At 38.2% G+C, this 115,343-nt stretch carries 101 protein-coding genes, 9 tRNA genes, 1 pseudogene and 1 riboswitch (1 of these 112 only partly in view); of the genes and pseudogenes, 44 read left to right on the top strand and 67 right to left on the bottom strand.

The genetic code is table 11. From position 1 onward, the window contains the following. Positions 1 to 72, bottom strand: partial view of an adenylosuccinate lyase gene (gene purB / locus ACNARN_RS07120; RefSeq protein ID WP_160230094.1) — the beginning only. Its footprint begins 1,296 nt before the window's first position; the window shows 72 of its 1,368 coding nt (coding positions 1–72); it begins with the start codon at positions 70 to 72; its stop codon lies beyond the left edge, outside the window. Between the two features lie 408 nt (positions 73 to 480). Between purB and metC the strand changes: the two genes are divergently transcribed. The 4 genes from metC to sseA all read left to right on the top strand — a co-directional run bounded on the left by metC (position 481) and on the right by sseA (position 4,414). Next, the gene (gene metC, locus ACNARN_RS07115; RefSeq protein ID WP_198620447.1) at positions 481 to 1,656 is read left to right on the top strand and encodes a cystathionine beta-lyase; all 1,176 of its coding nucleotides are present in this window, start codon (positions 481 to 483) and stop codon (positions 1,654 to 1,656) included. Between the two features lie 36 nt (positions 1,657 to 1,692). Further along, on the top strand, positions 1,693 to 3,060 hold the full coding sequence (dcuC, locus tag ACNARN_RS07110; RefSeq protein ID WP_109373446.1) for a C4-dicarboxylate transporter DcuC: 1,368 nt from the start codon (positions 1,693 to 1,695) through the stop codon (positions 3,058 to 3,060). A gap of 312 nt (positions 3,061 to 3,372) precedes the next feature. After that, on the top strand, positions 3,373 to 3,558 hold the full coding sequence (locus ACNARN_RS07105) for a hypothetical protein (RefSeq protein ID WP_100159496.1): 186 nt from the start codon (positions 3,373 to 3,375) through the stop codon (positions 3,556 to 3,558). A 13-nt stretch (positions 3,559 to 3,571) separates the two neighbouring features. After that, positions 3,572 to 4,414, top strand: coding sequence for a 3-mercaptopyruvate sulfurtransferase (gene sseA, locus ACNARN_RS07100; protein ID WP_416304286.1), 843 nt, complete (start codon positions 3,572 to 3,574; stop codon positions 4,412 to 4,414). A 77-nt stretch (positions 4,415 to 4,491) separates the two neighbouring features. Here the strand turns inward: sseA and ACNARN_RS07095 are convergent, their stop codons facing one another. The 3 genes from ACNARN_RS07095 to rhlE all read right to left on the bottom strand — a co-directional run bounded on the left by ACNARN_RS07095 (position 4,492) and on the right by rhlE (position 7,302). After that, positions 4,492 to 4,740, bottom strand: a complete 249-nt coding sequence (locus ACNARN_RS07095) for a GlsB/YeaQ/YmgE family stress response membrane protein (RefSeq protein ID WP_075672760.1) — start codon at positions 4,738 to 4,740, stop codon at positions 4,492 to 4,494. A 204-nt stretch (positions 4,741 to 4,944) separates the two neighbouring features. Beyond that, the gene (dusC, locus tag ACNARN_RS07090) at positions 4,945 to 5,877 is read right to left on the bottom strand and encodes a tRNA dihydrouridine(16) synthase DusC (protein ID WP_198620445.1); all 933 of its coding nucleotides are present in this window, start codon (positions 5,875 to 5,877) and stop codon (positions 4,945 to 4,947) included. A gap of 9 nt (positions 5,878 to 5,886) precedes the next feature. Then, positions 5,887 to 7,302: an ATP-dependent RNA helicase RhlE gene (rhlE, locus tag ACNARN_RS07085; RefSeq protein WP_196534301.1), complete on the bottom strand. Its 1,416-nt coding sequence runs from the start codon at positions 7,300 to 7,302 to the stop codon at positions 5,887 to 5,889. A 373-nt stretch (positions 7,303 to 7,675) separates the two neighbouring features. Between rhlE and cecR the strand changes: the two genes are divergently transcribed. The 8 genes from cecR (at position 7,676) to ACNARN_RS07045 (ending at position 15,985) form a co-directional block, all read left to right on the top strand. Next, entirely contained in the window at positions 7,676 to 8,374 is a 699-nt protein-coding gene (gene cecR, locus ACNARN_RS07080; RefSeq protein WP_198620444.1) for a transcriptional regulator CecR, read from the top strand. An 11-nt stretch (positions 8,375 to 8,385) separates the two neighbouring features. Beyond that, entirely contained in the window at positions 8,386 to 9,372 is a 987-nt protein-coding gene (gene hlyD, locus ACNARN_RS07075) for a secretion protein HlyD (protein ID WP_198620443.1), read from the top strand. A 13-nt stretch (positions 9,373 to 9,385) separates the two neighbouring features. Further along, positions 9,386 to 11,155 (top strand): ATP-binding cassette domain-containing protein, encoded by a 1,770-nt coding sequence (locus tag ACNARN_RS07070; RefSeq protein WP_196564399.1) that lies wholly within the window; start codon positions 9,386 to 9,388, stop codon positions 11,153 to 11,155. After that, positions 11,148 to 12,299 (top strand): ABC transporter permease, encoded by a 1,152-nt coding sequence (locus ACNARN_RS07065; protein ID WP_109373988.1) that lies wholly within the window; start codon positions 11,148 to 11,150, stop codon positions 12,297 to 12,299. The genes ACNARN_RS07070 and ACNARN_RS07065 overlap by 8 nt, the downstream gene beginning before the upstream one ends. 13 nt (positions 12,300 to 12,312) lie before the next feature. Further along, on the top strand, positions 12,313 to 13,422 hold the full coding sequence (locus ACNARN_RS07060) for an ABC transporter permease (protein ID WP_198620442.1): 1,110 nt from the start codon (positions 12,313 to 12,315) through the stop codon (positions 13,420 to 13,422). A 65-nt stretch (positions 13,423 to 13,487) separates the two neighbouring features. Further along, on the top strand, positions 13,488 to 14,918 hold the full coding sequence (locus ACNARN_RS07055) for an AAA family ATPase (protein ID WP_416304285.1): 1,431 nt from the start codon (positions 13,488 to 13,490) through the stop codon (positions 14,916 to 14,918). Continuing rightward, on the top strand, positions 14,893 to 15,528 hold the full coding sequence (locus ACNARN_RS07050; protein ID WP_416304284.1) for a retron system putative HNH endonuclease: 636 nt from the start codon (positions 14,893 to 14,895) through the stop codon (positions 15,526 to 15,528). The genes ACNARN_RS07055 and ACNARN_RS07050 overlap by 26 nt, the downstream gene beginning before the upstream one ends. Positions 15,529 to 15,544: 16 nt before the next feature. Next, entirely contained in the window at positions 15,545 to 15,985 is a 441-nt protein-coding gene (locus ACNARN_RS07045; RefSeq protein WP_416304283.1) for a glyoxalase, read from the top strand. 138 nt (positions 15,986 to 16,123) lie between these two features. Here the strand turns inward: ACNARN_RS07045 and ACNARN_RS07040 are convergent, their stop codons facing one another. The 5 genes from ACNARN_RS07040 to moaA all read right to left on the bottom strand — a co-directional run bounded on the left by ACNARN_RS07040 (position 16,124) and on the right by moaA (position 19,233). After that, entirely contained in the window at positions 16,124 to 16,834 is a 711-nt protein-coding gene (locus tag ACNARN_RS07040) for a Bax inhibitor-1 family protein (protein ID WP_109373985.1), read from the bottom strand. Positions 16,835 to 17,028: 194 nt separating this feature from the next. After that, complete coding sequence (moaE, locus tag ACNARN_RS07035) at positions 17,029 to 17,490, bottom strand: molybdopterin synthase catalytic subunit MoaE (protein WP_416304282.1); 462 nt, start codon at positions 17,488 to 17,490, stop codon at positions 17,029 to 17,031. Position 17,491: 1 nt separating this feature from the next. Further along, on the bottom strand, positions 17,492 to 17,737 hold the full coding sequence (gene moaD / locus ACNARN_RS07030) for a molybdopterin synthase sulfur carrier subunit (RefSeq protein ID WP_109373984.1): 246 nt from the start codon (positions 17,735 to 17,737) through the stop codon (positions 17,492 to 17,494). Next, entirely contained in the window at positions 17,734 to 18,213 is a 480-nt protein-coding gene (gene moaC, locus ACNARN_RS07025) for a cyclic pyranopterin monophosphate synthase MoaC (protein WP_023581221.1), read from the bottom strand. The genes moaD and moaC overlap by 4 nt, the downstream gene beginning before the upstream one ends. A gap of 39 nt (positions 18,214 to 18,252) precedes the next feature. Continuing rightward, positions 18,253 to 19,233 carry a GTP 3',8-cyclase MoaA gene (moaA, locus tag ACNARN_RS07020; protein WP_088493379.1) on the bottom strand — a complete coding sequence of 327 codons (981 nt, stop codon included), beginning with the start codon at positions 19,231 to 19,233 and terminating at the stop codon, positions 18,253 to 18,255. Next, positions 19,223 to 19,365, bottom strand: a riboswitch (molybdenum cofactor riboswitch). It overlaps the preceding gene by 11 nt. A 279-nt stretch (positions 19,366 to 19,644) precedes the next feature. On the opposite strand from moaA, the gene yvcK reads away from it, so the two are divergent. After that, complete coding sequence (gene yvcK, locus ACNARN_RS07015) at positions 19,645 to 20,583, top strand: uridine diphosphate-N-acetylglucosamine-binding protein YvcK (RefSeq protein ID WP_416304281.1); 939 nt, start codon at positions 19,645 to 19,647, stop codon at positions 20,581 to 20,583. A gap of 104 nt (positions 20,584 to 20,687) precedes the next feature. Here the strand turns inward: yvcK and ACNARN_RS07010 are convergent, their stop codons facing one another. The 6 genes from ACNARN_RS07010 to bioB all read right to left on the bottom strand — a co-directional run bounded on the left by ACNARN_RS07010 (position 20,688) and on the right by bioB (position 27,922). After that, the gene (locus ACNARN_RS07010) at positions 20,688 to 21,638 is read right to left on the bottom strand and encodes a DUF1266 domain-containing protein (protein ID WP_416304280.1); all 951 of its coding nucleotides are present in this window, start codon (positions 21,636 to 21,638) and stop codon (positions 20,688 to 20,690) included. Between the two features lie 188 nt (positions 21,639 to 21,826). Further along, complete coding sequence (gene uvrB / locus ACNARN_RS07005) at positions 21,827 to 23,836, bottom strand: excinuclease ABC subunit UvrB (RefSeq protein ID WP_198626133.1); 2,010 nt, start codon at positions 23,834 to 23,836, stop codon at positions 21,827 to 21,829. A gap of 470 nt (positions 23,837 to 24,306) precedes the next feature. Beyond that, a complete protein-coding gene (gene bioD, locus ACNARN_RS07000; RefSeq protein ID WP_416304279.1) occupies positions 24,307 to 24,990 on the bottom strand; it encodes a dethiobiotin synthase in 684 nt (227 codons plus the stop codon). Further along, positions 24,983 to 25,747: a malonyl-ACP O-methyltransferase BioC gene (bioC, locus tag ACNARN_RS06995; RefSeq protein ID WP_198620435.1), complete on the bottom strand. Its 765-nt coding sequence runs from the start codon at positions 25,745 to 25,747 to the stop codon at positions 24,983 to 24,985. Before bioC ends, bioD begins: the two co-directional genes overlap by 8 nt. After that, positions 25,722 to 26,885 (bottom strand): 8-amino-7-oxononanoate synthase, encoded by a 1,164-nt coding sequence (gene bioF, locus ACNARN_RS06990; RefSeq protein ID WP_198620434.1) that lies wholly within the window; start codon positions 26,883 to 26,885, stop codon positions 25,722 to 25,724. Before bioF ends, bioC begins: the two co-directional genes overlap by 26 nt. After that, the gene (bioB, locus tag ACNARN_RS06985) at positions 26,885 to 27,922 is read right to left on the bottom strand and encodes a biotin synthase BioB (RefSeq protein WP_416304278.1); all 1,038 of its coding nucleotides are present in this window, start codon (positions 27,920 to 27,922) and stop codon (positions 26,885 to 26,887) included. The genes bioF and bioB overlap by 1 nt, the downstream gene beginning before the upstream one ends. Positions 27,923 to 28,025: 103 nt before the next feature. On the opposite strand from bioB, the gene bioA reads away from it, so the two are divergent. Beyond that, positions 28,026 to 29,300, top strand: coding sequence for an adenosylmethionine--8-amino-7-oxononanoate transaminase (gene bioA / locus ACNARN_RS06980; RefSeq protein ID WP_349443182.1), 1,275 nt, complete (start codon positions 28,026 to 28,028; stop codon positions 29,298 to 29,300). Positions 29,301 to 29,360: 60 nt separating this feature from the next. Here bioA and pgl read toward each other — a convergent pair whose 3' ends face one another. Continuing rightward, on the bottom strand, positions 29,361 to 30,350 hold the full coding sequence (gene pgl, locus ACNARN_RS06975; protein ID WP_196534317.1) for a 6-phosphogluconolactonase: 990 nt from the start codon (positions 30,348 to 30,350) through the stop codon (positions 29,361 to 29,363). 149 nt (positions 30,351 to 30,499) lie between these two features. On the opposite strand from pgl, the gene ACNARN_RS06970 reads away from it, so the two are divergent. Beyond that, on the top strand, positions 30,500 to 31,321 hold the full coding sequence (locus ACNARN_RS06970; RefSeq protein ID WP_109373973.1) for a pyridoxal phosphatase: 822 nt from the start codon (positions 30,500 to 30,502) through the stop codon (positions 31,319 to 31,321). A 69-nt stretch (positions 31,322 to 31,390) separates the two neighbouring features. Here the strand turns inward: ACNARN_RS06970 and modC are convergent, their stop codons facing one another. The 4 genes from modC to ACNARN_RS06950 form a co-directional block, all read right to left on the bottom strand. Beyond that, entirely contained in the window at positions 31,391 to 32,455 is a 1,065-nt protein-coding gene (modC, locus tag ACNARN_RS06965; protein ID WP_198620430.1) for a molybdenum ABC transporter ATP-binding protein ModC, read from the bottom strand. Further along, positions 32,449 to 33,141 (bottom strand): molybdate ABC transporter permease subunit, encoded by a 693-nt coding sequence (gene modB / locus ACNARN_RS06960; RefSeq protein ID WP_160230862.1) that lies wholly within the window; start codon positions 33,139 to 33,141, stop codon positions 32,449 to 32,451. The genes modC and modB overlap by 7 nt, the downstream gene beginning before the upstream one ends. 17 nt (positions 33,142 to 33,158) lie before the next feature. Beyond that, positions 33,159 to 33,929: a molybdate ABC transporter substrate-binding protein gene (gene modA / locus ACNARN_RS06955; protein ID WP_198620429.1), complete on the bottom strand. Its 771-nt coding sequence runs from the start codon at positions 33,927 to 33,929 to the stop codon at positions 33,159 to 33,161. Positions 33,930 to 34,265: 336 nt separating this feature from the next. Next, positions 34,266 to 34,409 (bottom strand): AcrZ family multidrug efflux pump-associated protein, encoded by a 144-nt coding sequence (locus ACNARN_RS06950; RefSeq protein ID WP_071788544.1) that lies wholly within the window; start codon positions 34,407 to 34,409, stop codon positions 34,266 to 34,268. A 158-nt stretch (positions 34,410 to 34,567) separates the two neighbouring features. On the opposite strand from ACNARN_RS06950, the gene modE reads away from it, so the two are divergent. After that, complete coding sequence (gene modE / locus ACNARN_RS06945) at positions 34,568 to 35,359, top strand: molybdenum-dependent transcriptional regulator (RefSeq protein WP_100159468.1); 792 nt, start codon at positions 34,568 to 34,570, stop codon at positions 35,357 to 35,359. Between the two features lie 132 nt (positions 35,360 to 35,491). Here the strand turns inward: modE and ACNARN_RS06940 are convergent, their stop codons facing one another. The 7 genes from ACNARN_RS06940 to ACNARN_RS06910 all read right to left on the bottom strand — a co-directional run bounded on the left by ACNARN_RS06940 (position 35,492) and on the right by ACNARN_RS06910 (position 45,567). Further along, positions 35,492 to 36,757, bottom strand: a complete 1,266-nt coding sequence (locus tag ACNARN_RS06940) for a hypothetical protein (RefSeq protein ID WP_141650230.1) — start codon at positions 36,755 to 36,757, stop codon at positions 35,492 to 35,494. A gap of 273 nt (positions 36,758 to 37,030) precedes the next feature. Further along, positions 37,031 to 37,528: a contact-dependent growth inhibition system immunity protein gene (locus ACNARN_RS06935; protein ID WP_416304323.1), complete on the bottom strand. Its 498-nt coding sequence runs from the start codon at positions 37,526 to 37,528 to the stop codon at positions 37,031 to 37,033. A gap of 306 nt (positions 37,529 to 37,834) precedes the next feature. Then, positions 37,835 to 38,086 (bottom strand): hypothetical protein, encoded by a 252-nt coding sequence (locus tag ACNARN_RS06930; protein ID WP_416304277.1) that lies wholly within the window; start codon positions 38,084 to 38,086, stop codon positions 37,835 to 37,837. Positions 38,087 to 38,153: 67 nt separating this feature from the next. Next, a complete protein-coding gene (locus tag ACNARN_RS06925; RefSeq protein ID WP_416304276.1) occupies positions 38,154 to 38,438 on the bottom strand; it encodes a hypothetical protein in 285 nt (94 codons plus the stop codon). Between the two features lie 11 nt (positions 38,439 to 38,449). Further along, positions 38,450 to 38,782 carry a zinc ABC transporter substrate-binding protein gene (locus ACNARN_RS06920; protein ID WP_129040089.1) on the bottom strand — a complete coding sequence of 111 codons (333 nt, stop codon included), beginning with the start codon at positions 38,780 to 38,782 and terminating at the stop codon, positions 38,450 to 38,452. 6 nt (positions 38,783 to 38,788) lie between these two features. Continuing rightward, positions 38,789 to 43,993, bottom strand: coding sequence for a DUF637 domain-containing protein (locus ACNARN_RS06915; RefSeq protein ID WP_416304275.1), 5,205 nt, complete (start codon positions 43,991 to 43,993; stop codon positions 38,789 to 38,791). A gap of 14 nt (positions 43,994 to 44,007) precedes the next feature. Then, complete coding sequence (locus ACNARN_RS06910) at positions 44,008 to 45,567, bottom strand: ShlB/FhaC/HecB family hemolysin secretion/activation protein (RefSeq protein WP_416304274.1); 1,560 nt, start codon at positions 45,565 to 45,567, stop codon at positions 44,008 to 44,010. A gap of 184 nt (positions 45,568 to 45,751) precedes the next feature. On the opposite strand from ACNARN_RS06910, the gene modF reads away from it, so the two are divergent. Both modF and gpmA read left to right on the top strand, forming a co-directional pair. Beyond that, positions 45,752 to 47,218, top strand: a complete 1,467-nt coding sequence (gene modF / locus ACNARN_RS06905; protein WP_416304273.1) for a molybdate ABC transporter ATP-binding protein ModF — start codon at positions 45,752 to 45,754, stop codon at positions 47,216 to 47,218. 389 nt (positions 47,219 to 47,607) lie between these two features. Further along, positions 47,608 to 48,360 (top strand): 2,3-diphosphoglycerate-dependent phosphoglycerate mutase, encoded by a 753-nt coding sequence (gene gpmA, locus ACNARN_RS06900; RefSeq protein WP_099075932.1) that lies wholly within the window; start codon positions 47,608 to 47,610, stop codon positions 48,358 to 48,360. Between the two features lie 67 nt (positions 48,361 to 48,427). Here the strand turns inward: gpmA and aroG are convergent, their stop codons facing one another. Further along, entirely contained in the window at positions 48,428 to 49,486 is a 1,059-nt protein-coding gene (gene aroG / locus ACNARN_RS06895) for a 3-deoxy-7-phosphoheptulonate synthase AroG (protein ID WP_416304272.1), read from the bottom strand. A gap of 243 nt (positions 49,487 to 49,729) precedes the next feature. Beyond that, complete coding sequence (pnuC, locus tag ACNARN_RS06890) at positions 49,730 to 50,458, bottom strand: nicotinamide riboside transporter PnuC (protein ID WP_269812636.1); 729 nt, start codon at positions 50,456 to 50,458, stop codon at positions 49,730 to 49,732. Positions 50,459 to 50,709: 251 nt separating this feature from the next. Here pnuC and ACNARN_RS06885 point away from each other — a divergent pair, with 251 nt between their 5' ends. Continuing rightward, the gene (locus ACNARN_RS06885; protein ID WP_198620418.1) at positions 50,710 to 51,594 is read left to right on the top strand and encodes an aminoglycoside 6-adenylyltransferase; all 885 of its coding nucleotides are present in this window, start codon (positions 50,710 to 50,712) and stop codon (positions 51,592 to 51,594) included. Positions 51,595 to 51,762: 168 nt separating this feature from the next. Here ACNARN_RS06885 and ACNARN_RS06880 read toward each other — a convergent pair. From ACNARN_RS06880 to ACNARN_RS06830, 11 genes are all read right to left on the bottom strand, one after another. Continuing rightward, positions 51,763 to 51,838 (bottom strand) — tRNA-Lys (locus ACNARN_RS06880). 31 nt (positions 51,839 to 51,869) lie between these two features. Beyond that, a tRNA-Lys gene (locus ACNARN_RS06875) sits at positions 51,870 to 51,945 on the bottom strand. 154 nt (positions 51,946 to 52,099) lie between these two features. Beyond that, positions 52,100 to 52,867 carry a tol-pal system protein YbgF gene (gene ybgF, locus ACNARN_RS06870; RefSeq protein WP_100159460.1) on the bottom strand — a complete coding sequence of 256 codons (768 nt, stop codon included), beginning with the start codon at positions 52,865 to 52,867 and terminating at the stop codon, positions 52,100 to 52,102. Positions 52,868 to 52,876: 9 nt separating this feature from the next. Further along, complete coding sequence (pal, locus tag ACNARN_RS06865; RefSeq protein WP_416304271.1) at positions 52,877 to 53,371, bottom strand: peptidoglycan-associated lipoprotein Pal; 495 nt, start codon at positions 53,369 to 53,371, stop codon at positions 52,877 to 52,879. A 45-nt stretch (positions 53,372 to 53,416) separates the two neighbouring features. Next, entirely contained in the window at positions 53,417 to 54,712 is a 1,296-nt protein-coding gene (gene tolB, locus ACNARN_RS06860; RefSeq protein ID WP_109373960.1) for a Tol-Pal system beta propeller repeat protein TolB, read from the bottom strand. 142 nt (positions 54,713 to 54,854) lie between these two features. Next, positions 54,855 to 55,922: a cell envelope integrity protein TolA gene (gene tolA, locus ACNARN_RS06855; protein ID WP_198620417.1), complete on the bottom strand. Its 1,068-nt coding sequence runs from the start codon at positions 55,920 to 55,922 to the stop codon at positions 54,855 to 54,857. Positions 55,923 to 55,950: 28 nt separating this feature from the next. Then, positions 55,951 to 56,376, bottom strand: coding sequence for a colicin uptake protein TolR (gene tolR / locus ACNARN_RS06850; protein ID WP_109373958.1), 426 nt, complete (start codon positions 56,374 to 56,376; stop codon positions 55,951 to 55,953). Positions 56,377 to 56,398: 22 nt separating this feature from the next. Next, positions 56,399 to 57,085, bottom strand: a complete 687-nt coding sequence (gene tolQ, locus ACNARN_RS06845) for a Tol-Pal system protein TolQ (RefSeq protein ID WP_198626126.1) — start codon at positions 57,083 to 57,085, stop codon at positions 56,399 to 56,401. Next, on the bottom strand, positions 57,085 to 57,480 hold the full coding sequence (gene ybgC, locus ACNARN_RS06840) for a tol-pal system-associated acyl-CoA thioesterase (RefSeq protein WP_109373956.1): 396 nt from the start codon (positions 57,478 to 57,480) through the stop codon (positions 57,085 to 57,087). The genes tolQ and ybgC overlap by 1 nt, the downstream gene beginning before the upstream one ends. 310 nt (positions 57,481 to 57,790) lie before the next feature. Then, positions 57,791 to 58,198, bottom strand: a complete 408-nt coding sequence (locus tag ACNARN_RS06835; protein ID WP_416304270.1) for a DUF4440 domain-containing protein — start codon at positions 58,196 to 58,198, stop codon at positions 57,791 to 57,793. Continuing rightward, the gene (locus ACNARN_RS06830) at positions 58,188 to 59,558 is read right to left on the bottom strand and encodes an MFS transporter (RefSeq protein WP_416304269.1); all 1,371 of its coding nucleotides are present in this window, start codon (positions 59,556 to 59,558) and stop codon (positions 58,188 to 58,190) included. Before ACNARN_RS06830 ends, ACNARN_RS06835 begins: the two co-directional genes overlap by 11 nt. An 89-nt stretch (positions 59,559 to 59,647) precedes the next feature. Between ACNARN_RS06830 and ACNARN_RS06825 the strand changes: the two genes are divergently transcribed. Then, positions 59,648 to 60,535 (top strand): LysR family transcriptional regulator, encoded by an 888-nt coding sequence (locus ACNARN_RS06825; RefSeq protein WP_416304268.1) that lies wholly within the window; start codon positions 59,648 to 59,650, stop codon positions 60,533 to 60,535. Between the two features lie 91 nt (positions 60,536 to 60,626). On the opposite strand, the gene ybgE is transcribed toward ACNARN_RS06825, so the two are convergent. From ybgE to sdhC, 12 genes are all read right to left on the bottom strand, one after another. Beyond that, positions 60,627 to 60,911 (bottom strand): cyd operon protein YbgE, encoded by a 285-nt coding sequence (ybgE, locus tag ACNARN_RS06820; protein ID WP_075672722.1) that lies wholly within the window; start codon positions 60,909 to 60,911, stop codon positions 60,627 to 60,629. Beyond that, complete coding sequence (gene cydX, locus ACNARN_RS06815; protein ID WP_099075922.1) at positions 60,911 to 61,024, bottom strand: cytochrome bd-I oxidase subunit CydX; 114 nt, start codon at positions 61,022 to 61,024, stop codon at positions 60,911 to 60,913. The genes ybgE and cydX overlap by 1 nt, the downstream gene beginning before the upstream one ends. Positions 61,025 to 61,036: 12 nt before the next feature. Further along, complete coding sequence (cydB, locus tag ACNARN_RS06810) at positions 61,037 to 62,194, bottom strand: cytochrome d ubiquinol oxidase subunit II (RefSeq protein WP_088493410.1); 1,158 nt, start codon at positions 62,192 to 62,194, stop codon at positions 61,037 to 61,039. A gap of 14 nt (positions 62,195 to 62,208) precedes the next feature. Continuing rightward, positions 62,209 to 63,777 (bottom strand): cytochrome ubiquinol oxidase subunit I, encoded by a 1,569-nt coding sequence (gene cydA, locus ACNARN_RS06805; protein WP_109373951.1) that lies wholly within the window; start codon positions 63,775 to 63,777, stop codon positions 62,209 to 62,211. Between the two features lie 1,487 nt (positions 63,778 to 65,264). Further along, positions 65,265 to 66,134, bottom strand: a complete 870-nt coding sequence (gene sucD, locus ACNARN_RS06800) for a succinate--CoA ligase subunit alpha (protein WP_006537657.1) — start codon at positions 66,132 to 66,134, stop codon at positions 65,265 to 65,267. Further along, on the bottom strand, positions 66,134 to 67,300 hold the full coding sequence (gene sucC / locus ACNARN_RS06795; RefSeq protein ID WP_075671649.1) for an ADP-forming succinate--CoA ligase subunit beta: 1,167 nt from the start codon (positions 67,298 to 67,300) through the stop codon (positions 66,134 to 66,136). The genes sucD and sucC overlap by 1 nt, the downstream gene beginning before the upstream one ends. Before the next feature lie 161 nt (positions 67,301 to 67,461). Continuing rightward, entirely contained in the window at positions 67,462 to 68,667 is a 1,206-nt protein-coding gene (gene odhB / locus ACNARN_RS06790; protein ID WP_023581185.1) for a 2-oxoglutarate dehydrogenase complex dihydrolipoyllysine-residue succinyltransferase, read from the bottom strand. Between the two features lie 13 nt (positions 68,668 to 68,680). After that, positions 68,681 to 71,485 (bottom strand): 2-oxoglutarate dehydrogenase E1 component, encoded by a 2,805-nt coding sequence (gene sucA / locus ACNARN_RS06785; RefSeq protein ID WP_109373950.1) that lies wholly within the window; start codon positions 71,483 to 71,485, stop codon positions 68,681 to 68,683. Between the two features lie 244 nt (positions 71,486 to 71,729). After that, complete coding sequence (locus tag ACNARN_RS06780) at positions 71,730 to 72,446, bottom strand: succinate dehydrogenase iron-sulfur subunit (protein ID WP_006537662.1); 717 nt, start codon at positions 72,444 to 72,446, stop codon at positions 71,730 to 71,732. 34 nt (positions 72,447 to 72,480) lie between these two features. Beyond that, positions 72,481 to 74,247, bottom strand: coding sequence for a succinate dehydrogenase flavoprotein subunit (gene sdhA / locus ACNARN_RS06775; protein ID WP_023581183.1), 1,767 nt, complete (start codon positions 74,245 to 74,247; stop codon positions 72,481 to 72,483). Next, on the bottom strand, positions 74,247 to 74,591 hold the full coding sequence (gene sdhD / locus ACNARN_RS06770) for a succinate dehydrogenase membrane anchor subunit (protein WP_006537664.1): 345 nt from the start codon (positions 74,589 to 74,591) through the stop codon (positions 74,247 to 74,249). Before sdhD ends, sdhA begins: the two co-directional genes overlap by 1 nt. Next, complete coding sequence (sdhC, locus tag ACNARN_RS06765; protein WP_129586864.1) at positions 74,585 to 74,965, bottom strand: succinate dehydrogenase cytochrome b556 subunit; 381 nt, start codon at positions 74,963 to 74,965, stop codon at positions 74,585 to 74,587. The genes sdhD and sdhC overlap by 7 nt, the downstream gene beginning before the upstream one ends. Positions 74,966 to 75,588: 623 nt before the next feature. Here sdhC and ACNARN_RS06760 point away from each other — a divergent pair. Beyond that, on the top strand, positions 75,589 to 76,872 hold the full coding sequence (locus tag ACNARN_RS06760) for a citrate synthase (RefSeq protein ID WP_100159450.1): 1,284 nt from the start codon (positions 75,589 to 75,591) through the stop codon (positions 76,870 to 76,872). An 80-nt stretch (positions 76,873 to 76,952) separates the two neighbouring features. Here ACNARN_RS06760 and ACNARN_RS06755 read toward each other — a convergent pair whose 3' ends face one another. After that, positions 76,953 to 77,714 (bottom strand): AraC family transcriptional regulator, encoded by a 762-nt coding sequence (locus ACNARN_RS06755; RefSeq protein WP_109373948.1) that lies wholly within the window; start codon positions 77,712 to 77,714, stop codon positions 76,953 to 76,955. Between the two features lie 102 nt (positions 77,715 to 77,816). On the opposite strand from ACNARN_RS06755, the gene ACNARN_RS06750 reads away from it, so the two are divergent. The 6 genes from ACNARN_RS06750 (at position 77,817) to ACNARN_RS06725 (ending at position 90,083) form a co-directional block, all read left to right on the top strand. After that, complete coding sequence (locus ACNARN_RS06750; protein WP_198632544.1) at positions 77,817 to 78,947, top strand: multidrug effflux MFS transporter; 1,131 nt, start codon at positions 77,817 to 77,819, stop codon at positions 78,945 to 78,947. 380 nt (positions 78,948 to 79,327) lie between these two features. Then, positions 79,328 to 83,056 (top strand): DUF4132 domain-containing protein, encoded by a 3,729-nt coding sequence (locus tag ACNARN_RS06745; protein ID WP_416304267.1) that lies wholly within the window; start codon positions 79,328 to 79,330, stop codon positions 83,054 to 83,056. Positions 83,057 to 83,081: 25 nt separating this feature from the next. Continuing rightward, complete coding sequence (locus ACNARN_RS06740; protein WP_100159446.1) at positions 83,082 to 84,191, top strand: ATP-binding protein; 1,110 nt, start codon at positions 83,082 to 83,084, stop codon at positions 84,189 to 84,191. A 99-nt stretch (positions 84,192 to 84,290) separates the two neighbouring features. Beyond that, positions 84,291 to 86,873: a DUF5682 family protein gene (locus tag ACNARN_RS06735; protein ID WP_416304266.1), complete on the top strand. Its 2,583-nt coding sequence runs from the start codon at positions 84,291 to 84,293 to the stop codon at positions 86,871 to 86,873. Then, entirely contained in the window at positions 86,860 to 88,014 is a 1,155-nt protein-coding gene (locus tag ACNARN_RS06730; protein WP_198620409.1) for a VWA domain-containing protein, read from the top strand. Before ACNARN_RS06735 ends, ACNARN_RS06730 begins: the two co-directional genes overlap by 14 nt. After that, positions 88,011 to 90,083 (top strand): SWIM zinc finger family protein, encoded by a 2,073-nt coding sequence (locus ACNARN_RS06725; protein WP_416304265.1) that lies wholly within the window; start codon positions 88,011 to 88,013, stop codon positions 90,081 to 90,083. Before ACNARN_RS06730 ends, ACNARN_RS06725 begins: the two co-directional genes overlap by 4 nt. Positions 90,084 to 90,154: 71 nt before the next feature. Here the strand turns inward: ACNARN_RS06725 and ACNARN_RS06720 are convergent, their stop codons facing one another. The 7 genes from ACNARN_RS06720 to seqA all read right to left on the bottom strand — a co-directional run bounded on the left by ACNARN_RS06720 (position 90,155) and on the right by seqA (position 95,277). Then, positions 90,155 to 90,898, bottom strand: a complete 744-nt coding sequence (locus ACNARN_RS06720; RefSeq protein ID WP_109373941.1) for a type 2 GTP cyclohydrolase I — start codon at positions 90,896 to 90,898, stop codon at positions 90,155 to 90,157. Positions 90,899 to 91,120: 222 nt separating this feature from the next. Further along, on the bottom strand, positions 91,121 to 91,327 hold the full coding sequence (locus ACNARN_RS06715) for a YbfA family protein (protein ID WP_036912074.1): 207 nt from the start codon (positions 91,325 to 91,327) through the stop codon (positions 91,121 to 91,123). Between the two features lie 367 nt (positions 91,328 to 91,694). After that, positions 91,695 to 91,988 (bottom strand): type II toxin-antitoxin system RelE/ParE family toxin, encoded by a 294-nt coding sequence (locus ACNARN_RS06710; RefSeq protein ID WP_198632548.1) that lies wholly within the window; start codon positions 91,986 to 91,988, stop codon positions 91,695 to 91,697. Beyond that, positions 91,981 to 92,223 carry a type II toxin-antitoxin system ParD family antitoxin gene (locus tag ACNARN_RS06705; RefSeq protein ID WP_109373939.1) on the bottom strand — a complete coding sequence of 81 codons (243 nt, stop codon included), beginning with the start codon at positions 92,221 to 92,223 and terminating at the stop codon, positions 91,981 to 91,983. The genes ACNARN_RS06710 and ACNARN_RS06705 overlap by 8 nt, the downstream gene beginning before the upstream one ends. 157 nt (positions 92,224 to 92,380) lie before the next feature. Beyond that, positions 92,381 to 92,863 (bottom strand): DUF1456 family protein, encoded by a 483-nt coding sequence (locus ACNARN_RS06700; RefSeq protein ID WP_416304264.1) that lies wholly within the window; start codon positions 92,861 to 92,863, stop codon positions 92,381 to 92,383. Positions 92,864 to 93,010: 147 nt separating this feature from the next. Then, entirely contained in the window at positions 93,011 to 94,651 is a 1,641-nt protein-coding gene (gene pgm, locus ACNARN_RS06695; RefSeq protein WP_416304263.1) for a phosphoglucomutase (alpha-D-glucose-1,6-bisphosphate-dependent), read from the bottom strand. A gap of 74 nt (positions 94,652 to 94,725) precedes the next feature. Beyond that, positions 94,726 to 95,277, bottom strand: coding sequence for a replication initiation negative regulator SeqA (gene seqA / locus ACNARN_RS06690; protein ID WP_196573948.1), 552 nt, complete (start codon positions 95,275 to 95,277; stop codon positions 94,726 to 94,728). Between the two features lie 460 nt (positions 95,278 to 95,737). Between seqA and ybfF the strand changes: the two genes are divergently transcribed. From ybfF to fur, 4 genes are all read left to right on the top strand, one after another. Beyond that, positions 95,738 to 96,532, top strand: a complete 795-nt coding sequence (ybfF, locus tag ACNARN_RS06685; RefSeq protein ID WP_198632550.1) for an esterase — start codon at positions 95,738 to 95,740, stop codon at positions 96,530 to 96,532. A gap of 190 nt (positions 96,533 to 96,722) precedes the next feature. Next, complete coding sequence (gene ybfE / locus ACNARN_RS06680) at positions 96,723 to 97,031, top strand: LexA regulated protein (protein WP_109373935.1); 309 nt, start codon at positions 96,723 to 96,725, stop codon at positions 97,029 to 97,031. Positions 97,032 to 97,304: 273 nt separating this feature from the next. After that, positions 97,305 to 97,832 (top strand): flavodoxin FldA, encoded by a 528-nt coding sequence (gene fldA, locus ACNARN_RS06675; protein WP_004244384.1) that lies wholly within the window; start codon positions 97,305 to 97,307, stop codon positions 97,830 to 97,832. A 189-nt stretch (positions 97,833 to 98,021) separates the two neighbouring features. Next, a complete protein-coding gene (gene fur / locus ACNARN_RS06670; RefSeq protein ID WP_023581171.1) occupies positions 98,022 to 98,468 on the top strand; it encodes a ferric iron uptake transcriptional regulator in 447 nt (148 codons plus the stop codon). Between the two features lie 81 nt (positions 98,469 to 98,549). On the opposite strand, the gene ACNARN_RS06665 is transcribed toward fur, so the two are convergent. The 6 genes and pseudogenes from ACNARN_RS06665 to nagE form a co-directional block, all read right to left on the bottom strand. Further along, entirely contained in the window at positions 98,550 to 98,903 is a 354-nt protein-coding gene (locus ACNARN_RS06665) for a type II toxin-antitoxin system HicB family antitoxin (RefSeq protein ID WP_198626114.1), read from the bottom strand. Continuing rightward, positions 98,896 to 99,173, bottom strand: a pseudogene (locus ACNARN_RS06660) (toxin HicA). The gene ACNARN_RS06665 and the pseudogene ACNARN_RS06660 overlap by 8 nt, the downstream one beginning before the upstream one ends. A 55-nt stretch (positions 99,174 to 99,228) precedes the next feature. Then, entirely contained in the window at positions 99,229 to 100,068 is an 840-nt protein-coding gene (locus ACNARN_RS06655; RefSeq protein ID WP_196534167.1) for a DUF817 domain-containing protein, read from the bottom strand. Between the two features lie 530 nt (positions 100,069 to 100,598). Continuing rightward, a complete protein-coding gene (gene chiP, locus ACNARN_RS06650; protein ID WP_109374105.1) occupies positions 100,599 to 101,993 on the bottom strand; it encodes a chitoporin ChiP in 1,395 nt (464 codons plus the stop codon). A 639-nt stretch (positions 101,994 to 102,632) separates the two neighbouring features. Next, complete coding sequence (gene glnS, locus ACNARN_RS06645) at positions 102,633 to 104,300, bottom strand: glutamine--tRNA ligase (protein WP_036912065.1); 1,668 nt, start codon at positions 104,298 to 104,300, stop codon at positions 102,633 to 102,635. Positions 104,301 to 104,497: 197 nt separating this feature from the next. Next, entirely contained in the window at positions 104,498 to 106,540 is a 2,043-nt protein-coding gene (gene nagE / locus ACNARN_RS06640; protein ID WP_198620402.1) for an N-acetylglucosamine-specific PTS transporter subunit IIBC, read from the bottom strand. A gap of 480 nt (positions 106,541 to 107,020) precedes the next feature. Here nagE and nagB point away from each other — a divergent pair, with 480 nt between their 5' ends. The 13 genes from nagB (at position 107,021) to fghA (ending at position 114,036) form a co-directional block, all read left to right on the top strand. Next, complete coding sequence (nagB, locus tag ACNARN_RS06635; protein WP_109374102.1) at positions 107,021 to 107,827, top strand: glucosamine-6-phosphate deaminase; 807 nt, start codon at positions 107,021 to 107,023, stop codon at positions 107,825 to 107,827. A 124-nt stretch (positions 107,828 to 107,951) separates the two neighbouring features. Further along, on the top strand, positions 107,952 to 109,112 hold the full coding sequence (nagA, locus tag ACNARN_RS06630; protein WP_109374101.1) for an N-acetylglucosamine-6-phosphate deacetylase: 1,161 nt from the start codon (positions 107,952 to 107,954) through the stop codon (positions 109,110 to 109,112). A 13-nt stretch (positions 109,113 to 109,125) separates the two neighbouring features. Beyond that, entirely contained in the window at positions 109,126 to 110,358 is a 1,233-nt protein-coding gene (nagC, locus tag ACNARN_RS06625; RefSeq protein WP_088493435.1) for a DNA-binding transcriptional regulator NagC, read from the top strand. Between the two features lie 411 nt (positions 110,359 to 110,769). Then, positions 110,770 to 110,846, top strand: a tRNA-Met gene (locus ACNARN_RS06620). Positions 110,847 to 110,853: 7 nt separating this feature from the next. Further along, positions 110,854 to 110,938, top strand: a tRNA-Leu gene (locus tag ACNARN_RS06615). Between the two features lie 27 nt (positions 110,939 to 110,965). Beyond that, positions 110,966 to 111,040 (top strand) — tRNA-Gln (locus tag ACNARN_RS06610). Positions 111,041 to 111,081: 41 nt separating this feature from the next. After that, a tRNA-Gln gene (locus ACNARN_RS06605) sits at positions 111,082 to 111,156 on the top strand. 32 nt (positions 111,157 to 111,188) lie between these two features. Continuing rightward, positions 111,189 to 111,265: transfer RNA gene (locus tag ACNARN_RS06600), tRNA-Met, on the top strand. Between the two features lie 5 nt (positions 111,266 to 111,270). Further along, positions 111,271 to 111,345, top strand: a tRNA-Gln gene (locus tag ACNARN_RS06595). A gap of 52 nt (positions 111,346 to 111,397) precedes the next feature. Further along, a tRNA-Leu gene (locus ACNARN_RS06590) sits at positions 111,398 to 111,482 on the top strand. A 263-nt stretch (positions 111,483 to 111,745) separates the two neighbouring features. After that, positions 111,746 to 112,021 (top strand): metal-sensing transcriptional repressor, encoded by a 276-nt coding sequence (locus ACNARN_RS06585; protein ID WP_036938507.1) that lies wholly within the window; start codon positions 111,746 to 111,748, stop codon positions 112,019 to 112,021. 18 nt (positions 112,022 to 112,039) lie between these two features. Then, positions 112,040 to 113,152: an S-(hydroxymethyl)glutathione dehydrogenase/class III alcohol dehydrogenase gene (locus tag ACNARN_RS06580; RefSeq protein ID WP_198630178.1), complete on the top strand. Its 1,113-nt coding sequence runs from the start codon at positions 112,040 to 112,042 to the stop codon at positions 113,150 to 113,152. Positions 113,153 to 113,205: 53 nt separating this feature from the next. Further along, a complete protein-coding gene (gene fghA / locus ACNARN_RS06575; protein WP_198626111.1) occupies positions 113,206 to 114,036 on the top strand; it encodes an S-formylglutathione hydrolase in 831 nt (276 codons plus the stop codon). A gap of 54 nt (positions 114,037 to 114,090) precedes the next feature. On the opposite strand, the gene ubiF is transcribed toward fghA, so the two are convergent. Next, entirely contained in the window at positions 114,091 to 115,278 is a 1,188-nt protein-coding gene (gene ubiF, locus ACNARN_RS06570; RefSeq protein ID WP_416304262.1) for a 3-demethoxyubiquinol 3-hydroxylase, read from the bottom strand. Positions 115,279 to 115,343 lie beyond the last annotated feature (65 nt).

The following is a 115,343-nucleotide window of genomic DNA, read 5'->3' as shown; positions in this document are numbered from 1 at the left end:
AAAAATAGTTCTCATTTCTTCTGTTGACCATAAATTCTTTAATAAAACCGAATCAAAAACGCTGGTTCCCATAATTATTTCCCCTGTTAAAAGAATAATAAAAAAATCGTTTTTTTAATCAAACGACTTGTTAGATTGTTATTTTATTTATGCAATATAATCTCTAAAAAAACACTTTGATAATTTTAATCTAAATTAAAAAATTTCTAATCAATCAAAAAATAACATTAATTCAATATGTTATAAATAACTCTTTATTTATTAGTTATAACTTTTGAATCTTAAATGTTATTTAAGATTTAATTAGAATAATTAATGCTAAAAAATTAGATGAAGATCATCTTTTTTTAAAAAGAGCTATTTTAAAAATAAATAAGTTTGTTATAAATAATAGAAACAGAATAAGCGCAGAGAAAAAAGTAATTAAAGGTTTTATTTAATTACCGGGGAACTCTATTTCTATATTTGGAGATATTAATAATGAAACAAAATAAACAAACAAAACTGATACACAGTGGACGCCAAGAAATTAAAACCTCAGGTCCAGTTAATCCACCCGTTATGAGAGCCAGCACCATTGTTTTTGATTCTATTAAAAGCTGGCGTGATGTCCGTGATCGTCGTGCAACAGAGCGCGTATTGAGTTACGGCGCTCGTGGTACTGAAACCGCTTTTGCACTGGAAGCTTTAGTAACTGAGCTAGAAGGTGGCCATCGCGCTCAACTGTTCCCTACTGGATTGGCAGCTATCGCTGTGACCATTATGGGATATGCTCGCAGTGGTGGTCATGTTTTATTTGCAGATTCTGTTTATGAACCCGTGCGTAAAATTGCCTCTGCTTTTCTTGAACCCAATAACATTGCTTATAGCTTCTTTAAAACAGATGGTTCAGATTTTGAGCAAAAAATTCAAGACAATACACAGCTTATTTTTGTCGAATCACCGGGTTCATTACTTTATGAAATGCTCGACTTACCTGAAATCTGCCGTATTGCGCATGAAAGAAATATTCCTGTTGGTGTTGATAATACTTGGGGCTCTGCATGGCTTTATAACCCGCTGGAATTAGGTGCTGATGTCTCAGTTATTGCAGCGACTAAATATTTATGCGGCCACTCTGATGTGATGATGGGAATTATGGTTGCGAATGAAAAAGCATGGGAAAAAATTGGTGCATTGCCTGAAGCATTAGGTCAAGCCAGCAGCCCTGATGATGCGGCATTAGTGCTTCGTGGTATGAGAACACTGGGACAGCGTATTGCAGCTCATGGCAAATCTGCTCTTGCTATTGCGCAATGGCTAGAAACACGTCCTGAAGTTGAAAAAGTGTGGTTCCCTGAATTACCTAATCACCCTCGTCATGATTTATGGAAACGTGATTGTAAAGGCAGCAACGGTTTATTAACCATTGAATTTAAACAAGGTTATACCGCCAAACAATCAGAACAATTTATTGATGCTCTTACACTTTTTGGTATTGGTGCATCTTGGGGTGGATTCGAAAGCCTTGCTTTACCTGCCAATGTTGCGGGAGCAAGAAGTGCTTCTGATTGGCATGAAGGCCACGGTCCTTTTGTTCGTTTACATATCGGGCTTGAAGCAACTGAGGATTTAATTGCAGACATTACACAAGCGTTCTCAGCATTAAATAAATAACAACAATATTATTGCGTCACTACTAGGGAATTTACTATGACAGGTTTAATCATTGCCGCGCTGGTAACCGCGTTGGTGGTTTATCTACTGGCTAGAGGTTATAAACCTCAGCCAGTATTATTACTCGGGGGCTTATTGCTACTGCTCCTAACTGCTTCTCTCGATCTTAATCCGTTACTACCAGAAAATAAATCAACACAATTTAAGTATTTTGATATTTTCCAAATCTTTACGGATATTATGAGTTCTCGCTTAGCGGGACTGGGCTTAACATTAATGGCTATTGCGGGTTTCTCTCGTTATATGGAACACGTTGGCGCAAGCCGTGCTTTATTTGCCATTTTTGAAAAACCTTTAAAAGCAATTAAATCGCCTTATTTACTTTTGGTTATTTCATTTTTAGTTACCCAAATCTTGGTTATTTTTATTCCAAGTCATGCTGGTTTGGGAATGCTATTAATGGTCACCATGTATCCGATATTAATTCGTTCTGGCATTAGCCCACTTTCTGCTTTAGCGGTTATTGGATGCTGCCAGTTTATCGACCATGGTCCTGGCTCTGGTAACGTCATTATGGCAGCAAAAACTGCGGATATTGAACCTGCCGTTTATTTTGTTCAGCACCAGTTGCCTATTACTATTCCTATTATTATTGCTGTTGCGATTACCCATTTCTTTATTCAACGCTGGTGGGATAAACGTGAAGGATTTGTTTTTGACCCAACAACAATTGATGCAGTTAAAGAAGAAGGAAACAAAATTCCACTGTCTTATGCCTTATTACCTGTGATCCCTTTGGTACTCATTATTGGCTTTAGTCCTTTATTACACCCTTATATTAAATTAGAAGTCACCACAGCGATGGTTATCAGTACGGTGATTGCACTTCTCTTTGAATATGTTCGTTTACGTGATGCAAAGGCCGTAATGAATAGCTTTATGCTGTTTTTTGAAGGAATGGGTAAGCAATTTGTCTTAGTGGTATCGTTAATTGTATCGGGTGAGTTTTTTGCTAATGGTTTATTAAAAAGTGGTGCAGTCGATACACTTATTAGCTCTGCTCAAGATGCAGGTTTCGGTGTTGTCGCCATGATCCTTGTGATGAGTGCCATTCTTGCCTTAGCGGCATTCTTAATGGGCTCTGGTAATGCTGCATTCTTCTCATTTGCAGCCTTAACACCGAAAATTGCGGCTTTCTTAAAAGTGGATGTCATTACCTTAATTCTACCTATGCAAATTATGACAAGCTTTGGTCGTACTGTTTCACCGATTACCGCAGCCATCGTCGCCATTGCAGGTATTGCGAATGTTTCACCATTCCAAATAGTTAAACGAACCGCTATTCCTATGGCTGTGGCAGCCATTGTGAACTTAGCAATGACATTCTGGTTCCTTTACTCGTAAAAATTAAGTTGTATTTTAAATGAAGTCTTAAGTTGCGTTACCCCTTTCCCTTAAACTCATTTACTCCTGAGTTTAAGGGGTTTTTCTTATCATTGACTGTAACCTTTGATTGAAATCATTAACACAACTTGTACTGTAATTAAGGCTATTTATAAAGGTAAATAGCCTTTTTTACATCTCTATTCACCCTATTTAACGCGATAGAACGCCTCTCCTTTATTCTGTGTTTTTCCTCAATCTGGAGACTTAACGCTTGTTTCAACCTCATATCTCGATATACTTTTGCGCAACATTCATCTGCAAATGAACATTATGAAAAAAATAATTATCGTTGTTATCGCACTACTTGCTTTTGGCTCTATCGGTGGCGTTTTCCTTGCGGGATTAAATATTTATACCCGTTCAACTACACCAATAGAAAACAAACAAGCTCAACCTGAAACATCGCCAACACAACAATTTCCAGCAATACCCGACAGCTCACCTTCCACAAAATAAATGAGGTTGCACTATGGAATATGATTACTTTGTCACGCCCCAATGGCTATTTGAACATCAAAATAATAGCGACCTTGTGATCCTTGATGTCAGTGCGCCGATGCCAACACAAGACATTGACTATTCAGCACTTTATCTTGAACGTCATATTCCACATGCGCATTTTTTTGATCTTGATGAAGTCGCCGATAAAACCACGTCACTCCCCCATATGTTACCTTCTGATGCACTATTTTCAGAAACGTTGACGCAATTAGGTATTTCTAATACCACTACTGTCATTATTTATGATCAAGGTAATTTATTTTCAGCGCCACGAGGCTGGTGGACATTCACAACATTAGGTTGTCGCAATGTGCGTATTTTAGCGGGTGGATTACAAGCTTGGATTGATGCTGGATTTGAAATCCAACAAGGTGAAGTCATTGCTACGCCAGCAACTTCGCCTTTTGTGGTTGAGCGTCATACTCAACGTTATGCCAATAAACAACAGCTTCTTGATAATCTCAATACCAAGCAAAAACAGATGATAGATGCTCGTTCGGCAGACAGATTTTATGGTAGAGCACCAGAACCTCGCCCTGGTTTGCGCAGTGGACATATTCCCAGCAGTAAAAATGTACCTTGGAATGAATTAGTGACTGATGGGCAATTAAAAGATAATGCGGAACTGAAGCAAATATTTGAGCAAGCAGGCGTGAATTTATCACAGCCAATCATTGTTACTTGTGGCTCAGGCATGACAGCAGCTATTTTATTTTTAGCGTTAACGGTACTCGGTTGCCAATCTATTGCACTTTATGACGGCTCTTGGGCGCAATGGGGCGCTGAAAGTGCCCTCCCTTGTGAATGCTAATTTAATCAGCTTTTGCCTTAAAAAAGTAAACCCGCATTACGCGGGTTTATTATCACTCTCTGTTTGGCGTGAAAGTATTAACTTGCAAATATCTTTGCAAGATAGAGCACAACAATGGCACCAATAACCGCAACTACAAAGCTGCCAAAATTAAATCCGTCTACTTTACCTTTACCAAAGAAGCTACTAATTGCACCACCCACAACGGCACCGACAATACCCAGAATACAAGTCCATATCAGACCAATATCATAAGAGCCAGGCATTAAGAATTTCGCTAAAATACCCGCGATCAAACCAAAGATAATCCAAGCAATAATTCCCATATTTCCCCCTAAAAATAGTCATGATATAAACAACATACCTAAAAATGTCACTTATTGAGTGTAAGTCGAAATAGTTATTTTTTCCAATTATTGGAGATAAGTAACATTATATTTAAGATAAACAGAAAGATTATGACTTAACAAACAAAAAAATAGCGCTTATTAATTAGCACTATTTTTTTATCAAATGAGATGATTTTTAAATTACAACGCTTCTATTGCTACAGCGATTTCTGGCGAGGTTTTTAGTGTTCGAATTTGCCTAAATAACTCATCGGCTTCTGGATACTCTTTGCGTAAATAGCTAAACCACTGCTTAATACGTGATGCATGATAAATCGTCGTATCACCGCGCTTTTCTAAACGAACATAGCGCTTTAATAGTTGGATAACCTCTGACCATGGCATTCTAGCTTCTATGCCTTTTACAACTCGGCTTAAGTTAGGGGTATTCATTGCACCACGACCAATCATTATCGCATCGCAACCTGTTGTGGCTAAGCAGGCTAATGCGTCTTCACGGTTCCAAATTTCACCATTAGCAATCACAGGAATAGAGAGTCTTTGGCGGATCTCACCAATGGCCTGCCAATTGATTTTTTCCGCGCTATAACCATCTTCTTTTGTTCTGCCATGAACAGTGATTTCTGTTGCACCACCTTGTGCCACGGCATCTGCAATTTCATGGCTATACGCTGAAGAATCCCAGCCTAGTCTCACTTTAACTGATACTGGCAATTCTAAAGGTACAGCATCACGCATCGCTTTTGTGGCTTGATAAATCGTTTCTGGCTGTTTTAAAAGTGAAGCTCCACCACCACTGCCATTAACCGTTTTTGAAGGGCAACCGCAGTTTAAATCAACGCCCCAAGAGCCTAAAGAAACAGCTCTAAAAGCATTTTCAGCCAACCACTGTGGATGTTGTCCTAATAATTGCACTCGCACCAGAGTTCCACTTTTAGTACGGCTTTCTGTCTGCAATTCAGGGCATAAGCGATAAAACGCTTTCGTTGGCAGTAATGAGTCTACAACTCGTACAAACTCTGTAATACAGAGATCGTAATCGTTAATCGAAGTGAGTAATTCTCTCACAAGGGGGTCTAAAACCCCCTCCATTGGCGCTAATAGAACTCGCACTTTTTAACCTCAAAACTCTTTTCTAGCTTTTGACCAAGGGCTTTGATTATCACTACCTTCATCACTTTTACGTGAACGGCGAGGCCCTAATTTTCCGGTACGAGAGCCATCTTTATTACGGTAGTTTTCTTTGCTTTTATTACGTCCAGACTCTTTACCTTCGCTATCGCCCTCTTTACGACTATTGTTGCGATTATCTTTACCGCGAATATCTGCACGACCACCACTTCTACGCGGTGCATTATTCTTTGGTTTTTTATGTAAAGGAGCCGCTTTAATTGAAGGATCAGGATCGTAACCTTCTAATGCTAAACGTGGAATTTCGCGTTTTAATAGACGTTCAATATCAGCTAATAAACCATGTTCATCAACACAAACAAGTGAAATAGCCTTACCCGTTGCAGCAGCACGACCCGTTCTACCAATACGGTGAACATAATCTTCTGCCACTTGCGGTAATTCAAAATTGACCACATAAGGCAGTTGGTCGATATCAAGACCTCGAGCCGCAATATCTGTTGCTACTAACGCTTTTAATTTGCCGTCTTTAAAGTCAGCTAAAGCACGCGTTCTCGCACCTTGGCTTTTATTGCCATGAATAGCAGCTGATTTAATACCATCGGCATTTAAATGTTCAGCAAGCTTATTCGCCCCGTGTTTAGTACGTGTAAAAATAAGCACTTGTGGCCAATTTTCTAAGCCAATTAAGTGTGATAACAACTCTGTTTTACGTTTTTTATCCACTAAATGAACATATTGATCAACAGATTCAGCAGCCGAGTTTTTTGGCGCAACTGAAATACTCACAGGGTTATTTAATAGTGAATTAGCAAGCCCCGTGATCTCTTTAGAGAACGTCGCTGAAAACAGTAAGTTTTGACGTTTTTTCGGTAATTTATTGATCACACGGCGAATATCGTGGATAAAACCCATGTCTAACATACGATCAGCTTCATCAAGCACTAAAACTTCAACGCGAGAAAGGTCAACCGCATTTTGATGTTCAAGATCGAGTAAACGTCCAGGAGTTGCAATCAGTACATCAACACCACCACGTAACTTCATCATTTGTGGATTAATGCTCACACCACCAAAAACGACTAACGAGCGAATAGGAATATAACGGCTATACGCTTTTACGTTTTCAGCAATTTGAGCCGCAAGCTCGCGCGTTGGTGTCAAAATCAGCGCTTTAACTGGTTGACGACCTTTTGTTTTTACTGCTGATTGAGATAACTTTTCCAGTATTGGTAATGTAAAAGCTGCTGTTTTACCTGTGCCTGTTTGCGCACTCGCTAATACGTCTTTACCCGCCAAAATCGGCTCAATCGCCTGCTGTTGAATAGGGGTTGGGGTTTTATACCCTTGTTCATCAATAGCGCGGAGAAGCGCCTCACTTAAACCAAGCGATGTAAAATCGGTCAAAACAGTAGTCTCCTACAACCAGAACGTATAACACGGTGATTGAAATTAAAAATGACGGGCTTTCATACTGTCAATCTATAGGCATTATTACTCTATAGGTACTATCATTTCTAGGTATAGACAGTGATGAAAGAGAATGAATCTTGTTAGGTTAACCTAATAACACCTATTCTAACAGTTTTTGCTATATTCAGAATACAAAAATAATTTTCAATAATAGATTACACTTTTTTTATTACACATCAGCTTTATTCGATTATTTATCACAAATTTTCCCTATTGTTCAATATCATCTAATATAATACGCCTTGTTATCGCTGTTTTTAATATCATTGGTTTTGTTACATTTTACTTAAGTAAGGTATCTTCTATCATGTCAGACATCCACCAGAAGACAACACGCGGTGAACTAGCAAAACGACAATTATTGGAAGCGGCATGTGAGATCTTTGGTAAAAATGGGCCAGATGCCGCCACAACACGCCAAATTGCACAAGCTGCTCAACAAAATATTGCCGCTATCGCTTATTATTTTGGTTCCAAAGAAGGGCTATATCTCGCCGTTGCACAACATATTGCTGATCTTATTCGCCTTGATTTTGAACCGACCGTGGTCATTCTTGACGAATTTCTTGAACGGCCTAACCCAGTAGAACACCTCCCATTACTGCAAACGCTTATTACAGATAGTTTTTTACAATATGCTCGTCTTGTGCTTGATAAAGAAAATATTCATCTTAGTCGCATTATGGCAAGGGAACAGCTTGTCCCTACCGAAGCGTATTCTCTTATCCACCAGCAAGCGTTATCGCCACTTTTAAGGCGAGTAAACAAGTTATTAGCTATTTATATCGGTTTAGATGAAACACTTCCTGCAACAATGCTACATACTCACGCTATATTAGGAGAAGTGTTATCATTTCGCTTAGTAAGGGAAACCATTCTAAGACAAACGGGATGGGATAGAATTGGTAAGAATGAGTATCAGATTATCTCCAACACGTTAAAAACTCATATTACTTTATTACTCAATGGATTAAGAGAGATTTACACTAACACTCATCACGCATAAATAGAGTTATTATGAAAACTAAAAAAATCAGTTTCTTTATCATCTTAATGATTATTATCAGTATTGTTGCAGGTATCTATTATTACGAAGAAAACAAAGAGTCTGAATTAGTACTCTATGGCAATGTCGATATCCGTACAGTCAATCTTAGTTTTCGTGTTGCTGGAAAATTAGATACATTGCATGTTGATGAGGGTGCGCCCGTTGAAAAAGGACAATTATTAGGTCAGCTCGACGATGCACCTTATCGTAATGCGCTTAACAAAGCATATGGCGAACGAGATAGTGCTATCGCCGCATTAGCCTTAATGGAAGCGGGATATCGCACTGAAGAAATCGCGCAAGCTCAATCTGATGTGTCATTAAAGCAAGCCGCTTGGCAATACGCAGAAAACTTTTATAAACGTCAGCAAGATCTTGCTAACCGAAAAGTCATCTCAGCCAATGATTTAGATAGCGCAAGAAATAATCGCAATCAAGCGGCGGCTGCCTTAAAAGCGGCACAAGATAAGCTCAATCAGTATCAAAATGGTTATCGAAAAGAAGACATTGATGCGGCGAAAGGACAAGTTATGCAAGCTAAAGCCGCTGTTGCACAAGCTGAATTAAACCTCCAAGACACGCAACTAATCTCTCCATCACAAGGTACTGTGCTAACTCGAGCGGTGGAACCTGGTACAATATTATCGGCTGGAAGCCCTGTATTTACGGTGTCATTAACTAACCCTGTTTGGGTCAGAGCTTATATCAGTGAAACTCACTTAAGCGAAGCTGTTCCTAATCGAGAAGTTTATCTATACACCGATGGACGTAAAGATAAACCTTATCACGGTACGATTGGATTTGTTTCACCAACAGCCGAATTTACCCCAAAAAGTGTTGAAACACCGGAGTTAAGAACCGATTTAGTATATCGCCTCAGAGTAGTTGTGACGGATGCTGATGACGCATTACGCCAAGGTATGCCTGTCACCTTAAAATTTGCTTCCTCTCATTAAGTGTGGGGGAAAAATGGGACTCGCTGATTACACTATCGAACTTCTCGGTGTTGAAAAACACTTTACAGGACTGGAAAGCCCCGCTGTTTCGTCATTAACAGCCACCATTACAGGTGGCTCTGTGACGGGTTTAGTTGGCCCTGATGGCGCAGGCAAAACAACCTTAATTCGTATGCTTGCAGGCTTATTAAAGCCTGATGCTGGTGATATTCGTATTTTAGGAATGGATCCGCAAAAACAGAGTGTCGATGTCAGAGCTATTCTTGGCTATATGCCACAAAAATTTGGTCTGTATGAAGATTTAACAGTATTAGAAAACCTCAATCTTTATGCCGATTTAAAAAATGTCGTGGGTGAAGAGCGTAAAAAAGTTTATCAACAACTACTGACATTTACTGATCTCACTCGCTTTACATCTCGCCTTGCAGGTAATCTGTCTGGAGGCATGAAACAAAAGCTTGGGCTGGCTTGTACTTTATTAGGTAGTCCTAAAGTTCTGCTTCTTGACGAGCCAGGCGTGGGTGTCGATCCCATTGCACGCCGTGAGCTTTGGCAAATGGTGCATGCTTTGGCCAGCGATGGCATGTTGATACTATGGAGTACCTCTTATCTTGATGAAGCAGAGCAATGTAAAAACATTCTCTTACTTAACAAAGGAGAGCTACTTTATAGTGGTATTCCTCAAGATTTAACAGCAAAAATGGCAGGTCGCTCTTTTCTACTTAATGTTGAAGGTCATCAGCGTAGAAAAGTGTTACAACAGGCCATTATTCAACCTCAAGTTACGGATGGCGTTATTCAAGGGCAATCCGTTCGTTTGATCCTGAAAAAACAGAGTAATCAAACTGAATTACTAAGCGCTTTGGGTAAATCTGATACGAAGCTTATTCCTGCTACACCTCGCTTTGAAGATGCTTTTATAGATTTATTAGGAGGCGGTCCTTCTCATAAATCTGAATTAGCTGAAATTATGCCTCAGATCCCTCCCGCACCTAATGAAACCGTGATTGAAGCGCAACAGTTAACCAAAATGTTTGGTCAATTTGCAGCGACTGATCATGTCGATTTCCAAGTTAAACGTGGTGAAATTTTCGGTTTATTAGGCCCTAACGGTGCAGGTAAATCGACAACCTTTAAAATGATGTGTGGTTTATTAGTCCCCACCAGCGGTAAAGCCCTTGTGCTAGGTATGGACTTGAAAGAGAGCTCTGGAAAAGCGCGTCAACATTTAGGTTATATGGCACAAAAATTCTCACTTTATGGCAACCTTAAAGTGGGACAAAACTTGAAATTCTTCTCAGGTGTTTATGGCTTACATGGCAAACAACAACGCGATAAAATCAACGATATGATAACTGCCTTTGGTTTACAGCCGATGGTGAATCAAATCACTGAAACCTTACCTTTAGGTTATAAACAACGCCTTGCCCTTGCGTGCTCATTAATGCACGAGCCTGATATTCTCTTTTTAGATGAGCCTACATCAGGTGTTGACCCATTAACGCGAAGAGAGTTTTGGCTACATATTAATGGCATGGTGGATAAAGGAGTGACCGTGATGGTTACCACTCACTTTATGGATGAAGCAGAGTATTGCGATCGCATTGGTTTGGTTTATCGAGGCAAAATCATTGCAGCTGGCGAGCCTGATTCTCTGAAAAAAATGGTTGCCAGCAAAGATAATCCAACCCCTTCAATGGAAGATGCCTTTATTGGTTTAGTGCTGGATTACGATAAAAAACTTGAAAGTGAAAATGATAAAGGGAGCGAAAAACATGCATAATTCAGCTCAATCATCTCATGCCCGCTTTTCTTGGCGACGTTTATACGCACTGTGTTTAAAAGAAACAAAGCAAATTACTCGTGATCCCAGCAGTGCCCTAATTGCTATTGTTATCCCACTTACTTTGCTGTTTATTTTTGGGTATGGCATTAATTTAGACTCAAGCAAATTAAATATTGGCATTTTAACTAATCAACAAAGCCAACCAGCACAAGAGCTTGTTTACACCTTCACGAATTCACCCTATATCAATGCAACTATTAGCGATAATCGACAATTATTAATCGATAAAATGCAGGCGGGGCAAATCCGCGGCATTGTGGTTATTCCTGTTAATTTTGCTGAATTACTTGCTCGCCAAGATACTAAAGCCCCCATTCAAGTGATCACCGATGGCAGTGAACCTAATACGGCAAACTTTGTACAAGCTTACACAAAAGGGGTTTGGCAAATTTGGTTACAACAACAAGCTATCAGTAAAGGTATTGATACGACGCCATTAATTGAAATCGAACCTCGCTATTGGTTTAACCCTGCCGCAATTAGTCAGCACTATATTATTCCAGGTGCCGTCACCATTATTATTACGGTAGTGGGGGCTATTCTTACCTCGTTAGTGATTGCTCGTGAATGGGAAAGAGGCACTATGGAAGCCTTACTTTCCACTCAAATTACACGTACTGAGCTTCTTCTCTCAAAACTTATTCCTTACCAAGTGTTAGGGAGTTTTGTCATGGTGCTATGTATGGTAGTCACTGTATTTGTGCTTGGTGTGCCCTATCGGGGATCATTGTGGATTTTAGGTGGCATTACGTCGCTCTTTTTAGCTACTGCTTTAGGTATGGGATTACTTATTTCCACACTAACGCGTAATCAATTTAATGCCGCGATGATTTCGTTAAATGCTGCATTTTTGCCTGCAATTATGTTATCAGGCTTTGTTTTTGAAATTGATAGCATGCCATTTTTTATTCAAGTAGTGACCTATTTTATTCCTGCGCGTTATTTTGTGAGTAGTTTGCAAACACTATTTTTAGCTGGCGATATTCCATTGATATTAATGTTAGATATGTGGTTGTTGATCGTTTCTGCCATATTCTTTATTGGCTTAACGGCGTTAGCAACACGACGTCGATTAGATTAAAGGGAGAGTATTTATGTTTTATCGTCTTCTCACCCTGATAATGAAAGAGTTACAGTCATTATTACAAGAGCCTCAAACTCGCATTATCTTAATAATGCCAGTTATCTTTCAGATGATCTTATTTCCATTTGCCGCAACATTAGATGTTACCAATGCCTCTATTGCCATTTTTGATGAAGATAATGGTAAACAATCTATTGAGTTAACCCAGCGTATCGCCAAAGCAAGTGCATTCTCTCAAACTCTTTTGCTTAAAAATGAACATGAAATAAAAGAGGCTATTGATAATCGTAAAGCGCTTTTATTAGTTCGTTTTCCACAGAATTTTAGCGCCGATTTAGAAAGCCATGTTCCTGTTAAATTACAAATAATCCTAGATGGTCGAAATTCTAATAGTGCGCAAATTGCCGCTAATTATGTACAGCAAATCGTACAAAACTATCAAACTGAATTAGCAGGCAATACACCTTCTTTACTGAATAAAACAGAACTTGTTGTTCGTAATTGGTATAACCCGAATTTAAATTACAAATGGTTTATTGTGCCCTCTTTAGTCGCATTAATTATTACCATTGGCGTCATGATTGTGACTTCACTTTCTGTTGCTAGAGAGCGCGAACAAGGCACGTTAGATCAACTGTTAGTTTCGCCTCTCTCAACATGGCAAATCTTTGTCGGTAAAGCCGTTCCAGCAATGGTCGTTGCTGCCATTCAAGGCACTATCGTGTTAATTATTGGTATATTTGGTTATCAAATTCCCTTTTCTGGCTCATTATTGCTGTTTTACTTTACCATGCTGATTTATGGCTTATCGCTGGTGGGTTTTGGTTTGCTAATATCCGCATTAAGCTCGACACAGCAACAGGCTTTTATTGGTGTCTTTGTGTTTATGATGCCCGCTGTTTTATTATCTGGCTATATTTCCCCCGTAGAAAACATGCCCGTTTGGCTACAACATGCCACATGGATAAACCCAATTCGCCATTTCACCGATATCACAAAACAGATTTACCTTAAAAATGCCGACATCACTGTTATATGGCACAGTTTATGGCCTTTATTGGTGATTGCTGTAGGAACAGGTAGCATTGCCTATTATCTTTTCCAAAGGAAGATAGCTTAAAATCTGTACTTTGATAACTAACTCTAATAGACTGATACCAAAGAAAAAATCAATAGGCGTGCAATATGCAAATCAGCAAACTACGACTTGAAAATTATGGTGTTTTTACTGATGCTGACATCACGTTAGCCACAAAAGATGGCAACGAGAATGGCTCAAATATTACTGTATTTATTGGTAATAATGGTTCAGGGAAAACCAGTATTTTAGATGCGATTGCAACAGGTTTAAGTTGGTTTGTAGCGAAGCTGGAAGATAAAAATGCGGAAGGGAAATTAATTACTAAAGCTAAAATTAATCTTTTATCTGAAGTCGCCACAATTTCTTTTAATAAAAAAGAAAAAACAAATATTACTTTGATTAATCACTCTTCAAATATAGATACAAATACTTTAGATTTTGATTTAACAACAGCGCGCTATTTAACAGATAATAATAAACTTTCTTCTTATGCTAGCGATAATCAATTAGATCATTTTTCTGCTTCATATCGCCATGCATTACGATCAAAAGAAAAAATTGAATTAAATTTTCCCATCACAGCTTATTATGGCGCAACTCGCCATACTTATGACACAACAATCAACAACGCAATTCAGCCCAGTAATAACCGTCAATTTGATATTTTATCCGCGTATAAAGATGCTCTAGAAGTTAAAACAGATTATGCCGATTTCTTTGCTTGGTTTCGTTACCGTGAAGATATCGAAAATGAAACGGCTCCTCACACAAGCATTATGAAATTGTTAGAAAAACATACTGATGTAAATAGTGAAATTTACCAAAGTATGTTAGCTGAGCAAAAGAAATTGCAAGATAAAGCATTAACTGCTGTACGTGAAGCCATTAAAATTTTCTTATCTGATGACAGTTCTACGATTGAAAATATCTATATTGAGCGCACACCTGATCTTTCCATGAAAGTAGTGAAAGACGGTACTCACTTTTCTATTGAACAACTCTCTTATGGCGAAAAATCATTACTTGCTATGGTTGGTGATATCGCACGCCGTTTAACAATTTTAAATCCAACTTTGGGTAATCCCTTAAAGGGCAAAGGCATTATTTTAATTGATGAGCCTGACATCCACTTACACCCTCAATGGCAACGACGATTAATCGCTTTATTGGATAAAACCTTTCCTAACTGCCAATTTGTATTAACGACACACTCACCATTATTGATCAGTGATCACAAAGATATTCTTGTTTACAGCATTGAAAAAGGTCAGGTTGAAAAAGTCTCTTCACTTTATGGGCAAGATATCAATAGCGTACTGTCAGAAATTATGGATACTGACTTTATCAATCAAAAAGTGCAAAGCCAAATCGGCGATATTCTTGATGCGATTCAAAATGCCGATATTGCAACAGCAAAAGATTTATTAGCTGAATTAGAACAAGATGTTTCAACAAATAATATTGAGCTAGTTAAAGCACGATTATTGCTAAAGAAAAAGGAAGTTCAACTTGAGAAAAATCAGCAAAAGAAATGATTATGAACCCACAAGTTTAACTCAATGGAAAAGGCAAAATAAATATAAAAAATACGCTGATTTAACCCCAGAAATTCGAACAGAAATAAGAGAAGTATTACTAGAAGAGCAGTTCTATTTATGTGGCCATTGTTGTCAGCAAATAAAATCAATTCATGACTGCCACAATGAACATATCGAACCTCAACAATTAGCACAAAATAAAACGCTTGAGTTCTCTAATCTTATCGCCAGTTGCAATGCTAAGAAACAATGCGGCGATTCTCATCAACATCACGCACTTCCCCTTACTCCACTTATGGATGAGTGTGAGACTGAATTACAGTTTTCAATTAGTGGTAGAGTTAATGGTGTAACATCCCGTGCTGAAAAGGCAATTGAAATATTGAATTTAGGCTCTAGCACTTTTCCCAATAACTTATTAATCAGTAAAAGAAAACACGCTATTGAACAAATCTTATTTATTAATGGAATTGATCCTAATGAAGGACTAGAAGATGATGATTTACTTAATGATTTAATCATAGAACTAGCAAAACCTAATGATGATGGAAAACTAGAAAGCTTTTCACCTATTATTATTAATATATTGAAACAGTGGTTAACTTAACAATAAGGGTAATATTATGACTCCTGCTATTTCTGGTATAAACATTCTCTTTGTTGCCGGTTTTGGTCCTATTACTCGTAATAATGCACAAAGCCAGCTTTTTTATAAAGATGCGCTTAATTTGCCTTTAAAACCAATGGAAGATAATAGTGATTATTTATCAACATCAGAAGGTGAATTAAAAGGTGTTAAACATTTTGCACTGTGGCCTTTAGAGCAAGCCGCTATATCTTGCTTTGGTAATGATGTTTGGCCAAATGATCTGTCAATACCACAATATTGGGTTGAATTTGAAGTAGAAGATATTAATACCGCCACTCAAACTTTAAAACAAAAAGGCTATCAACTGCTTGTTGATAATCGAATTGAACCTTGGGGACAAACTGTCACACGGTTATTAAGCCCTGAAGGAGCTTTAGTAGGTTTAACTATTACACCTTGGTTACGAGATAATTAAACTTCATTCTATTTCAATTATGTGCGACAGAAAAATTCTCTTAATAAATGCACAAAAAAATCCCACAACTTATAAAAGTTATGGGATTTATTTTTTATGCTGTTTTTAAACTACGTTTATCCGTAGATACCGTTAAAATTAACGACGGTCGCCTAAAATACGCAGTAACATTAAGAACAAGTTGATGAAATCTAAATAAAGCGTTAATGCCCCCATAATTGAGTAACGGCGCATATTTTCTTTATCTTCTTGGTTAATTTCATTCCCCATATCTTTTAATTTTTGTGTGTCGTAAGCAGTTAAACCTGCGAAAATCAACACACCAGCATAAGAGATAACCATGCTCATCATTGAGCTTTGCATAAAGATATTCACGATAGAAGCAATAATGATACCGATAAGCCCCATAAACAGGAAGCTACCCATACCCGTTAAGCTACGCTTAGTCGTGTAACCGTAAACACTTAATGCACCAAACATCGCAGCACAAATAAAGAAAGTGCTAGCAATTGAAGATGCGGTATAAACCAGTAATACGCTTGAGATAGTCACACCAGTTAGCACGGAATAGAGCATAAACAATGAGGTTGCCATTGCGCCACTCATTTTATGAACCATACCAGATAACACGAAAACTAACCCTAATTGAGCAATGATCAGACCAAAAAAGACGACCTTGCTAGAAAAAATCATTGATAATAATGCTTCGCTTGATGCAACGTAGAGTGCAACAAACGCAGTGAGTAACAGACCTACAGTCATCCAACCATAAACCTGAGCCATAAAGGTTTGTAGGCCAGAACCTGTGCGCTGTACGATTGAATCATTTGAACGTGAAAATCGATCCATGATGATTACCCTTTAATCATAGTGATAACGTTAGGTTTAACAATAACGTTTATTTCAGTAAAAAGTCCATTATGGACTCATTAGAATTTAATTTTATCACACTGATTTTACATTTCCACGAATTAAACTGTATGAAATGTCACCATAAAATAAATTTAAGTAAAGTAATGTAGCGTTTAATTCAGTGTGATGATTTATTCCCAGCGCTCAGCCGAGTCATAATCACTTTGGCGTGCATCAACCCATCTGTCGTTGTTTTCAGAAAGCCCTTCTTTTTTCCAAAATGGTGCACGTGTTTTTAAGAAATCCATAATAAATTCAGCAGATTCAAATGCACTATTGCGATGAGAACTGGTGACACCGACAAACACTATCTCTTCACCAATATGCAAAGTTCCAACGCGGTGAATAACACTTACACGCTGTAAAGGCCAACGAGAGCGAGCTTCATTCACAATATCTGTTAGTGCTTTTTCAGTCATTCCTGGATAGTGTTCAAGCGTGAGCGTACTTACTTCATCACCGAGATTATGATTACGAACTTTACCCGTAAATGTCACAACAGCACCATCGCTGTCACACTCTGAAAGCCATTGGTATTCATCACCAACACTAAAACTTTCGGTTTGTACTGAAATACGAGTTGATGCGCTCATCTTATCCTCCTGTAACAGGTGGGAAAAAAGCGATTTCATCACCATCATTAATAACGTGAGAACCTTGAACAAAGGATTGGTTTACCGCAGAGAGTAACTTGCCATCTTCTAATGCGAGTGACCAACGTTCACCTTTAGTAATTAATGCCTTACGTAAATCATCTACTGTGTGGTATTTACAATCTAATTCAAGCGAATCAACACCCACTAATTCACGGACTTGAGCAAAGAAGAGAACCTTAATCATGCTTCCACCTTAAAGTGACCTGATTTACCACCTGTTTTTTCTAATAAACGTACAGGTCCTATCACCATATCTTTTTGAACAGCTTTGCACATATCATAAATCGTCAACGCAGCTACCGATGCCGCAGTTAATGCTTCCATCTCAACCCCTGTTTTACCCGTTAAACGGCAAACAGATTCAATACGTACGCGGTTGGATCCTGTGAGTGCTTCTAAACGCACTTCAACTTTAGTTAATAACAGCGGATGACATAATGGGATTAACTCCCATGTTCTTTTTGCTGCTTGAATACCTGCAATTCTTGCGGTCGCAAATACATCACCTTTATGATGTTTGCCTTCGGTGATCATGCTTAATGTTTCTGCTGACATTTCAACAAAGGCTTCAGCACGCGCTTCTCGCACTGTTTCAGCTTTAGCGCTAACATCCACCATGTGAGCTTCACCGGCAGCATTAATATGAGTTAGTTGAGACATGCACAACTCCTGAAATTAACGAAATAACAGAGCGAAAAACTATCCACCAATCACAGATAAGTTCGGTGTAATACCGCTATCGCCTTGATGAAGAAAATGGGTTTCTCGTTTATGAAGAAGACCACCCTGGATACGCTGTTGTAATGCTTCTTGTTGACTATCATCAGCAAGCAGATCGCGTAAAGGAATACCATTTTCACCAAATAAGCAAAGATGGAGATTACCAATGGCCGAAACACGTAAACGGTTACAGGTTAGGCAAAAGTCTTTTTCATAAGGCATAATAAGACCGATTTCACCTTGATAATCAGGATGGGTAAATACTTGAGCAGGCCCGTCACTACGAGCGCGAGGAATTTGTAACCAACCTTCATTGAGTAAACGCTGGCGAATAACTTCACCAGATAAATGAAAGCGGTTGAATATATCACTACCGTCACCAGTTTCCATTAATTCAATAAAGCGCAGCTGAATGGGTCTATCTTTGATCCAATTTAGAAAATCAGGGAGGTTTTTATCATTTACATTGCGCATCAACACAACGTTGACTTTGACTTTTTCGAAACCTGCGGTAAATGCAGCATCAATACCTTCCATCACTTGGCTAAATTTATCTTGCCCTGTAATAGCATGGAATTGACGAGGATCGAGGCTATCAACACTCACATTAATTGCACTTAAACCGGCATCACGCCATTGAGCGACATCACGAGATAATCGATAACCATTTGTTGTAACTGCAATTTTTTTGATAGCCGCATTGTCTTTAATGGTTGCGATAATATCAGTAAAATCACGACGCATTGTAGGCTCACCACCAGTTAGGCGAATTTTTTCTGTCCCTAACGCGGCAAAAGATTGTGTCAGTCTGCTGATTTCATCTAACGAAAGAAATGATTTATGACCGTTAGGCTTATAACCATTAGGTAGGCAATAAGTACAACGAAAATTACACACGTCTGTAATTGAAAGACGTAAATAGAAAAATTTGCGGGAAAACGCATCAACGAGTTGTTGCATAGTAACACCTTTCCAAATCGGGAGATGCGGGCATTTCTACCTTGCACCCTGGTGACTTGTTTCGTCACGGCCAGAACATCATATCTTGTAAACACATGACTTAGACGTTAAGGCTAGGAGTTAATCTTTACCTGTTTTTCACAGGTTTCTAATACCTATATATTTATTGTGGATTCTACCTGCTAATCTTTCAAAAAGCGAATAATGTTTTCGCTATATAATTTATAATACAACGACTTACGACACTTTAATCACTTTAATAACATAAGTAAAAACACTTTCATTGATTAAATATTAGGCTATCAAAAGTAAAATTAAACTAGGAATGTGATGAAATCACGTCGTGATCATAGGCTTAAAATTTAATTGTGATAAATTAGCGGCAAATTTTTAAAGATGAGTAGAACAAATATGCGAAATCGCACGCTAAGTGATTTAGATCGTGTTGTTGCCCTTGGTGGTGGTCATGGCCTTGGACGTGTGCTTTCAGCACTCTCCTACTTAGGCTCTCGTCTCACTGGTATTGTTACAACAACAGACAATGGCGGTTCTACTGGCCGTATTCGCCAAGAAGAAGGTGGCATTGCGTGGGGCGATATGCGCAATTGTATTAATCAGTTAATTACTGAGCCTTCCGTTGCTTCTGCAATGTTTGAATACCGTTTTTCTGGTACAGGCGAACTGGCAGGACATAATTTAGGTAATCTAATGCTTAAAGCACTTGATAACTTAAGTGTTCGACCTTTAGAAGCCATTAATCTTATCCGCGGATTATTAAGAGTGAATGCTCACCTTATTCCTATGTCTGAACAAGCCGTTGACCTTATAGCGATAGATGACCAAGGAAATGAGATTTATGGTGAGGTCAATGTTGATATTTTACCAAAGATCCCCCAAAAGCTTGATCTCTACCCTAAAGTACCGACTACACGAGAAGCCATTGAAGCGATTGAACAAGCAGATTTGATCTTAATTGGTCCCGGTAGCTTTTTTACCAGTTTAATGCCTTTATTATTACTACCAGAACTTGCACAAGCATTACGCCGTAGCAGTGCAACAACCATTTATATTGGTAATTTAGGCAAAGAACTAAGCCCTGCGGCTGCCAGTATGACGATGTCTGATAAAATCGCCATGATGGAGAATTATATTGGTTTGCAAACCATAGATGCCGTGATTATTAGCCCTGAAACACAATATGAATCGATGAAAGGTCGATTAATTGTGCAAGCTCAATTGGAAGCCAAAGATATTCCTTATCGTCACGACCGTCATCTATTAGGCAAAGCTATTGAGTTAACGTTGCAACAATTAGGGCAACGTAATGCATCACCTCAGACCGTTAAATAGTATTTAATTACCTACTTTCATAAAAAAACCGCATTTGCAATAAACAGCAAGTGCGGTTTTTTGTCGACAAAAACACAATATCACTATTGGTTTTCAACGTGTTATTAGCTATTAAGCTGCTTTAATGTAATACGCTGACTAATCGCTTCTTCAATTTCGTCGAGCGTCATTGGTACATCATTTTTCATCAAACCAAGACCCGCCACAGTACGAGAAAACGACATTAAATCTAATGGAGGCAACTCCATGACCCAATTCTCTTCTGTTGCCAACGTATCTTCCGCATTCAGAATATTTTGTATAACATCCGTAAAAGCTTGATGAGAAGATACCCAATCTTGATCGCCACTTGCCCAAAACCAACGAGCAGCAATAAAATTTCTCCACATATCTTCCCAACCATCATAAATCCGACGCAACATTGATGCGCTCATTAATGACCATGTTTGGGCTTCTTGTTGAGTAATATAACCTTGTTGGCAACCTTCTAAACAGAGCTTGTTAAAACGACAGAGATCCCAAATAAGGTATTTCACATTTTGGATATTCATGCGATTTGTGCTCATCATATCGATTTGCCATAAACGCTCATTTTTATCGTGTTCAGTTAACTCAGAAAGTAAAATATCATTTTTTAATGACTGAACATCGTCTTCTTTACCATCCAAAATTTGGTCACGTAGCTGATAAAAATCATTGGTGTGACCTTGAGTGAGCAACCAAAATAGTTGATAGACTAAATCCCAACGGTCGTTAATTCCCCAACCTGCTGATAATCCACCATCATCTTTACCTTTATCATATTCGTTATATGCCCACTCATTCATTGCGGCATAAGGTGCTGCAACATATAAACCCCATTCATTGGGTAACAACTGACCTGACGTATTTTCTGCTTCAGATAAAATGGGCTCCTGCCCCGCTGTTGATGTTTTTTGCAACTCACTATCTTGTACAGCAAATTTGCGTAGCCATTTAAAAAGCATAATAAGAAGAATAACACCAAGAATTACCCCAGCAGAGCTGGGAAACCCTGCATAAACATAACCACTCATTCACTATCCTTAATGTCTTTTTTATCTTTGTAAATAATTGACGCTTTGTTTGTGGTGGTATTTAAACAGTTGAACGCCATTAAGGGAATATCAAACAAGGCAAAAAATGGAAGATAGAAGATAAAAAGGGATAATCCCTGTAAAAATACGGATATCCCTTTATTAGTTTGTGAACTTAATTTATCTAATTAAGAGTTAGCAATAAATTGAGCTCGTAACGCTTGCAACTTATCACGAGTACTCGCCGCTTTCTCAAATTCAAGATCTTTTGCATATTGATACATTTCGGCTTCTAAACGTTGGATCTCTTTTTCCAATTCAGCCGTTGATAACAACGGATAATTTTCATGGATATCTGTTGCTTTGTGCCCTTTCTTATTACGTCCCTGAGAAGGCTGACCAATCTTGAGAATATCACCAACTTTCTTATTTAATCCTTTAGGCACAATGCCGTGCTCAAGGTTAAACTGTTGTTGTTTCTCACGACGACGTTCAGTTTCGCTTATCGCTCTCGCCATTGAATCGGTAATTTTATCGCCATATAAAATCGCTTTACCTTCAAGATTACGAGCCGCACGACCAATTGTCTGAATCAATGAACGCTCTGAACGTAAGAAGCCTTCTTTATCAGCATCTAAGATCGCCACCAAAGAGACCTCTGGCATATCCAAACCTTCTCGAAGTAAGTTGATACCCACTAATACATCAAACTCACCTAAGCGCAAATCACGAATGATTTCGACACGCTCAACCGTATCAATATCAGAGTGCAAATAGCGAACACGTTCACCATGCTCTTCAAGATATTCCGTTAAATCTTCTGCCATCCGTTTTGTCAGTGTTGTTACTAATACACGTTCGTTTTTCGCTGCACGAATACGAATTTCAGAGAGTAAATCATCGACTTGTGTTGCCACAGGCCGCACTTCAACAATCGGATCAAGTAAACCTGTTGGTCTTACAACTTGCTCAACAATTTCATCACCCGATTTTTCAAGTTCATATTTACCCGGTGTTGCTGAAACATAAATCGTTTGTGGTGCTAACGCCTCAAACTCTTCAAAACGTAATGGACGGTTATCAAGCGCAGAAGGTAAACGGAAGCCATATTCAACTAAGGTTTCTTTACGGGAACGGTCGCCTTTATACATTCCACCAATTTGAGGAATAGTAACGTGTGATTCATCAATTACGAGTAAACCGTTAGCAGGAAGATAATCAAATAGCGTTGGTGGTGGCTCACCGGGGCCTCTACCTGATAAATAGCGTGAATAGTTTTCGATACCGGAGCAATATCCCAACTCATTCATCATTTCGAGATCAAATTGAGTACGCTGTGTCACCCGTTGCTCTTCAACAAGTTTATCGTTAGCTAAAAGTACTTTGCGTCTATCTGCGAGTTCTTTTTTGATCTCTTCCATCGCTTCAAGAATACGTTCACGAGGTGTGACATAGTGCGTTTTAGGATAAACAGTAAAACGAGGCACATTGTAGTGAATTTGCCCCGTTAAAGGGTCAAACAGTGAAAGGCGTTCAACTTCTTCATCAAATAGCTCAACACGTAATGCATAATCGTCAGATTCAGCAGGGAAGATATCAATCACTTCACCACGGACACGAAATGTCCCCCGCTGAAAGGCTTGATCATTACGAGTATATTGTAAGTCAGCTAAACGGCGTAAAATGGCACGCTGGTCGATTATCATGCCGTTAGTCAGGTGAAGCATCATTTTTAAATAGCTATCGGGATCACCTAAACCATAAATGGCTGACACGGATGACACCACAATGACGTCTTTACGTTCTAGCAAGGCTTTAGTAGCAGATAAGCGCATTTGCTCGATATGTTCGTTAACAGAAGCATCTTTTTCAATAAAGGTATCAGAGCTTGGAACATACGCTTCTGGCTGATAATAATCATAATAAGAAACAAAGTATTCCACTGCATTTTCAGGGAAGAATTCTTTCATCTCACTATAAAGCTGTGCCGCCAATGTTTTATTTGGCGCTAACACCATAGTCGGACGATTTAGATTGGCGATCACATTGGCAATCGTAAAAGTTTTACCTGAACCTGTTACCCCTAAAAGAGTTTGATGAGCAAGACCATCATCTAATCCTTCACAGAGTGAGGCAATAGCGGCAGGTTGATCACCACCTGGTTTAAATTCAGAATGCAGTTTGAAATCTTTGCTCATATTTTCTTCTCCTCGCTGACCCTCCCTATAATACTGGATAAAAATCCAGCTTCAATCTCTATCTGATAAAATTTGTCTGAATAATTAGCATAAGTTATCCCCAATTTTGGAACTGGGATTTTTCCAAAAAGCAACCCCCTTTTTTATGAATTATTCAAAGAGACACACCAACACCACTCTCTCTATTGATTTTATTTAATTAATTGATATATAAGAATTAAAAATAAAAGTTGAGAATAACGCCAATCTTTAGCAATGCCTTGTGTTCTCTCTATTTAGAGTATTTTTATAATGGTAATACACAAGGTTATCCACAGGAATAGTGGATAACTACACAAAGTTGTTATCTCTCGGTAGGTTACGTCTTTTTTTCCACCTTAAAATATCCCTCAAAATTGACGAAATTTATTTTTTTTATTTTTTTATTGGTATAAAAAATAGACTTTTATAATTTACTTAATAACGGTCTATCAACTTAGTTTTAAACAAGAAAGATCAAGGTAAGGAGTAAAATTATGCTCTTTTACTTCATTTAAATAGGGTATTTTGCCTAAGAATGGTGCTTTAATATGCTGTTTTAATGTTGCCAAATATCCTTTCTGATATCGTCCCGCAGGTTCAACTTCATTTGCAACCCAACCCGCCAATGTTAAACCAGACTGAATAATTGCTTGTTGCGTTAATAACGCATGATTAATGCAACCCAATTTAACACCTACAGTCAAAATAACAGGTAGATTTTCATTGATAGCCCAATCAGAGAAAAATTGATTTTCTGACAGTGGAGTAAACCAACCACCAGCACCTTCAACTAAAACCCAATCAGCTTGCTGCTTTAAGTAAGACAAGCCTTCTGACATCACATCAAAATCAATAGGCTGATTCATTTCTTGGCTGACAATATGCGGCGATGTCGGCGTTTCAAAGCAATAAGGGTTAACGCGGTGATAATTTAATTTTACTGTGCTGAATTTTTGCAATGTTAACGCATCCGAGTTACGTAAACCTTCATTCAACCACTCACTTCCTGATGCTACAGGTTTATAGCCCACGGTTCGATACCCTTGGTGCGCAGCACATTGTAATAGAGCACTGCTTACTACAGTTTTACCCACTTCTGTATCTGTGCCTGTTAAAAACCATATTTTAGCCATGTGATATTTTTCCTATAACAATTTGATAAGTGAGTAAATATTTTCCTGAGTCTGTTTTCCACACATTTTCTAATGCATGGAGTTTTTGTCGTGTCATCAAGCCTTTTTGGCGATCACCTTGCACAAAATTGGCACCAACGCCCTTCAAAGAAGCAAAGAGCGCATGTAATGAATCATATTGTTCTGTGACAATTTCGGTAGAAAATTGGCAATGGAAACCAGCACAGGCGTTCTCGATATCTTGAGGGGATAAAAAGGGATTAACATGTTCATGATTATCAAGCGATTGCCAAGCGTCTCTGACTTCTTGTAATGTCGACGTGGCAAGTGTTGAAAAATAAAGTGCTCCTTTCACATTTACGGTGTTCATTAACGTTTTAACGGCAACAGATAAATCATCACACCATTGCATCGCTAAATTGCTAAAAACAATATCCACACTTTGTGGCGTAATCGCACAGTGCTCTATATCACTTTGTAGATAGCCATGGGCTCGCTGTTGCTGTTTTGCCACTTGTAACATTGAATGTGATAAATCAAGCGCAATAACAAACTTGCCTTGTTGCTTCCATTTTTGACTGAAATATCCCGTTCCACATCCTGCATCTAACACAATATTGCCACTATCATGACGTGTTAAATCCATTAATTTATTGCCGCTATAGCGCTGAATATTGGCGTGATTATCATAATGAATCGCAGCTTTACCAAATGTTTGAGCTATACGTTGTTTATCTGTTTTGACTGAAGAAAGCATGAAGCGTCTCGATTAACAGCTTAATATCTGAAAGGTGATGGCGAGTCGTTAACGTTATTCGTAAACGTGCACTTTGAGGAGGTACGGTAGGTGGAAAGATTGCTTTTATCCAAAGCCCTTTAGATTGCAGATAATCTGAAAGTGTTTGGCACAATTGTTCATCACCAATAATTACTGGCTGAATAGCGGTTTGCGAAGGCAATAATTTAATAGGGAGCGAAGCCACACCTTGGCGAAAGGTATAAATTAATTGTTGAAGATATTCCCGCTCACTATCAGCTTGCTTAATCACATTCAGTGCGGAATTTAAAGCCACAGCTTGTGCCGGTGGCATTGAGGTACTGTAAATGAGATGGCGAGCATATTGTTCAAAAAATTCAGCAGTTGGCTTGTTGCAAAGCACAGCCGCCCCACTCACACCAAAAGCTTTACCAAAAGTTACGACCAATAATTCAGGTTTAATAGCCGCTTCATCACAACTGCCTCGACCTTGTTTACCTAAAACACCTATACCATGCGCATCATCGACCATTAACCAAGCATGGTGCTTTTGGCTTATTAATGCAGTTTCTCTTAATGGCGCTTGATCGCCATCCATGCTAAATACCCCTTCTGTCACCACTAGGATTTTATTAGCAGACGTTTTATTGAGTCGTTGAGATAAAGAATCTGGCGAATTATGCAAAAAGCGCCACAACGTGGCGGGTGATAATGTGGCTGCTTCCATTAATGAAGCATGGCAAAGTTTATCAGCAATAATGATATCTTCTTTTTCAAGTAATGCCGAAATAACGCCTTGATTGGCACTGTAACCAGATGAAAATAACAGCGCATTATCGTAACCTAACCAATCCGCTAAATGTTGTTCTAACTGCGCATGAGCTTGTGTAAAACCAGTGATATGTCCTGAACCGCCACTCCCCACACCATATTCATTCGCACCTTGTTGCCACGCGTTAATCACATCGGCATGCTGGCTAATACCTAAATAATCATTGCCTGAAAAATTAAGATACTTTTCGCCTGATATCGTGGTTAGAAAGCGCCCATTAGAATGATTTATCACTTGGCGTTTTCGCCATAATGGCGTATTTCTACGCACATTAAGTTTTTCATCTAAATAGTTTTGCCAGCTCATTACAGTGCCGCGTTATAAAATTGTTCAGTGTCTTTATTGGCAACAGCGTGCATTAGCGCTTCTTCTTGCTGATTATCGCCCATTGATACCGCTAACCGCTCTGGATTTAGGCCTAACTTGCGGAATAATTGGTGATCTTTATCTTCAGTCGGATTGGTTGTCGTTAATAATTTGCAACCGTAGAAAATAGAGTTAGCCCCAGCCATAAAGCAAAATGCTTGTGTCTGTTCACTCATTTGCTCTCGCCCAGCAGAAAGACGCACATAAGAACGCGGCATCATGATACGAGCAACGGCGATAGTACGAATAAAATCAAAAGGATCGATATCCTCATTATCTGCAAGTGGTGTCCCTTTTATTTTGGCAAGCATATTAATAGGTACACTTTCAGGAGGCTGTGGCAAATTGGCTAATTGCACCAGCATTGCAGCGCGATCTTTAACTTCCTCGCCTAACCCTAAAATTCCGCCAGAACACACTTTAATACCCGCATTACGCACTTTATCAAGCGTATCTAAACGGTCTTGATAGGTACGTGTTGTCACGATACTGCCGTAAAATTCAGGTGAGGTATCAAGGTTGTGGTTATAAAAGTCCAGTCCTGCATCTGCTAATCGGTTAGCTTGTGAATCATCTAATTTGCCGAGTGTCATGCAGGTTTCCATACCCAGCGCTTTAACTTCTTTTACCATTTGCTCAAGGTAAGGCATATCGCGCTCATGCGGATTTTTCCATGCCGCGCCCATACAAAAACGTGTTGAACCTGCCGCTTTTGCTTTTTTCGCAGATTCAATCACTTGCTGTACTTCCATTAAGCGCTCTTTTTCTAATCCCGTTTTATACCGCGCGCTTTGGGCACAATACTTACAATCTTCAGGACAAGCCCCTGTTTTAATAGAAAGCAAAGTGCTCACTTGAATTTGTGAAGGGTCAAAATGTTGACGATGAACTTGTTGTGCTTGAAAAACCAAATCTAAAAATGGCATATCAAACAATGCTCTGGCTTCTTTTAATGTCCAACGTTTTAGTGCGCTCACAATACAATCTCCTTTTTAAAAGTGATTGCCAGTTTAAATAATAGGGTTATCATGTCAACTAAAATTAACCACCATTGGTTTACATGATTAAGTGAAAAATATAATGACACCTGAAGATATCGCTTTCGATTTACGCCACATTTGGCATCCATACACTTCGATGAGTAATCCGTTACCTGCTTACCCTATCGTCAGTGCAAAAGGCGTTGAATTAGTCTTGGCCGATGGTAGAAAATTGATTGATGGAATGTCTTCATGGTGGGCAGCAATTCATGGATATAATCATCCAGAACTCAATAATGCCGTTACAACACAGCTCAGCAATATGTCTCATGTGATGTTTGGTGGCATTACTCATCCACCAGCAATATCACTTTGTCGAAAATTATTAGCGATAACACCAGAGCCTCTTGAATGCATATTTCTCGCAGATTCTGGCTCGGTTGCTGTTGAAGTTGCGCTTAAAATGGCTTTGCAATATTGGCAGGCTAAAGGTGAAAAACGCCAACGTATTGTGGCGTTAAAACAGGGCTATCATGGCGATACATTTGGTGCCATGTCAGTGTGTGATCCAGATAACTCCATGCACAGTCTTTACAAAGGTTATCTGCCTAATCATCTCTTTGTGGATGCGCCAAAAACAGGTTTTTATGAAGAATGGGATCCCGCTGATATCCACTCATTACGCTCAACGCTAGAGCAACATCATCAAGAAATTGCTGCCGTTATGCTTGAACCCATTGTTCAAGGTGCTGGTGGAATGCGAATTTATCATCCCGAATATTTGAAACACGCAAGAGCCTTATGTACTGAATTTGATGTGTTATTAATTGCAGATGAAATAGCCACTGGTTTTGGTCGAACAGGTAAGCTGTTTGCCTGTGAACATGCTGAAATATCGCCAGATATAATGTGTGTAGGTAAAGCATTGACAGGTGGATATATAACGTTATCGGCAACCTTAACCACGCGCCATATTGCAGAAACCATAAGCCAAGGCGATGCAGGATGCTTTATGCATGGTCCTACCTACATGGGAAATCCTTTGGCTTGTGCAGTTGCTGATGCCAGTTTATCTCTATTAGCAAAAGGCGATTGGGTAAACCAAGTTGCAGAAATTGAAAAACAACTAAAATGCGAGTTATTACCGTTAAAACAGGCAAAAAGTGTGAAAGATGTACGTGTTTTAGGCGCAATTGGTGTGGTTGAAATGCATGAGCCTGTCAATATGGCAAAATTACAAAAAATCTTTGTTGCTGAAGGCGTTTGGATAAGACCTTTTGGTAAGCTGATTTATATTATGCCACCATTTATTATGCTGCCAGAAAACCTCACTAAACTCACTCAAGCTATTGAGAAAGTTGTTAATCTCTCATAAACCTTTTATAAAAAATAAAACCTCTAGCAAGGAAATATTTTGCTAGAGGTACAGTAATCTTTACTTCGTCACAACGGTAACCCACATAGCGCCTTTACCTACTGGATAACATGCTAATTCAGTTAATGCACCAGTGTGTTTATCAATACGAGAAACCGACGCAAAATCTGATTTTTGACCACAAGAAATCAGATAATTTCCTGTGTTATCAAGATTAAAACCACGAGGCTGTGTTTGTGTTGGGTAATAACCCACAGGTTGCAGATAGTCGCCCGCCTCTGAAATTGCCATCGCACAAATAAAACTTTCAGAGCGTTCGCTTGCATAAAGAAAACGGCCATCTGGTGTAATATGAATATCTGACGCCCAACGGGTACTGTTAAATGTTTCAGGCACAATATCGACCGTTTGCATTAAGCGATATAAATCACCCATACGACGATATATATTGATTGTCGCATCTAATTCATTAAGGCAATAAAATACATCACCATTAGGATGGAATGCCATATGACGGGGGCCCGCATTTTGTGCTGTTGTCAGCTCTTCAGTACCCGCTTCTGTTAAACGACCATCTTCTGATAAATCAAATAAACGAATATGATCTTCACCTAAGCAAGGCACAATCAGTTGTTTATTATTCCAATCAATGTTAGATGAATGAGGCTTATTTAAGCCTTCAATAATTTGAATAGGTGATTGAGGGATCCCCTTCGCATTAATAGGTAAAACAGCTAAATTACCCTGATGATAAGAAGGAACAAACAAAAAGCGCCCTGTTTTATCTAAGCATAAATGGACAGGCGTGCTTGGAATTGACGTTGTCGCCTTTTGTTCTAACTGACCATCAGAAGCTATCGCAAATGTCACCACACTAAAATGAGGACGAATACCCACATAAAGGTATTTTCCATCAGCACTTGCAATCATTGGTTGCACTTGCCCTGCAACCTCAACAACCTGCAATAAATCCATTTCACCTTCGGTGTTTAACGCATAAACATGAATTTGCTGACTCTCTGGACTTGCTACGTAGACTACCTGTTTCATCCCTTCTCCTTAAAACCCATTACCCATTGATTTATAAAGAATAATAGAACAACTAACGTTTGATTGTAACGATTAAGCTAGTTTATCTTTTATTGGTTAACGTGTAACATCAACACCATTGCATCTTAATACTATCAAGGGGCTTATTTATGTCATATCGCGTTATTGCTTTGGATCTTGATGGCACACTGCTTGATGACCAAAAACGTATCCTGCCAGAATCTTTAGAAGCACTCAATCTTGCAAGAAAAGCAGGCGTTAAAGTTTTAATTGTAACAGGTCGTCATCATGTTGCTATTCATCCATTCTATCAAGCGCTCGATCTTGATACCCCTGCAATCTGCTGTAATGGAACTTACCTTTATGATTATATTGGTAAAAAAGTATTAGAGTCTGATCCACTAACTACACAAGAAACCAGAGCTGTATTAGATCTCGTTAAACAAACCGATATCCATCACTTGGTTTATGCCGACGATGCAATGCTTTATGACCAATTATCCTCCCCTGTTCAACGCACTTTAAAATGGTCAGAAACATTACCTATCGCACAACGCCCTAATCTCGTTAAAGTCGATGATTTCTATAAAGCCATGCATGATGTTAATGCAATTTGGAAAATAGCCACTACAACGCCTGATCACGATGAATTGCGTACTTTAGTTGAGAAAATTGAGCAACAAGTAGGCTTAGAGTGTGAATGGTCTTGGATTGATCAAGTTGATATCGCCAAAAAAGGCAACAGCAAAGGCCGTCGTTTACAACGCTGGGTTGAAGCAAATGGCATGAGTATGAATGATGTTATTGCCTTTGGTGATAATTTTAATGATCTTAGTATGTTAGAACATGTTGGTTTAGGTGTTGCAATGGGTAATGCTTCAGATGAAGTAAAAGCGCGCGCTAAAATGGTCACTAAAGTGAATTCACAGCCAGGTATTGCTGAGACTATCCATAAATATATTTTGTCTTGATCACTCTCTTTAAAAGACAAAAACCTCATCTAAGATGAGGTTTTTTTATGTATTGATAAAACGAAAAAATCAAAGATGGCGACTTAGCGAAATACTTTTTATTTGCGCATAAAGCCATTGTCCTTCTTGGATATTTAATTCATCTTTTGCCCAAGGTGTGATCCTCGCCCATAAATAATTGCCATCATTGACAAGTTTTACATCAACTTGACCATCATTCGTTATGGTTTCAACCACTTTCATATGCAAAATATTACGAATACTACTATTTGAAGGACGAGTGGTAGTCAGTGATACATCAGAAGCATCAATACGCACACGCACATCACGACCGATTTTCGCCTCTATTTGAGGCAACCACAGCACTTGATTACCAAAAGCCGTTGCCGTCATATCGTAATGGCTATGGTGTTCTACCACCATGACATTGGCGATGCTACTTAACGTCTCTTTTTGTAACCAAGGACGTAATGCACTACTTGCCCATACATCTTCTAGCTTACCTGTCGCCTTAATTTTTCCTGCATCCATCACAATAACATTATCTGCAAGTCGAATAATTTCATCAAGGCTATGGCTCACATACAAAATAGGAATTTGTACATCTTGAGAGAGCTTTTCTAAATACGGCAGTAACTCACGTTTACGCGGTAAATCAAGCGATGCTAAAGGTTCATCCATTAGCATAATATCAGGAGCTGTCAGCAACGCTCGTCCAATAGCAACACGTTGCTTTTCACCGCCTGATAAGGTGATAGGAAAACGCGAAAGTAAATGTTCGATGCCTAATAAGTAAATAATGCGATCAAACTGCACTTTCATTGTCGGTGACATACCGTAAAGCAGATTTCCTCTCACTGTGTAATGAGGAAACAGCCGTGCATCTTGGAATACATAACCCACTTTACGTTTTTCAGGTGGCAGATAAATTTTCTTTTCAGTATCAACCAGTGTGTGATTATTTAATACAATCCGCCCTGAATCTGGTTTGGTTAACCCGCCAATCACATTAATCAGTGAAGTTTTACCCGCACCAGATAAACCAAAAACTGCCGTAATACTTTCTGTTGGCAGTTCAGTATTTACTTCCAGACGCAGTGATCCTAGCGCCTGTTTAAAATTCATCTCTAGCATACGCCCCCCAATCTTTTACGACCCCAACGAGTTAGCCACTCTGAAGCCATTAAAGAGACGAGCGCCAAAATAATTGCAATCACACATAAACGGGCGGCATCCATTTCCGCACCTGGTGTTTCAATCAAGGTATACATTGCCAGAGGAATGGTTCTTGTTTCCCCTGGAATATTGGAAACGAAAGTGATTGTTGCGCCAAATTCTCCCAATGAGCGCGCAAATGCCAACACAATTCCTGCGATGATCCCTGGCATAGACAAAGGTAACGTTATGGTAAAAAAGACTCGCAACGGCGAAGCCCCTAAGGTTCTTGCAGCTTGCTCCATGCGTTGATCGACAGCTTCTAATGCTAGTCTAATTGCCCTTACCATCAGTGGAAATGCAACTACTGCGGATGCAAGTGCTGCGCCTCGCCAACTAAAGGTAAAGCTAAAACCAAACCAGTTATACAACCATTCACCAATAAATCCACGTCTCCCCATACTGATCAGTAAAAGATAACCGACCACAACAGGTGGCAGAACTAAAGGTAAATGAATAATGCTATCAAGCAATGATTTACCAGGAAAACGTACCCTAACTAAAAGCCAAGCCATAAAAATACCAAAAGGTAGACTGATTATAACTGCAACAGTCGATACCTTAAGGCTTAGTATGATGGCTTGCCATTCGTATTCACTTAACATCTCCAAAAGTATAATTCCTACAGTGGGCTAAAGCCGTATTTCTTAAAGATTTCTGCGGCTTGAGGTGTTTTCAGATAGTCATAAAAATCACGAACTGCTTTATTGTCCTGACCCTTTACAACTGCCATTGGATACTCAACAGGTTTGTGGCTATCAGCTGGGAATACGCCGACCACTTTCACTTTATCACTCGCAACCGCATCAGAACCGTATACGATACCTAATGGTGCTTCATCACGTTCAACTAGCGCCATACCGCTACGCACGTTATTAGTACGAGCCATTTCTGGGCTTACTGTATCCCATGCACCTAAATATTCTAATGATTCTTTAGCATAGATACCAACAGGCACATGATCCGGATCGCCAACAGCTAATTTTCCGCCATTAAGTAAGGATTTCCATTTGGTTTCCTTATTAATAACAACGTCATTTAATTGACTATCTTTAGGGGCAATGAGTACTAAATCATTACCTAATAATGTATGACGTGAATCTGCAACCATTAAATTTTTATCAATGACATAGTCCATCCACTGCTGATCTGCTGAAATAAACAGATTTGCAGGTGCGCCCTGTTCAATTTGGCGAGCTAGTGTTGAAGAAGATGCATAAGATGCAACAACTTCAGTTTGCTTTTCTTGCTTATATTGTGCCGAAATTTCATTAAGAGCATTGGTAAGAGAAGCGGCCGCAAATACCGTTACTTTTTCCGATGCAAAACTTTGACTCACTAAAGCAAAAGAGATAACCGCACCAGCAAGTAACTTACCTGATAATTTTTTCATGTTCTAATTCCACTTAAATTAAAGGATGACCACGCTGTATATACCAAGATACAGCGTAAAATGAAAGAATTAGATGTTAGAAACTAGTTATATATCAATAAATATAACCATAAAAATAAGGATAAAAAAACAAATAGAGAAAAGGTTATATACTCTAAATAATTTAAGTCACAGCTAGGCGAAAAATGAATGAGTCACTAAGAGCATACATAAGTATGTGACTAGTGCGAATGAGTGTAGTCAACACCGCTGTGGCTTGAAGTATGACGAGTATGGCGAATAAAAAAACAGCCCTCTAAAAAATTAGAGGGCTGTTCTAAATCAGGGAGGGAGATTTTATGATTTTTTGTCTGCTTTTGGCTGACTTGGTGAAATCAGGTTAAACACTTCACCCAAACCATAAATGATGCCCATAATGAGTACCATTACAACGGGTACCATCAAGAGAGCAAACCCTAAACTTTTCAATAATTCAAGCATGATAACCTCTTTATCATGGTATATTCGGAAAGCCAGAGTTGGCATTTCTTCACGAATAACGAATAATAACGCTATAGTTGTATATATTCTAGAGAATTATCGCTTTGTGTCGGTACAAAAAATGCGATAAACACACAAAAAAGAAGAAGCCTATCATTATGCAAGCAGAAATATTATTAACACTAAAACTTCAAGATAAGCTCTTTGCCGATCCTCGCCGTGTTGCGCTGTTAAAACAGATCAAAGCGACGGGTTCAATTAGTCAAGGGGCAAAAATGGCAGGCATTAGCTATAAAAGTGCTTGGGATGCCATTAATGAAATGAATCAACTCGCAGACGAACTTCTCGTTGATAGAGCAACAGGTGGCAAAGGCGGTGGTGGTGCAACTCTTACTCATTATTGTGAGCGCTTACTACAACTTTACGATCTGCTAGGTCAAATTCAGCAAAAAGCCTTTGATGTATTGAAAGACGATTCACTCCCTCTTGATAGCCTTTTAGCGGCGATTTCTCGCTTTTCATTACAAACGAGTGCCAGAAACCAGTTTTTTGGCACGATTATTGAGCGTGATAATCTTCAAGTTCAACAGCATGTTAATGTGCAACTTGCAGATAGAAAAACGACTATTCGTGCTGCCTTAACAGAAAAAAGTGCAGATCGCTTAGGCCTGAAAAAAGGCAAAGAAGTACTGATCTTAATTAAAGCGCCATGGGTTAATATTGAAAAAGGCTCATCCTTAGCGCAACAATATGATAATGCCCTTTCAGGCACACTCACTCAAATTGAGACGGGTAGTGAAAACAGCGAATTAGTGGTGACATTAGAAGGTGGGCAAGAAGTGTGTGCCACCTGTTCTAATCAGCATGTTAAAGAGCAAAAATTGCATATTAATGACAGCGTAACGGCTTTATTTAATGCCGATCAGGTGATTGTCGCCACACTGTGTTAATTATTAGCATGGTTGCTTTTTATTAAAAAATAAAACCATCACTTAGTTATTATTTTAGAAATAATATTAAGTGATGGTTTTTAATTGGAAATAATATTTACATAAATCAAATTTATTCTAATAAACTTCTGATTAACGTATTACATTAATATTTTCCAGTTTTACTGAACTTTCTAGTCTATCACCTACTTGCATGGTAACTGGAACAAAAACGTTAAAATCTTGCAACCAAGCTTGTTTGCTACTGATTTTCTGTTGTCCTTCATGAGTTTCATCACACTGAACTAACAGATATTTTCCACTAAACTCAGATGCTATACTACCTGCATCTCCTTCGCTTAACACATTACAACGTATTGATGAAGTTATTACTTCTTTTTTAGAATCAATACTTTCCCACTGTGCTTGATATTGTTGGCCAACGACTAATGGAAATTGCAGATCTGTCTGCAACTTACGGAGTAGTGAAATATCGTGACTGATAGACATAACAAACTTTAATTGTAACTGATTAGCCAACATTAAACGTTGTACTGTCCAGATACCATAATCTTCTAGATTACGTATATAACCATCCGATTGGGCATCCAACTGTACATTGACCTTACCGTATTCGCTTACTATGGTATAACGGATCTGTTTAAAGCGAGGAAGTGCCCATGGTTTTATCAATGATTGAGTTTGATTATTAATTCCTGTAGAAAGTGGATATTTATTAAGCCATTGCGGATTATTATTACTTAAATTGGGCATTGTTGGCCCCATCAATGTTGATACAGGCTTATTAATAGCAGGTACAAAGTGTCCCTCAGCAGTGAACGTTTTTCCTTCTGGTAACTGACATAATTGATTGAAAAGTTGTCTCATTTGAAGATCTATTTTGAAACTATTTTTACGACGAATAATATCATCAGTGATCAGCGAATCAGTAATGTACCCCTCACGATCTAGGTTCATTGCAACTACAGCGTCGCCCTGATGAGTTTTACAATTATATAAATAGTGCTCAATCTTTAGCTCAAGAGGTGCATCATAAGGTGGTTCCCAGATGGTTTCTGCAAAATCATATCCTGTGCGCACTGATAAGATGTCACCAATATGCTGAATACTATTAGTATCAACAAGGTTAGTCATACCGCCGATAGACGTGTCAGATAATCTTTCCCATCGCGATTCTTTTATTGGAAATTGACAAACCATGCGGATATCTTCTGTTGTCATCAGCTTATTGTCTTGAGCTGGTGCATAACGAAGATAATTATTACCGTAATAGCGAGCTTTGGTTAGCCCTTCTTCATTCAATACATCCTTATATAAAAGCTGAGCTTTGTTCTGCTTACAATCAACAGAATGCCAATGCTGAACCGTTTCTCCATTATTATCCGTTAATGACACCATGTAATTCACACGATCATGGATCCTAATTATAGATAATGGATTAATTTTACTATTTATCAATGAAGGCTTATTCGTTGCATAGACAAAAGAAAATAACAAATAAGGTAGAAATAAAAATAAAATAATAAAAAAACGTAAGCTATACATATATATTTCTTTACTGATTGATTGTTTTTTATAGTTAATATGGTAGAAAATCACTATATATTGTTAATACTAATTAGTTCTATTTATTAGAATAATTATTTAGTAGTCTCAGTAGAAATAAAGTATTTAAACTTTACGACTAATACAACGTGTAAAAGCTTCTTTTATTGAGGCACCTAAAACCTCGTCACTGCAATTGCTTTTTAATGTAATAATTGCATTGTTAGGTATACTTTTACCAATCCAATGATCCAATCGTAAGTGATCATAAGGAATAATAGATATAATACCATCAGTCACATTCACATTACATAAGTTCATGTTTTTGAATAGTGTCGTTTTATTTTTATAATCACATTCTTTAATTATTTTTTTTATCCATTCAGAATATAATCCATCGTTATTACGCATTTCATGATATTCAGATGAATTAGCATTTAATATTTCGCTTTGGATTAATGCATTTCTTGTAAAGAAACCCAAATCTGCATCAAATGGATCTTTGGATAAAACCTTATAACCTTTTTTAAAATCCATAAAATAAATACCGCTTTTTGAAAGAGTTATTATAATATAATAATCATTATTAAAATAGATACTTGCTCTTAAGTTATTTTTTTTGATATAGACACTATTTACTCCTCAACTATTGTAATATTAACCTTAATATTTTTTGAAGATACATTTTTAATAAAATTATTAATAGCATCTCATTGTTGTTTGGTTGTTCTTGCAGGAACACCTAATTCTAGAGTTTTTGATTTAACATCACTTGGTAAAATCTCAGCGCTTCTCTTTCTTTCTCCAGAATATTTATCCATTTAAGTGTTTTTAAATAAGAACTACCACCTAATTATTATTTTTAAAATAATATTAAGCAATGGTTTTGGCTTGATTAATATTTCTATTAAAAATGAGTAGCTAGTTTATTTACTCTGAATACATACGAGTAAAATAATCGCTAATTTTATTGTTATCGAGCAATCTATCTTTGGTAAAATCAATACTATCAGAAACTACAATATATTTTCTTAACTCTTCAGGAATATCTTTTATCGTTGCATAAATAGTTGGAACAATAAAACGAAAATAGTCACCCATTTTTGTTTCACCCTCATAGCCAATGGGATAATCTTCTCCTATAGATTGCCCCTCTAATGCTTCAAAATAAAACATTCCCATTTTAGCCCCTATTCCCGCATCAGAATGATTCCCATCCCATTTTTCAATTCAAAATCAAATTTTTTTATTATTTTTGATTTACCATATTTTCTATAAGTATAACTTGAATATAAATCAACAATATAGTAGCATTCTTATTTATTTTATTGTTGTATTTTTCTGATTCACCATCAATATATTCAGATAAGTCATCCAAATATAATTTAATATCAGGTATCGATAATAGTACTTTAGGTAACCACCCACTATTGTTATTATACATTTTTGCTAAATACCTTTGATTATCCATGGCAACCCACGCATATGTGTAAGATGAACCTGGTACCCATTCTGAAATTAGAGATAAAGCCATATATCCTTATTTTAATTAATAGGTCCATCCCATCGTAATTGATGACGTAATTCATTAGGGACCAAGTTAAATAACATTTTAATATACTTGATATTACCATCATATAATATACTTATTTTTGAACTGCATTTTTCAGTATATGTTTTAGCTTGAAAATTTAAAAATGAAATATCATTTTCATCAAAATCTTGATTAAGTATTTTTTTGGGTAAATTATGAATTAACTGTAATTCGTAATAACAAGATTTATCTTTTGCTTTTGCTATCATTCCTCTAGACTGAATATTTCTTAATTGGGGCAAAATCCAATACATCATATCTATGTATATTTCATTTTTAGTCATATATTCTCACTTTATTTTTCTTACAGGTAATGGCTTTGAATCAACTATAGGATTGTCTATTTTAGTCCAGCTTCCATTATCTAACAATTGATTAATATATTTTATTTCTCCTATTTCATTATATATTTCCACTGCAGCAACCATCCTATGGTTACCTTCCGTTACATAATAAACACCCTTTTTATCTATATAACCCGCAATAATACCTGATGGAGCTTTGTAGCTATAAAAGTTTTTAAGCATATCAGCTTTTATTAAATCAACTGCATCAGGATCACTTAATCCTACTTGTCCACTTTTTATAGAAGAAACCAATTTATTTCTTGTGGTAATCTTAGCTGATGTCTTAGCTATAAGCTGAGAACTTCCTTTCGCAACTCCAGCACCACCAGCAAATAAGCCTACGAGATCAAAAATGAGTTTTCCACTTTCAACACCCGCATTAAATGAACCAGATACACCTGCTTTTTGATATTCTGCTTCCAGTTTTTCAATACGCTCGATATACGATTGCTTAACCGCTTGAGTTAATGTATCGAAAGCATTATCACTTTGAATAACCGCTTTGATAGCTTGGTATGTTTCTAATGGATTTGTAGCAAGAGAAGCGAGCCCTTCAATCGTTTCATACAATCCTGTTGGTATACCTGCTACAAGGCCTGCATTAAACCCTGTATCTTGTCCTATATCTGCTGATAGCCATTTAAGATAAATTGCTGTCTTTTTAAAATAATTAGTTTCAGCAGATAATTCTTTCTCCATTAATTTTTGCTGATGATGAGAGAGATAATTGTAACGGAAACTATTTTCAGCCCCTCTAGCGCCACTATATACACCACCTGGCTCACCAGTAAAAATTCCACCTGCAATGCCACCAAATAATCTAACAAATTGAGCTTGTGATTCTGATTTTTTCTGCCACTCCTCAGCCTTAATAGTATTATCACCCAACGAAATAGCCGCAATTTCAGCAGCTAAACTGCCGACAATTGCACCTTTAACATTTCCTCCACTAATTTGGGCAGATAAACCAGATAATGTTGCATGACTTAACACCTTTCCTGCATGCCCTAATACCGCACCGTTATCACCAATTAGGTTGGCACCTTCTGCATGGAATTGACTACCAATATTGCTTAATAGCGCGGTTTTAAAATTATCAATAAAACTACCGCCTTGAATGGCAGTACCCAGTGTTGAGCTAACAACTGAATGCGAGGCGACACGCTGTGCAACTTGATTCCATGTTGCGTTATCAGTAAGCAGTAACTTACCTGTTGAAGGTAAGGTTCCTCCTTGGATTGCCTGATCCCACCCCATAAATTGGTCAAGACCTTGCAATGCCCCTGCCACCACCATGCTTGTAACAATAGATTTAGCGGTATCACTACGGCCGAGGGATTCAATAGTTTTATAAATACTGCCTTTGTTCTCAGCTAAAGAGACCGCAGCTTGAGATACTAAAGAGGCAAAACCCGCTTGTGCCGCAACCGATGCCGTTGAAGCCACACTGGCTGATGCACCTGCCGCAATAGTTGCTTCACTTGCCATTCCACCAATGGTTGCCGCCGTTGCAGTACCGTAAGTTGCAACCCCTACCGCGATAGCAATGACCGCACCGACAACAGGATTTAATTGCTGAGTTTTATCATCCCAATTGGAATAAGTGTCTTTAACTAAATTCCAATTAATATTTTCTTGACGTTGGAGATCTTTAAGCCAAGCATATTCTGGTGTATTACTTAAAACAGTTAATGCTTGTTCTAATGATTGCTCTTTTTGGGCTTTAATATCCGCAGTTATGCCTTTTGGGGCATCAATTGTGAGCATTCCACCAATATAAAGTTCAGGTAATACCCATATTCCTTTGGTATATCCCTGATCACGCTGAGTAATATAAATATCTTTTGAATTGGTAATAACTTGTTTAAAGGCAGTGTTTTTTACTGCTTTAAAATTAACTTTTCCTGTTTTACTGGTTAACTTCGCATTTTTTGTTGTATCAATTTTAGTAGCTTCTAAAGTGATATCATCTTTAGCAAATAAATTAATATTGCTATTAGCAATAAACTCGGTAACTTTATTATTGGTGTCATAAAATGTTTTCGTATATTTCTTTTTAGTAACACACAAAGTCCGCCAATTACATTTTTTCTTTTCTTCTTTGTAGTAACTCGATTCTTCCATCGCTTGCGCGTAAAGGAATCCTCCTTTAGCGGCGATATCCATCTCTTTATTTGCAGTTAATTTTGATGCCTGAAATAAAATACTGCCTTCAGATAATAATGTTAGATTATTACCACTATTAATTTCAGTACTGACTTGTTTACGAAGTTCTTCTAAGTCAGAACCCGACTCTTTACGAAAATGCGTTATTACTGATCCCAATTGAATATTGTCACCACTTGAAATAGTGACATCACCCTCTGATTTAAATGAACTTCCTTCTGTGATTAATGTACCTGATGACGCAATAGAAATGCCTTTATTGCCAGTTATCATTGCTGTGGCATACTGAATATCTTGAGCATCTTCATGGGGATCTTTGATAGCAGAATAAGCGTTTGCACCCAGCTTTATATTTCTACCGGCTAATACAATGACTTTATCTTTTGAATTTAATATGGTTGAAGTTAAATCAATATCACGAGCGGCGTTTAAAATAAGGTTATTGTCTGAAAATAATTTAGATTGTAATTGAGGATAATGAATATCACTAAAGAAAGGATCGGCATCTTTTATTGATTTAGAGGAAAGAAAAATATCCTGTCCGGCATTAAAGGTTATGGCTTTATTACTATTATATTTTATTCCTTGACTAATAATATCTTTACCGGAAGTAAAAATCATATTATTACTACTTTCCAAAATCCCCATATGAATTAAAAACCCTGGAATATATCCACTATCTCTAATAAAAGGCACTAAATTAAAAAGAAAAGATTCATCACGATTTATTTTAATATTTTCTAGCGCAGATAAATTTATTTCATTAGGTTTATTAATTATTACATTTGAAATGTCAATATTTTTTCCAGAGTGAAAATCTATTTTTTCAGAAATATCAATATATGGTGATTTAATACCTTTTAGAGTATAAAAGGTAGTGGGATTAAATAAATGACTAATATCTCCCTTTTTAGTTGTAGTAGAAAAATATTTTGCTGCTACATCTATATTCTCAAATTTTATAGTATCAGTCGCTGTCAAATTTATATTTTCATCAGCTAATAACTCTGAATTATTTATATTTATATTTTTATCAGCAATAATAGATAAAGAATCCTTCGCTGTTAAATTTAAAGAAATATTCACATTATTAGCATTTAATAATATATTTTTAGCTAATATAGCATTTTCAAAATCTGATAATCCTCTGAATTTTTTTATTTCTTTTCCTGTAGATGGAAGCTTGCGCTCTAAATCTATACTATTTTTAAAATCTAATACTAAGTTATTACCTGCTTTTATTATATAATCAGAAACGTCATTTACAGAAAACTCATAATGACTCCCCGTTTTCACAAAAGGTACGAAATGACTTATCTTATTGAACTTAGCTTCATCAAGTTTATATTTAACTATATCATCACGATAATAAAACTGAGAATTATCATGAGAATACAAATCCCATTTATTAAGATATCCAGAACGATAGTAATATAATTGTGCATTACTGCCTGTTGCGATTAAATTATTATTTGCAATAATTCTAGATTGATTATTAATAAACTCATTAGATTGTATATATAAATTATTCCCTGAAGAAATAACACTTGGAACATATTGTTCACTTTTTTCAAAATATAAACGTTCTACATTAACTCCTCCATTATTTTTTAAATCTAAGATATCAAACCATTTTTTATCAGAAAAATCTTTTAATTCAGGAAATAAAATAACTAAAAGAAAATCATCCGTAGGACTTCTGGAAGGAGAGAGGAGATGATTACCGATATTTATAGAGAGTTTAGAATCAGGCTCTTGTTTTATTTCTTTAAATAAAGATGTAATAGATTCATTAACCAACTTCTTTGTCCGAATAATCAAATCACCCTTTTCTGTTTTTATCGTGGCGGATTGATTTTCAATTAAACTACTAGGATCACCCTGTGCATTTTTTTGTATCCATAAATTATCTTTTGCTTGAATAAGTGCTTTTTCGCCTTTATTAGTGAGTTTATCTGCAAATAAACGCATATCTTTTTCTGAGATAATTTCACTATGATTAGTTAGCGCATGAGTTGCTAAAGTTATATCCCTTTTTGCTTTTAACTTTGCATTACTGTTAATTTGTAGTTCTTTACTGCTAACATTAATATCTTGTTCAGATTGAATATTGCCATTAAAGGTAATTTTTCCATCAACAGTTAAATTCATACTGTTTTGAATTGTCTGAATATCACTTAAATTAACACCAACGCCCTTTTCTGTGCTGACTAGGCGTATTTGATTGGCATACATTCCCCCCAGTGCTTTTGTATCAATAGATATTGTTGGTTTTATACCTTCTCCATTAAGGCTATTTACCGTTCCTTTTTCAAAATCAATACGGTTATTTCCTTGCATTAAAGAAAGATTTTTAGCGTTTATTTTTCCATTTAATTCAATACTACGGCTAATAATATCAGCATAATTTTGCAGCTCGGTATTCATACCTTGTTTACCAATAACAATACTGCCTTTTTTTACTTCTATTGCTGAATAGGCACCTTGAGGGCTAAATTGAGGTTTTCCTGTCGTAAGCGTAATTACCGGGGTATTAATAAACGAACAGCCATCACACGTAATACCATTCGGGTTTGCAATAACCACTTTCGCCTGTTTACCTGCAACTTCTAATTTCCCTAATAACTGTGAATATCCATTTCCCACAACCTCATTAATAATTAAATGCGCTGCATTACCTTTTAAATTAGCATTGGCATTCACTTGTTTAGCTAATTGTGTATTAACAGGAGTTGTTGCATTATTAAGTACAACACCTTGTTTACCAACATTAAAAGAATGAAATTGATTATGAGAAACACCAATATCATTAGGTGTTGCAATATTAATAATAGGAACTGTATTTTGCTGACTTATTTTTATTGTTTTATCGGATGGAGTAATTATAGAACTCCAAGCGGGATGTAATGGGTAAATAGCGGTTAAATAAATAATGCTATAACTAATTAAACGCTGTTTTCGAGAGATATCCTTTTCGTCCATAAAAACTCCAAATTTTAAATAGCCAAAGAAATAGACCAAAATAATGACCAGTGTTCTGGTTTTAGTGATTTTGGGTAAATTAACGGTTTATTCATTAATATCTGAGAAAATAAAATGGAATGATAAAAAGAAACACCTATTGCGCTTCCTATTATTTTATTCTTCTTTGTTTCATATTTATCTGAATAAGCAACACCATAATCAAGTGCAAAAATAAAATTAACATCACCTAAAAAATAATTTATCTGTGGTGTGTTTATTTCATTACGCCAATAAAAACCATTATTTGCATTCAGGTTTGTTTCTTTATATCCACGGACTGCTTTTATTCCATCAATTGTTACTCGTTCTATACTATAAAGATTATCTGGCGTATATTGCCCATAAAATGACGTAATATAAGAAAATTTGTTAAGAAATAAATGTTGATAGCTTAAATTTATGCTTAGTTTTCGGTAATGACTACGAGGTGAGTTTTCAGCAATATAATCAGGTGATGCACCAAAAAAAGAAAGCCCCATTTCTACCATTGGATTAATCGTTAAATATCCTCGTTTGAGAGTTAAACTATATTGAGGACTAAATGATAAAGAGGTTAATGTGGGGCTATTTATTTGTAGTTTCTGTTGTGCTAATTGTGTCCTTACTTTTTTATTTTTCAGCGAACTCTTTAATATTATTCGCTGCTTATTATCACGATAGACTAAACGACTAATATCAAATTGCTGATCTCTATTTTTGTTTTTATAAGCGTGTTGAACATTATGACTGAGGAAAGGATAAGAGGATTGACTATGAGATAATTGATACTGATAAAACCAGTACCCATAAGGAATATTTACACTTGCAGAATAAGAGCGAGAATAGTGCGAACGAGATAAATCTGTATTTGTACTCAGTGAGAAACTCCATTGTTCGCCTAATCCAAATAACGAATCTATTGTTGTGGTATTGGCTAATAGAGTTTTACCTGTTGTTTTAGTACCTGAATTATCAAAGGTTAATTGATTTTTAAAAGGCAATTTTTTATTGTTTTGAACAATAAAAATAGAAGAATATCCCACACTATCGCTAGGTTTAATATCTAATGTATATTGTGCTGTTGCTAATCGATTAAGCTGTTCAAGCCCATGCTCTAAATCACGTAAATTAAGTCTTTTTTCTTTGTACGATGGAAAGATAATATTGACTAATCGAGAAGAAATATTATCAATAAAAATATCTTTTATTTTTCCCTCTATCACTTTAATCGTAAGTTTACTATTAGTGAGATCTTGATGAGTAATAAATGCTTGTGAAGTGATATAACCTTTTTTAATATATTCATTTGTTATAACACTAACAATACTCTGTATATCATTTACTGTTAAACATCGATGTAGATATTTTGATGTTAGTTTATTCTGCTTTTTGCCACTTAATAACTCAGCATTTTCTATTTTTATTTCATTAATCAAAAAACAATTATTTTTATCAACACCATTATTATTAATATTGGGAAAACTCATTTTACTTACTAATATTAGCAATAGAAATAATAATAGTTTAATCTTTTTATTTTTAAACTTATGCATATAAAAATCATCCTTGAGTTATTTTTTATATGATTGCATAAAATTTCTGACTAAATAGTTATCATTTTTTAAAAGACACTTAAGCTTTTTTTGCCTAAGAATAATTCAGCAAATATTGACAATTATTAGTTAACCCGATATTGGTAAGTACTCTACTTGCTCTAAAAAGCGACGGATAAAAATAATGAAATACTTGCAACTCAAAAAAACACAATTTCGATTAAGCGATACACTCTGTTTGCAAATTAATGATTTAACAATTAATGAAGGTGATAGTTGGGCATTTGTAGGCAGTAATGGAAGTGGGAAAAGCGCATTAGCAAACGCATTATGTCAAGAAAGTGTCTTGCTATCAGGTGAGTTCATTAATACCTTTACTCGTCCGATAAGCCTCTCTTTTGAAAAATTACAAAAAATAATCGAAGAAGAGTGGCGTCGCAATAACACAGATTTACTTAGTGAACGTGAAGACGACACAGGTTTAACGGTTGCTCAAGTTATCCAAATGCAGGTAAAAGATAATGATAAGTGTCTTTTATTAGCAAAACAATTTGGTGTTGAATACTTATTATCAAGACGTTTTAAATATCTTTCTACTGGTGAATCTCGCAAAATACTGCTTATTCAACTGTTAATGAATGAACCTGATCTATTAATCTTAGATGAGCCTTTTGATGGTCTAGATATTGATTCTCGTCGTGCACTAAATGAATTACTCATACTATTACATCAACAAAATCTGACGATTGTACTTATTTTAAATCGTTTTAATGATATTCCTGATTTTATTCAACATGCAGGTTTACTTATTCATTGCGAATTAGTGGCTAAAGGTGAAAAGGAGTCGATTTTATCTGATTCAGTGATCGCACAATTATCTCACAGTGAAACACTTAAAAGCTTCACATTACCTGAACAAGACTCGCCAGATGCAATCCCACAATTATCTCCCACACTTTCCCCAATCATTTTAAAAAATGGTGTAGTGAGTTATAACGACAAACCTGTACTTTATCATTTAACTTGGGAAGTAAAACCGCAACAACATTGGCAAATCTTAGGTCCTAATGGCGCAGGAAAATCGACATTACTAAGTTTGATTACAGGCGATCACCCTCAAGGTTACAGTAATGACTTAACGTTATTTGGCCGTAAAAGAGGAAGTGGTGAAACAGTATGGGAAATTAAACGCCATATCGGTTATGTCAGTAATGCCTTACACCAGAGCTATCGTGTCTCTTCAAGTGTAAAAAATGTCATTATTTCAGGATTTCACGACTCAATTGGTATTTATCAGGCTATTACAGATAAACAGCTTAAACTCGCTGATGAATGGTTAGCATTAATTGGTTTAACAGCCCATGCCAATAATCCATTTCATGCCTTATCATGGGGACAACAACGTTTAGTATTAATTGTTAGAGCGTTAGTTAAGCACCCTACTTTGCTTATTCTAGATGAACCACTGCAAGGATTAGACACAACGAATCGACTCTTAGTACAGCGTTTTATTGATATCATGATAAGCCATAGTAATACACAGCTTTTATTTGTGAGTCACCATCAGGAAGACGCACCATTATGTATTACTCATCGATTGACTTTTATTAAAGACGGCGAAATTTATCGCTATCAGCAAGAAATTTGTTAAAGATGGATTTTTACTGTCATAATCAGGGCAATGATTTTAGAAATTAACGCTAAAATTAGGTCTGAATTTTTTATTTAAATCGACATTTTTTGCATATTATTTGAACAATAATAAATAAAAAATGTGTCGGTTTTATGGACGCAATCTTCGTCTATTTTTTATACAAAACGGATATTTTGTTTTTTTACGCCGATCCCGCTAGATTAATAGCTTGAACGATTAAGCAAAAGGTGTGACAACTGTGCAATAATTCATCGAACAAACGACATTTTTGACTTAATCCCCCTTGTTTTGTCACTTATGTTTGGCGTTCTTGTCGATGATCCATATAATGATTGAAGTGCTAATTTTAAACTTATATTAAGAAAGTAATTATAGGAGTCTAAACTATGGCAGTAACTAAGCTTGTGCTAGTTCGACACGGTGAAAGTGTATGGAACAAAGAAAACCGTTTTACAGGCTGGACTGACGTTGAGTTGTCCGAAAAAGGCCGTAATGAAGCGCAAGAAGCAGGTAAACTGCTGAAAGCTGAAGGTTTTGCTTTTGACTATGCATATACTTCTGTTCTGAAACGCGCAATTCACACCCTGTGGAACATTCTTGATCAAGTTGATCAACAATGGCTGCCAGTTGAAAAAAGCTGGAAATTAAACGAACGTCATTACGGCGCTCTGCAAGGCTTAAACAAAGCTGAAACCGCTGAAAAATACGGTGACGAGCAAGTTAAACAATGGCGTCGTGGTTTTGCTATCACTCCACCAGAATTAACTAAAGATGATGAACGTTTCCCAGGTAAAGATCCACGTTATGCATCTTTAACTGCGGCAGAACTGCCATTAACTGAAAGCCTAGCATTAACTATCGACCGTGTAACACCATACTGGGAAGAAGTTATCAAACCGCGTGTTGCTTCTGGTGAGAAAGTTATCATCGCAGCTCACGGTAACTCACTGCGTGCTCTGGTTAAATACCTAGACAACATGAGCGAAGATGAAATTCTTGAGCTGAATATCCCAACAGCTGTACCTTTAGTTTACGAATTTGATGAAAACATGAAACCAATCAAACGTTACTACTTAGGTAATGCTGACGAAATCGCAGCAAAAGCAGCCGCTGTTGCTAACCAAGGTAAAGCAAAATAATTTTATTTTGAGTTACATAAAAAAATGCCACGTAAAAGTGGCATTTTTTATACTCTAAATTTAATTATTACGCTTTATTACGACGAGCCACAACCGCATCTGCTAATTGGCGTAATAGCGTTTCGGTGTCATCCCAACCAATACATGCATCCGTGATGCTTTTGCCATAAACTAAAGGCTCACCGCTTTCTAATGATTGGCTACCTTCCACTAAATGACTTTCGATCATAACGCCAATTAATACTTTTTCACCCGCGCTAATTTGTTGGCAAATATCAGCACCAACTTCCATTTGTTTCTCAAATTTCTTGCAACTATTTGCGTGACTGAAATCTACCATGACGTTTTGTGGTAAACCGGCTTTTTTAAGCCCTTCTTTTACAGCGGCAACATGTTCAGTACTGTAATTCGGCTCTTTGCCACCACGTAAAATAATATGGCAATCACCATTACCTGCTGTGCGCACAATGGCAGAATGTCCCCATTTGGTTACAGAAAGAAAACAGTGTGGCGATCCCGCAGCATTAATCGCATCAATCGCCACTTTAATGGTGCCATCTGTACCATTTTTAAAACCAACAGGGCAAGATAAGCCAGATGAAAGCTCACGGTGAACTTGTGATTCTGTAGTACGAGCGCCAATTGCGCCCCAACTCATTAAATCAGCAACGTATTGCGGCGTTATCATATCTAAGAACTCGCCAGCCGTTGGCAAGCCACTATCATTAATCGTTAATAAAAGATTACGAGCAATGCGTAAGCCTTCATTAATATCAAAAGTATGATCCATATGAGGATCATTAATTAAGCCTTTCCAACCTACAGTTGTGCGCGGTTTTTCAAAATAAACACGCATTACAATTTCAAGTTTGTCTTTAAGCTCTTCTCTAATAAGACTTAAACGTTGTGCATACTCCAGCGCAGCTTTCGGATCATGAATAGAACAAGGTCCAATTACCACTAATAGACGATCATCTTTTCCAGCTAGGATTTGATGAATAGCTTCACGGGCATGACGAACTGTAAAAGCCGCATTATCAGTCGCTGGAAACTTTTCCAATAAAGCCACTGGCGGTAAGAGTTCATTAATTTGTGTTATTTTAAGGTCATCATTTTGATAATTCATTCCCGTGTATCCACTCTATGTTATCTAGTCAATGTTATTATTGCTTTTCCAATCTAACCATTCGTTTTCTATCTGTAAACACCCTTTCAATCTAAAGCACCTATAGTCACCTTTCTAAAAATTTCAACATAAATGGAAATAGCGCATTTAAGCAAAATAATGATTCAAAATTGCGTTAATAATAAGAATAAAAACAATGAATAGTAAGGCTGGAGAGAAAGATAACTCTACCAGCCTTTTTTATCAGGAGAGATAATTATTTCTGCTAGAGCGTTTTGCTGTTTTGATCCACAAGCGAGAACCATTAATCGCGATAGCCAGTAAGATGATATATTCAACAGACATTGCATAAACACCTTGTTTGTAGAATATAACAATACTAATCACGTTAATAACAGACCAAACTAGCCAATTTTCAACTAGTTTTCGTGTCATTAAGATCATCGCGACAATAGAAAGCACTGTCATTGCTGAGTCCCAGAATGGGTATGCATCAGGTTCAAGAACTGGCGTAGCTAAATTTGCACCAAAGACATTTAATATATCAACAGCAACAACGGCTAAATAGCCAAATACAGTATCAATATTGAAAGTAAGAGCGGCAATGGCAGCTATTGAAACAACAATTAAAAAGAGACGATGACTTGATTTTAACCAACGTATTCTTAACTCCGCTTGCTCAAAGTCATTCACTCTGCTCCATGCATACCATCCATAAATATTGGCTGCGAAGAAGAAAATTTGAAGTAATAAGCTTGCATACAGCTGAATTTGGAAAAATATAATGGCAAATAAGGTGACATTAATCAGTCCAAATAAATAGTTAATAATTTTTTCCTGACTGGCAAGCCAAATACACAATAGTCCAGCAATAGTACCGACAGCTTCAATCCATGAAAGTGGATATCCTCCCTCTCCTAACGGAATATTGACTAAAAGATTATTGATACTAAACCAACTCATGACATCCATTTTACAACCCCGACTTAATCATAGAAAAAAACAAAGAAAATATGGGTTATTGCGACATCTTTGCAAAGTAGTAAAGATATATTATAAATTCATATTTATAATAGTACTGTGTTTTTGATACTAAATATTATGTTGCTAGTTAATAAAAATAACAAATAAATGTTTTATATACTAAACAAATTATTCTGATTCACTTTTTAAACAATAAAAACGACAAATAACTTTATACGTTTTACTTACTAGAGAGAAATATGGAGCCAACAACACGTTTAATCGATCACATACTATCTTTTGCCCTCCTTGATCCTAGAATTGAAGCTGTAGTACTAACAGGATCATTAGGCCGCAATAAAAAGATAGACAGTTATTCTGATATTGATATAGAGCTTATCGGTCATGGTGCGACTGAACTCGCAAAAAACCGACATTGGTTATCACAATTTGGTGATGACCTTGTTAACTTACAATTAGAGTGTGAAGATCCTAAAGGTAAGCTTTGGCCTATTTATTTACATGTTTTAGCTCAAGGTCGCAAAATGGATATCATGATGGCAGAGCCTGAACGTATTTTTAACATGAAAAGTGAAGGGCTCAGCCCAGTTTACCAGCGTGGATATCAAATCCTACTTGATAAAACAGGTTTATGTGACGGGCTTCCTGAAATTAGCGTTATAACGCCTCCTATGCTTTCAAAAGAGGAAGCTTACAGTAATGCTCAAGAATTCTGGTTTGAAGCCACACAAGTCGCTGTAGCCATTCTACGCCATGAGTTTTGGTTTGCTAATTATCGCATGAATGATATGCGTGAATGGTTGATAGCCTTACTTGAACAAGTTGCATTACAAACATCAACACAAGATGTGTGGTATCAAGGAAAAAACCTAAAAGAGTGGCTACCTAAGTTTTATTCATTACGTTCATTAGAAAGTACACTTGCAATGAGTACCCCTTATGAAGCCGCCGCCGCCCTTTCTGTGATGATGGCATTTTTTCTTGATGCTTCAAAACAGCTAAATCACCCAATTGATACTGCGATAAAAACGCAAGAACTTGTCAGTAATTGGCTAATTGACAATGAATTTTTGACTGAAAATGAATACACCCAGATTACATCATCGATTGTTTGTCATTACTGATTTCAATGTGATTGTTAATTAAAGCAAGGTAGTTTTTTCAATTTTGAGAAAACTATCTTCATTGTTTAATAAAACAATGCACTGCATTATCAAAAAATAGAAAAATAGCTAAGAGTTTGTTTACTGTTCTGTTTAGGGAATGATAGATATACGGAGAAGGGATTGAAATGGTGGGTCGTGGGCGATTCGAACGCCCGACCAATTGATTAAAAGTCAACTGCTCTACCGACTGAACTAACGACCCATTTCAATAAAAACGGATTGATGTTCGAAAATGGTGGGTCGTGGGCGATTCGAACGCCCGACCAATTGATTAAAAGTCAACTGCTCTACCGACTGAGCTAACGACCCTTTTTCGAACTCGCCACATTCTCTGTGGCAACGGCGGGTAATAATACTGATTTAATGTTTTTGTGCAATGTTTTTTTTCAAAAAAACATTCAACCGCTGAAAAAACAATCATTTAACCCCGAAAATGCAACATTTTACATTACGGGGTCAATAATTAGAGTGTTCCTAGCTGCTTTTGCGCTAATTTAGCGCCAGCGCTATTTGGATATTGCTTAATCACTTGTTGGTAAACAGCTTTAGCATTATCCTTTTGCCCTTTCTCTTGCATGATCAAACCTATTTTATAAAAGGCTTCACTTGCTTTTTGAGATTTTGGATAGTTTTTAACAACAATAGCAAATGTGCTTGCAGCCTGATCCTTATTACCTTTTAGATAATACATCTGACCCAACCAAAATTGTGCATTTGATTGATAGCTAGACTTCGGATAGTTATTGATAAAGTTGTTTAATTCAACAATTGCCTTATCGTAATCTTTAGAATTCAATACGATATCAATTGCTGCATTATAATCGGCCTTCTCATCACCTTGTCCTGAATTAGTTGCCGCAGGAGGTGTTGAAGAAGCAGTATTATCAGGTTGAGTGGCTTCTGTTGATGTTGAAGCTCCGCCACCAAGGCTATCTAATTGTTGATAGATGTTGCGTTGGCGTTCAACAACTTGATTTAACTGATATTGATTTTCCTGAATTTGACCACGTAACATATCAATATCACGCTGAGAATCAGCGAGTTGTTGCTGTAATTGGGTCAAAAGCTGGCTGTGAGCATTTGAAAAACGCTCAAGTTGGGCGAGTCGTTCATCGGTCGAACCTGAACCGATATTACTGATTGGCGCTTGGGCAATAGCGGCTACAGGAGCCGCTACGCCAACCAGTAACAACAGACTCATCAAGAAAGGTCTGAAGTTACTGTTGTTCATGCCGTTCTCTTAGTAATCCAGTACTGCACGACGGTTTTTCGCATAAGCGGCTTCGTCATGACCCAGTACAGCTGGTTTTTCTTTACCGTAAGAAACGATTGACAGTTGATCAGCAGATACGCCTTTACCTTGCAGGTACATTTTCACAGCGTTTGCACGACGTTCGCCCAGAGCGATGTTGTATTCTGGAGTACCGCGTTCGTCAGCATGACCTTCTACAGTGATACGTACTGATGGATTTGAACGCAGGAATGCTGCGTGTGCATCTAACAGGCTAGCGTAGTCTGAGCTAATGTCATATTTGTCAAAACCGAAGTAAACGATGTTTTGTTGTTTCAGTTGTTCTAATTGCTGACGTGCTAATTCTTCAGCAGTAGGACCTTGTTCAACAACTGGTACATTGTTTGTATCAGTTTGATCGTCGTTTTTGTTTGAGCTACATGCTGCAACAGCAACGAGTGGTAATGCTAACATCAACCCTTTAAACACTTTGTTTAATTGCATCTCTATTTGTTCCTTTATTTGTTTGCCATACATAATTTTTATGCATCACATAAACGGTGACCAGGCAGGTGATTTAACCTGACCGTCAGTCGCCGGAAGACGCGCTTTGAAACGTCCATCTGTCGATACTAGCTGCAAAATGGTGCCTAAGCCTTGTGTAGAGCTATAAATAACCATTGTGCCATTAGGAGCGATGCTTGGCGTTTCATCCAGAAACGTATCTGTTAGATATTGTACAGAATTAGTTTCTAGATCCTGCTTAGCGATATGTTGCCTACCGCTTGCAGAACTTACCATAACTAAGAAACTACCGTCTGGGCTTACTGCTGGGTTTTGGTTTTGTCTACCTTCCCAAGTAATACGCTCTGGTGTTCCTCCGTTAATATTAACCTTATAAATTTGAGGGTTTCCACCTTGATCTGAAGTATAGACCAAAGTCTGCCCATCTGGCATCCAAGATGGCTCAGTATTATTACTTCTACCATTGGTTACCTGTGTCATATTCCCACTTGCTAAATCCATAACATACAGATTTAAGCTACCGCTTTTAGAAAGAGCAAATGCAAGTTTAGAGCCATCAGGTGAAAACGAAGGTGCACCATTATGTCTTGGGAATGATGCAATTTGGCGAATCTCACCTGTTGCTAATGTTTGTACCACTAAAGCAGATTGACCACTTTCAAAGGTTACATATGCAAGTTTAGCACCATCTGGTGACCATGCTGGTGACATTAATGGCTGTGATGAACGATAAACACGATCTTGGTTAAATCCATCATAATCTGAAACGCGCAATTCATAAGGATATGCGCCACCATTTGTCACAACAACATAAGCAATACGTGTACGGAATGCACCACGAATACCCGTCAGTTTTTCAAAAACTTCATCACTAGCGGTATGTGCAGAGTAACGTAACCATTTAGATGGAACTTTAAACTCGCTTTGAGATAAAACCGCACCTGGAGAGCCAGCAACATCAACTAACTGATAGCTCACTAAATATTGGCCATCCGCTGATGGTTGCACACGTCCTACGACAACAGAGTCAATACCTAATGCCGTCCAAAGTGCAGGTTGGACTTCAGAAGCAGTAACTGGTTGTTGAGGTATACGAGACACATCAATCGGATTAAATTTTCCGCTATTTCGTAAATCAGCCGCAATTATACCAGCAACATCTTCTGGCATTTGACCTGTGCCTTCCCATTTAAAAGGAACAACACCAATAGGGCGTGCAGTATTTACCCCTTGTGTAATTTCAATTCGAACTTCAGCGTTAGCCAGAGTGGTTACGCATAAAATCAAAAGCCCGAAAATAACATTTAATGCCTGCTTCATCATGTCTCCCTTTTATTATTGCGGTTATTACGCAATAACGCACAGAATAGTAACAAACGCTTTTCAACAACACCATACAACGCATCAATAACATTCTAAAATAGCTATAAATTAGTGTATGTTTTCCTACAATCAGACAGTTTTATGGTTTAAACTCAATTACTGATGATTTTACTTGTTCATAAACATCTTTCGGTGGCTTCGGTAGTGTAGCTGTATTCGCCGCTCTTAATGCCACTTGGCATAATGCAGGATCGCCACCTGCAATCTTCGCATTAATTAGCATCCCATCAGGTGCAATGCTAATTCTTAGCTCACAAGTTTTACCTTTGTATAATTCAGGATCAATAAACTTCTGTTCTATTGCAATTTTCAGTTGGCCTTTATAGCGATCTACACCTTCACCATTTGCGCCAGTACGATTTCCACCGCCTTGGCCTGCTGCTGATGCACCGCTTTGTTTGCTACCATCAGCCACTAAACCATCAAGTAAATTATTTACTGTTTTACTTTGCTGTTGAGCTGCCGCTTTTGCTTTGGCTTCTGCCGCTGCTTTAGCTTTCGCTTCTGCGGCAGCCTTTGCTTTAGCATCGGCTTCTGCTTTGGCTTTTGCATCCGCTTCAGCTTTGGCTTTAGCATCGGCTTCTGCTTTAGCCTTCGCCTCTTCCGCTTTTTGTTTCGCGGCTAATTCTGCTTGTTTCTTGGCTTCTGCCTCAGCTTGTTTTTTAGCATCAGCTTGTTCTTTTAAGATGCGATCGCGCTCTGCTTTCGCTTGTGCAGCCGCTTCTTCTGCAACTTTTTGTTCTTCTTTTGCTTTAGCGGCAGCTAATGCAGATTCACGTTTTTGAGCTTCTGCCGCTTCTTTCGCTTGTAAACGTTCAACTTCTAACGTTTTCAAACGTTCTTGTTCTTTCATTTGCTGCTGACGCAACTCTTCTTCTTGTTGCTCAGCACGCTCTTTTCGCTCTTGCTCGGCTTTTTGGACGTTAGCTTGTTGCGCTTTTTGCTGGTTATACTGTTGTACCACCGCATTAGGATCAACCATAATAGCATCAATAACTTGTCCATCAGATCCACCGCCACCACCTAAATCCCATTTCTGAGTTAATGACCCCCAGATAAGCAATGCGACAACGAGTAAATGCAAGGCGGTAGACAAGATAACTGAACCGCTCAATTTACTTCGGGTTGGTTTCGTCTTCTTTCCCACGCTATCATCCAAACTTATTTCAACCTAATTACATAGGCTGAGTCATTAAACCTACAGACTTAACACCTGCTTGACGTAACATGTTGAGCGCTTTAATTATCTCATCATAAGGAACATCTTTAGCACCGCCAATAAGAAAGACAACTTTCGGATTTTTTTCCAGTTGTCGTTTAGCTTCAGCCATAATCTGTTCTTGTGGTAATAATTCTAACACTTCCTGATCAACACGAATGTTGTATTGCCCAACACCTGCAACTTCAACAATTACAGGAGGGTTATCGTTACTTGAAACAGTTTGTGTCTCTGTTGCTTCAGGAAGATCAACCTCAACACTTTGCGAGATAATAGGTGCTGTTGCCATAAAAATAAGTAACAGCACTAATAATACGTCGAGCAAAGGAACAATGTTAATCTCTGATTTTACGCCTCGGCGGCTACTGCGACCCCGTGCCATCAGCTCTCTCCTTCTGCGTTAACTATTTCTTTTCTGCGGAGGTAAAAGCTTGGCGATGTAAAATCGTCAGGAACTCTTCCATAAAGTTATCGTAACTTTGTTCCAGTTTATTTACACGCTGCGTAAACCGGTTATAAGCCATAACTGCGGGGATTGCCGCAAATAAACCGATAGCTGTTGCAATCAGAGCTTCAGCAATGCCGGGTGCGACCATTTGTAATGTTGCTTGTTTAACACTACCTAATGCAATAAATGCGTGCATAATCCCCCAGACTGTACCGAACAGACCAATATATGGGCTGATAGAACCGACAGTACCAAGGAAAGGAATATTATTCTCTAAAGATTCTAATTCACGATTGAAAGAAACACGCATAGCCCTTGATGCACCATTAACAACCGCATCAGGAGCATGAACGTTTGCTTGATGCAAACGGGCAAATTCTTTAAAGCCAGAATGAAAAATTTGCTCTGAGCCAGATAATTCATCACGACGAGCTTGGCTATCTTTATATAAACGTGCCAAATCAGTACCTGACCAGAATTTATCTTCAAAATCTGCAACTTCACGATCGGCGGCATTCAGAACTTTAGTTCGCTGAATAATAATCGCCCAAGATGCAATAGAAAATCCGATTAAAAGCAACATGATCAACTTGACTAAAAGCCCTGCTTTTAGGAAGAGATCGATAACATTCATGTCAGCCACTACTTAAACTCCGCGATAATGGACTTAGGAAGCGCTACTGGCTTCATTTTTGATGAATCTACGCAGACAACGAGCACTTCTGCGCTGCACAATACACAACCATCTTCATTAATAATTTTTTGAGAAAATGTCATCGAAGCACCACGCAATGTGGTAATTTCACTTTCTACTTGCAAAAGATTATCAAGTCGAGCTGGCGCAATATATTCTATTGATAATTTACGTACAACAAATACAACATGATTATACTCCCGTAAATCATGTTGATGAAAACCTTTTTCTCTGAGTAGTTCAGTTCTAGCGCGTTCAAAATATTTCAGATAACTGGCGTGATAAACAACACCACCAGCATCAGTATCTTCATAATAAACACGAACAGGCCAAAGAAACTGCATAGTACCTTCCTTACATTTCCCGAGTTAAGTCCATAAATAATGTAGCTATAGGTTACCTAACTATACTTAAGCGGTCGCTCTAAGGGAATCGTAGTAACGTAAAGAATAGAAAACGCAGTTTTCAGGCGCCAATCATAAACTCTTCTTTGCAACACGCAATATGCTTTGTGCTCTGAATAGAAAAAATATTTTTATTAAGACAGCATAAAAATGCTTGCTAATTAGAAATTCATAGATTGTCTAATTTAGTAGTATTATTTTTAATGACAGAAAAAAACCAGTTAAAAAACCAGTTTTCCATATAAATCAATTAATTATTTGAGATTGGGGTTTCATGAAGATAGTGCCATTGCCAACTCCCATCATGAGAATTGCGTCTTAATAACACCACAGACTCGCGCATAAGAATTTTCTTATTTTCACTATGTGTTTCTTGATATCTGACAAGCGCCAAACAATCTGATTGGTAAATTATTTTATAACTATCCGTTTTTATTTTCAGACTACTTCTTTTTCCTGCATTTTGTCTGAACATCGCAATAACGTCATCATAACTCACCGCTTTTCCGCTGATCCCAACCATTGAAAACTCTTGAGATAAAAGATTTTCTATTTTTGTAATAGCAGCAACTGGTAGTGGATATTGCGTAAAAACAGTTTCAATCTCATCATGCAAAGATTTAATGCTTTCTATAATTAAATCACTATTAGAATTCATCTTGTATTTCCTGTGTAATAACTTTTGTCTTTAGTGTAAGTAATAAAGTAAGAGGTAATATGCCTATCAAGGCGCATATTAAAAAAGTCATGCTATAAGCAGTTTGTGGTAAACAAAAAAGAGAAAAAATATTAAATAACATAGCAACCATAGTTGCCCCAACACTAAAAACAACTTGTCGGTTAATATTCCAAATAACACTTGCTTGAACTAATTTTTTTGCACTAAAGTCATACAATGCTGTGGTTTGCGCCGTGTTTGCGCCAATTCCCCCACCCACTCCGATAATTAGATATGCAATAATAAGTAATGGAATATCTGTATTGCTATTTACAAAGGTTAATAAGGAGATACCAATACTGTGTAATAGCAATGCAATAATAAATAAGCATTTCATACCTAATTTATTATAAAGTGCACCACTTATTATCATTGAAATAAAGGCACCCAGTGCATACAACAACATAAAAATACCCGTGCCTTGAGCTGTAAATTTTAAATATTGTTGTAAATAAAAAATAGCGAGGATATTCACTCCAGTAAAAACACCTGGAATACAGTAGTAAATAAAAATAGTGAGCGATAGATTTCTATTTTTTAATAATGCTAGATTAATAACCGGCGATGAATGGCGTCGATAATGGTAATAATAAAGTACAGCAAAAATTGTTGAAAGTACGGCAATCACTAAAGCAAGTAATGTTGAGTGATATTCACCATATGCAGATAACGCAAACAATCCAGATACAATAATCAAACTAATAAGAATGATACCTTTAATATCAGGCATTACATTTTCTTTAGGTAAAGGCTCTTTTACCCAGATAAAGGCTAGAAACGCGGTTATCAATGAAAATGGAATATTGCTATAAAAAACCCAACGCCACGAAACCACATCAACAATAAATCCACCCAGTGTGGGTGATATTGCAGGTGCAATCAGCGCTATCGCCATAATAAGCGTTGATATTTTACTTCTCTCATGCCCTTGAAAATATTGAAAAGTTAATGCTTGCCCTATTGGGATTAACAGTCCACCACTCACACCTTGAATAAAGCGCCAAAAAATAAGTTCGATGAAAGAGTGAGAATATCCCACTAATGCGACCGATAAACTAAACATCAACATTGACGTTACCATCAATGCTTTAATTCCAAAACGTTGAGATAACCAGTGACTCAATGGAATAATTAATGTTAATCCCAGAATATAACTATTTGAAACCCATGTAACAGAAACAATAGAGATCTGCATATCATCGGCAATTGCAGGTAATGCAATTGCTGACATAAAAATGTTAATGCAATCTATAAAGAAGCCCAGCAGAAATATAGATGCAATTCGATAGCGGTAAGTCATAAAAATCCTCCACGCATAGAGTACGGAAGATTGACGAATTTCGTCTATCTGACAAAATAGAATTTATTGTTTAATCAGAGTAAACAATCATGCAAAATCAAATTGATCGAATTCGCTCTTTTATTGCTGTTGTTGATACGGGATCATTTACTCAAGCGGCAAAATACTTGCGTTTAAGTAAATCGATGGTGAGTATTCATATCAAAGCGTTAGAAACAGAATTAGATGTGTCATTACTCAATCGTAATACGCGGCGATTTTCACTAACTGAAACTGGTGAAATGCTTTATCAAGATTTTCGCCAAGTGTTAAATCAGTTAGAACAAACTTTAGATAAGGCGCGATTAGGACAACAAGAATTACAGGGATCGTTGAGATTAAGCTCAACGGCTGAATTTGGTGAACACTATATTTTGCCATTACTTAATCAATTTATGCAGTTGCACCCAAAGCTAAAAGTACAATATGCGTTTAATTCTTCTATTGAGGATTTAATAAACCATAAACTTGATCTTGCCATTCGTCTTGGCACATTAAAAGACAGTAATTATCGCTCTACAAAACTGGCGGATTATGAGATAAGTTTAGTTATCTCACCTTATTTGTTGCAAAAGTTCTCAATAAAAACCATTAATGACTTGAACACTATTCCTTATTTAGCAAATAGTAATTTGCGCCAAAGTAAGCTTTCAGCCTCTTCAGAATTCAATACCCTTCTCTCTCAATTAGCTCAAGATTCCTGCTTCGAAACAAATACTATTGCTGCATTAAAGAAAATGGTACTAGCGCATTCAGGAATGGCTATTTTACCACATTGGTATATTCATCAAGAATTATTGGAAAATCAATTAGTAGTGCTATTTCCTGAACTATCGCTATTAACACAATCCGTTAATATTATTTTTCCTTATAGCGAATACATCCCAAGAAAAACACGTTTATTTATTGATTACTTAAAAGAGAATATTCAATTATAGAAACACGGGGATGAAAGAATTTAGCGCGGTTTTATAGAAAATAAAATACCTTATTTCTTTTTCATATTATGAGCAGAAATAAGGTATTTTTTTAGAAGAAAAAGTAACTTAACCCAACAACTAAAATAATAATTGCAGGGATTGGATGTAATAAACATTTTGCAACAACATGTTTAGGACGAAATGCTAGACCAAAAGTTGCACCAGCACACACAGACCAAATAAGAAGAATACCTTGCCAAATTGCAAGTGAACTTGTGTTCGCTGCAAATCGGCTAGGATCCCACATGACACAAAATGCCATGACCAACGCCATGATTAAAACAAGAGCCCTAATAGGGCCCTTGTCTAGTAGTTGGTAGCTTTTATCCAACATTATTCTTCACTTTCTGAAGTTTTTTTAGCTTCAGCGTGTTCGAAAGCCAGTCCTGCGATCACCGCAATACTACAAGCGAAGAGTGTGCCGAGGATCCATGCAAAATACCACATTCTCTATGCTCCTTAGTAAAGAGTATGATTATTGCCTTCGATAAATTTCTTATCGAGGCGACCGTGCATTTTCCAGTAACACCAAATGGTGTAAAGGAGAACGATAGGTACAAAGATAATCGCAACAACTGTCATTACCTGAAGAGTAAACAGGCTAGAAGTTGCATCCCACATTGTTAAGCTCACATCTGGGAAAGTGCTTGAAGGCATCACAAATGGGAACATAGTCACACCACAAGTCAGGATAACACAAGCAATAGTCAGTGAAGTGAACAGGAATGCCCAACCACCTTTGTTTGCTTTAGTTGCAACAATCGCCAGTAATGGAGATAACAGACCTAATGCAGGCAGCGCCCATAATACTGGATAGTTGTTGTAGTTAGTCATCCAAGCACCCGCTTCGTGAGAAACGGTTTTCAGCAGTGGAGATGATGGACCTGCTGTATCAATAGCACTTGTAATAATAAAGCCATCAATACCATAGATTAACCACACACCTGCTAATGCGAATGCGATAAACGTAATTAATGAGGTAATATACGTTGTTTTACGAGTACGCTCATGTAACTCACCAGTAGTACGCATTTGAAGATAGCTTGCACCGTGTGCAACAATCATCATTAAGCTAACCACACCCGCTAATAAACCGTATGGGTTTAATAGGCTTAACAGGTTAATCAGGGCGTTAGTCGTACCGTTATAAGATACACGTTGCATACTATCGACTTCTAATGGAACACCTTGTAGCAGGTTACCAAAAGCGACACCGATAACTAATGGTGGAACGAAGCTACCAATAAAGATACCCCAATCCCACATGCCGCGCCATTTTGGAGATTCCAGTTTAGAGCGGTAGTCAAAACCGACTGGACGGAAGAATAATGCCGCCAGTACGAAGATCATACCGAAATAGAAACCAGAGAATGCCGCAGCATAAACCATTGGCCATGCAGCGAATAATGCACCACCCGCTGTGATTAACCATACTTGGTTACCATCCCAGTGAGGAGCAACAGAGTTAATTAAAATACGGCGTTCAGTGTCATCTTTAGCGATCACGCGTAGTAACACACCCACACCCATATCAAAACCATCAGTGACTGCAAAGCCAATCAGTAAGATACCAATCAGTAGCCACCAAACAAATCGCAATACTTCATAATCAAACATAGTGGACTCCTGTGTTACTTACTTTGTGCAGAAGATGCGTTCTTCTGTTCAAAGTGATAGCGACCCGTCTTCAGGCTACTCGGCCCAAGGCGACCAAATTTGAACATCAGGAACATTTCAGCAACTAGGAATAATGTGTACAGACCACAGATAAGACCCATAGATACAAGGATATCAGCCTGTGTCAGTGAAGAAGTTGCTACAGCCGTAGGAAGGATTTCACCAATTGCCCACGGTTGACGTCCATATTCTGCAACAAACCAACCTGCTTCAACTGCAATCCATGGTAATGGAATACTTAACAGAGCAGCACGCAGTAACCATTTATAGTTACCAATACGGTTAGACAGAACTGTCCAGAAGGAAATCGCAACAACCAGTAACATCAGGAAGCCTGCGGCAACCATGATACGGAATGACCAAAACAGTGGTGCGACATTAGGAATAGTGTCTTTTGCAGCAGATTTGATTTGCTCTTCTGTTGCATCAACAACTTTATCAGTATAACGCTTCAGTAATAAACCGTAGCCTAAGTCTTGTTTAGCGTCATTAAAGGCAGCACGAATAGCAGGATCAGTATTACCTGAACGCAATTCACTTAATAATTCGTAAGCTTTCATACCATTACGAATACGAACTTCGTGTTGACTCATCAGATCATTAAGACCTAATACTGGTGTATCGAAAGAACGCGTTGCAATAATACCCATCACATAAGGGATTTGTAATGCAAACGAGTTTTCCATTTTTTCTTGATTAGGGAATGCAATCAGATTAAATGCAGCTGGAGCGGCTTCTGTATGCCATTCACCTTCAATTGCAGCCAGTTTGGTTTTCTGTACGTCACCCATTTCGTAACCAGATTCATCACCCAGTACGATAACAGATAATACAGCTGCGATACCAAAAGTAGCAGCAACTGCGAAAGAACGTTTTGCAAAACCGATATCACGACCTTTGAGCAAGTAGTAAGAGCTGATACCCAGAACAAAGAATGCACCAGTACAGTAACCAGCAGCAACGGTGTGAACAAATTTAACTTGAGCGACAGGGTTTAAAACCAGATCAGCAAAACTCAACATTTCCATTCGCATGGTTTCAAAGTTGAAGTCTGCAGCGACAGGGTTTTGCATCCAACCATTCGCAACAAGGATCCACAGTGCAGAGAAGTTAGAACCGAAAGCAACTAACCAAGTTACCATCAAGTGCTGCTTCTTACCTAAGCGATCCCAGCCAAAGAAGAACAATCCGACGAAAGTTGATTCTAAGAAGAACGCCATTAAACCTTCGATTGCTAAAGGCGCACCGAAGATATCACCGACGTAATGAGAGAAATATGACCAGTTAGTACCAAATTGGAACTCCATGGTCAACCCAGTTGCGACACCCAGAGCAAAGTTAATACCAAATAACTTACCCCAGAACTTTGTCATATCTTTGTAAACTTGTTTACCCGACAGAACATATATCGTTTCCATGATTGCCAGCATAAACGCCATACCCAGCGTTAATGGGACAAACAGGAAGTGATACATTGCTGTTAAGGCAAACTGTAACCGTGACAGTTCGACAATATCAAACATCTTGACTCCTTGCTCCTAGCAGGAAGACACCGACTTGCGGCAACCCGACTTTATTAAATTATAAAGCCTCATAACTACCAGCAATAAATGCCTCTAAAAACAACAACGAATATTAAAGACCAAAAACACAATACCTTACAAATAGTACGCTTATATTTACATATAATAAATATATTTTGCGTGACCCAGATTTGAATTCTGAGCTTAGGTCAACAATACGACTTTTAGGTTTGTAACAGCATATTTGATCGTGTGCCAATTTAAGCATATTCAGAAATTTTTGCCACAATTAATAACTTGACCCACATCAAAAAAACACTTTAATGTTAACTAGTTGCGAATAAATTACCCAATAGTTACCATTATGTTAATGCAATGTTGTTTTTATTTTTAAGTGTAATTTACCTCCTTATATTTTCCATAAAAAAATTAACTTTTTATTTTCATAAAAGACTTAAAAATAAACACTTTTAATTGTGTTTTATTAATTTTAATATCAATTTCATTTTTTTGCAGGTAAATAATAAATATTTTAAAAAAATAATCTATTAATTAATAAGTTGAAATTTACAAAAATGTAAATATAAAAAAAATACTCTTAATTATTTTATCTAATAAAGATATATAAAAAATCTGATCTTGATTATCCATTCCTAATGTTATTTCTTTTTTAGTTTCTTTTTTATTCTAAATAAACGAAGTGCAATAAATGTGTATTTAATTGATAAAGCACGAATCCGTTATTATCAATAAAAATAAATATCAATAAAAATCAATCAGATATCCAATAAAAATAAGTTATTTATTGAATGGAATGAGCAAAAACACAAAAACTCTTTTACTATATTCTCTTATCTAAATGGGGTGCTTTTCGAGATCCTCACGAACGTCTTATTATCAATTTTTATAACGGTAAGAAGGTCATAATTCATCTTTAATCGTCATTTTGATGTTTTATCATAATAAAAAGGTATTTTTTCCTATCAAAGAACTTACCTTCCCCTCTTCCCCACGCATTCATTAACATGTTTAAAAGTCTATTTTCTTAGCAAAAATCAGTCTTACAGCATGATCCTTGTATAAAATTAAAGCTAGTTATTACGATATTTATAGAAGCATCTATATTGAAAACAACATGAAACAAGTGTTCATTTTTTCTAACGACACTCTTTTTCACTCAAAACACGTATTTAAAATATTATTTTTAACAATTCAGGAGACTTATTTATGGTTTATATCATTATTTTTAGGCTCTACAAGAAAGTAAATAAATAGAAAAATGATGTTTTGAATACAGATCAATTTAAGAAAAAAACAATATAAAACAATTTATTAGCGTAAATTTAGGTAGGATATTGATGTGTTAATTACAATATCAGCTATTGGTATGACTATTAAATGAAACTAGAAATAAAAAATGCCAGCTTCTTTTTAGAAAACTGGCATTTAAAATAGTATCAATCTGAAATTATTAACAGAATTGTTACTTACTTGATCAGTGATTTAATTGCTTCGCCGATATCCGCTAAGCTACGAACTGTTTTAACACCAGCAGCTTCTAGGGCAGCAAATTTCTCGTCCGCGGTGCCTTTACCACCAGCAATAATGGCACCAGCATGTCCCATACGTTTACCTTTAGGCGCTGTTACACCAGCGATATAGCCAACAACCGGCTTAGTGACGTGATCTTTGATATAAGCAGCCGCTTCTTCTTCTGCGGTGCCCCCAATTTCACCGATCATCACAATCGCTTCAGTTTGTGGATCTTCTTGGAATAGCTTCAGAATATCAATAAAGTTAGAACCCGGAATTGGGTCGCCACCAATACCAACACAGGTTGATTGGCCTAAGCCAACGTCCGTTGTTTGCTTAACCGCTTCATAAGTTAATGTACCTGAGCGAGATACAATACCTACTTTGCCTGGTAAGTGGATGTGTCCTGGCATAATACCAATCTTACATTCACCTGGCGTGATAACACCCGGGCAGTTAGGGCCAATCATACGTACGCCAGCTTCATCTAATTTAACTTTAACAGTCAGCATATCCAGCGTAGGAATACCTTCAGTAATAGTGATAATTAGTTTGATGCCTGCATCAATCGCTTCTAAGATTGAATCTTTACAAAATGGTGCGGGTACATAGATAACTGTCGCAGTTGCACCTGTTGCTTCAACAGCTTCACGTACTGTATTAAATACAGGTAAACCTAAGTGCGTAGTACCGCCTTTACCTGGTGTTACACCACCGACCATTTGCGTACCATAAGCAATAGCTTGCTCAGAGTGGAATGTTCCTTGGCTACCCGTGAAGCCTTGGCAAATTACTTTGGTATTCTTATCGATTAAAATAGACATTATTTTGCCTCCGCTGCTGCAACAACTTGTTTCGCGGCATCAGTTAAGCTTTTAGCAGCGATAATATTTAATCCACTATCCGCTAATTTCTTGGTGCCTAACTCTGCATTGTTTCCTTCAAGACGAACAACCACAGGAACATTAACGCCAACTTCTTCAACTGCGCCAATAATACCGTCTGCGATTAAGTCACAACGAACAATACCGCCGAAAATGTTGACTAATACAGCACTGACATTTTCATCTGACAAAATAATCTTAAATGCTTCAGTTACGCGCTCTTTTGTTGCACCACCACCTACATCGAGGAAGTTTGCAGGCTCGCCACCGTGGAGTTTAACGATATCCATTGTCCCCATCGCTAAACCAGCACCATTGACCATACAGCCAATGTTGCCATCTAATGCAACGTAGTTCAGTTCCCATTGTGCAGCTTGTGCTTCACGAGGATCTTCTTGTGAAGGATCGTGCATTTCACGCATTTCTGGTTGACGATACAACGCGTTGCTATCTACGCCTAATTTACCATCAAGACAAATCAGATCGTCTTCTTTAGTAATAACCAGTGGGTTAATTTCGATTAAAGCAAGGTCGCGCTCTAAGAAAATAGAGGCTAATCCCATAAAGATTTTAGCAAATTGACTAACTTGCTTGCCTTTTAAACCCAGTTTAAATGCTAATTCTCTTCCCTGATAAGGCATAGGGCCTGTCAGTGGATCAATAATGGCGCGATGAATAAGTTCTGGCGTTTCTTCTGCCACTTTCTCAATTTCAACGCCGCCTTCTGTTGAGGCCATAAAGACAACGCGACGGGTACCACGGTCAACAACCGCTCCAAGATAAAGCTCTTTAGCAATATCAGTTGCAGCTTCAACTAAAATCTGTGTAACAGGCTGACCATTAGCGTCTGTTTGATAAGTGACTAAACGTTTGCCTAACCATTGTTCAGCAAATGCGCGGATCTCTTCTTTAGATTTAACGACTTTTACGCCGCCCGCTTTACCACGTCCACCCGCGTGAACCTGACATTTCACGACCCAAGGGCCCTGACCGATTTTTGATGCAGCTTCTTCTGCCTCGCGCGGCGTGGAGCAGGCGAAACCAGCAGGTGCTGGTAATCCATACCGTGTGAAAAGCTGTTTTGCCTGATACTCGTGTAAATTCATGATGTTCTATCCATAATCTTGTTGAAAGTCGGGCTTTCTTATTTTTTTGACTATAAGCCAGAGAAATCTGGCTTCACGAACACACTGTACTTCTTTGATGCTTGTGTCTGTTGCTAAGTAGGCAGGAGGAGCATCTCCTGCCTAAAAGCGATATTTATTACCTATACATCCAGTAATAAACGAGCTGGATCTTCTAGCATCTCTTTAACGGTTACTAAGAAACCGACAGACTCACGACCATCAATTAAACGGTGGTCATAAGACAGAGCCAGATACATCATTGGTAGAATAACAACCTGACCATCTACTGCCATTGGGCGATCTTTAATTGCATGCATCCCTAAAATGGCACTTTGTGGTGGGTTGATAATTGGAGTTGACATTAATGAACCGAAAACACCGCCATTTGTGATAGTGAAGTTACCACCTGTTAAGTCTTCAACAGTTAACTTACCGTCACGGCCTTTTACCGCTAACGCTTTGATGTTTTTCTCAATATCCGCCATGCTCATTGCATCCGCATCACGTAATACTGGTGTTACCAGACCACGCGGTGTTGATACTGCAATACTGATATCGAAGTAGTTGTGATAAACCACATCAGTACCATCGATAGAAGCATTGACTTCTGGATAGCGTTTCAGTGCTTCAACAACCGCTTTAATATAGAAAGACATAAAGCCTAAACGTACACCGTGGCGTTTTTCGAATGCTTCACCATACTGGGCACGCAAATCTTTGATTGGTTGCATGTTGATTTCGTTAAACGTTGTCAACATTGCAGTGGTATTTTTCGCTTCTAACAAGCGCTCTGCTACACGTTTACGTAAACGTGTCATTGGTACACGTTTTTCGCTACGGTGAGATAACAGTGCTTGAGGAACTTCTGCTACCGGTTGTGCCGTTGATTTATTCGCAACATGACCTTCGATATCTTGACGAGTTAAACGTCCACCCACACCACTACCTTTCACATCAGCAGGGTTAATATCATGTTCAGCCACTAAGCGACGCGCTGTTGGACTTAAGGCATCATTATTGCCTTTTTCAGCAATATCAGCACTTTGACGCTGTGCTGGAGTGCTATCTTGAGCAGGTTTCACATCAGCAGGAATGCCAGTGCTATCACCTAAACGAATACGGCCTAGTAATTGGCGTGAACCAACAGTAGCGCCTTCTTCTTCAAGAATACTTTCTAAAACACCTGCTTCACTTGCAGGGACTTCTAAAACAACTTTATCTGTTTCGATTTCAACCAGCACTTCATCGCGTTGAATGCTATCACCAGGTTTTTTATGCCAAGTTGCGACTGATGCGTCAGCAACTGATTCAGGGAGATCCGGTACTAGAATATCTACACTACTCATTTTCTATCCTTATTTATTCAACTTTCAGTGCATCTTCAACCAGAGCTTTTTGTTGCTCCTGATGAACAGAGGTATAACCAACTGCTGGAGAGGCTGATGCAGGACGTCCTGCATAACGTAATGTTGCGCCTGTAGGAATAGCATCACGGAAGTTATGCTGACTACAGTACCAAGCACCTTGATTCAGAGGCTCTTCTTGACACCAAATAAACTCTTTTACATGAGCATAAGGTGCGAGAATTTGCGCAATATCTTCGTGAGGGAATGGATACAGTTGTTCAATACGAATAATGGCAACGTTGTTTTGCTCATTAGCACGACGCTGTTCTAATAAATCGTAGTAAACCTTACCGGAACACATCACAACACGTTTCACATCAGCAGGTTTTAAATCATCAATTTCACCAATGACAGGTAAGAATTTACCATTTGCTAATTCATCCAATGCAGAAACCGCTAATGGATGACGTAACAGTGATTTTGGTGACATTACGATAAGTGGGCGACGCATACCACGTAACGCTTGACGGCGTAACATATGGTAAACCTGAGCCGGAGTTGATGGCACACAAACCTGCATATTTTGTTCTGCACACAGTTGCAGATAACGTTCTAAACGTGCAGAGGAGTGCTCAGGACCTTGGCCTTCATAACCATGTGGTAACAGCATGACTAAACCACACATACGACCCCATTTTTGCTCACCAGAGCTAATAAATTGGTCGATAACCACTTGAGCAACGTTTGCGAAGTCACCAAATTGTGCTTCCCAAATCGTTAAACCACGAGGCTCCGTTGTGGCATAGCCATATTCAAATGCAAGTACTGCTTCTTCTGTTAATACAGAGTCCCAGACATTAAATTGTCCTTGAGCATTATGAACATTGGCTAATGGTACATAAACAGAGCCATTTGTTTGATTATGAATAACGGCATGACGATGGAAGAATGTACCACGTCCCGCATCTTCACCAGAAAGACGAATGGTGATACCTTGGTCAACTAAAGTCGCATACGCTAATGTTTCTGCTGCACCCCAGTCGAGTAGTTTCTCACCTTCTGCCATAACAGCACGGTCAGCATAAATTTTCTCAACACGAGACTGCATCACGATTTCTGAAGGAACGGTACTCACACGGCGCGCTAAATCTTGTAAACGCGTTTTCTCTACTTTATGTGGATACTCTTCATTCCATTCGTGATTTAAATACGGTTCCCATGTGTAAGAATGCAGACCCATTGGGCGGTATTCTTCAACAACACAATCACCACGATCCAGCGCATCGCGATAGAGATTAACCAGTTCAGTCACATCATTGGCATCAAGCAATGATTGTGCAACCAGTTTATCCGCATAAATTTTACGTGGAGTTGGATGTTTTTTGATTTTTTGATACATCAGAGGCTGAGTCGCATTTGGCTCATCAGCTTCGTTGTGACCATGACGACGGTAACAAACGAGATCAATCATCACATCGCGTTTAAAGGTATTACGGAAATCCAATGCTAAGCGAGTTACAAAAGCGACTGCTTCAGGATCATCTGCATTAACGTGGAAAATTGGTGCCTGAACCATTTTCACAATATCAGTACAGTATTGTGTTGAACGGGCATCTTTTGGATTTGAAGTCGTAAAACCAACTTGGTTATTGATAACAATACGAACTGTACCGCCTACTTCATAGCCACGCGCTTGAGACATGTTCAGGGTTTCTTGCACAACACCTTGACCAGTCACAGCAGCATCACCATGAATAGTGATAGGAAGAACCATATTGCTACGCGCTTCATCTAAACGATCACGACGAGCACGAACAGAACCGATAACAACAGGGCTAACAATCTCTAAGTGAGACGGGTTAAAGGCTAATGCAAGGTGAACTTGCGCTCCTTCAGTCGCAAAATCAGACGAGAAACCTTGGTGATATTTAACATCACCTGTTCCCAAATGCTCTTTATGAATACCCGCAAATTCATCAAATAAATCAGCCGGTTTTTTACCTAGGATATTAACCAGAACGTTTAAACGTCCACGGTGCGCCATACCAAGAACCACTTCACGAGTGTCTTGTTTGCCTGCATGGCGAATTAAATCTTTTAACATCGGAACTAATGCATCACCACCTTCTAAAGAGAAGCGTTTTGCACCTGGGAATTTCGCGCCTAAATAGCGCTCTAAGCCTTCAGCTGCTGTTAGCTCTGTCAGGAAGCGTAACTTTTCTTCTTTAGTGAATTGGTCTGCAACATTCACTGATTCTAAACGTTGTTGTAGCCAGCGTTTTTCTTCAGTATTAGTGATATGCATATATTCAGCACCGATTGAACCACAGTAAATGCGTTTCAGTGCTTCATATAAATCACCTAATTTCATCGTTTCTTTGCCGATAGCAAAAGAACCGACGTTGAAAGTTTCTTCAAAGTCTTCTTTAGTTAGATTATGGAAAGCGGGATCTAAATCTGGAACAGATTCTTGTTTCCATAAACCAAGTGGGTCGAGATTAGCGTTTTGGTGACCACGAAAACGGAAGGCATTGATGAGCTGCAAAACTTTAACTTGTTTTGAGTCCATTGCCGGATCGCTTACCGAGGTATGATATCGAGTGGATTCTTTTGCGAGGCGTCTGAAGTAGTCGCGGGTTTGAGAATGCGACTGTTCTATGCCTTGACTTGCGGGCAGTTGTTGAAAAATCTCTCTCCAACTTTCGTCAACAGAGTTTGGGTCAGTTAGGTAATCTTCATAGATATCTTCTATGTAAGACTGATTCTCTCCTGCTAGAAAAGTTGATTCTAGCCAGTCCTTCATTGCGCCGTTCTGCATTATGATCCCTTAAGCTATACAGCTTTAGTTCGCCGTGGATAACTAATACCGTGATTAAACGGTGTCGATTGCAAGGTTCTCTTATGACCCGCTATCTCGCAGGTTCTTTAAATATGGAGCTTTAGCTCTCAAGGAACCTTTAAGCACTGTCTTCAGTGTTTAAAGGTGCCTTACTATTTTTACCGCAAACGTCTAATTTAGTTTTTCCATTAACCGCCCTAACTATTTTAGGGCGGTTATTATTTTATGCACTACGTTTTAACAACATTGACTTAATATGACCAATCGCTTTTGTTGGATTAAGTCCTTTAGGACATACGCTGACACAGTTCATGATGCCATGACAACGGAACACACTGAACGCATCGTTAAGATCATCAAGACGAGATTCAGTTTCTGTATCACGACTATCAATCAAGAAACGATAAGCCGCTAACAATCCAGCAGGTCCGATAAACTTATCTGGATTCCACCAGAATGACGGGCAAGAGGTTGAACAACAAGCACAAAGGATACAATCATAAAGTCCATCAAGCTTTTCACGCTGTTCTGGTGACTGTAAGTTCTCACGAGCAGGAGGATTTTTGCCATTATTAATTAAATACGGGCGAATTTTCTCATACTGTGTATAGAACTGAGTCATATCCACTATTAAATCACGAATTACTGGTAAACCGGGTAACGGTCTGATCACAATTTTCTTACTTCCTTTCTGTAAAGATGAAATAGGTGTGATACAAGCCAAACCATTTTTACCATTCATGTTCACGCCATCAGAGCCGCAAACACCTTCACGACAAGAGCGACGGAACGATAAGGTAGGATCTTTTTCCTTTAATTGAATTAATGCATCCAACAGCATCATGTCACGCCCTTCAGGAACTTCGAGGGTGTAATCTTGCATATGCGGCGCATTATCAACGTCGGGATTGTAACGATAAATCGAAAATTCAAGTTTCATATTTAAGTCTCCGCAACTTCAATAACACCGCTAATTAATATGTACGCACTTTTGGTGGGAAGGCTTCACGCAGTTTTGGCTGCATATTGACTTCACGTCGTGTCATTGTTTCGGTTTGCGGTTGATATAATGTATGGCATAACCAGTTCGCATCATCACGTTCTGGGAAATCGAAACGGCTATGAGCTCCACGGCTTTCTGTACGGAAGTTTGCAGATACCGCAGTGGCATAAGCAGTTTCCATCAGGTTATCTAATTCTAAGCATTCAATACGCTGTGTATTAAATTCACTTGAATTATCATCCAGTCGTGCATTTTGTAAGCGCTCACGAATAACTTTCAGTTCTTCTAAGCCTTTTGCCATTGCATCGCCTTCACGGAATACCGAGAAGTTATGTTGCATACAAGATTGCAGCGCTTTACGGATTTCAACTGGATCTTCACCAGAGCGGTTGTTTTCCCAGCGATTTAAGCGAGTTAATGCGGCTTCAACATCAGAATCGCTCGCATCACGCATTGTACCTTGTTCCATCAGTGACTCTTTTAAGTGAACTCCTGCTGAACGACCAAATACAACGAGGTCTAACAGTGAGTTACCACCTAAGCGGTTTGCACCATGAACAGATACACAAGCAATTTCACCTACTGCGAACAATCCAGGAATAACGACATCTTCGCCCTTCTCGTTCACACGAATAGCTTGACCCGTTACTTTTGTTGGAATACCCCCCATCATATAGTGACAAGTAGGTATAACAGGAATTGGTTCTTTAACTGGGTCAACGTGTGCGAAAGTACGAGAAAGATCAAGAATACCTGGTAAACGAGACTCAAGAACTTCTTTACCCAGATGATCGAGTTTTAATTTCGCATGAGGACCCCAAGGACCATCACAACCACGACCTTCACGAATTTCGATCATAATAGAACGCGCAACCACATCGCGGCCGGCAAGGTCTTTGGCGTTCGGTGCGTAACGTTCCATAAAGCGTTCACCGTCTTTATTTAACAGATATCCGCCTTCACCACGACAACCTTCAGTCACTAATACGCCCGCACCCGCAATACCCGTTGGGTGGAATTGCCACATTTCCATATCTTGCAGAGGAACACCTGCGCGAACAGCCATACCCACACCATCACCTGTGTTGATATGCGCATTTGTGGTTGACTGGTAAATACGACCTGCACCGCCAGTAGCTAAAATCGTAGCGTTTGCTTTGAAATAAACGACTTCACCCGTTTCGATGCAAATTGCAGTACAACCAACGATATCGCCATCTTGGTTTTTCACTAAATCCAGTGAATACCACTCTGAAAAGATGGTTGTGTGATTTTTTAAATTTTGCTGATAAAGGGTATGCAACAATGCGTGCCCAGTACGGTCAGCGGCAGCAGCTGTACGTGCAGCTTGTTCACCACCAAAGTTTTTTGACTGACCACCAAATGGACGCTGATAAATACGACCATCATCTAGGCGAGAAAATGGGAGTCCCATATGTTCTAGCTCTAAAATTGCTTCAGGGCCGGTTTTACACATATATTCGATAGCGTCTTGGTCACCAATATAGTCGGAACCTTTTACCGTATCGTACATGTGCCATTCCCAGTTATCCTCATGGGTATTACCCAGTGCAACTGTAATACCACCTTGAGCGGAAACAGTATGAGAACGAGTAGGAAAAACTTTAGAAATCAGTGCACAAGACAGACCCATTTGAGAAATCTGTAAAGCGGCACGCATACCAGCACCACCTGCACCAATAACAACGGCATCAAACTCTCTTACTGGCAGATTCATTACACACCCCACACCACAATTGTTCCATAAATAAGATAAACCAACAGCGCAACAACAATAATCAGTTGTAAAGTCAGGCGTAATGCCAGCGGTTTAATATAGTCCGTTAACACTTGCCACATTCCGATCCACGCGTGAATAAGAATAGAAAGCAGGGTCAAGATGGTGAACACTTTGGTTAAGGATGAGCTAAAGAACCCACGCCATACCTCATAGGTTATTTCTGTTGTAGCAATAAATCCCACAAGATAAAGAACATATAAAACGATAATAATGGCTGAGGCACGAAGGAATAACCAATCCTGTATGCCAGTACGGCCTAAAGTAGAAGAATTACTTACCATACTAATACCCCCGCCAATATTGATAAAATAACTGTAATAACCATTGATGCAGCCGCTGAGTTGCGACCTACAATCAAGGTTTCATCAATAAAGCCGAAGTCCATTAACATATGACGAATACCACCACAAATGTGATATGCCAATGCCGTTAGGATGCCCCACAAAATAAATTTCGCGAAGAAGCCAGTCATAATTTCAGCAGCTTGCTGAAAACCTTCAGGAGAGGAGAGAGAGGTGCCAAGTAACCACAGTAAGATGCCAACTGCGACTAACATGATAACCCCAGAGACACGATGTAAGATCGATGCGATAGCAGGGAGTGGAAACTGTATCGTCTGTAAATCCAGATTGACAGGTCTTTGTTTTTTCACAATTTATGCCCACACAGCTTTTATAATTTTTCCTTCCTCCGGACCTGGATGGAAATCAAACAGCGAATGGGGTACAAAGGCACATTTTAAGTAAAATGTTAAATCCGTCTATTTTACAAAAAGTGTGGATTCGTTACGCTGGTTCTCCATACAACAACGGTTCCGGAGACCTGCGCGCAGTATAAGTGCTTCACAAAATTATTACAATTACCACACAACTTGTGTGCCCGACATTTGCCTCGAACAGTGAGAGGGATCACTATTTAATACATCCGATGCAAAAATGATTATCATTTTTGACACATACACAACATTTTTATTACATTCACTGCATTATTTTAATGTTTATGTTTTTTTTGTGCGCAAACACGCTTCCAGAAACCTCAAACTTATGTAAAAGTGATAGCAGTACTAATTCTAAGTGCATTGCATAAAAAAGCACCTAAAAAAACATAACATCAAAAGCTCCTTAACATAAGTGACACACTATAGACCTAGACATTACGGGCACTAAATAAAACTCGGCTGGGTACCTTACATCAACTATAGTTTCACTATCGAAGTGCATCTTTATGAAGATACCCTCGATATTGTTAGGAGACATATAAGCGCTAAGGAGATTATAAATGGCTGATAACAAAGCTAAGCTAACGATTGCTGAAACATCTGTAGACTTGGACGTTCTATCCCCTACACTCGGTTCCAAAGTTATTGATATTCGTACTCTCGGCTCCAAAGGTTATTACACCTATGATCCCGGCTTTACCTCAACCGCCTCTTGTGAGTCAAAAATCACTTTTATTGATGGTGATAACGGTATCTTACTTCACCGTGGTTTCCCTATCGGGCAATTAGCGACTGAATCAACATACTTGGAAGTCTGTTATATCCTGCTGTACGGTGAAGCACCGACACAGGAGCAATACGATAAATTTAAAACCACAGTAACTCGTCACACCATGATCCATGAACAAATCACCCGACTGTTCAATGGGTTCCGTCGTGACTCACACCCAATGGCCGTACTGTGTGGTGTTACAGGGGCTTTAGCTGCGTTCTATCACGATGCATTGGATGTCAGTAATCCAGTTCACCGTGATATCACGGCTTATCGCCTACTATCAAAAATGCCAACAGTGGCAGCGATGTGTTACAAATACTCGATTGGCCAACCTTTTGTTTATCCAAAAAATGACCTCTCCTATGCAGGTAACTTCTTGCATATGATGTTTGCAACACCATGCGAAGAGTATGTTGTTAATCCAGTACTTGAACGTGCAATGGATAGAATTTTCATCCTTCACGCAGATCACGAGCAAAATGCATCAACCTCGACTGTACGTACTGCGGGCTCTTCTGGTGCAAATCCATTTGCCTGTATCGCAGCAGGGATCGCGTCACTTTGGGGGCCAGCTCACGGTGGTGCTAACGAAGCTTGTCTGCGTATGCTGGAAGAGATCAAAACGGTTGAACACATTCCTGAATTTATTAAACGTGCAAAAGATAAAAATGACTCCTTCCGTTTAATGGGCTTTGGTCACCGTGTTTACAAAAACTACGATCCTCGTGCAACAGTAATGCGTGAAACCTGTCATGAAGTGTTAAAAGAATTAAACCTCAATGACAGCTTACTTGAAGTGGCAATGGAATTAGAACGTATTGCCCTAAACGACCCGTATTTTATTGAGAAAAAACTGTACCCTAACGTTGACTTCTACTCTGGTATTATCCTTAAAGCGTTAGGTATCCCATCCAATATGTTTACGGTTATTTTTGCTATTGCACGTACAATTGGTTGGATTGCTCACTGGAATGAAATGCACGAAGATGGTCTGAAAATTGCGCGTCCTCGTCAGCTTTATACTGGTTATGATGAGCGCGATTTCAAAAGTGAAATTAAAAAGAAATAATTGAGTTTTATTAATTATTTATCTTGCTAAGCCCCGTTTAAATCGGGGCTTTATGTTTTAAAATTATCAACAAAATCTAATCAGCTTTTTAAATATTCTTGCGGAGTTTGCCCTGTCATTTTTTTAAAAAAGGTAATAAAGGCACTATCACTGGCAAATCCTAATATCTGGCTAATATCAATATAGCGATGATGGGTAGCTAACAACTCAATGGCTTTCATTAACCGCCATTGTTGGCGCCATTGTTGATAGCTCAGTCCTGTTTCTTTGTAAAATAAGCGTGTGATCGTTTTTTCACTCGCCCCTACGAACTTTGCCATTTCTTGTAATGCTGGCGGTAAATCATCAAAGGATAAACGACTTAGCCGTCTATCTTTAGGCATAAATAAATGATTGGGTTGTCGCGGTGCCTGAGTGATTTCATCAAAGAAAACTGCCAATAAATTAGCGTAGCGCCCTTCTTCCCATTGAGTATCAAAATCAGCAATGGAAATTCGCTCTAATATTTCTCGTAAAAGAGGTGAAATTGTTAATATTTCACTCTCAATTGGAAAATTATCATGAAATTCTTCACTAATATAAACTGAACGATATCCAACAGAGGCATACATTTCGACTCGATGCTCAACTCTTGGGGGGATCCACGCAATCCTCATGGGAGGTAATACAGAAACGCGGGAGGCCAAAGTAATTCGCATACATCCTGACTGCGTAAATAATAACTGCCCTCTATCATGAGAATGAAATCCTGAATCGTGCTTTCCCATTTCTGCTGCAATACCAACGACTGATGCAAGATGCTCTTCTGGCACAAAGTGGTCGTATTGATTAAGCCAAGCCATCACTTGTCCTATTTGAAATATAATATGTCTTTATATATATAACGAGACATTCATTATCTCTGTATTCTGTTCATCAAGATTTAAGGATGTAGGATAAAAAAGATGAACAAAAAACTCTCTTTATGGTTAGCAATTGCGTTAATGATGTTTCCACAAATTGCAGAAACCATTTATAGCCCAGCACTTACTGATATTGCAAACGGCTTTTATGTCAGTGCAAACGAGGCTGGACAAACACTTTCGCTCTATTTCTTTGCGTTTGCATTGGGCGTCATTATATGGGGTCGATTATGTGATGTCATTGGTCGTCGTCCGACAATGTTAGCTGGGTTGTTTATTTATGCTATTGCTTGCCTTGGCGTTTTTATGACCAATGGCTTTTCTGTATTACTTGGGCTGCGCATGCTCTCTGCTTTTGGTGCTGCGGTAGGCTCAGTCGGCACACAAACCATTATGCGTGATGTATACAGTGGTGATGAACTGGCTAAAGTTTTCTCTGTTATGGGGGCAGCTATCGCTCTAAGCCCAGCAATTGGGATGCTAAGTGGTTCATTATTAGTGAGTTATGCTGGTTACCAAGGTGTATTTAGTGGCCTTGCCCTCCTCGCTATGATTTTACTGTTATGGAGTACTTTTGCTTTACCTGAAAGTCGCCCTAAAACAGTAAAAACAGCACCGTTAGGAGAAACTGCAATAAACATGCTTAAGGATAAGCAAATTGCTAAAACAGTATTATTAATTGCCTTTTTTAATATCAGCCTATTTGCTTATTATCAATTGGCTCCTTTTATGTTTGATAATCAAGGTTATAGCGCAAGTACTTTTGGCTATAGTGGTATTGTGTTAGCAATAGGTGTGGGCATAGGTTCTTATATTAATAAAGCCTTATTAAACCAGCATTGGCAGTGTGAGAAATTAGTATTACTCGCGAGTTTTATTGCGTTGATAAGTGCAGTCGGTGTTTATTTATTACGTAACCACATTAGCTTTGTCATTCCGATGATGGCCAGTGTTGTGGCTTATGGCATTGCTATTCCAAATATTTTAGCCACAGCATTAGCACAATATAAAGATCGTTTAGGCACTGCGGGGGCATTATTAGGTTTATTCTACTATCTATTAATTGGTGGCGGGCTTGCTCTTGCGGGATGGGGTCAAAGTTTAGCAATCACTTTACTGATTTGTAGTCTAGGTTCATTGTTACTCTCTTTTTCTCGTCAAACGACAAAATAATAAATTGATCCCGCACTGAATAAAAGGTACGGGATTTTTTCTAGCAATATTAAGTTTCGTTTTTTACTGTTAATTTTTAATCAATTTAGCTAAGGGTTAACGCTTATTTTGCTAAACAGACAATTCTTAATCTTTTTAAATTCAACAAAAAACACCTTTATTCTCATTTCTTCATTTTCAGCACTTTTTCCTAATATACCTATTTATATAAAGCTAAATTGAATATTAATAAAGTTCAGTTAAATTTTTTAGCGTTTATCTCTATTAATTTAACCAATAACACCTCTTATCTTTATTTATGATAGTGATAATCAAATTGTTCGCATTGCTATTTCATGGTAAAAAAAACTGTTTATCCATACATAGCTTAAGGAACTGGCGTGATAAAAAAAATCTTAGACATTTTTCCAATTTTTGGGAAAAAAGACGTCGCAATTACTGAAAAACACCTCCAAGAATCCCTCGTATTACTTGCTGTATTCGATGAAGGATTACCTAAACGTGCATTAAATTATGTCCTTACAGGTGAAAACCCTGAAGTGCTTTTTGAATTAAATAAGCTGGATGCTTCAAAAGCGGCCGTTTACTTTGATAAACCCGGTACGTTAGAGTGGTGGTATGCACATGGTGTAAATACAGGAAAATACAGTAAAATTATCACGCAAGGGCTAAATGCTCGACACAAACTCTATTCTAAAGTCGGTGATGGCTTTTCAGCAGAACAAGTGGCTCGTTACGGAAAAGTGCTGGCTGCGGCTTGCCAAGATATCAATATCAAAATAACAACCAAAGAAGTGCCATCTTGGGTGCTTTATCTGCTTATTGACGTATTTTATAACACCTATGAAAATGCGCGTAATCTAAACTTAGAACACCGTAAACATTGGAATATGGCATTTATTGCCAATATGGTCGAACAAGAAGCGAATATTGCAGGTGAAAATGCCTTATTTGCTGTGTTTGATAGAAAAGACATTTCTGAATACTATGCCACTAATCTTAAACGTATTTATGAATTAGATGATCTCTCTGATTATTTAATGACGCATCAAGAATTTATCCGAAAAGAATTAATTGAAAAACTTTCAGCTAACGGCTTAGTAGAACTGATTAATTACTTAAATAAGAATACCGTATTACGTGACACCTTTGCCGATATTATCGTTTTACTTGCCACCAGCAGTTTAAAAACCGTTAAAAAAGCCGCAGAGCCAATTTTAGTCACCTTACCGCCTGAAATTGTTAAACAAAATCTTACCCATGTTTTAATAAATGGTACGCCAAAACAACGTACTCAAGCAGCAGATTTATTTGCACGCCAAGGTGAAAACCGTGATGTACTAGAAGAAGCGTTAAAACATGAAACCTCAAAATCGGTAATGAAAAGTATTGAAAGCGCCCTACTACGTTTTAATGTTGCAGAAGATGCCAATACCGTAGAGGCCATTGAGACTCCTGATTTTACGCCATTAGAAGACACGCCATTACCTGATAGCGTTCGCGATATGATGGTCAATAACTTCAATGAGATCTTAGTCAAAGCCAAAGAAAATGCTGAACGTGAAATTGAAGAAAATAAAACGGCTAAACACACTTATAATTGGGCACAACGCCATTTAAAAGATTTATCTAAAATTGATGAAAAACAGTGTCGTGCAATAGTAGATAAACTGAACAGTGGACAAGGCTCTATTCAATCAAATGAAATTCAAATCATTAAACATAAAAATCGTGTTTTAAATTTACCTGAATATACTCTATTTCATGCTGTACGTGTGATAGTGAATAATCGCCAACATGCCGATCACTTCTCCTCTCATTATTTTAATGGCGAAATTCCTGAACGCTTGTTTAGTGATATTGAATTACGCCATCTTGAAGATGTGCTGCAACGTTGCAACTTTAAAAATGCAACCCGCCTGACTGCTGCATTATGTTTAGAATCTTATGAAGATGGTTTAAAACGCTTCCGTAGACCAGAGCAAATTTGGCCTTTCTTCTCTCAACATCCAGATTATATCGCTGAAGCGCTGAATTTAATGCCAAGTCAAAGCGAGCGTCGCTATCGCCAGTTTGAAATTTCACAAGGCATTAAAGTACTAGGTCGTTTCCCTACCATTCCAGCACAATTCGTGCCTCGAATTATGGAGCTGGCATTGGGTGAAAATAAAATGCACCGCGTTTCAGCGCAGAATTTACTTGAGACACTACCAAATATTCATACAAGTGCTCAAGAAGGTTTATCTTCTGCAAAACAAGAAATTCGCGTTACCGCTATTGAGTGGTTGGCACGTTTAAAAAATCCAGAATCATTACCTGCATTGAATGCCTTATTGAAAAAAGAGAAACGCGAAGTAGTACGAGCCTCTTTATTAACCGCGTTAGAGGAACTTGGTGAAGATATCTCAAGTTATTTATCACCAAAAACGCTATTAGCTGAAGCTGAAAAAGGTCTTAAAGCCAAAGCACCTGCAAGCCTCGCTTGGTTTAACTTTGATGCTATTCCTGCATTAACGTGGGAAAACAAAAAAGCAGTTGATCCAGCGATTATTCGTTGGTGGATTATTCTGGCAGTAAAACTAAAAATGCCAGGAGGAAACGCGTTATTACAACGTTATATCGGACTGCTTTCTACCGATAGCCAACATAAACTTTCAAGCTTTATTCTGCATACCTTCGTGACTCAGGATATTAAAGGACCAACACTTGAAGAAGCGATGTTAGAAGCGCGAAAAAATGCCCCTTCTCGCTTAACGCAATACAAAGATTGGGCTAAACGTTATCCTGAATATTATGCTAAATATGAAACCTATACTTTAGAGCAAGTGATTGAAGAGATTAAAAACGAGGTGCTACGTCGTTATTTAGGCTCTGCCATTAGTGATAAAGGTATGCTTGCCCTGGTTTGTGGTATTGAAGGCCATGTTGCAGTATCTGTATTACGTAACTATATGCGTGATCACTATCAGCGCCGTGCGCAAATTGAAGCCATGATTGATGCGGTAGCATCAAGCAATGATCCTATTATCATTCAGCTTCTTCTTTCATTATCACGTCGCTATCGCACCGCGTCTGTACAAGAAAAAGCGCGTAATTTAGTCACGCAAATTGCTGAGCGTAATGGCTGGAGTGCAGATGAATTAGCAGATAGAACCATTCCAACCGCTGGCTTTGATGATACTGGTACATTAGTACTGGAATATGGTGAGCGTATCTTTACCGCGAAGATGGATGCAAAACAAAAACTGGTCTTGTTTAATCCTGAAGGTAAAGAAGTTAAAGCCTTACCTGCTGCGCGTAAAAATGACGATGCAGAGCTTATCAAAGAAGCGAAAAAACTCTTCACTTCAAGTAAAAAAGAACTTAAACAAGTTATTGAGCTACAAAGTGTGCGTTTATATGAAGCCATGTGTGCTCAACGTCAGTGGTTAAGCGCAGATTGGCAAGAATATATCTTAGCTCACCCAATCATGCATAAACTGATTGAACAACTGGTTTGGCAAGAAGTGAAAGATGGCAAGGTTATCAATACATTCCGTCCTTCTGATGACGGTGCATTGCTTGATCTAGAAGATGATGAAGTGACTTTACAAAACGATTCGTTGATCCAGCTTGCTCACGCAGCATTGGTTAATGAAGATGAACGTAAGGCATGGATGGCTCATTTCAAAGATTACAAAGTGAAATTCTTGTTCTCACAAATGGAACATAAAATCCCTGAGTTAGATCTAAAACTGACTGAGATTGAAGATAGAAAAGGTTGGATCACTGATACCTTCACACTACGTGGCATTTTAACCAAAATGGGCTATCAACGTGGACCAGCTGAAGATGGTGGTTCGTTCTCTCACTATTACAAATTCTTCTCTAGTTTAAACTACTATGTAAATATCGGTTTCAGTGGTAGCTATGTTCCAGAAGAAAACATTCCAGCGGTCTTATTTGATTTGAGCTTTGAAAAAAATCAGCAAGATTACTGGGATCGTAATAATGTTGAGCTAAAAGATGTACCACCCATTCTATTAGCAGAAAGCTATGCTGATTATCTAAAAGTCGCTGAAGCTTGTGCAGGATTTGATCCTGAATGGGAAAAGAAAACACCTTGGTAAAGAATAGGGATAATTAGGAAAAAATATGGCTAAAAAAGCACCCGCAGATCAACAAGCAATTAGGGAAAGCGCTGAGGTTCGATTTGCCCAAGAGTTAGAGCGTTTAACAAAAGCTGATGCTAATAATCCTAAACCACAAGGATGGCTTCGCTCTCCTCGTGCTGTACGCCAATTTATTTTAGGTGATGATGCATTAGGCATCACACCTAAGTTTTTCGGCGATGATGCATTGGTTGATCGTGCAATTGTCACATTATTGGGTAAACAAGGTTTAATGCTGGTTGGTGAACCTGGTACAGCAAAATCAATGCTCTCAGAGCTTTTTGCTGCTGCCATCAGTGGTGATTCAGGATTAACTATCCAAGGCACTGCCGGCACAACAGAAGATCATATTAAGTATTCTTGGAACTATGCATTGCTATTAGCAGAAGGCCCAACAGAACGCGCTTTAGTGGGATCACCACTTTATCAAGGTATGTTGCAAGGTAAAATTGTTCGCTTTGAAGAGATAACCCGTTGCCCGCCTGAAATTCAGGATGTGCTGGTTTCCTTGATGTCAGAGAAACAATTGATGATCCCTGAAATGGGTGATGGTGCACGTATTAGTGCAAAACCGGGATTTAACCTTATTGGTACAGCAAACTTACGTGATCGCGGTGTTCATGAAATGTCGGCTGCATTAAAGCGCCGTTTTAACTTTGAAACCGTGAAACCTATTCGTGATCCTGCATTTGAAATTAGCTTAATCCAATCACAGCTTGAAAATGAATTAGGCTCTTTAGCAAATGAAGTCACTGTACCCGCAGATGTTGTGGAATTACTGGTCACAACATTCCAAGAGTTGCGTTCAGGTAATACGAAAGATGGTGGCAATATCAAAACACCTGATGCGGTTATGTCAACCGCAGAAGCCGTGAACATTGCTTATGCTTGTGCTTTAGAAGCACATTATTTAGGTGATGGTGTAATGAATGCAGGTGCAATTGCCCGCCAACTAATTGGTGTTGTATTAAAAGACAATGCTGATGATATCAAACGTATTCGTTATTACATGGACAACGTAGCCAGAGAGAGAGCAAGAAACAGTAAAGAGTGGAAAGCTTTCTTTGATGCATCAAAAGAGTTTTGGCAATAAAACGCTAAGACTCGTGGCTACGCATTAAAATACGTTATTTATCTATTAAAGGCAGAGTTAACTCACTCTGCCTTTTCACCCAGAAAAGGGATCGACACGGTGACGCTACCTTCAATACCTTTACCAGAAAGAATTGACCAAGCACGACTGAAATGGACGTCGTTACAGCAACAACATCTCTATTTTGCCCCTGTACGCCACCATAGCCCTGTTTGTGCTTATGCAGTTTTATCATTAATTGATTCTGTAAAACCTGATTATATTTTAATTGAAGGTCCAGATACTTTTAATTCGCTTATTCCTAGCCTAACAGATAAAGATACCCTGCCTCCTGTTGCGATTATGGGACAAGCAGAGTATTTGCATAATGATGGAAACCAAGAAGATCGTGAGAAATCACTACACTCTGCCTATTTCCCATTTTGTGAATATTCGCCTGAATGGCAAGCTTTGCGGGGTGGTTTGCGCATCAATGCCAAAACACGTTTTATCGATTTACCTTGGGCTGCACAAGTTAATAACGAAGAATATAGTGATTCACAGAGTCGTAGCTTACAAAAAGAACGTTATTTAGCACATAGCCAGTTTATCGCGCAATTAGCCAAAAAATGCCACTGTCGTGATCATGATGATGTTTGGGAGCATCTTTTTGAATTACGCAATATTGAAGCCTTAGCAGATTGGCAAACACTGTTTAATGACACCTTTATTTGGTGCGCACTAGCACGACTTGATTATGAACCTAAAGTGCTTGAATCTGAAGGCTCTTCACAACGTGAAGCACATATGCTCACTCATATTCAAGCCATCAAACAACAAGAGCCCAATGCCAAAATTTTAATCGTCACTGGGGGATTCCATACTCTTGCATTAATTGAAGGTCTAGCACATTCACAATCTCAATCTTTCGCCATTTCTAGCACAGAACAAAAGCAATTCACTAAAATGCAAAAAATGGGTGAAAATGAACAAGCTTGGCTTATTCGCTACAGTTTTGACAGATTAGATGCACTTAATGGTTATGCTTCAGGCATGCCTTCTCCCGCATTTTATCAACAAGCCTGGCAAAGTTTAATGCAACAACATCATGATAAATCAGAGAATAATGATGCGGCAAAACAACCAACTCAAGTTTATCGCAATAAAATGGGGATTGCTTTTCTAAGCTCAGTAGCTCAGGCGATCAGAGAAAAACAATTTGATAATCCACCTAGCTATTTAGCTGTAAAACTCGCAGCAGAGCAGAGTTTACGCCTCGCTTTACTAAGAGATCATGCAGGTACAGGTCGCTATGATTTACTCGATGGTTTACAAAGTGCCTTTATTAAGGGCAGTTTAGATGATAGCCAAAGCGAGTTATGGACTGAAATTAAAACCTGCTTTTCAGGCTATCTCTTAGGTAAAATTCCATTAGGTACAGCAACGCCTCCTTTAGTTAATGAAACCTATGAACGAGCTAAAGCTTTTCGTTTCAAACTGGATGATACATTAGCAAAAACCACTAAATGTGATGTTTACCGTAACCCGCAACATCGCTTAAGAAGTCGCTTTTTACATTTATTGGCTTTCTTAGAGATCCATTTTGCACACCGTGTAAATGGCCCTGATTTTCTTTCTGGTCATCAATTAGATCTGCTATTTGAAGAGTGGCAATACGCTTGGACACCCAATGTGGAAGGCGAGCTGATTTCATTATCAGAGAAAGGCTCTCAACTTGAAGCCATCGCCCTAAGTAAGCTGTTATCAATGGAAAAACAGCTTGAAGAACAAGGGCAAAGCCGTTCAAGCCAAAGTGCAGTCACGTTATTAATCCAAGCAGCATTAATTGGGCTTCACCAGCGCATACCATCACTCTTTAAACTGTTAGATGGCTATATTCAGCAAGATTTTCGTCTTCAGTCACTCACTCAATGTGGACATAAACTGATCCATTTATGGCGAGGTCGCCAATATCTTGATATTACGGATGAGCTTTCACTTGAAAATCGTCTACATCAAGTTATTCCTCAAGCTTTCTTTTGTTTAGAACAACTGGCTCAAGGTGATGAGCAACAACAAGAAAGCAATTTACAAGCTCTGCTCTCTTTGCGTGAATTGATTGAATTTATGCCATCACTCAATAATCAGCATGATTATAAAAGTGATTTCTATCAGCAACTCAATCGTCTTGATGGTCAATTAGATACCGTGCCTTTATTAAAAGGTGCGGTAGATGCATTACGTTATTTAGGTTCATATATTGACGAAAATACGTTGGTCACCGCGCTAAATACGACCTTTAGCACAGGCAGTTCTCCCGAACATGCCATTGGTTATTTTGTCGGGATGATGCGAACTGCACCAGAGCTAGTTATTCGCTTACCGTTATTAGTCGATCACTTAAATACTTTGTTACAGCAATGGGATGAAGAACGATTTATTCAGATCTTACCTGATCTGCGTTTTGCCTTTAGCCAACTTAATCCCAAACAAAATGCAGAGCTTGCACAATATATTGCCAACGATATTGGTTTAGATACGCAAGCGTTATCTTTGTGGCAGTCAGACTTTAGCGCCAAACAGATGATTGAAGCCACCAAGCTCAATCAAAAATTACAACAGCGAATAATGGAACAAGGCATGCTTTCTTGGTTTGATGCTAAGAAAATAGAGAAAGGAGATACGACTCATGAGTCAGCATAATGACGATATGCCTGAAGATAAAATAAAACAAGCAAAACGCTGGCGCCTGATTTTAGGTCAATATGCTGATGATGCTCTTGGACAAGCCACTTTTAATACTGATGATTTAAAAGTGGAGCGCACGCTCGATTTTCTCTATCGCCGTGAATATCAACGCCGAGGATTACGCCAAGAGCGAGGACGTCATGGATCACTCGATGCTTCTCAACTCACCGCGGTGAACTGGCTTAATCAAGCACGTAAGCTATTCCCTAATAGCACATTTGAACGCATGCAATCACAGGCGATTGAACGCTATCAAATTAGTAGCTTTCTTAAAGATCCCAATACGTTAAAAGCGATGGAGCCAACAAAAGCATTAGCTAAAACATTATTAAGTTTACGCGGACGCATGAGTGAAGAAACACGAGATGCGGTTAAAACCATTATTCGTAAAGTGGTTGATGATATTTTACGTCAAATTCGCAATAACTTTCGCCAATCATTAACAGGTCGCCGTAACCGTTTTAGACGCTCTTTAGTACCAAATAGTCGCAACTTTGATTGGCGCGCAACTATCGCGGCGAATTTAAAACATTACGATACTCAAAATCGCCGTTTAGTCATTGAAACACCTTATTTTAACTCACGGATGCAACAGCACTTTCCATGGGATGTTATTCTTTGTGTTGACCAAAGTGCGTCAATGTCTAGCTCAATTATGTATGCCGCTGTTTGCGCCAGTATTTTAGCTTCATTACCTGCTGTTAATGTCTCTTTAGTAGTTTTTGATACCCAAGTTGTCGATTTATCACATTTAGCAGACGATCCCGTTGAAGTTTTAATGACTGTACAATTGGGAGGCGGTACTGATATTGCAGGTGCAATGCAATATTGCGAAAGCTTAGTCAAAAATCCTAAACGTACGGTTATTTCACTTATCAGTGACTTTGAAGAAGGTGGATCATTAAACCGCTTATTAGATTGCACACAACGCCTTAATAGCCAACAAGTTAAATTATTAGGGCTTGCGGCACTTGATGATGAGGCTCAACCTGTTTATGACTCTGCAATTGCTCAGAAACTTGCAGACAGAGGCATGCAAGTTGCAGCGTTAACACCTGAACATTTCGCACAATGGTTGGCAGAGGTAATGCAATGAGTTGGCAAACTGTTTACTTTCATTACGATGAAGACGCGCTCACTGTATTTGCTAATGCAGGATTATTAAGACGCGCAAAAAAAGATGTTGATAACGAAAAAGTTTCACTCACTGATGCCAATACAGGGCAGTTTAGTAGTGATGGACAAAATGTTGTTTTACATGAAGCGGGGATCCAACAAGCCAGTTGTGATTGTTCGGCATCAGGTTGTTGTAAACATATTTTAGCTGCCGTTTTATGGTTACAAGCCAATAATAGTGCTGATAATTCAAATGACGATAAGAGTGGTGAAGCATCATCAGAAGCCATTACTGAACAGATTGAAATCGCCCCTCTGTTACCCACGCTATTTGCTCTTGAGCCGGAAGTATTAATCAAAAAAGCAGGAAAACCCGCCTGTCGTGCGGCCATTAAATTAGTTGAGCAGTGGGAAACAACAACATTAAATTTAGAAGACACAGGGACACAGTTAAAAATTCAACTCACTGATGTTGATGAGCCTGTTATTTTCTTACAAGGTAGTGGTTACGATGGCATGTTATCGCCTTTTTCTGACTCACAGAAAAAAGCATTCCACCTTGCTATTGTGGCTAAAATATTTGAACAACATGCTCAACCTTGGGTTTGGCCTGAAGATTTAATCATTGTGCAATCTTCAAAACGCCCTCTTAATGATGAAGAGTCAGCGTTAATAACAACCATTGAACAGTTTATTTATGATCTCTTACGCCAAGGTTTATCACATATCAGCTTAAGCAGTGCCACACAGTTGCACTTATTGAATATGTCGGCTCGAGCAGAGGGTTTACCTCGTTTAGCGTCTTATTTGCGAACATTAAGCACCCAAGTCAAACTATTGGCAGAAAGACATTTCACTATGGATGAAAGCAATGTCTTGCGCTTATTGGCTCATATTTCAGCCTATCTATTCCAATTATCCAATGCGACACCTGAACAGTTAAAAGTATTACGAGGACAACTTCGTCGTCAATATGACGATAAAAAAACGAGTCTCTCGCTGATTCCAATTGGTGCAAACTGGTGGACAGCACAAAGTGGTGCATTAGGAGCAACCTTTACCTTTTGGGATAGAGAAGAGAAGCAGCTCTTACAAGCGACACAAGCACGCCCTAATCAACTTGATACTCTGTTTAACCGTTATAGTGTTTGGAATAGTTTATCGTTATGGAAACAAACATCCGATAAGTTAATGCGCCGCCCTTTTTTATTACAAGAGCCTCGTATTTCTGATGAAGGAAAACTGGCGACTATTGGCGAAAGTTTTGCTCAAAGCCAAACTGATTTTCTTGATATTACGGATTACCAAAATCTACAAACTGAATTAGGGATCAACAATTGGCAAGCGTTGCCGGACTATTTTGCTAATCAACCTGAAGGATTTCTTTCACCTCTCGTCTTACATATCAAAAGCTATAAGCCATTAATTTGGTATGAAATAGAACAGTGCGTTATTTGGGATGTTTCAGATAATCATGACAATTCAGCCTTCTTACGTCTTTATTGGGAAGGAACGATGCAAAATAATCTGGAAGAATTACGTTATCTCACTAAACGAGAATTAGAGGTAGTTGCAGTCACGGTACAGCCTGTTCGACGTGATTTAAATATGGATTTATTGCCAACGACCATTTGGCTTAAAACGACAAAAGGTATTGAACTGTTTTATCTCGATTTTGACCAATTTCCGCGTAAGAAAAAACAGTCTGAGTTTATTAGCCGTATTCAAGAATATATGGCTAAACGTAAACAACAAACGGCGATGCATCACAGCGAGCCGACCTTGGCACAAAAATTCTGTCGCCCTATTTTGTCAGTATTAGAAGCCCAAGCATGTACTGGGAGAGAATTGCTTTCTGAAATGCAAAAAGAGCAGTTAGAGATAAGCAAGCATACTGCTGACGATTTAGGAATGACATTAATTGCCAACCAATTAGCTCGTTATCTGACATTAACGACACGAGATCCACAAGCTTTATTACAGTTAATTTGGCTATGCGATAATCTGCAACAATTACAAAGCCCATTACCCATTCAGCTTAATGAGTAATAAGTAGTAATAAGCAAAAAGCTATCTCTCTTTAATTAGAGAGATAGCTTATAGGATAAGAATAAATAGGCTTATGCTGGATTATCAATATCGACAAATGTCACATCAAAGTGATGTGTTTGAGCAAGCCATTCACCTAATGCTTTAATACCATAACGCTCTGTCGCATGATGCCCTGCTGCAAAAAAATGAACGCCCATTTCTCTTGCGATATGAATAGTTTGTTCCGAAACTTCACCAGTCACAAAAGCATCCACACCCTGCTCTGCTGCATCTTGAATAAAGCCCTGTCCACCGCCTGTACACCAAGCAATATTACGAATAGTTTCAGGTGCATTATCACCACAATGCAATACATTGCGTTGTAATGCTTTTTCTAAACGTGCTTTTAATTCAAGAGGTGTTAAAGGTAAATCAAACACACCTTTAGGCACTAAAGGTAATATTTCACCTTCAACTTTAACGCCCATTTTTAACGCTAACTGAGCGTTGTTACCTAAGATTGGGTGAGCATCTAACGGCAAGTGATAACCAAAAAGATTAATGTCATTACAAAGTAATGTCTTTAAGCGATTACGCTTCATTGAGCGAATAACAACAGGCTCATTTTTCCAAAAGTAACCGTGGTGTACTAAAATTGCATCCGCGTTTAATCGTACAGCTTCATCAAGTAATGCTTGGCTTGCCGTTACACCCGTTACTATTTTTTGAATATGAGGGCGTCCTTCGACTTGAAGTCCATTAGGTGCATAATCTTGAAAGTTTTCAATGCTTAACTTCTCATTAATCACTAATTCCAGATCAGTATTCTTCATTTCATTTATTTCCCTGTTATCACGAATGCCACTATTTATCTAACAATAAGATAAATAGCAATAGATGAATCGCCTTCGTTTAAATGACTCATTACTGTTTATTGTAACGTAAAAATTGAAGGTTATTTACAGATAAGGAAAAACAAGAAGGTAGCACCAAAAAAGTGCTTAAAGAGGGATAAGAATAACGCCTACTTTTGCAGGCGTTATCTTAATATTCTGTTATTTGTGACTATTTAGTGCCACTTCTGATTTTGCCAACCAAACGGGTTTATCACTTGTTTTAGACCATACACGGTGTATATAGCTATAAAATTGTGCGCGTTTAGGATGAAAAATCATAACAGGAAATGCCACAACACCTAGCGCAACAGCACCAGTACGACGGGCTAAAACATGTTTTTTTGTATATTCGTTATAAGCTGGCATAGTGCTCTCCTGTATAGAGATTAATTTGATGACTGAAATTTTACCTCATTTGATGAAATTTTACTACTGATCAGACCACTTAATTCGTGCGAAAAATCACCTTTATTTTGCTTGATATGTAATTAAATTTCATAATGAAAACAAAAAAGAAACAAAAATGACATAGTTATTAACAAAGTAAGATCAGTATTTTTACTTAATTAAGTTCATAATAAATAATTTCAGCCATATATTATCAGAAAGGAAAAAAATCAAACCGGTGAGGAGATATGAGATATTCGAGAATGAGGTTTACTGCTAAAAATACAGATCCACTGCTAAATAGTATTATGATGAACAATATATTCAACAGTGAATAATTAAATATTTATTCAGGAAAATCAAGAGAATCAACATCCATTGAATGGTGAATAAGGCGAGCAATAAATAAGGTATTATTCTTTGGTAGATAATAGATTGAGTGTTTTTTAAACTCCAATCGTCTCATACCATTACACACCCAACTACACTCTCGCCCAATCCAGGGTGCTCTAGCAAGTAGCTCAAATGTCCGTTTCAAGTCATCATGATATTTCTTTGCCTGAATTACACTAAATTGTTGTATGGTATAACGCGCAATTTGATAAATATCTTCTTCTGCTAACTCAGAAAGTTTATACATTTAAATCCTTTTCAGCTCTTGCAAAAATATCATCCATGTTATTTTTACTTTCTGGTGAATTCACACCATCTAGCACCATTTTACGAACTATTTGGATCCGTTCTTCTCTAATTTCCATCATACGTAAAGCGTCTCTTATTACTTCAGAGGTATTTCCATAACGTCCTGAGTTGATCATTTCACCAACAAAGCCATTAAAGTGTTCACCCAAAGTCACACTAGTTACTCGAGCCATAAATCCTTCCTACATTGTATTACTTAGTAATACAACATTAGCAGTAAATTCATTCTTTCGCCAGTTAATACCATAAAAAAATACCCCAAAATCGAAAACCAATTTTGGGGTATTATTTAATAAATAGAGAATTTTATATCTTAAAATACCCTAAACTTTATTTCTTAACCGTTTTGCCTTTACCGCGTAGGGTTTCGGTTAACCCTTTAAGGAAATATCTCACGAGTTGATCGCCACAGTTACGATAGTTTTTATGTCCAGGCTTACGGAATACTGCACTGAGTTCTGGCTTAGAAACACGGAAGTCTGCAAGCTCATAAATCTTTAAAATATCAACATCTTTTAACTCAAAAGCGACACGCAGTTTTTTTAAGATAATATTATTGGTTATACGTTTTTCAACTTCAGGTGCTGGAAAATTATCATCTTTGCCACGACGATAAAAAATTAGACCATTTAAAAAATGCCCCATCGCATTATCGTCACACTCAACAAACTCAGGCTCATCGTCTTTTTTCAGCCAACTATTTACTAACTCTTTTGTGACTGTGAAATCAGCCAGTTTCATGATTTCAACAACATGTGCATCACTTAGATCCAGCATGTAACGTACACTTCGTAAAACAAAATTATTTTGCATTGTATTGATTATCCACTCTATTTTTAATTCTAAATCAACCTCAATGATGGATATCAATGCTGTGATCTAAAAATATTCAATAATTAAAAAAATACACTCTACCTTTAGGTAGAGTGTTATTCTATATAAATAGTTTATTGTACTAACTTATTTGTTAGCAAAAACATTATTTACTATTTCAATGGCTTCTTTTTCAATTAATTCACGATGCTCAGGGCCACGGAAGCTTTCACAGTAAATTTTATAGGCTTCTTCAGTGCCAGAAGGACGAGCCGCAAACCAACCGTAATCGGTCATTACTTTTAAGCCACCAATAGATGCACCATTACCTGATGCATGTGTTAAACGTGCAGTAATTGGATCACCTGCTAAGGTGCTTGCAGTCACCATTTCAGGTGATAAACGTGATAACAACGCTTTTTGTTCATGGGTTGCTGATGCTTGAATACGGTTATAGCTTGGTGAACCAAAACGTTGTGCTAATTCGTTGTAATGCTCTTGCGGATCTTTACCTGTTACTGCTTTCATTTCAGCAGCCAACAGACATAAAATGATACCGTCTTTATCAGTTGACCAAGGTTTACCATTAAAGCGTAAGAAAGATGCACCTGCACTCTCTTCACCACCAAAGCCAAACTCACCACTAAATAAGCCTTGAACAAACCATTTAAAGCCAACAGGCACTTCAACTAATTCACGACCTAAATCTGCTACAACACGGTCAATCATTGCACTTGAAACCAGTGTTTTACCCACTTTTACATCTTTAGCCCATTGTGGACGATGACGGAAAAGATAGTTAATTGCAGCCGCTAAATAGTGGTTAGGATTCATTAAACCAGAAGGTGTCACAATACCATGGCGATCGTAATCAGGATCGTTAGCAAAGGCTAAATCAAATTTATCACGTAATTGTAATAAGCCTTCCATTGCCCATGGTGATGAACAGTCCATACGAATAACACCATCGTGATCAAGCGTCATAAAACGGAATGTCTGATCAACTTGATCGTTAACTAATTCAAGATCAAGATCATAATACTCACCAATACGTTTCCAGTACTCAATGCCTGAACCGCCTAATGGGTCAACACCTAATTTTAAGCCCGCTTTCTTAATTGCTTGCATATCAACAACGTCACCTAACGCTTTGACATAAGGCATAATTAAGTCTTGTGCTTGAATATAACCACTTGCTAATGCTTCATCATAAGAAAGACGATTGATCCCTGCTAAATTGTTCTCAAGCAGTTCATTGGCACGTTTTTCAATCACTGAAGTTAAATCGGTATCAGCAGGTCCACCATTTGATGGATTATATTTAATACCGCCATCTTCGGGTGGATTATGAGATGGAGTGATCACGATACCATCAGCAATATCTTGATGTGCTTCGTTGTATGTCAAAATAGAGAAAGAGACTGCCGGTGTTGGTGTATAGCCATTATTTTCTTGAATAATCACTTTAATTTTATTGGCAGCAAGTACTTCTAAAACAGAAATAAATGCAGGCTCTGACAGTCCATGAGTATCTTTACCCACGTAACATGGCCCTGTTACTCCATTCTTAGCACGTACTTCAGCAATAGCCTGTGCAATTGCCAGAATATGTGCTTCATTAAAGCTATGGCGATTTGCACTTCCACGATGACCAGATGTACCAAATTTCACACGATGAGCGTTATTGCTAGCTTGTGGTTTAAGTGAATAATATTGAGACGTTAATTGCGCCACATTAATCAGATCACTTTGACGAGTATGCTGCCCTGCTCTTGGATGAATTGCCACAAATCTTCTCCTATTTGACATCACAATCACGCTTTAAACAAAAGCCTTTGCAATGCATCAATTAACAATAGTGGTTAGATAGTTCCACACACCTTATCAATCTCATTTGCAGGGAATTGCATATCCTGCATGATGCTTTGTACCATCGTTCTCTTACGCTCTGTGTTCGAGTTAGTGATAACCCAAAACGGCGTGCCTGAAATATGGCGCGGTTTTGTATGACGTCCACTATCGAGTAATGTTTGTTCATCACCAGCAAAATAGATGCGTGTTCGTCCATGTACTGTTTCAGCAGATTGAGTAAAAGTAGCGCTATCTAGGCTATATAACGTAGAAAGGATCTGTAAAAAACGATCAACTGATTTTGTTTTTTCTGCGTAACTATCAGATAACAGCAGTTCTCGCATTTCACGGATCGGATTTTTTGCTGGTGTTATAGGTGTAGGTTCAGCTTCCTGTTTAATAACAGGTACTTGTACTGACTCAGTGACAACGACTGGTTGTACGGGCTGTTTGGCATCGAGCTTCAGTAGACGCCTTAAAATATCTGAAGCGCTTTCACCGATATGTCTAGTTTCGCTAGCAATATAGCGGTAAAGTTCGTCATCAATTTCTATCTTTTTCATTGCTACCCAGTACTATTTTCAAAAAAAAGTAATTAGGATTATAAGATATAATCTTTAAAAACAAAATAGGCAAAATTTCAATAACTTAAAGAGGATCTATTCAAGATCCTGCCATTTTAAAGGCTAAGCTCGGTATTTATCCTATTGTTTATCTTGGTATCATCTTCTATTCTTTGAACTTATTCGCACAAAGCCAGTTTTAAACGCCGCTATATCACACTACCCCAGCCCCCAAATAATATAAAATTCTAATTATTTATTTTTGAGCAATGTCAAGATTTCAACTTTTTGAATAAGTTTGGAATATATATCTGGATAATGGTATTTTTATGGTTTTTTATAAACTTCTCTTATCAATTATTTCTGAACTTCATTACTCTTTCATATTATTGCGATAAGTTGGCTTAGCATCTTGTGCATGTCATCATAGAAGAAAATCGCAATCATCTTGGTCATTAATATGAAACTCAATACATTACTAAATTATCAATTACACCAACCTGAAACGACACCTGTATCTAATTTACCTATCGTCTTGATCCATGGCCTCTTTGGTGATCTCAATAATTTAGGTGTTTTAGGTCGTGCACTTCGTCAAGATAATACCGTGATACAAATTGATGTGCGTAACCATGGACACTCTCCTCATAGCGAAAGTATGAATTATCAAGATATGGCGCAAGATGTGCTCGCATTGCTTGATAGTTTAACTATCTCAAAAGCCATTATTATTGGGCACTCAATGGGAGGCAAAATTGCGATGGCGATGACAGCATTAGCTCCCGAACGTATTGCAAATATTGTTGTGATTGATATGTCACCCGTTGCTTATAACGTTCGCCGCCATGACAAAATTTTTGCAGCGCTTGAAGCCGTAACAGAAGCTAAAGTCACACGTCGTCAAGATGCTGTGGAAATAATGCGTCCTTTTATTAAAGAGGAAGGTGTGATCCAATTTTTACTCAAATCATTCAAAAATGGTGAGTGGCTATTTAATTTACCTGCAATAAAAAATGCTTATTCAGACATTATTAGCTGGCAAGAGGTGCCTGCTTGGCATCATCCTGTATTATTTATTCGTGGCGGTTTATCACCTTACATTTTAGATGAATATCGTGAAAACATCGCTCGTCAATTTCCGCTCGCGACTGCCTTTGTTGTCGCAAATACAGGGCATTGGGTACATTCAGAAAAGCCAGATACCGTTATTAAGGCTATTCGTCGTTTTTTAGCGAAAGCTTACTTAACAGCTTAAAATAACGTCACTGAAAAATGATAATTTACTAGAATGTATAATTATTGTGCTTAAAAATAGCGTCTGTTGATAAAAAGACCAAATCACAATAAGTTAAACTCAGGAAGCAGTGGCGAGACATCACTATGTGGGGTATTATTGGGCGTTTCGCAATTTAGTCATTGGTATACGCCCTTTCACAGCAAAATTTATGGCAAAAGAACAAACTGATCGCACCACACTGGATTTGTTCGCAGATGAACGCAGACCTGGGCGACCTAAAACAAACCCGCTTTCTCGGGATGAACAGCTTAGAATTAATAAACGCAATCAATTAAGACGTGACAGAGTTAATGGTTTACGTCGAGTTGAGTTAAAATTAAATGAAGATGCTGTAAATGCTCTCAATGAGTTGGCGACAGAAAGAAACGTCAGTCGTAGTGAACTTATTGAAGAAATATTACTAGAGCAATTGGCGCAAAATAACGCCTTAAAAATGCATCAAAACAAGAATAGCTAGCAGATAAACCACACAAATTCGACAGAATTAGCCTGCTATTTTCGTCAAAATACGTTTTTAGTTTTCTATTATGAAAACACAATGCTTATCTTTCACTAGTAATTGTTCAAACACAGACAAATATACTCTAAATATTTTGAAGTGTAGCTAGGTGACAAGTGAATGAATCACTAGAAACATACAAGAAGTATGTGACTTGTGGAAATATACGTAGTCAATAACGCTACAATTTGAAATATAACGAATTTAGAATAAAAGAGGTTATCTCACTTTATGGCAATCATAGGAATATTCTTCGGCAGTGATACTGGCAACACTGAAAATATTGCCAAAATGCTTCAAGAAAGACTGGGCGCTGATAATGCCGAAGTTCATGATATTGCAAAATCCAGTCAAGAAGACATCGAAGCGTTCGATATTCTGTTACTAGGTATTCCTACTTGGTATTATGGTGAAGCACAATGTGATTGGGATGATTTTTTCCCAACACTAGAAGATATTGATTTCAATGGTAAGCTTGTTGCACTATTTGGTTGTGGTGACCAAGAAGACTATGCAGAATATTTCTGTGATGCAATGGGTACTATCCGCGATATTATTGAACCTCGTGGTGCAGTTATCGTAGGACATTGGCCAACCGAAGGTTATCATTTCGAAGCCTCTAAAGGGCTTGCAGATGATAATCATTTTATCGGTCTTGCGATTGATGAAGATCGTCAACCAGAATTAACCGAAGAGCGTGTTGACGCTTGGGTTGCTCAAATCAAAGAAGAAATGAGCCTAGACGAAATTTTGGGATAATATAAATACTCAATATTGAGAATGATAATTATTCAATGGTGTGCTAAGATAGTGTGATAGGTGGGGTGTTTATTTTTAAATATCATGCCTATAATCAATGAGGTTATTTATTCACCCGAGTATTAATGAATAAAGCCCATTTGTGAGCACAAAAATTAAATTCACCATTAGCAACAGGATTAAATCCGCATGACCGACAATAATAAAGCGTTAAAAAATGCTGGGTTAAAAGTTACACTTCCTCGCTTAAAGATCTTGGAAGTGCTCCAGGATCCTGAGTGCCATCATGTCAGTGCTGAAGATCTCTACAAAAAACTTATCGATATCGGTGAAGAGATTGGTCTGGCAACAGTGTATCGCGTCTTAAACCAATTTGATGATGCTGGTATTGTTACCCGACATAATTTTGAAGGTGGTAAATCAGTATTTGAATTAACTCAACAACACCATCATGACCATTTAATTTGTCTTGATTGTGGCAAAGTTATTGAGTTTACAGACGATGCAATTGAATTACGCCAAAGAAATATCGCTGAACGTCATGGTATCAAACTTTCCAATCATAGCCTTTATTTATATGGCCATTGTGCTGAAGGTAATTGTAAAGAAGATAGCCACGCACATGATGAGAAATAATTCATTCTGGATAATCTCTCAGTAAAAAAAAGGAACTGTGAACAGTTCCTTTTTTATTGCCCTATGTTATGAACCCAAATATTATCGTGTAACTAGTTCACGCTCTAATAACTGGACAATAAACTGATTTTTTGAGATTGCATGTGCTGCAACGGTTGCATTCAATCGAGTTTCTAACCAAGCAGGATAACGTAATGTAAATGCTTTAAGTTTATCTTCCTCTTTAAAAGGCGTAATTCCTTCTTCAATGCAAGTTTCAACAAACTCCGTTAAGGAAATAGCCCCTTCTTTTTGTAATCCATCAATACTATCAGCCACAAAATCACAATATCCATTTACATCTAAAAATTGTCCTCTGAAGGCTTTAATTTCAGATTCATAAACAACTGATGCTGGATGCCCACTTATTATCATGATATTCGTACTTTTAATCATGCTTTACTCCTATCACATTCTCAAACCATTCACGTAGACCATTTACAGAGCCTTTATCCATAACATTCTCAGGATGAGGTTAGTGTGTTTGATAAACAGATCCCATTAAAATAAATTTTCGTCTAGAGCCATTACCATTTTTAACTTTCCCACCAAGATTATTTATTAGGCTCTTTACATCATCCACTTAATTCCTGACTTTGGAGGCACTGTTAGTATATCAGCGAGTGTCTTATAGTGTTTGGAACTCAGTTCGTTGGTCTTTATCATCATTCATTACGTCAATATATGACGTCATCTTAAAAAGAACATAATCTATAACAATTCACTTCGCCACACTAATACTGTGTTTGATATGTTTTAAATGCACCACTATCGTAAAAGTAACGATAACTAACAGTGACCAAGAGCCCCACTTCCCTGCATGCACGGCAGACCAAGCACCAATTTGGTTTGGATATTGCCAAACACCGAAAAACGTACCAAAATTCTCAGCAAGCCAAATAAAGAAACCAATCAGAACAAAAGCAAGTAATAAGGGCATTTTTCGCTCTGTATCATAAGGCGTAAAATAAACCACACTACGAGCATAAAGACCTAAAATAAAGGCTGTTAAATACCAACGATAATCACCAATAAAATGATGAGAAAAGAAATTAATATAAATCGCAAGTGCAACCAATGTTGCCAGCCAATAAGGTGGATAATGTTCAATTCGTACCTTTAAAAAACGCCATGCTTGAATTAAATAACTCCCCACAGCCGAATACATAAAGCCTGTAAATAATGGGACTTCCCACAATTTTGTGTAAGCAAAATCAGGGTATTTCCATGAACCAATTGCCGCTGATGTTTTAAATAACTCCATCACAAAACCAACAATGTGGAAAAAACAAATCGCTTTTAATTCATCCCATGTTTCTAACTTTCCCCACACCATCCATAATTGAAAAGCGATAGCGAGAATAAGAAGCACATCATAACGAGGTATACCAAAAACACCGTTGCTTGGTGTTGCAAATAAAATAAAAAAGAAAAATCCTGCAAATAAACAAGAACGTGCCTCTTTCACACCAAAAAAGAGAAATTCAACAACAAATCGTTTTATACCTTTAAAGGGCTTCAATGGTGGTTCTAATAAAAAATCATCCAATCGCTTTAACATGTTTCTTCCTGAAAACTCGCATTATCGAACAGCCTTCAATGCAGAATAATAAATAAGGTGAGATAAAATGAATGGCAAGAAATTTGCCATAGAATAAAAAAACGTACAAGGATGAAAAGGACGAAAAAGAAAGGAATGAAAAAATAAAGGTATTTACCCCCCACTACGATACCCACTCTGACTGCCTTTACTTAGGGTAAATACCTTACGCAAATTCTGCGAAATAACTGAAGCACAGGAGATAAACATAACCCACTCACATTTATCTCAGACGACATGACATGACGACTTTACTTCATTACTTTTACTACATACTGCGATTTTAAAACGACTCTTTACTTCGGCTCTTTTACTTCTTACTACTGCTACTGACTACTTCACTTTATTAACGAGGCTTATTTGTAAGGTTCTTCTTAATTAATGCATCTCTATCTTTCTACTACTTATTTTTACTTATCGTAATCGTATTTAGCTTTTTTAGTTTTATTCAGGATAAAGTGCAATTAATACACTTTATCCCTATGCTGATATTAGAAAATAGTGAATGGCATTATCACGTTAAACTTAACGTCTTTTTCATCTTGGAAGATATTACCAAAACCACCGTCATAACTTGGAATATCGGAGTGGTTATCGTAACGGGTATAATGAAGCTTAAAGAGAGTACCTTTAGCGCGACCTTCTTGAACCGTATACATAATATCCGCATTCCATGCACTTTCTCTGATACGCTGACCTTGGTCATAAACGGCTTTACCACTTGGTTTCGCATCCCATGCGTAAATATATGAAGTGCCGACAGCCCAACCTGACAGATCCCAGTTTTTCAGATCATACATAACGCCAGCATAAAGTGCTTTTTCTCCATTGGCGTTAAAGTCAGAACGACCATCCCACCAAACATCAAGACGACCGTTAGAGGTTGCCCAGCCTGGAGTCATACGTTGTAAGAAATAACCTTGATTACCTTCAGCTTTAACCCACGTTCCTTCTACTTTGAAGTCAAATACATTGTAGGTATAACCAAAAGTCAGTGCTTGTAACCATGCCAACCCATCATAAACGTCATTAACACCACCGCCAGTAACTTTATCTTTAGCACCGTAGAATTGGTAAGACGTTCTTAATGCATTGTCAGCAATTGGAAAATCATAAGAAACTTTACCAAAATACTGATCGATATAACCATCGGCCTGACCAAATGCAGCTTCTAACACTAGGCTGTTTTTAAAATCATATTTGGCGCCAAAAGAGTGAAGATAGCTGATATTGGTTTCTAGATCAGCTTTACGGAAGTTATACATATTCCGATACCACGGTGCTTTATATTCATCCGTCCACATATATGAGAAAGATAATTCACCGCTTTTATCGAAATCGAAAACAGCACCCGCTTCAGCACCGCGATAAGTCCCCGGTAAGAAGCTCCAATGTGGACGCAATAAGCTTTGGCCTTTAGGTTGAATATATCCACCTTGAGCCCAGAAATTGCCTAATTTGAATTTCGCAGCCGCTTTATAAACACTCATGCCACTGCGATCGCCAGTCCATTTTTCATCCCAGCGACTTTTTGCATCACTAAAACCAATTTCATTAGGTGCAGCTGGGCCACTGTTATTCAATTCAGCCGCGCCAAAAGCAGCTAAATCAATACCAATAAAATCACCAAGGTAGCCTGATGAGAAATCTAGATTAGCGTTGAAAGTAGAATGGTGTAAGTTAGCTTTGTATTTGCCGTAATCAGGACTATTTGGTGTTAACTCTTTTCTATCACGGTCACGTTGCCAATAAAAAAGACCGCCTGTTAAGGTTGAGTCATCAATAAATCCTTCAGCATGAGACATTTTTGCAGGTAGTGCAGTTACAAGCAATGCGCCCATAACGGCAAGTGCCACCCTGCCTGGTTTAGCATGTTGCATAACCATAGCATTGTTTCCTCTTTGACTTTGACTAAAAAAGAAATAAGCACAATGCCTATTTCCAAATATAAAACCCCAAGTGGGGAAAAAACCTAAATTAGGTTAGAAACAGCATATTTTTCGCGACGCGAATTATCAACCTAAAAAAAAGAATTTTTATCAAAATATGACAAAGGGCACATAACCAAATGATCGTTTCATTTTCTTGCTTTTATAATTATTGATTAAAACCAATCATAATCAATTGATTTAAATGCATTTTATAAAACAATCTTTAAATGATATGAAATTTCGTTTTTATAGAAAGGAATAATAAGCAGTATTTATAAATGATCTTTTTTAACTATGTGAAATAGGTGGTATTAATCACACTTTTCTTATTACAGTTTTATTTAGCGTGATGGTATGAAAAAACAAAAGAATAAAGTGATAGTGAATAAACTATTTCAAATGAAATAAATGAAAAGTTATCACCTAAAAAAGAAAAAACGAGAGACTAATCAAATTAAGAATGGTAAATATTTAATATCAATAGATGAAAAATCATCCAAACTAAGATGTAAAACAGATAAAAAATGCTCGATAAATAATTACCGAGCATTTTATTCATGAAAGTACTAATGTGTCTTAAAACGCGGCAGCAGATTAACCTTGCTGAGAAATCTTCGCCCAAGTGTCTCGTAAGCCCACAGTACGGTTAAACACAAGTTTATCCGCTGTTGAAAGCTTATCAGCGCAGAAGTAGCCTTCACGCTCAAATTGATACGCTTTTTCGATAGCGGCATCTTTTAAGCTACGTTCAACAAAACCTTCACGAATAACTAATGATTCAGGGTTAATTGTTGATAAGAAATCATCTTCTGCTGCTGGGTTTGGTACGCTAAATAGACGGTCATAAAGACGGATTTCAGCAGGAATAGCATGTGGAATGCTTACCCAGTGAATAACGCCTTTAACTTTACGCCCATCAGCAGGATCTTTATTTAGAGTCTCTGCATCATAGGTGCAGTAAATGGTCGTAATTTCGCCTTGCTCGTCTTTTTCGACACGTTCTGCTTTAATCACATAAGCATTACGTAGACGCACTTCTTTACCTAGCACCAGACGTTTATATTGACGGTTTGCTTCTTCTTTGAAGTCTGCGCGATCAATATAGATCTCACGGCTAAATGGTACTTCACGCGTACCCATTTCTGGCTTGTTTGGGTGATTTGGTGCAACAAGAATTTCTTCACCTTCTGGCATATTTTCAATCACTAAACGAACTGGATCGATAACCGCCATTGCGCGTGGTGCATTTTCGTTTAAGTCATCACGAATACAAGATTCCAAAGCTGCCATTTCGACGTTGTTTTCTTGTTTCGTCACACCAATACGTAGGCAGAATTCACGAATAGATTCTGCGGTATAACCACGACGACGTAAGCCTGAAATCGTTGGCATACGAGGATCATCCCAACCATTCACAATATTTTCTGTCACAAGCTGATTCAGCTTACGTTTTGACATCACTGTATATTCAAGGTTAAGACGCGAGAATTCATATTGACGAGGATGACAAGGGATAGTGATATTATCCAGCACCCAATCATATAAACGGCGGTTATCTTGGAATTCTAAAGTACATAAAGAATGTGTGATATTTTCCAGTGCATCAGAGATACAGTGGGTAAAATCATACATTGGATAAATGCACCATTTATTTCCGGTTTGGTGGTGTTCAGCGAATTTAATACGATAAAGAACAGGATCACGCATAACAATAAAAGGTGATGCCATATCAATTTTCGCACGTAAACACGCTTTACCTTCTTCAAAGCCACCCGCACGCATTTTTTCAAACAGCGCTAAGTTTTCTTCTACGCTACGTGAGCGATAAGGGCTGTTTTTACCTGGCTCTTTTAATGTACCGCGGTATTCACGAATTTCTTCAGCACTTAACTCATCAACATAAGCTAAGCCTTTATTAATCAGCTCAATCGCATATTGATAAAGTTGATCAAAATAATCTGAGGAGTAATGAATGCTACCTTCCCATTGGAAACCTAACCACTGAACATCTTTTTGAATTGAGTTGATGTACTCAATATCTTCTTTTACTGGATTGGTATCATCAAAACGTAGATTACATTTTCCCTGATAATCTTTAGCAATACCAAAATTCAGGCAAATTGATTTCGCATGGCCGATATGAAGATAGCCATTAGGTTCAGGTGGGAAACGCGTTTGAACGCTATCATGTTTCCCGGTAGCCAGATCTTCGTCAATAATTTGACGAATAAAGTTCGTTGGGCGGGCATCTGCCTCATTCATGGTCATTTTTTCCTCAAAGCAAAACGCATAATTAACCCACTATAATCCAATAAGCAGGTTTCATAAATACCTTAGCTAAATACACCCCTGAGATATTTATCAAAATAGAGATAAAAAAACGGGAAGTTCGAAAGACTCCCCGTTTTATCGTCTTATTTAACCATCTCTTTATAGAGGATTAAATATCTATATAGAATTTATTTTAACACTTTGTAGATAACCGTTTTATTTCCGACCACAACACCTGCAACTTGTTCAGCAATCTTATCAAAATCATCGATATTGCTGACAATAACAGGGCTTATCATCGATTTAGCATTAGCGTTCAGATATTCAAGATCTAATTCTAAGATAGGTTGACCAACTTTAACGTCTGCACCTTCTTCAACTAAACGCTTGAAGCCTTTGCCGCCTAATGCAACGGTATCAATGCCCATATGCACAATGATTTCCACACCATTGTCAGTCTCAATACAAAATGCATGGTTTGTATCAAAAATCTTAACAACAGTACCTGTCGCAGGCGCCATCACGATATTAGAGGTTGGTTTGATTGCTACACCATCGCCAACAACACCACTAGAGAACGCTTCATCAGGCACTTCTTTTAATGCCACCACTTCGCCATCAAAAGGTGCAATCATTTCAAGTAACACTTTTGCATTGGCATTCGCTTGTTTTACGGGTGCTTTTTCAGTAGAAACTGTTGAAGCAGAAGCACCTTCATAAGCAGGCACAGGACCTTGTGTTAATACATCGCGCATTGCGTTAGCGACAAGCTCTGCTCGTGTACCCACAATCACCTGAACACTTTGTTTGTTTAAGCGAATAACACCTGAAGCCCCTAAACGTTTTGCGTATGCATCATTAACAACGCCAGAGTCTTTTACATTAAGACGTAAACGTGTAATGCAAGCATCAATACCCGTTAAGTTATCAGAACCACCGATAGCCGCGATATATTGGCGAGCTTCTTGTTGAATACCTTCTTTACTATTTGCTGGCGCTGTTTTGATATCTTCATCATAACCATCAGCAGTTTCATCACCGGTCACTTCATCTTCACGACCTGGTGTTTTCAGATTAAATTTAGTGATAGTGAAACGGAAAATACCGTAATAGATAAAGAAGAAAACAATACCCTGAACAATCAGCATGTACCAATGAACAGCCAGTGGGTTACGTGAAGATAAGAACATATCCACTAAGCCTGCACTAAAGCCGAACCCTGAAATCCACTCCATGCTTGCCGCGATATAAACAGAAATCGCCATTAAGAATGCGTGAATAACATAAAGCACTGGTGCGACGAACATAAAGGAGAATTCAAGCGGCTCAGTAATACCAGTGAAGAATGCAGCAAACGCACCCGCCATCATAATACCAGCCACTTTTGCTTTGTGTTCTTTACGTGCGCAGTGATAAATAGCAAGAGCTGCACCCGGTAAACCAAACATCATTACTGGGAAGAAACCTGCTTGATAACGACCTGTAACACCCACTGTTGCTAAGCCAGAATCAATAGCTTGCTGACCTGCTAGGAAGTTAGGAATATCATTAATACCAGCAACGTCAAACCAGAATACAGAGTTCAACGCATGGTGTAAGCCCACAGGAATTAATAAACGGTTAAAGAATGCGTAAATACCCGCACCTAATGCTCCCATATCTTTAATGCTTTCACCAAAGCTAACTAATCCGCCATAAATCACAGGCCAGATATACATCAGAATAAAGGCGACGATGATCATTAAAAACGAGGTCAGAATAGGAACTAAACGGCGACCACTAAAGAACGACAGTGCGCGAGGCAGCTCAACGCTACTGAAGCGGTTATAAAGCTCGGCTGAAAGTACACCAACTAAGATCCCAACAAACTGGTTATTTATTTTACCAAAAGCAACTGGAACCTCTTCTAAAGGTAGGCCTTTGATCATTGACACCGCAGCTGGAGAGCAAAGTGTTGTCACAACTAAGAACCCAACAAACCCTGTTAAAGCGGCAGCACCGTCTTTGTCTTTCGACATACCATAAGCAACACCAATGGCAAACAAGACTGACATATTGTCGATGATAGCAGCACCAGATTTGATAAGTAAGGCAGCAAGCGCGTTATCACTACCCCAGCCTACTGGGTCAATCCAGTAGCCAATCCCCATCAGAATTGCTGCTGCAGGTAATGTAGCAACAGGCACCATCAGCGCCCGTCCTATCTTCTGCAGATAACTTAAAATATTCACAAACTCCCCCTTGGATAGCCCCTATATTGGGATCTTATTCATACTCATTCATATTTTATAAGAAAAATGATGAGCTAATTATTTAATTCCATTTTTAGTCTAAAAAATTTATTTCGTATCGCAAATTAATTAGTCATAATTTGTGAGTTAAGTCACCAATATAGTATATTTTTTAGCTGAAATGCTGGCTAAGTCAGAAAGCTTATTTTATGATTAAAAATATCTTTTGGCGGGACATTTCGATCATCAGCTAAAAATGAAAAGAAATTCGTGTTATACACTCTAAATCATTCGAGTTGCAGGTAGGCGGCAAGCAAAGATATCCCGATGAATATACTCATGTATGTGATTCGGGTAGCTGAGCGTAGCCAACACCCCTGCAACTTGAAGGATGACGAGTATAGATGAGCCACTGATAATCACACGATAAAATAACACGTTACTGAGTTATCAGATTTGTCTTTTTTCTATGAGGTTACTATGAGGTTAATCCCCCTATCCACGGCAAAACAAGTTGGTAAGTGGTCTGCAAATTATATCATTGAGAAGATCAATGCGTTTAATCCAACAGCAGAGCGCCCTTTCGTGCTTGGTTTACCAACTGGTGGCACACCATTGGCGACATATAAAGAGTTAATTGAATTACATCGTGCAGGAAAAGTCAGCTTCCAACACGTTGTAACGTTCAATATGGATGAATATGTTGGTATTCCATCAGATCATTCACAAAGTTATCGTACTTTTATGTATGAAAACTTCTTTAATCATATTGATATTAAAGATGAAAATATCAATTTATTAAACGGTAATGCAGAAGATCCACAAGCAGAATGCGAACGTTATGAGGCTAAAATTAAGTCTTATGGCAAAATCAATTTGTTTATGGGCGGTGTAGGTAACGACGGTCATATCGCATTTAATGAGCCAACGTCATCACTTTCTTCACGTACTCGCATGAAAACGCTAACAGAAGACACTCGTTTAGCAAATTCACGCTTCTTCGATAATAATGTTAATCATGTTCCTAAATATGCACTGACAGTTGGTGTAGGTACATTATTAGATGCTGAAGAATTAATGATTTTGGCAACTGGTTTTAATAAAGCGCAAGCAGTACATGCTGCAACAGAAGGCGCTGTTAACCATTTATGGACGATTTCCTGTGTTCAACTTCACCCTAAAGCCATTTTAGTGTGTGATGATCCTGCAACAATGGAATTACGAGTAAAAACATTGCGTTATTTCCAACAGATTGAAGCGCAAGAGTGTCAGAAATACCAAGACTAAGTTTAGTAAAATAAGTACCTACTGATTAAGTAGTGGAAAAGGCTAAGCTCTCTTACTTATCAGCCAGAATTTGCTGGCTGATATCGGATTTTTAGATTGACTTCCCTTATCAGGAGACAAAGGTATGTTTGCCTTAACAAATGCTGTTATTTATACAGGTTTCGACCGTTTAGAAAACCACGCCATTATTATTAACGGCTCCCGTATTGAGCAGGTTTGCCCACAGGATCAACTGCCAAAAGATATCACTGTTCGTGATATGAAAGGTGCAATTGTCTCTCCCGGTTTTATCGATTTACAGGTTAATGGCTGTGGTGGCGTACAATTTAATGACACGCCTGAAAATGTCACCGTTGAAACGTTAGAAATTATGCAAAAAGCAAATGAACGTTTAGGTTGCACTAGCTATTTACCCACGTTAATTACCTGTTCTGATGAATTGATGAAAATAGGCATTGACGCAACTCGTGCTTATATGAAGAAACATGAAAATAAAGTGTTGGGATTACATTTAGAAGGCCCTTATATCAATGTAATTAAAAAAGGGACTCATGATCCACAGTTTATTCGCCAACCTAGTGCACAGATGATTGACTATTTGTGCGATAATGCTGATGTTATCGCTAAAATCACCCTCGCGCCTGAAATGGTTGATGAAAAGTATGTTCGTCAATTAATCAAAGCAGGTATCATTGTTTCTGCGGGTCACTCCAATTCGACTTATGAAGAAGCACGTAAAGGATTCCGTAATGGTATCTCATTATCGACTCACCTTTACAACGCAATGCCTTATATTACAGGCAGAGGTCCGGGGCTTGTAGGTGCCATTTATGATACACCTGAGGTTTATGCTGGTATCATTGCCGATGGTTTACATGTTTCATGGGCAAATATTCGTAACAGTAAGCGTCTGAAAGGTGAAAAACTACTTTTAGTCACAGATGCAACTGCGCCAGCAGGGCTTGATCCTAGTAAAAATGAGATGGATAGCTTCGTTTTTGCGGGTAAAACCATATATTATCGTAATGGTCTTTGTGTCGATGCAGATGGCACATTAAGTGGATCATCACTGACCATGATTGGTGCAATTAAAAATAGCGTGATCCATGTAGGTATTCCATTAGATGAAACATTGCGGATGGCAACACTTTATCCTGCTCGTGCAATCGGAATGGAAAAAGAATTGGGAACAATTGAAGCAGGAAAAATTGCAAACCTCACTTCTTTCGACAAGGACTTCAACCTTTGCACAACGTTTGTCAATGGTATCGAAATAACTGAATAACTAATGGATGTCTATGCTGATGAGTCATAACAACACTGAAACGCAAATTGGCAATATCGATCTTGTTAAACAACTTAACAGTGCGATTGTGTATCGACTGATTGATCAACACGGGCCAATTTCCCGTATCCAAATAGCCGAACAAAGCCAACTAGCGCCAGCCAGTGTGACTAAAATTACTCGTCAGTTGCTTGAACGAGGCTTAATCAAAGAGGTTGATCAACAGGCATCAACAGGTGGACGTCGCGCAATTTCTATTATTGTTGAACACCGCAATTTTAATACAGTCAGTGTGCGATTGGGGCGTAATGATGCCACCGTCGCTCTTTACGATCTGAGCGGTAAAGTCATCATTGAACAACACTACCCTCTAGAGCAGAGTACTCAAAATGAAGTTGAAGCCCTGCTCATCAATGCAATTGATGACTTTATTAAACAAAATCAACGTCGCATTCGTGAGCTTATTTCAATTTCCGTGATTTTGCCCGGTCTTGTTGATCCAAATAAAGGCATTGTTCGTTATATGCCTCATATGAAAGTAGATAATTGGGCTCTGGTAAATAGCTTAGAAAAACGCTTTAGCCTGCCTTGTTATGCTGGGCATGATATTCGAAGCCTTGCACTAGCTGAAAACTATTTTGGTGCCACACGAGATTGTGAAGACTCACTACTCGTCCGGATACATCGTGGTGCAGGTGCGGGTGTTATCATTAATAATAAAATTCTGCTCAACCAGCGTGGTAACCTTGGGGAAATTGGTCATATTCAAATCGATCCTCTAGGTGAACGTTGCCATTGTGGTAATTTTGGTTGTTTAGAAACGATTGCATCCAATACTGCTATCGAAGCCAAAGTGCGCTATCAATTAGAGCAAGGCTACCCAAGCCAGTATTTATCGCCAACACAGTGCCAAATCCAAGATATTTGTCGAGCTGCTGTAAAAAATGACCCGCTAGCAGTCGAAACCATCAAACAAGTGGGTTTACATTTAGGTAAAGCGATTGCGATCGCTATTAACTTATTTAACCCACAAAAAGTGGTTTTAGCGGGTGAATTGACTGAAGCAGCTGAAGTTTTACTTCCCTCAATTCAAAGTTGTATTAATACGCAAGTATTAAAAGAATTCAGAGAAGAGCTTCCTGTCGTCACATCAGAGCTTGATCATCGTTCAGCCATAGGGGCTTTTGCCTTAACTAAACGCGCAATGCTTAACGGAGAATTGCTTCAACAGCTATTAGAAAAGTAATTTATTGTCGATAAATTACACTTTTTGAGTTGAATGTATACTTTTCTGACCTTTATTGTGAAATAAGTCTAAAATTCAATCAGTAATATCCAAAGAAAAAGAAATGTAGCGTGATTTTTTCACCGCATTTCTTTTTTTATGCTCATTGTTCTTCATCTTTTCCTTCTTTCACTTAATCTCATTTCTGTTACTGCTTTGTTTTTTCTTTTTATTCACACACTATTGCGTCTTATTTTTTGAGATATTTTTCATCAACAAGGTTGTTTTTTGGATCTTTTTTCGACAAAATGATTAACCATCGAGCAAACGGACACGTTTCTCGAAAATTAATGCAAAAAGCAGTTGACGGATTTGTCTGTAATACGCATAATGCGCCCCGCAACGCCGACGAAGGTTATGCAAAAAAAAGATGGCTATGTAGCTCAGCTGGTTAGAGCACAACACTCATAATGTTGGGGTCACAGGTTCGAATCCCGTCATAGCCACCATCTTTTTGCGGGAGTGGCGAAATTGGTAGACGCACCAGATTTAGGTTCTGGCGCCGCAAGGTGTGCGAGTTCAAGTCTCGCCTCCCGCACCATTTTAACCTCGTCAAGAATTTATCAGTTGGGATATCGCCAAGCGGTAAGGCACCAGGTTTTGATCCTGGCATTCCCAGGTTCGAATCCTGGTATCCCAGCCATATTTCTGATAAATAAGTGTGTTGACAATTGAATTAGCGGATGGGGTATCGCCAAGCGGTAAGGCACCAGGTTTTGATCCTGGCATTCCCAGGTTCGAATCCTGGTACCCCAGCCATCTTTCAAAAGAAAGATAGCTAGATTCAATAAGGCTATGTAGCTCAGCTGGTTAGAGCACAACACTCATAATGTTGGGGTCACAGGTTCGAATCCCGTCATAGCCACCATTTTTTGGGATATCGCCAAGCGGTAAGGCACCAGGTTTTGATCCTGGCATTCCCAGGTTCGAATCCTGGTATCCCAGCCATATTTTGAAAGAGAGACTCGCAGAGCGAGTCTTTTTTTCTGAAAAGTTGTATGCGGGAGTGGCGAAATTGGTAGACGCACCAGATTTAGGTTCTGGCGCCGCAAGGTGTGCGAGTTCAAGTCTCGCCTCCCGCACCATTGATTACTAACGTGTTTATCACGAAATCAACAGATAAGACTCGCAATAGCGGGTCTTATCTGTTTTTATCTCTTCATTTTTTCCTATCTGTTATCTAAACATCATTCTTCCCCCTTCTTTTCTTATTCCTCTACTCTCAAAGATCAACATTCTCCACATCATCATTTTTTATTTATTCTCATCACTCCACACTTTATTGATCCCTCTGTACATATATCTCTCCAGATACTATACTCCCCCATAGTATATTTAAGGATTATGTATGCCACACTCACCAGCAGAAAAAAAAGCCGCGTTAACTCGCGTAAGAAAAATTAAAGGGCAGCTTCTTGCATTAGAAACTGCACTTGAAAATGAAAATGAATGCGGTCAGGTATTACAACAAATTGCCGCCATCAGAGGTGCTATTAACGGTCTGATGGCAGGTGTGCTCGAAAGTCATTTACGTGAAGGTCTTATGGATGCCGTCGCTTCTCCTGAAGATCAAAAAAATTCCGTTGATGATGCCATTTCACTTATCCGCACTTACCTGCGTTAATAACAAAAAGGATACACCATGAAATCTCGTGCTGCGGTCGCATTTGGACCAGGAGAACCTTTAAAAATCGTTGAAGTTGATGTAATGCCACCTCAAGCGGGTGAAGTGCTCATAAAAATTAGCCACACAGGCGTTTGTCATACAGACGCATTTACACTCTCTGGTGATGATCCTGAAGGTGTATTCCCTGCAATTCTTGGTCATGAAGGTGCTGGTGTAGTTGTAGAAGTTGGTGAAGGTGTCACTAGCGTTAAACCAGGCGATCACGTTATTCCTCTGTACACTGCTGAATGTGGTGAATGTCTATTCTGTAAATCAGGCAAAACAAACTTATGTGTTGCAGTCAGAGCAACGCAAGGTAAAGGTTTAATGCCAGATGGAACAACACGTTTTTCTTATAACGGGCAGCCTATTTATCACTATATGGGATGCTCTACTTTTAGCGAATACACTGTGGTGGCTGAAGTTTCTCTAGCAAAAATCAATCCAGAAGCCAATCACGAAGAAGTTTGCTTATTAGGTTGTGGCGTAACAACCGGTATTGGCGCGGTTCACAATACAGCAAAAGTGCAAGAAGGTGATTCGGTTGCAGTGTTTGGTTTAGGAGGCATTGGTCTTGCTGTTCTTCAAGGCGCAAGACAAGCCAAAGCAGGTCGAATTTTTGCGATTGATACTAATCCTGAAAAATTTGAATTAGCACGTCAATTTGGTGCTACAGATTGCTTAAATCCTAATGACCACGACAAGCCCATTCAGCAAGTCCTTGTTGAAATGACACAATGGGGTGTTGACCATACTTTTGAATGTATTGGTAACGTTAATGTCATGAGAGCTGCATTAGAAAGTGCACATCGTGGCTGGGGTCAATCCATTATTATTGGTGTTGCTGGTGCAGGACAAGAGATCTCAACTCGTCCTTTCCAATTAGTCACAGGTCGTTCGTGGAGAGGCACCGCTTTTGGTGGTGTTAAAGGTCGTAGCCAATTACCCGGTATGGTTGAGGATGCAATGAAAGGCGATATCGAACTTAAGCCTTTTGTTACCCATAAACTACCGTTAGAAAAAATTAATGAAGCTTTTGATTTAATGCACGAAGGTAAATCAATCCGTACAGTTATTCATTTCGATTAATCATCTTCAAACCTATGTCTCATAGGTTTGTCTTTGCTTTTAAAGGAGTCAAAATGGAAAGGATTGAACGTCACGCCTGCTTTGGTGGTTGGCAAGAAGTCTATCAACATACATCAAAGACGTTAAATTGTGAGATGAAATTTGCCATCTACCTTCCTCCTATGGAAGAAGAACAAAAATACCCTGTTTTATATTGGTTATCAGGCTTAACCTGCAACGAACAAAATTTTATTACTAAATCAGGCGCTCAACAATTTGCGGCACAACATGGCATTATTTTAGTCGTACCTGATACCAGCCCTCGCGGTGAAAATGTCGCTGATGATAGTGCTTATGATTTAGGGCAAGGCGCTGGCTTTTACCTTAATGCGACACAATCGCCGTGGAATACTCATTACAATATGTATGACTACATTGTTGATGAGCTTCCTACACTGATAGAAATGCATTTTCCTGTGACTCATCAACGTGCTATTAGTGGGCATTCGATGGGAGGTCATGGGGCATTAACGATTGCATTGCGAAATTCGGCACGCTACCGCAGTGTGTCAGCGTTTTCTCCGATAGTAGCACCGTCAGTTGTTCCTTGGGGTAAAAAAGCGTTTAGCGCTTATTTAGGCGATGATACAACACAATGGCACCAATATGATGCGGTGGCATTAATTAGCCAAGCAGAAAGTGTATTACCTATGCGTGTTGATGTCGGACTCGATGATCCTTTCTATCAAGAGCAACTGAAGCCTGAATTATTTTCACAAGCTTGTGATGCAAAACAATTTCCTTATCAATTGAATTTACATCAAGGGTACGATCACAGTTACTACTTTGTGGCGAGCTTTATTGGTGAGCATATTGCTTTTCATGCCAAGCATTTAAAAGCATAACAACAATGCGATGATCTTATTGCTGATATTCAACTCAGATCATCGCATTTCTAATTACTTAATACCTAACGCATAACGTAATGCCGCTTCTTTCGCTTTTCCTGCATGTTGAGCAGCTAAAAGGCCGAGATTTCTAACAACTTTTAAACCCGGTAATTGGTGGCTAAAGGCGTGATAAAATACGTCCATGCCAGCTTGCATGACTAAATTATCAGGCATACGACGGCGCTGATATTTCTTCAATAACGCCATTGAATCCCAAGGCTCAAAATGTTTTTTGGCATCAGCGACTAAATCTAAGAAACAATCCACATCACGGTAACCTAAATTAACGCCCTGTCCCGCTAAAGGATTGATGGTGTGAGCCGCATCTCCCAACAAAACAATGCCTTTATCAACGTAACGACTTGCATGCTGACGCGTTAATGGGAATGAACCTGCAGCAATAGGTGTCGCTTTACCTAATCGCTCAGGAAAAGCATGTTGAATTTCTTTTTCTAACTGCGCCATTGTCATATTTTGCAGTTTTCTAATTCTGTCAGGCGAGTCATACCAAACCAAACAAGCCCAATTATCAAAAAGCGGTAAATAAGCACGAGGACCTGAAGGATAAAAACGTTGCCATGTACCCTTTTCAGGAGGCAACTCTGTTTTCACAGTGATCAGCATACAAGATTGACGATATTGCCAGCCATTGCTACCGATACCCGCAAATTGGCGCACTCGAGAGTTTGCACCATCCGCACCCACCACTAAATTTGTGGTCACTTCACTGCCATCTGAAAGGGTTACTTTCCATTTATCATCTAAATAAGTCATTTTACTTAGACTATTTGGACATAATAAAGTGATATTGCTATAACGTTCAGCCTCTTGCCAAAGGGCTAATTGCAAAATTCGGTTTTCAACCATATAGCCTAATTCAGGTAAACCTAAGCTTTTAGCATCAAAAACCACATGGGCATTTTCTTCTTCCCATGTTTCTAAGGTAAGATAAGGCGCAGAACGCATCGCTAAAACATGTTGCCATGCACCTAATTGTTTTAATAGACTAACAGACGCGCAACTAATCGCAGAAATACGGATATCAGGATGAGATGACGCATCAAAAGGTGCTGGAGACTGCCGTTCAATCATTGCAACACGCAATCCTTCTTGCGCCAGCCCAATTGCAACAGCAGCGCCAATCATCCCTCCACCAGCGATGATTGCATCAAAATCGTTTTTTACATTACTCATCATTGTTATGCCATAACTCATTACTTTAAATAATAGGTAAGCGCTGTTTCAGTTTATTTCGATTAAAC

Origin of the sequence: Proteus sp. TSJ240517 (assembly GCF_047921575.1) — a bacterium.
In the GTDB taxonomy this organism is placed as follows: Bacteria; Pseudomonadota; Gammaproteobacteria; order Enterobacterales; family Enterobacteriaceae; genus Proteus.
This window is presented reverse-complemented; position numbering and strand designations above follow the sequence as displayed.

Excerpts from the sequence above, each read along its gene's own strand:
- metC (WP_198620447.1), top strand. The coding sequence starts at position 481 with ATGAAACAAAATAAACAAACAAAACTGATACACAGTGGACGCCAAGAA.
- dcuC (WP_109373446.1), top strand. The coding sequence starts at position 1,693 with ATGACAGGTTTAATCATTGCCGCGCTGGTAACCGCGTTGGTGGTTTAT.
- ACNARN_RS07105 (WP_100159496.1), top strand. The coding sequence starts at position 3,373 with ATGAAAAAAATAATTATCGTTGTTATCGCACTACTTGCTTTTGGCTCT.
- sseA (WP_416304286.1), top strand. The coding sequence starts at position 3,572 with ATGGAATATGATTACTTTGTCACGCCCCAATGGCTATTTGAACATCAA.
- ACNARN_RS07095 (WP_075672760.1), bottom strand. The coding sequence starts at position 4,740 with ATGGGAATTATTGCTTGGATTATCTTTGGTTTGATCGCGGGTATTTTA.
- cecR (WP_198620444.1), top strand. The coding sequence starts at position 7,676 with ATGTCAGACATCCACCAGAAGACAACACGCGGTGAACTAGCAAAACGA.
- hlyD (WP_198620443.1), top strand. The coding sequence starts at position 8,386 with ATGAAAACTAAAAAAATCAGTTTCTTTATCATCTTAATGATTATTATC.
- ACNARN_RS07070 (WP_196564399.1), top strand. The coding sequence starts at position 9,386 with ATGGGACTCGCTGATTACACTATCGAACTTCTCGGTGTTGAAAAACAC.
- ACNARN_RS07065 (WP_109373988.1), top strand. The coding sequence starts at position 11,148 with ATGCATAATTCAGCTCAATCATCTCATGCCCGCTTTTCTTGGCGACGT.
- ACNARN_RS07060 (WP_198620442.1), top strand. The coding sequence starts at position 12,313 with ATGTTTTATCGTCTTCTCACCCTGATAATGAAAGAGTTACAGTCATTA.
- ACNARN_RS07055 (WP_416304285.1), top strand. The coding sequence starts at position 13,488 with ATGCAAATCAGCAAACTACGACTTGAAAATTATGGTGTTTTTACTGAT.
- ACNARN_RS07045 (WP_416304283.1), top strand. The coding sequence starts at position 15,545 with ATGACTCCTGCTATTTCTGGTATAAACATTCTCTTTGTTGCCGGTTTT.
- ACNARN_RS07040 (WP_109373985.1), bottom strand. The coding sequence starts at position 16,834 with ATGGATCGATTTTCACGTTCAAATGATTCAATCGTACAGCGCACAGGT.
- moaE (WP_416304282.1), bottom strand. The coding sequence starts at position 17,490 with ATGAGCGCATCAACTCGTATTTCAGTACAAACCGAAAGTTTTAGTGTT.
- moaD (WP_109373984.1), bottom strand. The coding sequence starts at position 17,737 with ATGATTAAGGTTCTCTTCTTTGCTCAAGTCCGTGAATTAGTGGGTGTT.
- moaC (WP_023581221.1), bottom strand. The coding sequence starts at position 18,213 with ATGTCTCAACTAACTCATATTAATGCTGCCGGTGAAGCTCACATGGTG.
- moaA (WP_088493379.1), bottom strand. The coding sequence starts at position 19,233 with ATGCAACAACTCGTTGATGCGTTTTCCCGCAAATTTTTCTATTTACGT.
- yvcK (WP_416304281.1), top strand. The coding sequence starts at position 19,645 with ATGCGAAATCGCACGCTAAGTGATTTAGATCGTGTTGTTGCCCTTGGT.
- ACNARN_RS07010 (WP_416304280.1), bottom strand. The coding sequence starts at position 21,638 with ATGAGTGGTTATGTTTATGCAGGGTTTCCCAGCTCTGCTGGGGTAATT.
- uvrB (WP_198626133.1), bottom strand. The coding sequence starts at position 23,836 with ATGAGCAAAGATTTCAAACTGCATTCTGAATTTAAACCAGGTGGTGAT.
- bioD (WP_416304279.1), bottom strand. The coding sequence starts at position 24,990 with ATGGCTAAAATATGGTTTTTAACAGGCACAGATACAGAAGTGGGTAAA.
- bioC (WP_198620435.1), bottom strand. The coding sequence starts at position 25,747 with ATGCTTTCTTCAGTCAAAACAGATAAACAACGTATAGCTCAAACATTT.
- bioF (WP_198620434.1), bottom strand. The coding sequence starts at position 26,885 with ATGAGCTGGCAAAACTATTTAGATGAAAAACTTAATGTGCGTAGAAAT.
- bioA (WP_349443182.1), top strand. The coding sequence starts at position 28,026 with ATGACACCTGAAGATATCGCTTTCGATTTACGCCACATTTGGCATCCA.
- pgl (WP_196534317.1), bottom strand. The coding sequence starts at position 30,350 with ATGAAACAGGTAGTCTACGTAGCAAGTCCAGAGAGTCAGCAAATTCAT.
- ACNARN_RS06970 (WP_109373973.1), top strand. The coding sequence starts at position 30,500 with ATGTCATATCGCGTTATTGCTTTGGATCTTGATGGCACACTGCTTGAT.
- modC (WP_198620430.1), bottom strand. The coding sequence starts at position 32,455 with ATGCTAGAGATGAATTTTAAACAGGCGCTAGGATCACTGCGTCTGGAA.
- modB (WP_160230862.1), bottom strand. The coding sequence starts at position 33,141 with ATGTTAAGTGAATACGAATGGCAAGCCATCATACTAAGCCTTAAGGTA.
- modA (WP_198620429.1), bottom strand. The coding sequence starts at position 33,929 with ATGAAAAAATTATCAGGTAAGTTACTTGCTGGTGCGGTTATCTCTTTT.
- ACNARN_RS06950 (WP_071788544.1), bottom strand. The coding sequence starts at position 34,409 with ATGCTTGAATTATTGAAAAGTTTAGGGTTTGCTCTCTTGATGGTACCC.
- modE (WP_100159468.1), top strand. The coding sequence starts at position 34,568 with ATGCAAGCAGAAATATTATTAACACTAAAACTTCAAGATAAGCTCTTT.
- ACNARN_RS06940 (WP_141650230.1), bottom strand. The coding sequence starts at position 36,757 with ATGGTGTCATTAACGGATAATAATGGAGAAACGGTTCAGCATTGGCAT.
- ACNARN_RS06930 (WP_416304277.1), bottom strand. The coding sequence starts at position 38,086 with ATGGGAATGTTTTATTTTGAAGCATTAGAGGGGCAATCTATAGGAGAA.
- ACNARN_RS06925 (WP_416304276.1), bottom strand. The coding sequence starts at position 38,438 with ATGGCTTTATCTCTAATTTCAGAATGGGTACCAGGTTCATCTTACACA.
- ACNARN_RS06920 (WP_129040089.1), bottom strand. The coding sequence starts at position 38,782 with ATGACTAAAAATGAAATATACATAGATATGATGTATTGGATTTTGCCC.
- ACNARN_RS06915 (WP_416304275.1), bottom strand. The coding sequence starts at position 43,993 with ATGGACGAAAAGGATATCTCTCGAAAACAGCGTTTAATTAGTTATAGC.
- ACNARN_RS06910 (WP_416304274.1), bottom strand. The coding sequence starts at position 45,567 with ATGCATAAGTTTAAAAATAAAAAGATTAAACTATTATTATTTCTATTG.
- modF (WP_416304273.1), top strand. The coding sequence starts at position 45,752 with ATGAAATACTTGCAACTCAAAAAAACACAATTTCGATTAAGCGATACA.
- gpmA (WP_099075932.1), top strand. The coding sequence starts at position 47,608 with ATGGCAGTAACTAAGCTTGTGCTAGTTCGACACGGTGAAAGTGTATGG.
- aroG (WP_416304272.1), bottom strand. The coding sequence starts at position 49,486 with ATGAATTATCAAAATGATGACCTTAAAATAACACAAATTAATGAACTC.
- pnuC (WP_269812636.1), bottom strand. The coding sequence starts at position 50,458 with ATGGATGTCATGAGTTGGTTTAGTATCAATAATCTTTTAGTCAATATT.
- ACNARN_RS06885 (WP_198620418.1), top strand. The coding sequence starts at position 50,710 with ATGGAGCCAACAACACGTTTAATCGATCACATACTATCTTTTGCCCTC.
- ybgF (WP_100159460.1), bottom strand. The coding sequence starts at position 52,867 with ATGAACAACAGTAACTTCAGACCTTTCTTGATGAGTCTGTTGTTACTG.
- pal (WP_416304271.1), bottom strand. The coding sequence starts at position 53,371 with ATGCAATTAAACAAAGTGTTTAAAGGGTTGATGTTAGCATTACCACTC.
- tolB (WP_109373960.1), bottom strand. The coding sequence starts at position 54,712 with ATGAAGCAGGCATTAAATGTTATTTTCGGGCTTTTGATTTTATGCGTA.
- tolR (WP_109373958.1), bottom strand. The coding sequence starts at position 56,376 with ATGGCACGGGGTCGCAGTAGCCGCCGAGGCGTAAAATCAGAGATTAAC.
- ybgC (WP_109373956.1), bottom strand. The coding sequence starts at position 57,480 with ATGCAGTTTCTTTGGCCTGTTCGTGTTTATTATGAAGATACTGATGCT.
- ACNARN_RS06835 (WP_416304270.1), bottom strand. The coding sequence starts at position 58,198 with ATGAATTCTAATAGTGATTTAATTATAGAAAGCATTAAATCTTTGCAT.
- ACNARN_RS06830 (WP_416304269.1), bottom strand. The coding sequence starts at position 59,558 with ATGACTTACCGCTATCGAATTGCATCTATATTTCTGCTGGGCTTCTTT.
- ACNARN_RS06825 (WP_416304268.1), top strand. The coding sequence starts at position 59,648 with ATGCAAAATCAAATTGATCGAATTCGCTCTTTTATTGCTGTTGTTGAT.
- ybgE (WP_075672722.1), bottom strand. The coding sequence starts at position 60,911 with ATGTTGGATAAAAGCTACCAACTACTAGACAAGGGCCCTATTAGGGCT.
- cydX (WP_099075922.1), bottom strand. The coding sequence starts at position 61,024 with ATGTGGTATTTTGCATGGATCCTCGGCACACTCTTCGCTTGTAGTATT.
- cydB (WP_088493410.1), bottom strand. The coding sequence starts at position 62,194 with ATGTTTGATTATGAAGTATTGCGATTTGTTTGGTGGCTACTGATTGGT.
- cydA (WP_109373951.1), bottom strand. The coding sequence starts at position 63,777 with ATGTTTGATATTGTCGAACTGTCACGGTTACAGTTTGCCTTAACAGCA.
- sucD (WP_006537657.1), bottom strand. The coding sequence starts at position 66,134 with ATGTCTATTTTAATCGATAAGAATACCAAAGTAATTTGCCAAGGCTTC.
- sucC (WP_075671649.1), bottom strand. The coding sequence starts at position 67,300 with ATGAATTTACACGAGTATCAGGCAAAACAGCTTTTCACACGGTATGGA.
- odhB (WP_023581185.1), bottom strand. The coding sequence starts at position 68,667 with ATGAGTAGTGTAGATATTCTAGTACCGGATCTCCCTGAATCAGTTGCT.
- sucA (WP_109373950.1), bottom strand. The coding sequence starts at position 71,485 with ATGCAGAACGGCGCAATGAAGGACTGGCTAGAATCAACTTTTCTAGCA.
- ACNARN_RS06780 (WP_006537662.1), bottom strand. The coding sequence starts at position 72,446 with ATGAAACTTGAATTTTCGATTTATCGTTACAATCCCGACGTTGATAAT.
- sdhA (WP_023581183.1), bottom strand. The coding sequence starts at position 74,247 with ATGAATCTGCCAGTAAGAGAGTTTGATGCCGTTGTTATTGGTGCAGGT.
- sdhD (WP_006537664.1), bottom strand. The coding sequence starts at position 74,591 with ATGGTAAGTAATTCTTCTACTTTAGGCCGTACTGGCATACAGGATTGG.
- ACNARN_RS06760 (WP_100159450.1), top strand. The coding sequence starts at position 75,589 with ATGGCTGATAACAAAGCTAAGCTAACGATTGCTGAAACATCTGTAGAC.
- ACNARN_RS06755 (WP_109373948.1), bottom strand. The coding sequence starts at position 77,714 with ATGGCTTGGCTTAATCAATACGACCACTTTGTGCCAGAAGAGCATCTT.
- ACNARN_RS06750 (WP_198632544.1), top strand. The coding sequence starts at position 77,817 with ATGAACAAAAAACTCTCTTTATGGTTAGCAATTGCGTTAATGATGTTT.
- ACNARN_RS06740 (WP_100159446.1), top strand. The coding sequence starts at position 83,082 with ATGGCTAAAAAAGCACCCGCAGATCAACAAGCAATTAGGGAAAGCGCT.
- ACNARN_RS06730 (WP_198620409.1), top strand. The coding sequence starts at position 86,860 with ATGAGTCAGCATAATGACGATATGCCTGAAGATAAAATAAAACAAGCA.
- ACNARN_RS06725 (WP_416304265.1), top strand. The coding sequence starts at position 88,011 with ATGAGTTGGCAAACTGTTTACTTTCATTACGATGAAGACGCGCTCACT.
- ACNARN_RS06720 (WP_109373941.1), bottom strand. The coding sequence starts at position 90,898 with ATGAAGAATACTGATCTGGAATTAGTGATTAATGAGAAGTTAAGCATT.
- ACNARN_RS06715 (WP_036912074.1), bottom strand. The coding sequence starts at position 91,327 with ATGCCAGCTTATAACGAATATACAAAAAAACATGTTTTAGCCCGTCGT.
- ACNARN_RS06710 (WP_198632548.1), bottom strand. The coding sequence starts at position 91,988 with ATGTATAAACTTTCTGAGTTAGCAGAAGAAGATATTTATCAAATTGCG.
- ACNARN_RS06705 (WP_109373939.1), bottom strand. The coding sequence starts at position 92,223 with ATGGCTCGAGTAACTAGTGTGACTTTGGGTGAACACTTTAATGGCTTT.
- ACNARN_RS06700 (WP_416304264.1), bottom strand. The coding sequence starts at position 92,863 with ATGCAAAATAATTTTGTTTTACGAAGTGTACGTTACATGCTGGATCTA.
- seqA (WP_196573948.1), bottom strand. The coding sequence starts at position 95,277 with ATGAAAAAGATAGAAATTGATGACGAACTTTACCGCTATATTGCTAGC.
- ybfF (WP_198632550.1), top strand. The coding sequence starts at position 95,738 with ATGAAACTCAATACATTACTAAATTATCAATTACACCAACCTGAAACG.
- ybfE (WP_109373935.1), top strand. The coding sequence starts at position 96,723 with ATGGCAAAAGAACAAACTGATCGCACCACACTGGATTTGTTCGCAGAT.
- fldA (WP_004244384.1), top strand. The coding sequence starts at position 97,305 with ATGGCAATCATAGGAATATTCTTCGGCAGTGATACTGGCAACACTGAA.
- fur (WP_023581171.1), top strand. The coding sequence starts at position 98,022 with ATGACCGACAATAATAAAGCGTTAAAAAATGCTGGGTTAAAAGTTACA.
- ACNARN_RS06665 (WP_198626114.1), bottom strand. The coding sequence starts at position 98,903 with ATGATTAAAAGTACGAATATCATGATAATAAGTGGGCATCCAGCATCA.
- ACNARN_RS06655 (WP_196534167.1), bottom strand. The coding sequence starts at position 100,068 with ATGTTAAAGCGATTGGATGATTTTTTATTAGAACCACCATTGAAGCCC.
- chiP (WP_109374105.1), bottom strand. The coding sequence starts at position 101,993 with ATGGTTATGCAACATGCTAAACCAGGCAGGGTGGCACTTGCCGTTATG.
- glnS (WP_036912065.1), bottom strand. The coding sequence starts at position 104,300 with ATGAATGAGGCAGATGCCCGCCCAACGAACTTTATTCGTCAAATTATT.
- nagB (WP_109374102.1), top strand. The coding sequence starts at position 107,021 with ATGAGGTTAATCCCCCTATCCACGGCAAAACAAGTTGGTAAGTGGTCT.
- nagA (WP_109374101.1), top strand. The coding sequence starts at position 107,952 with ATGTTTGCCTTAACAAATGCTGTTATTTATACAGGTTTCGACCGTTTA.
- nagC (WP_088493435.1), top strand. The coding sequence starts at position 109,126 with ATGCTGATGAGTCATAACAACACTGAAACGCAAATTGGCAATATCGAT.
- ACNARN_RS06585 (WP_036938507.1), top strand. The coding sequence starts at position 111,746 with ATGCCACACTCACCAGCAGAAAAAAAAGCCGCGTTAACTCGCGTAAGA.
- ACNARN_RS06580 (WP_198630178.1), top strand. The coding sequence starts at position 112,040 with ATGAAATCTCGTGCTGCGGTCGCATTTGGACCAGGAGAACCTTTAAAA.
- fghA (WP_198626111.1), top strand. The coding sequence starts at position 113,206 with ATGGAAAGGATTGAACGTCACGCCTGCTTTGGTGGTTGGCAAGAAGTC.
- ubiF (WP_416304262.1), bottom strand. The coding sequence starts at position 115,278 with ATGATGAGTAATGTAAAAAACGATTTTGATGCAATCATCGCTGGTGGA.